We start from the raw sequence: 115,343 nt of genomic DNA on the forward strand, positions 1-115,343 counted from the left end.
TCCGACCCCGCTGACCGGCCTGTGCACGGTTTCGCGCCGTCCACAGGCGGGCTGATCCCAGGGGCGGCGGCGATCCGCGCGGCTAGCGTCGACAGCGACCTCGGCGCCGGCCTCCGACGGGAGACGGTGGTCCGGCCCGCGGTCCCCTCGGCGGCTTCGGCGAACGGTGGCGCGATGAGTTCCGAACGACCTGCTCCGGCGCGGCGACGGGTGGTTCCGGCCCGGCCGTCCGCACCCGCGCACAGGGCGGGCCGATGACCGGGCCGGGTGGGCCCACCGGCGAGGCCGCCCGCCCGAACCGCCAGCGCGAGGCGGTCGAGGCCGCGCTCGCGGCGGCGACCGACGGGCGGGTCAGGCTCGCCGACGCCTTCCACCGGCTGTTCGCCGCCGCGGACGAGGGCGGCTGGCAGGGCCGCGCGGCGAGCGACTGGCGGCGCCAGGCCGAGCGGGCGCGCACGGCGACCCTCGGCGCCGTCGACGCGTTCGCCGACGCCTGCCGCCGGTCACTGGCCGGGCAGCCCGAGTGGGTGCCCGCCGATGATCCCCGAGCCTGGCACCCCGGGCCGGCGCTGCCGGCCGGCGGCCGGTGACCGCGCCTGGTGTCGAGCGCCGAGCCATGCCCACCCCCGCCGGCCGCGTCGTCGTCGATCCCGACGCACTGCGCAGGCTGATCACCGCGATGGCCGACCTGCGGGAGACGGCGCGGGCCCAGGCCCGGCTGCTGTCGGCCCAGGCCGACGCCACCGGGACCGCCACCGGGACCGCCGGTGACGCGCCGGCCGGGCTGCGGGCGGCCAGCGCCTGGGCCGATCAGGGCATCACCGTGCTGCGCAGACGGCTGGCGCTCGCCGAGGCCGCCGATCCCGGGTCCGCGGGCCCGCTCCCCCCGGCCGCCCTGCGCGGTGTTCCCGACCTGTACGACACCGCCGAGCAGGCCCGGGCCGCGGGCCGCTCGCTCGCCGAGCGCCTGCTGCGCCCGGACCCCGACCGCCGGGACCGGAGCAGGCTGGCCGACCTGGCGGCGGCGCTGTCCGGGCGGACCGCGGACCCTGACTTCGTGATCGGCTTCTACGACCGGCTCGGCCCCTCCGGTCTGGCCGGTCTGCTGCACCAGGTCCTCGGGGCCGGCACGCCGGGCGACCCGCGGCCCGGCGTGGAGATCATCGGTCGCACCCTGGCGAGCTACAGCCGGCTACGCCGCCTCGACGACGCCTGGCTGGGCCGGTTCAACAGCCGGCGCCGGGACGACCAGGTCGAGACCGCGCTGCTCGGGCCGCTGCTGCGGCACGGCCGCTTCGCCTCCTCGCTGCTGGAGCGGCTCGGCGAGCTGCTCTTCGGGACGGACGACGGCTCGCTGCGGGACGTCGGCCTCCAGACCGGGCCCGGCGGCCGCGGCGCCGGGGGCTCGGGCGCCGCCCGGGAGGCGTTCGGCTCCGCGCTGCTGCGGGCGATAGCCACCGACCCCGACCTGGCGCCCGCCTTCGGCACGAGGCACCTCTCCCAGCTCCTGCACGCCTCCTGGGCGCGGAGCTCCGACGTGCCGGCCGGCCTGCGCCCGACCGGCGGCTGGCGCGCCCCGGAGCTCGAGGCGGCGCGCGCGGAGCTGGTCGCGGCGGCCGGCGGCGCGGCGGCCCGGCTGGCTCGTCCGGCCGCCGCCCGGCAGTTCGTGGCCCGGCTCGTGGACGTGGTGGCCGGCGCCGGCCCCAGCGAGGTCTCCCCGCGGATGCGAGCGGCCTACGGCGAGGTCCTGCACACCTGGCGCGAGGACCTGTACGCCGCGGTCGTCTCGCCGCTGCCACCCGATCCCACCGCGCTCGACACGCCCGGGCTCGGCCGGGAGCCCCGGCAGTGGGCCGCGCTGCTGCTGGAGAGCCTGCGCGGCGGCGCCAGCGCCCCGCTGCTCGCGGCCGACGCGGTGGCCGTCGGGGTGGACATCGACCAGCGGGCCTGGGAGCTGACCAGGGGCTACAACGGTCCCGGCGCGGCGCACTACCCGGCGAGCCCGCGGGCCCTGGCCTACCACCAGGCGAACGAGGTGACCACGTTCTTCGGGACGGCGTTGAGTGAGACAGCCGAGCGGGTGCTGCGCGAGCACGCCACGCGTGAGGAGGAGCACCGGCGGCGCGCCGCGGTCATGATCGACATTCTGGCCGAGGTGGCGAAGTCCATCGACTTCACCAGCCTCGTGCGGACCCTCACCAACGCCGCCCGCGGCCTGACGGTCGAGATCGTCGAGGACCGGATCCGGCGGGCCACCGCCGACCTGCCCACCGCGGGCTCCCGGGCCGTCCTGGCCGACCTGCGTACCGGGTTGCGGGCCGTTCCCGGGTGGCAGTCCCGCTACCGCGCCTCGGTGGCGGACCTGTGGCGGCACCGGGGCGGCGACCCGCTGCGGCCGGTCCTCGTCCAGCTCCCCGGCGGCGGCACCCGCCGCTACACCGGCGACCCGCGCGCCGACGGGTTCGTCACCGGGCCGGCGGACGACTTCACCGGCCTGGACGGCGAGCCGATGGACGTCGCCCGGATGAGCCGGGAGCAGCGGGCGGCGTACGCCGCCTGGCTGGCCAGCCCCGCGATCGTGGCGAACAACGACCGGCTGCCGGCGGTGCTGACGGCGCCACCCGCGGACGTGGTGCCCGGGTGGGCTCCCGACTGGGCCCGGTGATGGTTCCGTCAGTCCGGCGGGATGCGCAGGACGTCGGCGACGTCGAACCGCACCGGCTGTTCGAGCTGGGCGTGGGTGCAGCCGGCGGGGTCACGGTCGGGCCGGAAACGGACGAACTGCGTGGTGTGCCGGAAGCGCGGTCCCTCCAGGTGGTCGTAGCGCACCTCGACGACCAGCTCGGGCCGCAGCGGGACGAACGAGAGGTCCCGGCCCCGGGCCCACCGGCTCTCCCCGGCGTCCCAGGGCGTGCGCGCCGACTGTCCCGCCGCCGGCGGCTTCCCGGCCGCGGCGCCGTCCGGCGCGGCGTCCGGCGCGCTCTGCCGGGCCCAGGGGTGGGAGTCGATCGGCACCACGAGGTGGGCCAGCTCGCGGACGAGCTCCCGCCTGCGCGCCATCGGAAAGGCCGAGGTGACGCCGACGGCCAGCAGCGGGATCTCCCGGCCCGCCGGGTCCGGGGGTTCGGCGGCTGCCGTGGTGTCCGTGATGTCCGTGGGGGCGGCGTAGAGCCCGAGCAGCAGCGACCCGACCGCCTCCGGATCGTTCTTGTGCGGCCGGTAGCCGGCCACGACGCAGTCGGCGGTGCGATCATGCTTGATCTTCACCATGGCGCGCCTGTCCGGCTCGTACACGCCGTCCGGCGGCTTGGCCACCAGCCCGTCGAGCCCGGCGCCCTCGTAACGCTCGAACCACTGCCGGGCCACGTCGAGCTCACCGGTCGAGGGCGTGAGGTAGACCCCGCTCGGGACCCGCCGGGCCGGTGCCGGTCCGGGCGCCGCCGGCCGCGTGGGCGGGGCACCGGGCGGCACCGGTCCGGCTCGACCGGCGAGAGCGTCCTCGAGCGCCGCGCGCCGCCGGGCGAACGGCTGATCCGTGAACGCCTCGTCGCCGAGCGCCAGCAGGTCGAACGCGACGAACGAGACCGGGGTCTCCACCGCGAGCCGCGCCACCCGGCTGGCCGCCGGGTGCACCCGTTGCGACAGCTCCTCGAAGTCCAGCCCGTCCGGGCCGACGACGACGATCTCGCCGTCGAGCACGCAGCGCTCGGGCAGCGCCACGAGCAGCGCCTCGACCAGTTCGGGAAAGTAGCGGGTCATCGGCCGGGTGTTACGCGAGGTGATCTCCAGCTCGGCTCCGTCGCGGAACACCAGGGCGCGGAAGCCGTCCCACTTCGGCTCGTACAGCATGCCCGGGGGGATCCGCGGCGCCGCGCGGGCGAGCATCGGCTTCACCGGCGGTGTCACGGGCAGGTCCACCCGCCGATCCTCGCGCATCGGGCCGGCGTACCGCGAGCACGGCGGGCGGACGGGCCGGCCCGCGCCGCAGTCGTCCGCCCCGGTCGGCACAGGCGGGCCGGCGCGGGCGGTTCAGCGCGCCCGGGTGACGGCCAGCACCTGCTCGGCGTGGGCGGAATCGCACACGACCAGGTCGGGCAGCAGCGGGTCGGGCCGGTTGTAGCGCAGCTCCGAGCCGTCGAGCCGGCTGGTGTGCAGGCCGGCCGCCCGCGCGACGGCCACCGGCGCCGCGGAGTCCCACTCGTACTGCCCGCCGTCGTGGACGTAGATGTCGGCGTCGCCCCGGATGACCGCGGCCACCTTGGCTCCGGCGGACCCCATCGGCAGGACGGTCGCGCCCAGCTTCTCCGCGACGTCGGCGACGACCTGTGGCGCCCGGGTCCGGCTCGCCACGATGCGGGGCACCGTGATGTCGACGCCCGCCGGGTCCGCCCGGGCGGGCAGCGGGCCCTCGCTGGAGAGCGTCACGCCCAGCGCGGGCAGCGCCACGACCCCCACGGCCAGCCGGCCCCGTTCCCACAGCGCGACGTGCACGGCCCAGTCGGTCCGCCCCGGCTCGGCGAACTCGCGGGTGCCGTCGAGCGGGTCGACGATCCACACCCGGGCCGCGTCCAGGCGCACCGGATCGTCCGCCGCCTCCGCTGAGAGCACCGCGTCGCCCGGCCGGTGGCGGCCGAGCGCGCGGGCCAGCAGCCGGTGCGACCGGGCGTCACCGGTCTCGCGCAGGGTCGCCGGCTCGGCGAAACCAAGTTCGGCCCTGATCCGCAGGAGAAGCTTGCCCGCGTCAGTGGCCAGTCGGGCGGCCAGCGTGGCGTCGCTGAGCTCATCCGTGGCGATGTCGACCGGAACCGTGGCGAACCCGTCCGGCCGGCGGATGTCGTCGGTGCTCATCGGGTGGGAGTCTTCCACCCGCTACCGTCGCGGGTGTGAGCGCCACCTCCGACACCGCCGTCGGCCCGTTCGCCCCGGATCCACCCGCCTCGGCCGGTCCGCCCGACCTCCCGGACGGTGGTGAGCGGGGCGGCGCGAACGGCGTCCGACCGCCCGCCGTCGTCACCGCCGAGCGCGCCCGCGAGCTGCGGGCCGCCTCGGTGGCCTGGCCGTCGGTGGTGCTGGACCCGCGCCAGCTCACCGATCTCGAGCTGATGCTGCTCGGCGTGTTCGGCCCGGCGCCGAGCTACCCGGGCCGGGCCCGCCAGCCCGCCGGCCCGCCGGTGCCGGGCCTGATCGTCCCCGGCGCGACCACGGCCGCGCTGGCCCCGGGCATGGACGTCGCGCTGCGCGACCGCGAGGGCGTGATGCTCGCGGCCCTGCACCTGCTCGGCCTGGAGCCCACCGCGGACGACCCGCCGGCGCCCGCCATCACGACGGGACCGGAACCGCAGGCACGACCGGAACCGGAGCCGGAACCGGAGCCGGGAGCAGGCCCAGGCCCTGAACCGGGCCCGGTGCGGCTGGTCGGCACGGTGGAGGGCCTGGAGCTGCCCAGCCACCCGGACTACCCGCGGCTGCGGCTGACCCCGGACGAACTGCGCGCCGAGTTCGCCGCCCGGGGCTGGGCGACCGCGGGCGCGGGGGCGGCCCCGTGGGCGGTGTGGGCCGACGGCCTGCTGCACACCGCCGACGTCGGGCGGATCCGCGCGCTGACCCGGCAGGGCAAGCACTGCGTGATCCTGGCCCCGGTCGGCGGGGCGGATCCGGCCGACGCCGCGCACCACCTGCGGGTACGCTGCCTGCTCGCCGCGCTGGACGCGATCGACACCCCGCCCCGGCCGGCCGAGGCGACGCTGGCCCGCGAGCCCGTCGCCTCGGACGCCGTGTCACGGGAGGGCTCCCGGGCGCATCCGGTCGGCCAGCCGGAGTTCGCCCACCCCGCCGCGCTCGCGCCGGAGTCCCGACAGCACCGCAGCATGCTCGTGCTGGTCCCGGTCGTCCCGTCGGAGCGGCTCGCCGCGCCCCGCGAACCGGCGATGAGCGCGACCGCCCCGGGCGGCCTGGCCGACGAGGCGGCGAGCGAGCCCGCGCTGGACGAGATCGCCGAGCTCACCGCCCTGCGGGCCCATCTCGCCGAGGTCTACGGCTGCGCCGGCAGCCTGACCGGGCCGGCGATCGGCGCGCCCGGCGCGGACGATCTCGCGGCCCTGCTCGACGCGGGCGCGCCGCCGCCGGCCGAACTCACCCCGCCGGGGGTGGCGGCCGAGCTGACCCGCGCGGTTCCCCCGCGCCACCAACGCGGCCTGACGATCCTGTTCACCGGGCTGTCCGGCTCGGGCAAGTCGACCCTGGCGGGCCTGCTGGTGTGCCGGCTGCTCGAACGCGGCCGGCGGGTCACCCTGCTCGACGGAGACATCGTGCGGACACATCTCTCTCAGGGCCTGGGCTTCTCCCGCGCCGACCGGGACACGAACGTGCGCCGCATCGGCTTCGTCGCCGCGCAGGTCGCGGGCGCCGGCGGGATCGCCGTGTGCGCGCCGATCGCGCCCTACGACGACGTCCGCGCCCAGGTGCGGGCGATGACCGTCGCACGCGGTGGCGGTTTCGTGCTCGTGTACGTGTCGACCCCGCTGGAGGTGTGCGAGGCACGGGACCGCAAGGGCCTCTACGCCAAGGCCCGGGCGGGGGTGATCCCCGCCTTCACCGGCGTCTCCGACCCGTACGAGGAGCCGGCCGACGCCGACGTGGTGGTCGACACCGCGGGTCTGCCGACCGGGCAGGCCGTCGACCGGGTGCTCACGCACCTGGTCGAGGCCGGCTGGGTCGAGGGCCCCCACGGTCAGTAGGCGCCCTCGCGGCGCAGTACGGCGAACAGCGTGCGCCACAGGATGACGAAGTCCATGGCCAGCGACCAGTTCTCGACATAGCGCAGGTCGAGCCGGACGGACTCGTTCCACTCCAGGTCGCTGCGCCCGCTGATCTGCCACAGCCCGGTCAGGCCGGGCTTGACCATCAGCCGGCGGTAGACGTCGTCCTCGTAGCGGGCGACCTCCGAGGGCAGCGGCGGGCGCGGGCCGACCAGCGACATGCTGCCGTTGACCACGTTGAACAACTGGGGCAGCTCGTCGAGCGACCACTTCCGGAGGAACTTGCCCACCTTGGTGATCCGCGGGTCGTCCCGCATCTTGAACAGCAGGCCCTCGGCGCGCTCGTTGCTCGACTCGAGCTCGGCCTTGCGCTGCTCGGCGTCTACATACATCGAACGGAACTTGTACATCCGGAACTCGCTGCCACCGCGCCCGACCCGGGTCTGCTTGAAGATCGCCGGCCCGCGGCTGGTGAACCGCACGGCCAGGCCGAGACCGATCAGCAGCGGGGCGAACAGCAGGATCGCGGTGCCCGCGACGATCCGGTCGAAGGCCATCTTCATCAGCCGGCGGGTACCGGTGAGCTCGGGCTCCTCGATGTGCAGCAGTGGCAGGCCGGCCACCGGCCGGATCGAGATCCGCGGCCCGGTCACATCCGTCAGCGCCGAGCTGACCAGGACGTCCACGTCGCTGCCCTCAAGGGCCCACAGGACCCGGCGCAGCGTCTCGCCGTCCATCTGCGGGCCGATCGCGACGGTCGTCGCGTGGGTCGCCTGGATGGCGGTGTGCAGGTTCTCCGAGGTGCCGACGATCGGCACGCCGAGCAGGTCGAACCCGCTGCGCTCGGGGCGGTCGTGGCTGTGCCGGCCGGGCAGCCGGTCCAGGCAGACCCCGACGACGGACCAGCCGGTGGTCGGGTCCCGCTGGGCCAGCCGGACGAGGGTGGCCGCGGACTCGCCGGCCCCCACGACGAGGACGCGGTGCAGGCAACGCCCCTGCCGCCGCATGCGGTGCAGGATGCCGCGCCCGGCGGAGCGGCCGGCCACCGACAGCAGCGTGGCGGCCGGGAAGGCGATGAGCACGTAGCTACGGGCGATCTCGGCCTTCGTCGCGTAGGAGGCGACGGCGAGCAGCGCGGTGAGCCGGGCGGCGGCGTTGACGACCCGCCGGAACTCCTCCGACCCGCCGCCGAGGAAGCGGGTCTCGTAGGCGCGGTTCAGCGACATCGCCAGCACCCAGGCCAGCGGCAGCAGGACCGTCATGATGATGTACGGCTTCGAGGAGGGCGGCTCGGTGTCGAAGTCGACGACGTCCCCGAAGCGGACGAAGTAGGCCAGACCTGCGGAGACCACACAGGCGATCGCGTCGAAGAGCACCAGCAGCCGGACGTAGCGCCGTTCCCAGCCGATCTGGGCCCGGTAGCTGGTCGCGTCCGGCGAGGTCTCGATGTGGGCGAAGTCGAACTGCGTGCCGGCGGGCACCCGGTGGTGGCGGCCGGTGGCCGGCTGCACGGGTGGCCCCGGCCAGCCCGGCGCGGCCGGCGGCTCGGGCCAGCCGGTTTCCGCCGGCGGCTCCGGCCAGTCGGGCTCCGCCGGCTCCGACCAGTCGGATTCCGGCTCCGGTTCCAGCCAGTCGGGCTCCCTGGGCGGCCCCGGCCAGCCCGGCGGCGCCGGATGGCTCGGCCGGCCCGGTTCGAAGTAGCCACGGGACTGCGGTACGACACCCGGGCCGCCGCCGGGCGGCCCGGACCCGCCGCCCGGCCTGGCGCCGCCAGCCGACCTGGCGCCGCCGGCCGGCCTCGCCCCACCGGGTGGCATGGCTCCGCCGGACGATCTCGCCCCCCCGAACGGTCTCGTTCCTCCGGACACAGCCTCCGTCACAGCAGGACCCCCCCAGGACCTCGGTACATCAGTTCCGATCGGCGAACTGGACGGGTGGAGACCGCCCCCCGCGAATCTCCCCGCCGCAGCCATTGTCGATCAGAACTAATCAGCTCGTGGGGCAGATCGCCGACGCGGACACAAGGTCGGACCCGAGGCCCAGGCACGTGGACGCCTCGCACCGAGGCGTTCATCGCAGGTTCACTCCCCCGTGGCTTCATCGCTCGCGGCTTCACCGACTCCGACCTCCAGCGATCGTGTACGGACCCGGGCAGCCCCGAATCGGCCCGGGGAACACCTCCGCGCGGTGTGGGCAACCGACGCGGCCCGGGACGCCGACGCGGACCGGCGTGGTCCGCCCAGGCCCCGACATGCGGCGCTCGATGGTCAGGCGGCAACGTTACCGGCACGACCGCCGTCACCGACCAGCGCCCCGCCCGGCACCGAAGCCGTGTTTCCGACAGCTTCGCACCGGGAAGAACCCGGCCAGCAGTGACTGGGAGTAGTTAGAACAACCAGGGCTCCGCGATTGCTCACCGTTACCCGCACACCGAATCAACCGAATTGAGGGGATCTATAGCTACGCTCAGTGCCTTCTATTGACGAGTAGCAGACAGAATCGAGCCGCGATGCTACTGTCAGTCATGGCCGGTCCGGGGAGCGCCCGGCCGCCGACCACCGAGCGTCCGGGTCCCGCGGACCGTTGGACGCCGGTGGCCTCTGCCCGCCCGGGTCGACATTCGCCGCCCGGCCGTGGGGGCAGCAATGGGGCGGTCGGCGCCTGCCGGACGGGTGGGGGCGCCCGGGCAGGCGCCGACCTCCTCGCGCCAGGGGCGGGATTCGCCCCGTGGGCGGGGCCCCGCCTCCCGGCTTACGGAAGGGCGGCGACGACGTCCGCCAGCGGCCTGCGGGCGCCGCTGTAGAACGGCGTCTCCAGCCGGGTGTGGCGACGCGTGGCACTCGCCCGCAGGTGGCGGATGCAGTCGACGATCCGGTGGAGCTCGTCGGCCTCGAACGCCAGCAGCCACTCGTAGTCACCCAGACCGAACGCGGCCACGGTGTTGGCCCGCACGTCCTCGTACTCGCGGCCCATCATCCCGTGCTCGGCGAGCAGCCCGCGGCGCTCGTAGTCGGGCAGCAGATACCACTCGAACGACCGGTTGAACGGATACACGCAGATGTAGTCCCGCGGGTCCTCCCGGCGCACATAGGCCGGGATGTGGTTCCGGTTGAACTCCGCCGGGCGGTGCAGACCCACCGCGGACCACACCGGCTCCAGGCACCGCCCCAGCCCGGTCTGCCGGAAACGCTGGTAGGTCTGCTGCAACAAATCCGGATTCGGCGAGGTCCACCAGATCATCACGTCGGCGTCGGCCCGGTAGCCGGAGATCTCGTAGATCCCACGGGTGTACACGTCCTTGGCCAGCGCGCCGTCGAACAGCTCGCCGGCCTCCGCCGTGAGGCCCGCGCGGTCAGCGGGCAGCGGCTGCCGGGCGGCGAACACGAACCAGCCGGTGTAGAGCAGCTCGTCGTTCAGCTCGCGGGCCGACTTCGCGGACTCGCCGTCGGCGGGCCCGGCGGCGCCGGCAGGCCCGGCGGTGGGGCCGGAGCCGGTGGGGCCGGAGGTGGGGGCGGCGGCCACGGGCCGCCCGCCCGGAACGGAGGGCGCGGACGCCGAGGTGGTGCCGCCGCGCTGGACGTCGTCGCCAGTTGACATGCCACCATTGTCCACCCCGGCCGCCGTTCGGCGAGCGAGCCGGGCCCACCGCCGCGGGGTGCGGGCCGCCCCCGCCCCCGCCTCCGGTCACAGCGCCGGCTCCGTCTCCGGCGGCTCCAGCTCCGTCTCCGGCGGGTCAGGCTCCGGCGGGTCAGGCTCCGGCGGGTCAGGCTCCGGCGGGTCAGGCTCCCGCCGGCTCCGACTCCGCCGCCTGCGTCCCGTCCGGTCGCAGCTGGCCCACCACCGACGCCGCGGCCGCCTCACCGGAACGGATGCAGGCCGGGATGCCCACCCCGTCGTAGCCGGCGCCGGCGAGTGCGATCCCGGCCGGCAGCGCGCGCCGGACGGCCGCGATCCGGCCCAGATGCCCCGGCAGGTACTGCGGGAGCGCCCCGCCCCACCGGCTGACCCGGTCGGCGATCGGACGGGCGCTGATCCCGGTGACCTGGGCGACCTCGGCGGCGGCCACACCGGCGAGCTCGACGTCGCCACGCCGCAGGTCGTCGTCGGCGCCGGCGCGGCCCACGCTGGCCCGCACCACCGTCAGGTCGCCGCCGCGGGCGATGTGCGGCCACTTCACCGAGAGATACGTCACCGCCTTGATCGACAGGCCGGCCCGCGCGGGGATGAGCAGGCCGCTGCCGGGCGGCGGCACGGCTCCTCGGTAGAGCAGTGTGACCAGACCCACCGACGCGTAGGGCACCCCCGCGAGCGGGGCGGCCGCGTGCGGGGCGATCGGGGAGAGCAGATCACGCGCGGCACCGGCGGGCACCGCGAGGATCACCGCGTCGGCGACCAGCGGCGCGGGCGCCTCGCCACCGCCCACCGGGTCACAGCGCACCTGCCAGCCGCCCTCGACCCGGCGCAGCTCGCGGGCCATCAGACCGGTCCGCACCGTGGCACCGCTGGTGCTGGCCACCTTCTCCGCGAACGAGCCCAGGCCGCCGCGCAGCGAGGCGAACACGGGCGTCTGCGCCGGGGCCGGGCCGGTCCGGGCCCGGACGCGGTGCGCGCCGAGCAGCAGCGAACGGTCCTCGGTCGCGATCGGGGTGAGCTGCGGGACGGTCGCCTGCAGCGACAGCGCGTCCGCCCGCCCGGCGTAGACGCCGCCGAGCAGCGGGTCCACCAGCCGGTCCACGATCTCCCGGCCGACCCGGGCGCCGACATACCCGCCCACCGTCGGGTCCGTCGGGAGGGTCGTACGCGGAAGCACCAGGTCGGCCGCGGCGCGCAGCAGCCCGAACGGCGAGAGCACCCGGGAGCGCACCAGGCCGAGCACGTCGGTGGGAACCCCCAGCATCGTGTTGGGCGGGATGGGGCGGCGCCGCCCACCCACCCACAGCGAGGCCTTCGTCGTCGCCGGATGCACGATGTCGTGCCCGAGCCCGATGTGCCGGGCCAGCCGGAGCGCCTCCGGCACGCGGACGAGGAAGGCCTCCGCGCCCTCCTCCACCGCCAGCCCCTCGATCGGGGTGGTGCGCAGCTTGCCGCCGACGCGGTCACCGGCCTCGACCACGGTGACCTCGGCCCTGCCCGCCAGCGCGCTCGCGGCGGACAGCCCCGCGATACCCGCTCCAATGATCACAACCCGCACGTCTTCTCCCAGCCCCTTCACGCCGTCCCCGTGTGGCCGCCCCCGGATCGGGGCCCTGGGCCCGCGGCGCCATCCGACCTCACCCGACCGGATCGGCCGGGTACCGCGGCCGGCTCCAGTCCCGCGGCCGGCTCCAGTCTCGCCCGCGGCCCCGCCACGCCGGTGGCGGGCACCGCCGAGCGGCCCCGGACCGGCCGGCGGCCCCGTGCGTGGGCCGGGCGGGTCGGTGGCTGCCGCCCCGCTCTCAGAACTGGTGGACGAGATCCACGATGTGCGCCAGCACGCCCGGGTCACTCTCCGGGAGCACTCCGTGCCCGAAGTTGAAGATGTGCCCGGGAGCGGCCGCGCCCCGCCGGCAGACGTCGCGGACCTTCGCCGCGAGCACGTCGGACGGGGCGAAGACCGCGGCCGGGTCGAGGTTGCCCTGCACGGCACGGCCGGGGCCGATCCGGCGGACGGCCTCGTCCAGCGGGACGCGCCAGTCGACCCCGACGACGTCCGCGCCGGCCGCGCCCATCGCGCCGAGCAGTTCCCCGGTGTTCACCCCGAAGTGGATGCGCGGGATGCCGTCGTCGGCGAACGCCGCGAGGACCCGGGTGCTGTGCGGGGCCACGTAGCGCAGGTAGTCGTCCTCGCTGAGCGCACCGGCCCACGAGTCGAACAGCTGGATGGCGTCGGCACCGGCGTCGACCTGCACCCGCAGGAAGGCGGCCGTGATGTCGGCGAGCCGGCCGAGCAGGTCGCGCCAGAGTGCCGGCTCGCCGTACATGAGCGCCTTGGTACGGGTGTGGCTGCGGCTCGGCCCACCTTCGATCAGGTAGCTGGCCAGGGTGAACGGCGCACCGGCGAAGCCGATCAGGGGTGTCTGCCCGAGCTCGCGGACCAGCGAGGCCACCGCCTCGCTCACGTAGGGCACGTCACCGGGCTCGAGCGGGCGCAGCACGTTCAGGTCGGCCGGCACCCGGACGGGGTGGGCCACCACGGGGCCGACCCCGGCGACGATGTCGACGTCCACCCCGACGGCCGCGAGCGGCAGGACGATGTCCGAGAAGAAGATCGCGGCGTCGGGCCGGAAGCGGCGCACCGGCTGCAGGGTGATCTCGGTGACCATGTCGGCGTTGCGGCAGGAGTCGAGCATGGCGGTGGTGGCGCGCAGGGCGCGGTACTCGGGAAGCACCCGGCCGGCCTGCCGCATGAACCACACGGGCACGCTGTCGGGGCGATCCCCCGCGGCGGCACGCAGGAACGGCGAAGTCGCGGCGAGACCTGGACGTCGGGGCGAGACCCCGGGGCGAGGCGGCGCAACGGCGGTACTTCCGAGGGACATGGCCCGATCGTTGCACGCCCGGCGGACAGATGCCGCGCAGGGCACACGACTGTGTGCGATATCTTCTACTCACAGTAGAAGTCAGGCTGGAGAACGCGTCCGGCGATGTCAGAGCACGGCTAGGCCGCAAGCGACCGTCGAGGAGTGTCCGATGACCGACCCATCCACCCGGGACGGTTCCAGCTGGAACGGCACCACCCGGGACGGCGTCTGGCCGATGGGCGCCGCCCGCGCGGTGTCGCTGGCCGAGGCCACCTCCTTCCTGCTGCTCCTGATCGCGACCGCGGTCAAGTACGGAGCCGACCACGAGATCGGCGTGAAGATCCTCGGGCCGGTCCACGGCGGGCTGTTCATCGCGTACTGCCTGCTCGTCCTCTACGTGGGGTCGCTGCGGCGGTGGCCGGTCCGGCGGACGCTGCTGGCGCTCGGCGCGTCCGTCCTGCCGGTGGCGCCGTTCTTCGTGGAACGGCACTGGCTGCGGGAGCCGGCCCCGGCCGGGCAGGGCACGTCAGGGCACGGCGGCGCCCCCGGGCACGCCAGCTCCGCGCCCGCGAGCTGAGCCCCCGCGAGCCTGGGTCACCACGGCCCTGAGCCCCCGCGATCCCGAGCCACCGCGATCCCGAATCACCCCGGTCCGGGTCGCCCGCCCGCCGGGGTCACCCGTCCGGCGGCGACGAACCACCTCACTTCCACCCCCGAGGGGACGTCGGCCCCGCACCGCGCACAGCCGGCCGCACGCGACACGCCGGGGGGAATGCGCGGAGAACCGCCCTACCCGTGGCACCGTCAGACCGGTCGGAATAGGCGGCAACAATCCGCGATGTCCCGCGTTCAGCCACCTGACCGACCGGCCGACGGCGGCTGGACGGCGCGCTGACGCGGCCCGCGGGGGGCTGGGCCGTGGTCAGGTTCACGCCATACCCGCCCGCAGGCTGACACCACGCGAACGACGCTGACACCACGTGAACGACGCAGCTACCACGCGAACGACGCAGCCGTGCCCGGGGAGTGATACGCGAGTGGACCAGGTCCTGGTGAGCGCCGACGATCACATCCGCTACTGCGCGGGACGCGCGCGACAGCGACAGTTCGAGCAACCGCCGGGCGCGGACCGCCCCGGCACCGACCGGCCGCCGGCCGCGACCGTCACCGCGCGCCACGGCGTCGGCCGACCCGGTTCCAGGGCCGTGGCGTGAGCCTGCACAGTCCCGCACCGCGGCCGGGCCTGCCGACGGACCCGTTCGTCCCGGCCGGCCGGCCGGTGGCGGCGCTCGGCGGGACACGCCCGGCGCCGGCGCAGCCGCCCGAGCAGGCCGCGCCGGCGCGGCTGGCCCCGCTGACCCGAACCGCCCGTTCCCACCCGGAGGGCGCTAAGCGGCACGCTCCGACGTCCAGCCAGCGCGACCACGGTGCACGCCCTAACGTTGCCGCCATGGGGGGCACGCGGGCACCGAGCGACGCTCCGGCGCTCTTCGTGGCCGCCACCGAGGCGTTGCGGGCGGCGCTGGAGGAGCTGCGGCCGGACGTCGCCGTCCGCGAGATCCCCGCGCCCGCCCGGATCGCGCCCTACGCGTTCGCGCTCGCCGGGGGCCTCACCGGGGACGACGAGGCGGCGTCCGGCCGGTTCGTGCTGTTGTTCGACCCCGACGGGCAGGACGCCTGGGAGGGAACCACCCGGGTGGTCTGCTACGCCCGCGCCTCGGTGGACCCGGAGGTCGCCGACGACCCGCTGCTGCCCGGGGTCGCCTGGTCATGGCTGCGGGAGTCGTTGCAGTCGCACGGCGCCGAGGTCGGCGCCCTCGGCGGCACGGTCACCACCACCTCGTCCCGGCGCTTCGGGGTGCTCGCCACCGACGGCGACAACTTCGACGTCGAGCTGCGGTGCTCCTGGTCACCCCGCTGGGCCGGTTCGGCGGGGGAACCCGAGGGCACCGCGGTGCCGGAGACGTCGTCGCCCGGCGGGACCGACGGCGCGCCGCTCTGGGACCCGGCGGACGCCGCCGCGCACCTGCACTCCTTCGCCGACCTGCTGGCCGCGATGGCGGGGCTGCCGCCGCGCCTCTCCGGGGTCGTCCCGCTACCTGCCCGCCGCGCCTGAGCGGACGGGCACCTCCCGGTCCGAACACTGCGCGCCGGGAATGCCAACGGAACGCATCCACAACGACTACCTTGGAGCCACCCTCGAACACGAAGCGTATAAATAGTGCGATTGCTCGGTCGACTGGGCTGCCAGGCCGGTCATTCACACGTACCATCGCCGATCGTGACGTCGACGGTTCCTGACTCAACGCACCAGGTCAGTGGGGGTGCGGCGGTCGATGCTGCCGCCGCTGCCGAAGAGTCGGCAACCGTACCCATCCCGCTGCTGGAACCGGCCGGCGGCGTCCCGCCCGTCCTCGACGACCCGCAGGACCTCGCCCGCGCCGCCGAACGGCTCGCCGCCGGCACCGGCCCGGTCGCCTTCGACGCCGAGCGTGCCTCCGGTTACCGCTACAGCCAGCGCGCCTACCTCGTCCAGATCCGGCGCGCCGGCGCGGGCACCCTGCTCATCGACCCGATCGCCCTGCCCGACCTGAGCGCCGTGCAGGACGCCGTCGGCGAGGTCGAATGGGTGCTGCACGCCGCCAGCCAGGACCTGCCGTGCCTGGCCGAGCTGGGCCTGCGCCCGAAGACGCTGTTCGACACCGAGCTCGCCGGCCGGCTGCTGGGCTACGAGCGGGTCGGGCTGGGCGCCATGGTCGAGCGGGTGCTCGGCTTCGGCCTGGAGAAGGGGCACTCCGCCGCCGACTGGTCCACCCGCCCGCTGCCCGAGCCGTGGCTGCGCTACGCCGCCCTCGACGTGGAGCTGCTGGTGGAGCTGCGCGACCAGCTCGAGAGCGAGCTGGTCGCGCAGCACAAGATGGCGTTCGCCCGGCAGGAGTTCGGCGCGATCGCCGCCGCCCCGCCGCGGGAGCCGCGGGCCGAGCCGTGGCGGCGCACCAGCGGGATCCACCGCGCGCGCAGCCGCCGCCAGCTCGCCGCCGTCCGGTCGATGTGGCAGGCCCGTGACCGGGTGGCCCGGGCCCGCGACATCGCGCCGGGCCGGGTGCTGCCCGACAGCGCGATCATGGACGCGGTACTGAAGGCCCCCGAGGACGCCGCCGCGCTGACCCGGCTGCCGATCTTCTCCGGGCCGAAGCTGCGGCGCTCGGCGACCACCTGGATGGACGCCCTGCGCGCCGCCGCCGAGATGCCCGAGAGCCAGCTCCCGAGCACCGCGGGCCCCGGTGGGGACGGGCTCCCCCCGCAGAACCGCTGGGCGGAGCGTGACCCCGTGGCGGCGGCGCGGCTGGCCCGCGTGCGCGCGGCGCTGAACGCGATCGCCGAGGAGCAGGGCATGCCGGTGGAGAACCTGCTGGAGCCGGCGCTCGCCCGCCGGGTCACCTGGACTCCCCCGGCCACCCGGGACATCGCGACGGTGACCGCCGCGCTGACCACGGGCGGCGCCCGTTCCTGGCAGGTCGAACTGACGGCGGCCGCGGTGGCCACGGCGCTGGAGGACCCGCCCGCGGGCACCGCCGAAGCCTCCAGAGCCGGCGACGCGCCCAGAGCCGGCGACGCGCCCAAAGCCACCGGCGGCGGAGCCGCGCGGGCGAGAACGCGACGGTCCGGCGGCCGGCCGCCGGTCGGTGGGGAACCCGCCGCGTCCTGACGGGCAGGGGCTCCGGCCACACGCGCGGTACGTACCGACCCTTACCTACCCATGGGTAACTCCTGCCGTAGGCTGTTCCCGTCGCGGTCCGGCGCCACCGCGGGCAGCCGGCCCGACACCGTCTGCCGCGGGCCACGCACGTGCCGCCCACGGGTGAGGCGTCAAGGAGGCCGGTGGTGTTCGTCAGCGCGCAGGGTTCGATCCGTGACGTGGTGTTCGTCGACGGTGTACGCACTCCCTTCGGCAAGGCCAAGGGCGTCTACGCCGAGACCCGGGCCGACGACCTGGTGGTCCGGGTCATCCGTGAGTTGATGCGGCGCAATCCCGGGCTGCCGCCGGAGCGGGTCGACGAGGTCGCGATCGCGGCGACCACCCAGATCGGCGACCAGGGCCTGACCATCGGCCGGGTCGCCGGCATCCTGGCCGGGCTGCCCGAGTCGGTGCCCGGCTACGCCATCGACCGGATGTGCGCGGGCGCGGTGACGGCGGTGACCACCACCGCGTCCGCGATCGCCGTCGGGGCCTACGACGTGGCCATCGCCGGCGGCGTCGAGCACATGGGCCGCCATCCGATGGGCGAGGGCGTGGACCCGAACCCGAGGTTCGTCTCCGAGCGCCTCGTCGACCCCTCCGCGCTGGTCATGGGCATGACCGCGGAGAACGTGCACGACCGCTACCCGGGGATCACCCGCGCGCGGGCGGACGCCTACGCCGCCGCGTCGCAGGCCAAGGCCGCCAAGGCCTACGCGGACGGGAGGATCCAGCCCGACCTCGTCCCCGTCGCCGCCCGGCACGTCGAGAGCGGCTGGGAGCTGGTCACCGCGGACGAGCCGCCCCGACCCGGCACCACCGTCGAGAGCCTCGCCGGGCTGCGGACACCGTTCCGGCCGCACGGACGGGTCACCGCGGGCAACGCCGCCGGCATCAACGACGGCGCCACCGGCTGCGTGCTCGCCGCGGCGGACGTCGCCGCCGAGCTCGGCCTGACCCGGAAGATGTCGCTGGTCGGGTTCGGGTTCGCCGGGGTGGCCCCCGAGGTCATGGGGGTCGGCCCGATCCCGTCCACGGAGAAGGCGCTGGCCCGCACCGGCCTGGGCATCGACGACATCGGCCTGTTCGAGCTGAACGAGGCGTTCGCCGTGCAGGTGATCGCCTTCCTGGAGCACTTCGGCCTCGCCGACGACGACCCGCGGGTCAACGCCTACGGCGGCGCGATCGCGTACGGCCACCCGCTCGCCTCCAGCGGGGTGCGACTGATGACCCAGCTGGCCCGCCAGTTCGAGGAGCATCCCGAGGTCCGCTACGGGATGACCGCGATGTGCGTGGGCTTCGGCATGGGCGCGACGACGATCTGGGAGAACCCGCACTTCGGCCGGACGGGAGACGGAGCATGAGCAGCGCCGCGATGACCCTGGACCATCCCGACGAGGTCGTCACGCAGGCCCACGTCCGGTACGCGCGACTGCCCGGCGTGAGCGGCCCGGTCGCGCTCATCACCCTGGACAACGGCCACGACCACACCCGCCCGAGCACCTTCGGCCCGGGCGGGCTGCGCTCGCTGCTCGCCGCCGTCGAGGAGATCGAGGCCCACGACCCGCCGGTGGCGGCGGTGGCGGTGACCGGCAAGCCGTTCATCTTCTGCGCCGGCGCGGATCTCTCCTACCGGTCGTCGCTGACCGACCCGGCCGAGGTCCGGCCGAAGCTCACCGCCCTGGGCGAGCTCGGGCACGCCGCGCTGCGCCGGGTCGGCGAGGGCAGGCTGGGCGACCGGCGGGTCCCGACCTTCGCGCTGGTCAACGGTGCCGCGATGGGCGGCGGCCTGGAGCTGGCGCTGCACTGCGACTACCGGGCGATCTCCGCGGGGGCCGCGCCGATCGCGCTGCCAGAGGTGTTCCTCGGCCTGGTGCCGGCCTGGGGCGGCACCCAGCTGCTGCCGAACCTCGTCGGCGCCGAGAACGCGGTCACGATCATGATCGACAACGCGCTCAGCCAGAACCGGACGCTGCGCGGCCCCCAGGCGTTCAAGCTCGGCCTCGGTGACGTCCTGCTGGACTCCGCGGACTTCCTGGAGGAGGCGCTGCGCTGGGTCGGCCAGGTCCTGCGCGGCGAGGTCGACGACCCGGCCAAGGGCCGCCGCCCCGTCGAGCGGGGTGCCGCCTGGGCCGCGGCGCTGGAGCGCGGGCGCGTCCTGGCCGACGCCCGGCTGCACGGCGCCGCCCCGGCCGCCTACCGCGCGCTCGAACTGATGGCGCTGGCCGAGACGGCGGACGCCGACACCGGGTACGCCGCCGAGACCGCGGCGCTGGCCGATCTGGGGTCCGGCGAGGAGCTCGTCGCCGGGCTCTACGCCTTCGACCTGGTGAACCGGCGCGCCAAGCGACCGGTCGGCGGGCCGGACCGCTCGCTGGCCCGGGCGGTGACCAAGGTCGGCGTGGTCGGCGCGGGGCTGATGGCCAGCCAGCTCGGGCTGCTGTTCGCCCAGCGGCTGGAGGTGCCGGTCGTCCTCACCGACCTCGACCAGGCGCGCCTCGACGCGGGAGTCGCGCACGTCCACAGCGAGATCGACAACCTGCTGCTGCGCGGGCGGATCTCCCCTGACCGCGCGAACCGGCTCAAAGCCTCCGTGACCGGCTCACTGACCAAGGACGCGTTCGCCGACGCCGACCTGATCATCGAGGCCGTCTTCGAGGACATGGCGGTCAAGAAGGCGGTGCTCGCCGAGCTCGAGTCCGTGGTGAAGCCGGAGACGCTGCTGCTCACCAACACCTCGGCCCTCTCGGTCGCCGAGATGGCCGCCGACCTGACCCACCCGGAGCGGGTCGCCGGGCTGCACTTCTTCAACCCGGTGGCGGTGCTGCCGCTGGTCGAGGTCGTGCGCACCCCGCGGACCGACGACGCCACGATCGCGACCACGCTGCAGGTCGCCAGGCAGCTGAAGAAGAACGCGGTGCTGGTCGCGGACGCGCCGGCCTTCGTGGTGAACCGCCTGCTCACCCGGTTCATGGGCGAGGTGCTCGCGGCGACCGAGACCGGCACCCCGATCGAGCGGGCCGACGGCGCGCTCGACCCGCTCGGCCTGCCGATGTCGCCGCTGGTCCTGCTCTCGCTGGTCGGCCCGCCGGTCGCGCTGCACGTGGCCCGGACCCTGCACGAGGCCATGCCGGACCGGTTCCGCGCGCCGGACGGCCTGGCGCGGGTCGTGGCCGCCGGCAAGGGCAGCTTCTACACGGCCGGACCGGGCGGCGAGCAGATCGTCGACCCGGAGGTCGCCGAGCTCGTCCGGGGCGAGCACGTCCGGAGCGAGCACGGCGCGGCGGCCACCGGTGCCGGCACGCCGATGACGCCCGAGCAGGTCCGCGAGGCGGCGCTCTCGGCGCTGGCCCAGGAGATCAGGCTGCTGTTGGACGAGGGTGTCGTCGCCGAGGCGGCGGACGTCGACCTCTGCATGATCCTCGGCGCCGGCTGGCCGTTCCACCTCGGCGGCATCACGCCCTACCTGGACCGCACCGGCATCAGCGAACGCGTCACCGGTCGCCGCTTCGGGCCGCCGGGCGTCGCCACCGTCGCCTGAACGGCCGGGCGTTCCGGGCGGGCGACCCGTGACCGTCGCCCGCCCGGAACGCCCGGCCGGGCCGACATCCGGATCCGTCACGCCCCAGGTCGGCGCTCCCCTTGACTTGGTTATTGAGTGACCACTACCTTGACGTCATGGCCCCAAAGACGACCGGCGGCACCGGCACCCGGATGAGCGCGGAGCAACGACGCGCGGTGGTGCTCACGGCGGCCGTCGAGGAGTTCGCGCTGGGCGGCCTGACCGGCACGTCCACCGAGGCGATCGCCGCCCGCGCCGGCATCTCCCAGCCCTATCTGTTCCGGCTCTTCCCCACCAAGAAGGAGCTGTTCCTGGCGGCCGTCCGGGCCACCTTCACCCTGACCCGCGAACGCTTCGAGACCGCGGCGGGTGACCTGGTCGGCGCCGACGCGCTGACGGCGATCGGGTCCGCCTACGACGAGCTGCTCACCGACCGCACCTACCTGCTCATGCAGATGCAGAGCTACGCCTCCTGCGGCGACCCGGACATCCAGGAGGTCACCCGGCAGGGCTTCCGGGACCTGTGGCAGACCGTCGAACGCGTCAGCGGCTGCGACGACGAGGAACTGCGCGCGTTCTTCGGGCACGGCATGCTGCTCAACGTCGTGGCCGCGATGAGCCTGCAGGAGATCGGCGACCGCTGGGCCCGGGAGATCTGCAACTAGCCGGCCTGGGCGACCCGCCCCGGCCGGTCCGGATCCGCGCCCCACCTCTTCGCGCCCGTTCCGCCCCGCACCCGTTCCATCCGCTCGCGGCCTCGTCCGCGACCACAACCTAGTGATCAATCACTACCCAATGAAGGTAGTGAGCACTCAAGACCTTGGAGGAGCCCGTGACCGGCAAGCGATCCGCCACTGTCTGGACGTTCGTCGTGACGTCCATAACGGCGTTCATGGTGGCCCTGGACAACCTGGTGGTCACCACCGCACTCCCCCAGATCCGCAACGACCTCGGGGCGGGCCTGGAGGGCCTGGAATGGGTGGTGAACGCCTACACGCTGCCGTTCGCGGTGCTGCTGCTGACCGGCGCCGCGCTCGGCGACCGGCTCGGGCGGCGGGCCGTGTTCGCCACCGGGCTCGGGCTGTTCACCCTGGGCAGCCTCGGCGCGGCGCTCGCGCCGTCCATCGAGGCGCTCATCGCCGCCCGGGCCATGCAGGGCGTCGGCGCGGCGCTGGTCCTGCCGCTGAGCCTGACGTTGCTGTCAGCGGCGGTCCCACCCGAGCGCCGGGGCGCCGCGCTCGGCGTGTGGGGGGCGATGTCCGGGCTCGCCGTGGCCGTCGGGCCGCTGGTCGGCGGCGCGATCACCGAGGGGGCGAGCTGGCAGTGGATCTTCTGGCTGAACGTGCCGATCGGCCTGGTGACGCTCCCGCTCGCGCTGCGCAGGCTCACCGAGTCCCGCGGGCTGGCCGGCCGGCTGGACCTGCCGGGTGTCGCGATCATCTCCGCCGGCCTGCTCGGCGTCACGCTCGGGCTGGTCCGCGGTGAGAGCCACGGGTGGACCAGCCCGGCCGTCCTGACGTCGCTGCTGGCCGGCGCGGCCGGGGTCGGCGCCTTCATCGGCTGGGAGCGGCGGGTGGCCCGCCGCGGCGGGAGCCCCATGCTGCCGCTGGCCCTGTTCCGCCGCCGCGGGTTCGCCGCGGTGAACGCGGTGTCGCTGCTGTTCTCGGTCGGGATGTTCGGTTCCATCTTCCTGCTGGCGCAGGCCCTGCAGAACGTCTTCGACTACTCGCCCCTCGAGGCCGGCATCCGCACGCTGCCCTGGACGGCGATGCCGCTGCTGATCGCCCCGATCGCCGGACCGCTCTCGGACCGGATCGGCGGGCGCCCCCCCGCTCGCGGCGGGGGGGGGCGGGCCCCCGCTGATCGTGGCCGGGATGGCGATCGAGGCCCTGAGCCTGGCCTGGCTCGCGACGATCCTGGACACCGGAGCCGACTACGCCGGACTCATCGCGCCGTTCGTCCTGGCCGGGGTGGGCATGGCGCTGTTCTTCGTCCCGGTCGCGTCGGTGGCCCTCGGTTCGGTCCCGACGGAGCAGGAGGGCCTCGCCTCCGGTACGAACAACGCGATGCGCGAGCTCGGTGGCGTCCTGGGCGTCGCGGTGCTGGCGTCGGTGTTCGCCGCGAACGGCGGCTACGGGAGCCCGGCGGCGTTCGTGGACGGCACCCGGCCCGCGCTGTGGGTGGGGGCGGCCGTCCTGCTGACCGCCGCGGCGGTGGCCACGCTGCTGCCGTCACCCGCGAGGACGGCGGCGCCCGTCCAGGCCCGGCCCGCGGTCAGCCGGCCGTCGTCCGTCTGAGGCGGGGCCGGGTACGGATCACCGAACATGGTGATCCGTACCCGGACGTCGCGTTGCGCCCGCCACAGGAGAATTGTTACCCAGCGACACGGCCAGCGACTGGAACCGACCGATTCACCCGTTTCACGGCATCGACCGGAACAGGAAACCGACGAAAACTCACCCGACGCGTCGGGCCACCGAAGTCCCCCGGGACGAAAAGCAGCACCGCCGTTTCGCCACCGAGCGTCACCTCCGGCGGAAAGCCTGAGCCGTCGCGATTTCCAGAACTCCGTCCGAAAGGACACCCGACCGATGATCCAAATACGGAGGACATCGCTCTGGGCACCCCGCCGGTCACGCGCCCGATCATCGACGGTATGCGGAGCGGTGGTATTTCCACGCCGGTGCGCGGGTCAGCGGTTACTCGGCGCCGGCTGGGTGACGGCCGCGGCGCCGCCGGCCCGTGGCCCGGTCCGGCCCGACCCGGCGAGATCGTCCGGCCGGTCGGCGGCCACCTCGCCCCGCGGACGCAGCACCACCCCGACCAGCGCCCAGACGATGTCGGCGACCGTCGCGAGCAGGCGTGCGACCAGCGCGATCAGCGTCGACGGGCCGCTCGGCAGCGCCGGGGCCAGGGCGAGCACCAGGACGGCCTCGCGCACGCCCGCGCCCGCGGGCAGGACGAGCACCAGGAAGCCCGCCGTCCAGGCCAGGGCGTAGGCGCCGACGCACAGCGCCACCAGCCGGGCGCCGCCGACCTCGGGCTGCAGGTCACGGACCAGCAGCCAGGTCCCCACGCCGTAGCAGGCGAAGCTGGCCAGCAGCCAGCCGGCGCCGACGGCGATGGGGCGGGCGGTCAGCGGCTCGGTCAGCGGCGGGCGGCGCAGCAGCCGGAACGCGACCGCCAGCAGTCTGGCGAGCACCGGAGGGTAGAGCACCACCGCGAAGACGGGCACCACCGCCAGCGCCCACCAGTAGTCGGCGAGCGCGTCGCGGGAGGCGAAGGGCAGGGTGACGGCCGCGGCCAGACCACCGCAGGGCACCGCCAGCGCGAGGACCACGAGACTCGCCAGGGCCGACTTAGGCCGGGAGACCCCGTAGTCGCGGGAGAGCTCCATCTGCGCGAGGACGGGCCACACGCTGCCCGGGATGTACTTGCCGATCTGGCCGACGCAGAAGATCCGGACGGCGGCCCGCAGCGGCAGCCGCGCACCGAGCCCGGCGAGCACGGCGCGCCAGGACAGGACGGTGGCGCCGACCGCGAGCGTCGTCGCCACGCCGGAGCCGACGACGCCGAGGACGGTCAGCTCGCCCAGCGAGTCCCGCACGTCGTTCCACTGGCCGACCAGCGCCACGACGAGCAGCGCCGCGGCGAGCGCCAGGGCGGCGCGGACCCCCCACCACCGCACGCCCCGGCGGGCGGCGGGAGCCGCCGGCTCCCGCACCGGCTCCGGTTCCGGGCTGGCCTCGTCGGGGCCCGCCACCCGATCGGCGGCGGGCCCACGCACGACGCCCCCGTCAGCCGTGGCGGACGGGGGTTCGCTGTGCGCGGGACGCCGACTCACCGGGTCAGCCTAAGGCGTCCACCGGGCGGCACCCGCGCCGGGCCGCGCGCGAGGGCGCGACCCGGCCGCGCCGGTCAGGCCTGGCCGGTCAGGCCTGACCGCCGGCGGCGGGCGTCTGGTTGGACTCGTCCGCGCCGACCTCGTCGCCCATCAGGGCGTGCTGGCGCTTGGCGACCGCCTCGATCACCTTGCGGGCCAGGTCCTGCGGGGCCAGGCCGACCTCGGCCAGCACGTCGTCGCGCTTGCCGTGGTCGAGGAAGCGCTGGGCCACCCCGAACTCACGCACCGGGACGTCGACGTCGGCGTCGCGCAGCAGCTGCGCCACGCAGGCACCGACGCCGCCGACCCGCCCGTTGTCCTCGACGGTCACGACGAGGTCGTGGTCGCGGGCGAGGTCGACCAGGGCCGGGTCGAGCGGCTTGACCCAGCGCGGGTCGACGACGGTGATGCCGATGCCCTGGCTGGCGACGCGCTCGGCGACGTCCAGACAGGTCGGGGCCATCGCGCCGATCGAGACGAGCAGCACCTCGCGGTGCCGCGCGGTCGCCGGCGCCCGGTAGAGGACGTCGACCCCGCCGACCTGGTCGATCGCGGGCGAGTCCGCGGGGATCTTGCCCTTGGGGTAGCGCACGACCGTCGGGCCGTCGGTGTTGGAGACCGCCTCGTCGAGCTCGGCGCGCAGGGTCGGCGCGTCCCGCGGGGCGGCGATCGCCAGGCCCGGCACGACCTGCAGGAAGGACATGTCCCACATGCCGTTGTGGGACGCGCCGTCCTCGCCGGTGATCCCGGCGCGGTCGAGCACGAAGGTCACCGGCTGGCGGTGCATCGCGACGTCCATGAGGACCTGGTCGAAGGCGCGGTTCAGGAACGTCGCGTAGATGCACACGACGGGCTTGAGACCGCCCATGGCCAGGCCGGCGGCCGAGGTGACCGCGTGCTGCTCGGCGATGCCGACATCGAAGATCCGGTCCGGGAAGGCCTGGGCGAACGACTTCAGGCCCACCGGCTGGAGCATCGCCGCGGTCATCGTGACCACGTCGGGCCGCTCGGCGCCGATCCGGACGATCTCCTCGGAGAAGATCGAGGTCCAGGTGGTGCCCTTGGCCGCCGACTTCGGCTTGCCGGTCAGCGGGTCGATGACGCCGACGGCGTGGAAGTTGTCGGCGTCGTCCTGCTCGGCCGCCGGGTACCCGAAGCCCTTGCGGGTCATGGCGTGGACGATCACCGGGCCGCCGAAGTCCTTGGCCCGGCGCAGCGCCGACTCCATGGCGACCACGTCGTGGCCGTCCACCGGGCCGACGTACTTCAGCCCGAGGTCCTCGAACATGCCCTGCGGGGTGACGACGTCCTTGATGCCCTTCTTGATCCCGTGCAGGGCGTCGAACAGCGGGGCGCCGACCAGCGGGGTGCGGCCCAGCACCTGCTTGACGACGTCCAGGACCTGCTCGTACTCGGGCGCCAGGCGCAGCGACGCGAGGTGGTCGGCGAGGCCGCCGATGGTGGGTGAGTAGGACCGGCCGTTGTCGTTGACGACGATGACCACCTGCCGGTCGCTGGCGGCGATGTTGTTCAGCGCCTCCCAGCACATTCCACCGGTAAGCGCCCCGTCACCGACGACCGCGACGACGGCCCGGTTCTCCCCGCGCAGCTCGTAGGCGCGGGACAGCCCGTCGGCGTACGACAGCGCCGTGGAGGCGTGCGAGTTCTCGATGATGTCGTGCTCGGACTCGGCCCGGCTCGGGTAGCCGGAGAGCCCACCACGCTGACGGAGGCGGTCGAACTGCTCCCGGCGGCCGGTCAGAATCTTGTGAACATAGGACTGGTGGCCCGTGTCCCAGAGGACGCGGTCGAATGGTGAATCGAACACTCGGTGGATTGCGAGAGTGAGTTCTACAGCGCCCAGATTCGGCCCTAGGTGGCCGCCTGTGCGGGCAACCGCGTGGATGAGGAAATCACGGATCTCAGCCGCGAGCGTCACCAGCTCCTCATGGTCGAGGCGCTTGACGTCCTGCGGGCTGTCGATCGTCGACAGAAGCGACACGGCGTGCTCTCCCTCCCCCGAAAGGGGATCGGTCCGGGTCCGGCAAAGTCTACGCAGGGCACCCCGGGCTCCGCAGACAGGCTCCCGACATGTGAGCTGCCCGAAGAGCGTCAGATATTCCGCCGGGTCGCGGTAGAATCCACCTCCCCGTTGTCGGTAATGTGCGACGAGTAGCCGGTGAAGAGAGCCCCGGAACCAGGCGTGACGCGTCCGCCGACACCGGGCGCGGCCCCGCGCCGGGCCGCCGCGGACACCACGAGGGCCCGCCGGCGGGGCCTTTTTCCCGGGCCGGCGGGCCCTTCGTACGAACGCTGCTGGGACCGTCATCCCGTTGTCACATCGCCGTCACATGCGGCCGGCCGTTATGGGCACCCCCGATAAGGTCGAGTGCGATTACACACGGTCAGCGCCATCCGGGCCCGGCGGCTCACCCGCGGCCGCTCGCCTGCCTTCCCCGGCGCGCGACCGCGTCCAGCAGCACCGCGGCGAGCAGGACCGACCCGGTGATGATGAACTTGACCGACTGGTCGAGGCCGAGCAGGTCCATCCCGTTGGCGATCGAACCGATCACCAGGATGCCGAGCAGCGCCGACCAGGCCCGGCCGCGCCCACCGAACAGGCTCGTCCCGCCGATCACCGCCGCGGCGATCGCGTTGAGCAGCGTGTCGCTGCCGCCGGAGGCCTGCGTGACGCTGGTGAGCCGCGCGGCGGCGAGCACACCGCCGACACCGGCCAGGCAGGACGCGGCGGCGAACGCCGAGACGCGCAGCGCGCGCACGTTGATGCCGGCCCGGCGCGCCGCCTCGACGTTGCCGCCGACGGCGTAGAGGTGCCGGCCGTAGCTGGTCCGCCGGGATACCAGATCCACCAGCAGCACCAGGCAGCCGAAGATCAGCAGCGCCAGCGGCAGCCCGCGGTCGTCGTTGAGCACCGCCACGGCCGCGAGGAGCGCGCCGCCCACCACGACCACCCGCACCGCGACCTCCGTGATCGGGCGGGGCCGCAGCCCGGCCCGCCGCCGGCCGCGGACCTCGGCGAGCTGGGCACCGGCGTAACCGGCCACGGCGATCCCGGCGATCACCCAGCCGGTGGCGTCGGTGAAGAAGGTGGACGTCAGCTTCGTGATCTCGCTGTCCGGCAGGTTGAGTGATCCGTCCCGGCCGAGCACCTTGAGCTGCACGCCCTGCCAGGCGATAAACCCCGCCAGTGTCACGACGAAGGACGGGACGCCGAACACGGCGAACAGGCTGCCCTGCAGGGCGCCGACGGCGGCGCCGACGACCAGCGCGGCCACGATCGCCAGCACCGGCGCCCACCCGTGGCGCACCGAGAGCACCGCCATGACCGACGCGCACAGCCCGCTGACCCAGCCGACCGAGAGGTCGATCTCGCCGAGCAGCAGGACGAGGAAGACGCCGGTGGCGATCGTCCCGGTCGCCGCGACCTGCAGGGCGAGGTTCGTGAGGTTGTAGGAGGTGAGGAAGTTCGAGTTCTGGAACTGGAAGATCGTCCAGATCACGACGAGCCCGACGATGACCGGCAGCGATCCGAGCTCGCCCGCGCGCACGTGGCGCAGCGCCGAGTCCGCCAGGCCGCGCAGGCCCGGGCCGGCGAAGAGCAGGCGCGGGTCGACCGCCGCGTCGCCCCGCCCGGGCGCGACGGCACCGACCGCCCCCGTGGCGGGAACCGGCCGGGCGGGGGCCGGTTGGACGAGGTCCGGTTGGACGAGGTCCGGTTGGACGAGGTCCGGTTGGACGAGGTCCGGTTGGGCGGGGTTGGACTGGGCGGGGCCGGGCGCGGGCTCGGCGGGGCCGGACGCGAGCTCACTCATCGCGAACGCACCTCCGCCCGGCCCGTCCCGCGGGCCGTGTCGGCACCGGTGATCGCGGCCACGACGTCCTCCCGGGAGGCGGAGCCGACGTCGAACGTGCCGGCGTTGCGGCCGAGCCGGAGCACCGCGACGCGGTCGCACACGGCGAAGACGTCCGCGAGGTTGTGGCTGATCACGAGTACGGCCAGGCCGCGCTCGCGCAGCCGGACGATCAGGTCGAGCACCTGCTCGGTCTGCGCCACGCCCAGCGCGGCGGTCGGCTCGTCGAGCAGGACCACCGCCGGATCACCGAGCAGCGAGCGCGCGATCGCGACGGACTGCCGCTGGCCGCCGGACAGCGAGGCGACCGGGATGCGCACGCTCGGGATGCTCACCGCCAGCGTGCGCAGCAGGTCCAGTGCGCTGCGCTCCATGCCGATCTCGTCGAGCGCGCCGGCGAACCGGCCCACCCGCCGCCGGCGCTCCCGGCCGAGGAAGAGGTTGTTGACGACGTCGAGGTTGTCGCAGAGCGCGAGGTCCTGGTAGACGGTCGCGATCCCCAGGGCCACCGCGTCCTGCGGGCGTTCGAGGCGGACGGGGCGGCCGGCGAACCGGATCTCCCCGCCGCTCGGCGGCGCGACGCCGGAGATGCACTTGACCAGCGTGGACTTGCCGGCGCCGTTGTCACCGACGAGCGCGAGCGCCTCCCCCGCCCGCAGGTCCAGGTCGACGTCGGTGAGTGCCTGCACCGCGCCGAAACGCTTGGAGATCCCGCGTAGGGACAGCACCAGATCGGACTTGACCAGATCGGACATGACGGGCCCGTGCCTTCCAGGAACGGTCGCACGGGGATCCGTGGTGCGCGGCGCCGGCGCCGGCGCCGCGCACCACGGATCCCGGGGACGGGGGCGAGGTCAGGAGACGCCGGCGGACGCGCAGGCCGCCGCGAAGGTGCCGGCGCACAGGTCGGCCTTGGCGAGGAAGCCGTCCTTGACCACCGTCTCGGCGACGGTGTCCCGGGTGACCGCGACCGGTTCCAGCAGGACGGAGGGGACCTGGCCGTCGCCGTTGTCGACGCGATCGGTCGCGATCGTGTCGACGGGCTCGCCGCGCAGCAGCGCGAGCGCCAGGTCGGCCGCCTGCTCCGCCTCGGGGCGGATGGCCTTGTAGACGGTCATGTGCTGATCACCGGCGAGTACCCGCTGCACTCCGGCGAGCTCGGCGTCCTGTCCGGTGACGGGCGGCAGCGGGGTCACGTTCGCCCGGCGCAGCGCGGCGACGACGGCACCGGCGATGCCGTCGTTCGCGGCGTAGACCCCGACGATGTTCTCCCGGCCGACGGTGGTGATCGCCTGGTCCATCTCCCGCCCGGCGGTGTCGGGGGACCAGTCGGGCGTGAACGTGTCGAAGCCGATCGTCACCTTGCCCTCCAGGACCGACAGGGCGCCGTCCTTGAACTGCTGGGCGTTGGGGTCGTCCTGCGAACCGTTGATCATGATGACCTTGCCGGCGCCGGCCCGCTCGCCGATCGCGTCGAGGAGCGACTGGCCCTGGAGCTGGCCGACCTTCTCGTTGTCGAAGGAGATGTAGGCGTCGACGGGCGCCTTCTGGATGAGCCGGTCGTAGGAGACCACCCGCACGCCGCGGTCCCGCGCGTTGCGGGCGATCACCGCCGCGGCCTCACCGTCCACCGGGTCCAGCACGAGGACCTTGGCGCCGTTGGTCATGGCCTGCTCGGCCTGGTTCTGCTGGACGGCCGAGTCCTGGTCGGCGTTCGAGTACAGCACCTTGCAGTCGGGGCAGATCTTCGCGATCCGGGCCTGGAAGTAGGGGCGGTCGGCCGATTCGTACCGGGTCGTCTGGGTCTCGGGTAAGAGGAGGGCGATGCTCCCGCTCGCGGATCCTCCCTGGGGCGCCTCGTCGTCGGAGGAGTCCGACGTACATCCCACGGCGGCCAGAACGACCATGACCGCCACCGACGCGGCCGCGAGCAGGCGACCTCGCCGTCTCCCCGCCTGGCCGCGCGGCCGCCTGCGCCGCGGTACCCCGTCGTCGAGCGAGTTGTCTGTCACGCGCCCCTCCCGAGTTCGCCGCTGCGTGCCGGAGCGAACCGGTCACGCTCTGGTGGCAGTCTGCGGAGAAGAGGACTTTGCCGTCAAGACTTGAATACAAGGATTAAGTCCGCAAAGCTTCTCATTCATGTCCCGATGGCATCACGACTCGACGGCGCAGGACGGCGACCCAGGGTCGCGGCGGCGGGACCGCGTGAGGTCGAAGCCGGAGGATGTCGACGTGACGCCGGTCAGCGCCGTGCCGCCGGCGCGGCGCCCACCGGGATCGCGCCCACCGGGATCGCGCCGGTCAGGATCGCGCCGCTCGAGATGGTGGCGCTCGAGATGGCGGCGGACGAGAGGGCGGCGGGCGAGAGGGCGCCGGTCAGCGCGGGGTCGGCTCGCCCTCGCGCAGCACCAGCGCGAGGGCGCCGAGCACCTCCGCGCGCTCGCCGAGAACGCCGGCCACGATCGTCGGGACGGCCGCCGGGACGGCGAAGCGGTGCACCACCTGGCGCATCGGTTCCAACAGCGTCTCCCCCGCCGCCGCGAGGTCCCCACCCACGACGATCATCCCGGGGTTCAGCAGGTTGCACAGGTTCGCGGCCGCGTTCCCAATGGCCCGGCCGGCGTCCGAGACGACCCGGGCGCACCCGGCGTCGCCGGCTACCGCGCGGTCGATCATCCCGCGCACGGTGAGCTCCGGCCCGTGGCTCGTGCGCAGCGACTCCAGCAGCACCGACGTCCCGACGATCGTCTCCAGGCAGCCGCGGTTCCCGCAGCGGCAGACCGAGCCGTTCTCGTCCAGGGTCGTGTGCCCGATCTCGCCGGCGGTTCCCGACCCGCCGCGGTGCACCCGCCCGTCGATGACCAGGCCGGAGCCGACACCGGTGGATGCCTTGAGGTAGGCGAGGTCGCGCACCCCCTGGCCGGCGCCCCAGTGCAGCTCGGCGAGGGCACCGAGGTTGGCGTCGTTGTCGACCCGGACGGGCAGCCCGAGCCGCTCCGACATCTGCGCCGCGGCGGCCACGCCGACCCACCCGGGCAGGATCGCCGAGGACCCGACGGCGCCGGTGACCGCGTCGATCGGGCCGGGCAGGCCCATGCCCACGCCGACGACGTCCGCCCGGTCGACGGCGAGCCGCCCGAGCAGGTCGTCGACCAGCCGGCCGGCCGTCGCGATGCCCTCCTGGGCCTGGTGATCGACGTCGATGTCGACGGCGTCCTTCGGCCAGCACCTCGTGCGCGAGGTCGCCGACGGCGACCCGCAGGTGGCGATGGCCGAAGTCGAGCCCGACGACGACCCCGGACCGCCGCGACAGCGACACCCGGACCGCGCGCCGCCCGCCGCTCACCGCGGGCCGCACGTCGACGTCCCCGCTCTCGCGCAACTGGCCGACGATGTTCGAGACGGTCGCCGGGGACAGCCCGGTGAGCCGCGCGATCTCCGCCTGGGCGAGGCTGCCCTCCCGCCGCAGCACGCCCAGGACCCGCTCCCGGTTGGCGGCGCGCAGCGACGACTGGGAGCCGGGCGGCGTTCGGGGCATGAAGACAAAGCCTCGCGGCGTGGTCACGTGCCCGTCAACGGTCATCGCGTCGGCTCCGCGTCCCCGGAGCCGGCCCAGCCCGCCGGCGTGGGTTCCAGGGTGGCCACGCACTCCACGTGCGAGGTCATCGGGAACAGGTCGAACGCGCGGAGTTCGGTGAGTTGATACCCCTCGGTCGCCGCGACCGCGACGTCCCGCGCGAGCGCGGCGGGGTCGCACGCCACGTAGACGACCCGGCGCGGCCGGTGCGCGAGGAGCTCGGCCATGACCTCGCGGCCGGCGCCGGTCCGCGGCGGGTCGAGCACCGCCACGTCCACCGCCCGCCGGGGCGAACCGGGCTCGGCGCCGACGAGGCCGCGTACCGTCGCCGGGGTCACCCGCAGCGAACGCAGCGACACCCAGGGCAGGTCCGCCAGGCTCCGCGCGGCGGAGCGGACGGCGGCCTCGTCGGACTCCAGCGCGATGACCCGACCGGCCGGTCCGACCGCCTCGGCGAGGAACGCGGCGAACAGCCCGGCCCCGCAGTACAGGTCGAGGGCGGTGTCCCCCGGCGCGGCGGCGGCCGCCGCGCGCACCGCGGCCACCAGGGTCGCCGCGGCGGCCGGGTGGACCTGCCAGAAGACCCCCGGCTCCAGCCGGAACTCGCGGCCTTCGACCGTCTCGACCACCTCTACCGGCGCCGGCTCGACCAGCGCGGGCTCGGCACGGTCGGCGGCGGCCCGCTCGGCGCCCTCGGCCCCGGCGGAGTCGCCGGCGGCGGAGCCGGTCCCGGTGACGGAGCCGGTCCCGGTGACGGAGCCGGTCCCGGTGACGCGCCACCCTCCGGACCGCGTCGAGTACGCCACGGCCGCGCCCGGCATCGCCACGAGCTCCACCGCCTGGCCGGTGACCTCGGCCGAGCCGGGGCCGGTCAGAAAGGCGGGGTCGGCGATCACCTGGGCGAGCAGCGGATGGGCGATCCTGCAGTCGGGTGTGGGCACCACCTCGTGGGAGCGGTGCGCGCGCAGCCCGACGCCGCCGTCGGGCGTCCGCGAGAAGCGCATCCTGGTGCGCCAGCCCAGCCCGTCGGGTCCCTCCGACGGCAGCGCCTCCACCAGCACGGCGCGGTCGAGCCCGGCCAGCCGCCGCAGCGCGTCCTCGACCACCCGCGCCTTGAGTCGGCGCTGCGCGGCCGGGGTGGCGTGCTGCCAGTCGCACCCCCCGCAGCCGCCGGGGCGCGCGTGCGGGCAGGGCGCCGCCACCCGGTCGGGGGAGGCGACGAGGATCTCGACGGCGTCGGCCCGCCAGTACCGGTCGTGGGAGACGTCGGTGATCCGGGCCCGTACCCGCTCGCCGGGCAGGGCGTGCCGCACGAACACGACCCGGCCGCCGGCACGGGCCACGCAGAGCCCACGGTGCGCGACCTGGCCGACCTCGAGCTCCACCAGCTCACCGGGCGGGACGGGGACGGGGCGCGCCACCCGGTCGGTCCGGTCAGCGCGCTCGGGACGGTCAGCCCGCTCGGGACGGTCCCGGGCGGCGTCACCGGCGCGGTGTCGCGGCGGCCGCCCGGTGCGCTCCACGGTCCCGTCCGGTGCCGCGGTGTGTCGTCTGGTCCCGCTGGACGGCCGGGCCGGGCGCCCGCTCACGGGGCGTCCCCGGGCGGCGGCGCGCTCGAGCCGGCCGGCGGCTTCGCGGGCACGGCGGCGTCACCGTCGCCCGTGCCTCCCGGCTGGGGACCCCGGAGTCCGGGCCGGAAGTGCGCGGGCGGGGCCGCGCTACCCCGCCTGACCGCGCCCGCGCCGACCGACTCCTGCCTGGTCTGCGCGTGCGAGCTGGACGCGAGCTGCCACGGCACGCTGATCATCATGACCCCGGGCTGGAAGAGCAGCCGGGCCTTGAGCCGCAGCGCGCTCTGGTTGTGCAGCAGGTGCTCCCACCAGCGCCCGACGACGTACTCCGGGACGAACACCGCCGTCACGTCGCGCGGGCTCTCCCGCCGGATGCGGGCGACGTAGTCGAGCACCGGACGGGTCACCTCCCGGTACGGCGACGCCAGCACGACGAGGTCGATCTTGATACCGCGTTCCTCCCAGGCCTGGCGCAGCCGCTCCGTCTCCGCCGGGTCGACGGCCACGGTCACGGCGACCAGCGTGTGCGGCTTCGTGGCCTTCGCGTAGGCCAGCGCGCGCAGGGTCGGCGCGTGGATCTTGCTGACCAGGACGACCCCGTGCACCCGGGACGGCAACGTCGGCGGCCCGGGCTCGGGCGTCAGCTCGGTGGCGACCCGGTCGTAGTGCCGGCGGATGGCCTGCATGCCCAGGTAGATCACCGGGATCGCGATGCAGACGATCCAGGCCCCGCGGGTGAACTTGGTGAGCAGCACGAGGATGAGCACGGCCCCGGTCAGACCGGCCCCGAGGAAGCTGATGGCCTGGTAGCGGCGGATCCTGCGGCGCAGGCCCGCGTCCAGCGGCACACCGCCGGCCAGCGGGTCACCGCCGCGCTCGGCGGACCGCTCCGAAGTCCGTTCGCCGCCACGCTCCACACCCGCCGCCAGCGGGGCGGAGCCGTCGATGGCGGCCGGGTCGGATTCGCGCAACAACCGGGCCCAGTGCCGGACCATCCCGGTCTGGCTGAGGGTGAACGAGATGAAAACGCCCAGGATGTAGAGCTGGATCAGCGCCGTGACCTGCGCGTCGAACACGACGATGAGCAGGATCGCGAAGCCGGCCAGCAGCACGATCCCGTTGGAGTAGGCGAGCCGGTCGCCGCGGGTGTGCAGCTGGCGGGGCAGGTAGCCGTCGCGCGCGAGGATCGAGCCGAGCACCGGGAAACCGTTGAAGGCGGTGTTGGCCGCCAGGATCAGGATGAGCGTGGTCACCGCGGCCACGTAGACGAAGCCCACCGAGCCGTCCCCGAACACCGCGGCCGCGATCTGGGCGATGACGGTCCGCTGCTCGCCGTGCGCCCCGATGAGATCCGCCGGGTTCTCGGCGATGTGGACGTCCGAGATCAGGGCCAGCGCCGTCACGCCGACGAACATCGTGACGGCGATGACGCCCATCATCAGCAGCGTGGTGGCGGCGTTGCGGCTCTTCGGCCGGCGGAACGCGGGCACGCCGTTGCTGATCGCCTCGACGCCGGTCAGCGCCGTGCAGCCCGACGCGAACGCCCGCAGGACCAGGAAGAGCAGGGCCAGGCCGGCGAAGTTCTGTTCCGGGCGGACCTCGTACCCGGCGCTCTCGGCCCGCGGGGCGTGGCCGAGGGCGGTCTTCACCAGCCCAATCACGATCATCACGAGGATGCCGAGGATGAACGCGTACGACGGCACGGCGAACGCCGACCCGGACTCGCGCACACCGCGCAGGTTGACCAGCGTGAGCAGCACGACCAGCAGGCTGGCGATGAGCACCTTGTGCTCGGCGAGCCCCGTCGCCGCCGAGGTCAGGTTCGCGACACCCGCCGAGACCGACACGGCGACGGTGAGCACGTAGTCCACCAGCAGGGCGCTGCCGACCATCAGGCCCGCGCGCGGGCCGAGGTTGACCGAGGCCACCTCGTAGTCGCCGCCACCGCTGGGGTAGGCGTGCACGTTCTGCCGGTAGGACGCCACCACGGTCAGCATCAGGATGACGACCGCGGCCGCGATCCACGGCGTGTAGTGCAGCAGCGTGAGGCCGCCGAGCGCGAGGACGAGCAGGATCTCCTCGGACGCGTAGGAGACGGAGGAGAGCGCGTCGCTGGCGAACACGGGGAGCGCGACCCGCTTGGGCAGCAATGTCTCACCGAGTCGGTCCGAGCCGATGGGGCGACCGACGAATCCGCGCTTCAGTCGGTCTGTGAGCGCCACGCGGCGATGCTACCGACCACAGTCCCACCTCCCCAGCGTGTGTGACGTGGCGCACTCCAACCCGGGCATAGCCGCACACGTGCCCGATGAGCTGGCAGGACGGCTGGTTGGGACGGGTGGCCGACAGCCATCGACCGGGCAACCCCGGTCGGACTACGCTCACCTCCCGTGCACGTCGTGATCCTCGGCTGCGGCCGGGTCGGCTCATCCCTGGCTGGTGCCGTCCAACGGCTCGGCCACTCGGTGGCTGTCATCGATCAGAACCCGGCCGCGTTCAATCGCCTGTCGGCCGGCTTCGGCGGGCGGACGGTGACCGGCATGGGTTTCGACCGGGACACCCTCGTCGAGGCCGGTATCGCCGAGGCGGCCGCGTTCGCCGCGGTCTCCAGCGGGGACAACTCGAACATCATCTCCGCCCGGGTCGCCCGGGAGATGTTCGGCGTGGAGCGGGTGGTGGCCCGCATCTACGATCCCCGGCGGGCCGAGGTCTACGAACGCCTCGGCATCCCCACCGTCGCCACGGTCCGCTGGACCCGCGACCAGATCCTCGGTCGCCTCGTCCCGGACGCCGTCACTCCCGAGTGGACGGACACGTCCGGCTCGGTGCTGCTCACGGCGGTCACGCCGGCGCGCGGCTGGGTGGGACGGCGGCTCACCGAGCTGGAGTCACGGGCCGAGGTCCGGGTGGCCTGCGTGACCCGCTTCGGCGACGGCCTACTCCCCGACGGGCGGACCATGGTGCAGGACGGCGACGTCCTCCACATCGCGGTCACCAAGGCGCGGGCCACCGAGGCGGACGCGATCATCCGCACCGGCCCCGACCACGACTGACGACGAGAGACGGAGACCTGCGATGACGGCGGATCCGGACGGGCGGACCGGGGGCACCGGCCAGGGCGGCGCCGACGCCGGCCAGGGCGGCGGTTCCGAGCGGAGCGGGGGCTCCGACCGGATCGGCGCGGCGAACCGGCGGGTGGCGATCGCGGGCGCCGGCAAGGTCGGCCGCTCGATCGCCGCCGAGCTGCTGGAGAACGGCTCCGAGGTGCTCATCATCGAGCGCGACCCGAACAAGATCCGTCGGGACGCGCTGCCCGCGGCGGGCTGGCTGCTCGCCGACGCCTGCGAGCTGTCCTCTCTCGACGGCGCCGGCCTGGACTGCTGTGCGGTGATGGTCGCCGCCACCGGCGACGACAAGGTCAACCTCGTGGTCTCCCTGTTGGCGAAGACCGAGTTCGGCGTGCCCAGGGTGGTCGCGCGGGTCAACCATCCCAAGAACGAGTGGTTGTTCACCGAGTCCTGGGGCGTCGACGTGGCCGTCTCCGCGCCGCGCATGCTGACCGCGCTGGTCGAGGAGGCGGTGAGCGTCGGCGACCTGGTGCGCCTGATGAAGTTCCGCCAGGGCGACGCCTCCCTGGTCGAGCTCACCCTGACCGCGGACGCGCCGGTCGTGGGCCGGCGGCTGGGTGACGTCGACCTCCCGCCGGACTCCGCCGTCGTCGTGATCCTGCGGGACGGGAACGCGGTGGTCCCGTCGCCGGACAGCACGCTCGAGCCGGGCGACGAGGTGCTGGCGGTCGCGACCACGAGCGAGGCCGAGGAGAGTCTCGCGGCGCTGCTCGGCGCCGTTCCCGCCGCCGACGGCCGGAACGAGCGTGTCTCCGGGGTGCTCTGACCGGGCGCGCGCGTTTCGTGGCCGGAGCGCCGCGGTTCGTCAGTCGTTCGGGACGCCCGCGGCGAGTTGGCCCGGCTCGCCGGCCGGCCCGTCCTCCCCGGACGGCTCGTCATCGGCCGGCGGGGCGAGGCGCCGGACGATCGCGAAGGTGGCAAGCACGGCCGCGCCGAACAACGGCAGGCCCAGCACGATGTTCGCCGCCGCGAGCCAGCCGGACTCCCCCGCGAGGTAGAGCACGCCCTGGATCGCGAACCGCGCGGTGAACACCGCGATCCAGACGAAGGTGGCCCAGATCGCCGCCCGCCGGACGGACGGTGTCTCCCGCCAGTCGGAGTAGCGCTGGTCGAAGCCGGCCATCACGTAGCCGCCCACGGGACGCCCGACGAGCACCGAGCCGAGGCCGACGACGGCGCAGACTGCGTTCTTCGCTATCGAGGGCAGGAAGAAGCCCTCGGCGCTGCCTGTGCGGGAGGCGATGAAGGCGGCGAACCCGACCGCGAACAGCCCGGAGAACGCCTGCTGGACGGGTTCGTGCCGCACCATCCGCAGCACCACGAGCCCGACCGCCGCCGCGATCGCGACGATGATCCCGGCCGTGAGACCGGCCTCGGCGTTGACGGTGACGAACGCCACCGTCGGTATGGCACTGTCGATGATCCCCCGCGGGCCACCCACGGCCTCGGCCAGCGTGACCGGCTGTTCACCGCCGGTACCGCGGCCGCCGAACCCACCGGACCGGCCGCCGGCCTTGCCGGACCGGCCGCCGGCCTTGCCGGACCGGCCACCGGCCTTGCCGGACCGGCCGTCGCCGTCCTCGGGCCCGGCCGGATCGTCAGGGACACCGGTGGCACCGGGGACACCCGGGCCACCCGTCACCGGGTTCGGCACTGACGGATCCTGCGCAGACGCTGGTGGCATGGGCGGTGTAGTCCTGTCGCCGGGCGCCGCTCAGGCGCTGGTCGAGGAGGCTGGCAGCAGCTCGTAGCGGGGGTTGAACATCGTGGTTCGCTCGTCGCGCACGACGACACGGCCGGAGGCCTTGACCGATCGACCGGCCTCAATACCCGCGATGTGCTTGCGACCGAGGAACACGAGGGTCACGGTGCCGCTTCCATCATAGAGGTCGACCTCCAGGCTCGGCGCCCCCGAACGCGCCCGGACGGTTACCGAACGTATTGATCCGGCGACGCAGGCCTCCTCCCGGTCCCGACAGGCGTGCATCGGGTCCGCCCCGGCGGCGACCGACGCCTGCCGCAGCTCCTCATCCTCAAGTTCCTGGTTGTCCGCTGTCAGCCGGTGGAACCGTCGTCCCAACCAGCCGCGCCCCTCGCCCACGGCTCCTCCGATCATCGAACCGCTCCCGAACCCGGGCGACGGAATCCGAAACCTGGGACGTCACCGGACCAGCGGGTGGGAAACCCACCACAGCCCACGCATCGGCGCCCTGAACCGGGATTATGAGGTGGACGGACCACCCGCCACCACCGATCGCGCCCATGATGGGACGCCCGGCGAGGAGCCGCCGCGCACCGCGGACCCGTTCCCGCACTGTTACGGCGCCGTTCCGCCTCCGGTCACCGCCGCCGGCGTGGCCGCCGCACCGGCGGAGAGGGCGGGAAACGGGTCAGCGGGTCTCGCTGATCCGCACCCCGGGAACCGGGACCGCGGGGCTGGAGTCCGCGCGCTGGTCGGCCTCCGCGGCGGGCCCGTCCGGATGCTCGGAGACCTCCTTCGGCAGCCGCAGCGGCAGCGGATCCCGCACCGGCATCGCCGAGTCACCACGGACCACGATGATGCCGCTGAGCGTCTCGTCGAGCAGCGGGCCGGCCGACGGGTCCTGCCCGGCCGCGCCGGTCACGACGGCCCGCAGGAACCAGCGGGGCCCGTCGACGCCGATCATCCGCCCGGGCACGGTCTCCCCCGGCCGGCTCGTGGGCAGCCGCAGCCGCAGCTCCAGGCCGTACGGGCCCTCGACCTCGCTGCCGCCGGTGTCCCGCACCGTCTCCAGGATCTCCGTGCGGACGTCGTCCCACAACGGGCTGGTCTTCGGCGCCGCGAACACCGCGAGCTCCATGGCGCTGCGCCCGTCCGTCACGACGACGGTGAGCGGCTTGCCGGTCGACTCCTCCACCTGGAACTGCACCTGGACGCCGCGCAGCGCCGGTACCCGCAGCGCCCCGAGGTCGAGCCGGTGCACGTCGTCGGCGGGTGCCTCCTCGGAGTCGAACGGGCCGACCAGGTCGACGTCGTCCGGCTCCGCCACCCGCTCGTCGACCGCCGCGGCGGCCGACGACCTACGACCCCGACCGAACACCGTTGCCCTCCCTTCGCGGCCCACCGTCACGGGACTGCCCGAAGCCACCCGTGGATCCGAGACCGCCCGCGCCCCGGACCGACTCCGGGAGCAGGTCGACCTCGCGGAACACCGCGTGCTCCACCCGCTGAACCACGAGCTGGGCCACCCGGTCCCCACGGCGCAGCGCGATGGCCTCGCTTCGATCGGTGTTTATAAGTATCACCTTGACTTCTCCACGGTAACCGGCATCGACGGTTCCGGGGGCGTTGACCACGGACAGACCGTGCCGCGCGGCCAGTCCGCTACGGGGATGCACGAAGGCCGCGTAGCCCTCGGGCAGCGCGACGGACAGGCCGGTTCCGACGACGGCCCGCTCACCGGGCGCCAGCGTGACGTCCTGCGCGGTCACCAGGTCGGCACCGGCGTCCGAGGGCTGGGCGTAGGCGGGCGGCGGGAGGTCCGGATCCAGACGCTGGATCAGCACCTCCAGCGGGCCCGAGTCACCGACCGGCTGGCGGGTCGACGGCCCGGGACGCTGCGGGCCGGGGACGATGTCACCGGTCGGGCCATCGCCGGTCGGGCTGGCACCGGGCAGGCCGGCACCGGGTACGGCGGCGGCAGGCGGGGCGCCGGCGCACAGGGCATCGGTGCGCGGGGCATCGGTGCGCGGGGCATCGGCGGTAGGCGGGGCGCCGGGTGGCGTGGGGGTGGTCGCGGTCATGATTCTCCTGGGTCGTCCTCACCCGGGCGGGCTGTCCGCGACACTAACGACTCCCCGGCACCGGGCGGCCGGCACATGCCGGCGACACGAGGACGGCCCGGACCTCCGCCGGCGGCGAGGGGGAATCCGCGCGCCACGGGGTAAGGCAGAAGAGCGACATCAGCTGCGCCCCGGCAGGTCGGGGCGGACGGACGAGAGGTGTGGGGTGGCCGGACCGGCTTCGAAGATGGGATGGAAGGTCGTGGGCGGCGCGGCGACCGCGCTCGCCGGAACCGCGGCGAGCAGAGGCGTCACCGCGGCCTACCGCAAGGTGCGCAAGTCCGACCCGCCGGTGAACCCGGCGGACCCGGAGACCGACTGGGCGGAGGCGATCGCCTGGGCCGCGCTCTCCGGCCTGGTCATCGGCCTCGGCCGGCTGGCCGCCGAGCGGGTCGCCGCGCGCGGCTGGGTCCGGGCAACGGGCTCCCCGCCGCCCGGCATGCTACGCCCGGAGATCTCGACCTCGGACAACTAGCGGAGCGGGTTCTGGCGTGACCCAGCGGATCCTGGTGCCCGTCCCGCGGAGATTGATCTGTCGCCGGCGTGCCGTGTCCGGTTCGGGTGTTCCGCGGAACACCACGGTCGACTGTTCTGGCTGTGATGACCACGGCCTGCGGGGGTTCGGAGGGTTCCGGGGTTCCGGAGGGGCACCGTGCTCGACCGTGGCTCGCGGTGGCCTCCGCCGCCGGGGGCGGGGCGTCCACCCGAGATCCTCAAGGCCGAAGCCGCAACCGGAGAGCCGGAAGCGATAAGTATCCACGCCAACCCGGCCACTATGCGCGGCAGTCGAGGAACCGTGGCCGTTGAGTGACAGCCAGGACTCACTCAACGGCCACGCTTCGCCCGGCGGCGGAGCGTGGTTGCGCATAACAGCCGGTGGTGGGTTGCGCTTGAAGGTTCAGAGGGGCAGAGGGTGCTGGCAGCGCCTGGGTGGGCGGCCTGTGCGGGAGCGCTGCGGCGGCAACCGGTTGGGGCCCGACCGCAGTCGGAAGCGTCGTTCTCCAGACCGGCGAAGCCACAGCCCGCACCGCCAGAGCACGAACAAATCTCCGCCTATCGGTCAAAACTCCCGCGCACCGGGGTGCGCCTACTCACCGCTTGTCATCTTTCTGCCCTTTCAGGGCGAATCCCCTCGGGAACGCTGTCTGAAACGGCGAGAAAAAAATCAAACGGCGAGGAGCCGAGCAGCAAAGACAGACCGGAGCCTCCACCGTCGGACCCAGGCCCGCCGACCAGGCCCGCCAGCGGCCGGGGCACCGGCGATACCGCGCCCCACGGCGCGGGGTTAGTCCAGGCGGCGCAGGTCCTTGCGGAAGCGGCGCCCGTTCTCGACGTAGTGGGCGGCCGCCATGGTGATGAGCTCCTGCGAGGCGGCGCCCTCACGGATCTTCGCCGGGATGCCCAGCGCCATCGCCCGCTCGGGAACCACCATCCGGTTGCCGACCACGGCGCCCGCGGCGACCAGCGCGCCCCGGGACACCCGGGCCTGGTGCAGCACGACCGACCCGGAACCGACCAGGGAGCCGTCCTCGACCACACAGCCCTCGAGGTGCACGATGTGCCCGATCACGCAGTCGTCCCCGACGATCGTGGGGAACTGGGCGGTCGTGTGGATCACCGTGCCGTCCTGGATGGACGTCCGCGCGCCGATGACGATGCGCCCCTGGTCGCCGCGCAGGACGACGCCGGGCCAGACCGTCGACTCCGGGCCGATCGTGACGTTCCCGATCACCGTCGCGTCGGGATGGACGTACGCGGACGGATCGATCGAGGGTTCTAGCTCCCCCAGCGCGTAGATGGCCACGTTTCCATCCTGCCGCATCGGGCCGCCACCCGGGGCACTCCCGGTTGCCGCCGCCGCTGGTCGCGGTGCTCTCAGCCGCTGGGGGACGGGTCGGTGAGGTGACGCAGCTTCGCCGGGTTGACCACGATGTCGATCTCCGTGACCAGCCCGCCCCCGACGGTCAACGCGACGATGTTCACGAGCCGCGAACCCGCGTAGGTGGCCACCCCGGCTCCGCCGTTGACCTCGACCGGGACGAACCGCGTCCTGGGCCCGTGGTCCCGCAGCCCCTTCTCGACCAGCCCGCGCAGGAACCTCGCCACCTTCGCCGACCCCTCGATCGGACGAAGCGCGGCGCGCACGACGCCGCCGCCGTCCGAACGCAGCACGACGTCCGGGTCGAGGACGCGCAGCAGCGCGGCCAGGTCACCGCCGGCCGCGGCGGCCAGGAAGGCGTCGGCCACACCGCGCCGCTGCGCCGGGTCGGGATCGAAGCGGACGGCCCGCTCCCGCACGTGCCGCCGGGCCCGGCTCGCGAGCTGCCGGCTGGCGGCCGGGCTGCGCCCGGTCACCTCCGCGACCTCCTCGAAGCCGTAGCCGAACACGTCGTGCAGGATCAGCGCGGTCCGCTCGGCCGGGCTCAGCGACTCCAGGACGACCAGCATGGCCATGTTGACCGACTCGGCGAGGGTGACCCGGTCCGCCGGATCGGCCCGCTCGGCGGCGACGGCCGTGATCTCGCCGGCCGGGGCGGTCGCGCCACCCCCGCCGGACGGCCCCGGCCGGCCCCGGTGGGGGTGGGCCGCGACACCGACCACCGCCGAGCCACCCGCCCCGCCCGGACCGGCCGGGTCGACCAGCGGCTCGGGCAGCCACGGCCCGACGTAGGTCTCCCGCCGGACCCGGGCCGAGCGGAGCTGGTCGAGGCAGAGACGGCCGACGACCACGGTCAGCCAGCCGCGCAGGTCCTCGATGACGGCCGGGTCGGTCCGGGCGAGGCGCAGCCAGGCGTCCTGGACGATGTCCTCTGCGTCGGTGACCGAGCCGAGGATGCGGTAGGCCACGGCGCGCAGATACCCGCGCTCCGCCTCGAACGCCTCGGCCAGCTCCCCGATCAGCATCTTCGGCTCCCCTCCCCGGTCAGGTCCTCGAGAACCCGACGGGACAGCCCGCCGCCCTGTGACACCCGCAGGCGGGCGCGGTGGGGGGCGGCGCGCAGGGCGCCCCGGCAGAGTGCCGGACGATCAGCCGGCCGGCGGGACGAGCACCACGTCGACGGCCAGCTCACCGCCGGTGCCGACCAGGCTCAGCTCCCAGATGCCGCCGGCGCTGCGCAGGTCCGCGGCGGCCTGCCCGACCAGCTCGACGACGTCGGCGGCACCGCTGACCCGGGCGGTGGCGACCTCGGCCTTCATCGACACCTTCGCCTCGGACTTCGCCCGGCGCACCGCGGAGAGCGCGGCACCGACCGCGTCCAGCAGCTCGGGACGGCCGTCCCCGGCGGCCTCGCGGATCTCGGCGGCCTCCGGCCAGCGCGCCCGGTGCACCGAGCCCGCCCGCCACCAGGACCAGACCTCCTCGGTGACGAACGGCAGGCACGGCGCGAACAGGGTGAGCAGCGTGGAGAGCGCGATCGTCAGCGTCGCCCGGGCGGAGGCGGCGCCGGCCTCCCCGTGCCCGCCGTACGCCCGGCCCTTGACCAGCTCGACGTAGTCGTCGCAGAACCGCCAGAAGAAGGTCTCGGTGACCTCGAGCGCCCGGGTGTAGTCGTAGCCCTCGAACGCGCCGGTGGCCGTGTCGACGACCCGGGCGAGCTCGGCGAGCAGCGCCCGGTCCAGCGGTTCGGTGACCGCGGCCGGGCCGGGAACCGCGTCGGCCGCGGGGACCGAGCCGCCGTCGAAGGCCACGCCCTCGATCACCCCGCCCTCGCCCGCCTCGGCGAGGCCCAGCACGAACCGGCTCGCGTTGAGGATCTTGATGGCGAGCCGGCGGCCGGTCTTCATCTGGCCGACGTCGAAGGCGGTGTCGGTGCCCGGCCGGCCCGAGGCCGCCCAGTAGCGGACGGCGTCCGAGCCATGCTGCTCCAGCAGGCCCATCGGCGTGACGACGTTGCCCTTGGACTTCGACATCTTCTTGCGGTCCGGGTCGAGGATCCAGCCGGAGATCGCCGCGTCCGTCCAGGGCAGGGTGCCGAACTCGTCGTGGCTGCGCAGCACGGTGGAGAACAGCCAGGTCCGGATGATCTCGTGCGCCTGCGGGCGCAGGTTCATCGGGAACACCTGCGCGAACAGGGCCGGGTCGCTCTCCCAGCCGCTGGCGATCAGCGGCGTCAGGGAGGAGGTGGCCCAGGTGTCCATGACGTCCGGGTCGGCCATGAAGCCGCCGGGCACGCCCCGCTGCTCGGCGGTGTAGCCCGGGGGGACGTCGCTGGACGGGTCGACCGGCAGGGTGGCCTCGTCCGCGACGATCGGGGCGTCGTGGCGCGGCTGGCCGTCCGCGTCGAGCGGGTACCAGACCGGGAAGGGCACACCGAAGAAACGCTGCCGGCTGATCAGCCAGTCACCGTTGAGGCCGTCCACCCAGTTCTCGTACCGCACCCGCATGTACTCGGGGTGCCAGCGCAGCTCGGCGCCGCGCTGGCGGAGCTCCGCGCGCAACCGCTCGTCCCGGCCGCCGTTGCGGATGTACCACTGGCGGGTGGTGACGATCTCGAGCGGGCGGTCGCCCTTCTCGTAGAACTTCACCGGATGGCTGATCGCCCGCGGCTCGCCGAGCAGCGCGCCGGACTCCCGCAGGGCCGCCACGACCGCCGTCCGGGCGGCGGCGATGGTCTTCCCGCCGAGCTCGGCGTAGTGCTCCCGGCCGGCCGGCGAGGAGATCGCCTCGGGGGCCTCGGCGATCAGGCGGCCGTCCCGGCCGATCACCGCGCGGGCGGGCAGCCGCAGCTCACGCCACCAGATGACGTCGGTGAGGTCACCGAACGTACAGATCATGGCGATGCCGGAGCCCTTCTCCGGATCGGCCAGCCGGTGCGCCACCACCGGCACCTCGACGTCGAACAGCGGCGTGCGCACCGTCTGCCCGAACAGCGGCTGGTAGCGCGCGTCGTCGGGGTGCGCCACCAGCGCCACGCAGGCCGGCAGCAGCTCGGGACGGGTCGTCTCGATCACCACCGGGTCGCCGCCGGGCCGCCCGAACGCCAGCGTGTGGTAGGCCCCGGGGCGTTCCCGGTCCTCCAGCTCGGCCTGGGCGACGGCGGTGCGGAAGGTGACGTCCCACAGCGTCGGGGCCTCGGCCAGGTAGGCCTGGCCGCGGGCGAGGTTACGCAGGAAGGCCCGCTGGGCCACCGCGCGGGACCGGGTGTCGATGGTCGCGTAGGTGTGCGACCAGTCGACGGACAGGCCGAGGCGGCGCCAGAGCTCCTCGAAGCCCTTCTCGTCCTCGATCGTCAGCGTCTCGCACAGCTCGACGAAGTTGCGCCGGGAGATCGGGAGCTGGTCCTTGCCCGGCTTCGCCGGCGGAGTGAAGTCCGGGTCGTAGGGCAGCGACGGGTCGCAGCGCACGCCGTAGTAGTTCTGCACCCGGCGCTCGGTCGGCAGCCCGTTGTCGTCGAACCCCATCGGGTAGAAGACCTCGCGCCCGCGCATCCGCTGGAACCGGGCGATCAGGTCGGTGTGGGTGTACGAGAACACGTGGCCCACGTGCAGCGAGCCGCTCACGGTCGGTGGCGGAGTGTCCACCGAGTAGACCCGCTCCCGCGGCGCCGACCGGTCGAACTCATAGGTTCCGCGCTCGTGCCAGTGCTCGGACCAGCGGGTCTCGATCCCGTCCAAGCTCGGCTTGGCGGGCATCGCGCGGGTCGGCCGTTCCGTACTGTCCGTTGCCACCACGCGCACAATCCTACGGGGCACGCGATCGTCGCCGTCGCGGCGGGAGCCGGGCCGCGGGCCGCGGGCCATCCCGGTGGGAGCCCGGCCCCGCCCCCTCGGCGTTCCCGCCACCGGCGTGCCTTGGCAGGATGAGCAGCGTGGACTCGCCCCCCAGCACCCTGCGCCCGGCCCCGGCCGCCCTGCTCGACCTCGGCCTGGACGTCGCCCGCGAGGCCGGGGCCCTGCTCGTCACCGGCCGGGCCGGCACGGTGGCCGCCGAGGCGACGAAATCCTCGCCGACCGACGTCGTCACCGCGCTGGACCGGGCCTCGGAGGCCCTCGTCGCCCGCCGCCTGCGCGCGGCCCGCCCGGACGACGGCCTGCTCGGCGAGGAGGGCTCGGACACCGCGGGCACCAGCGGCGTGCGCTGGATCGTCGACCCCCTCGACGGGACGGTCAACTTCCTCTACCGCCTGCCCAACTGGGCGGTGTCGATCGCGGCCGAGCTGGACGGCGAGATCGTGGCCGGGGTGGTGCACGCCCCCGCGATGGGGGTCACCTACACCGCCGTCCGCGGCGGCGGCGCCTTCCACCGGGAGACACCGGTGGGGTCCGCGGCCGGGGAGCCGGCGAGGCTGACCGCTTCGACGGTGACCGAGCTGGGCGGCGCGCTCGTCGCCACCGGCTTCGGGTACACCGAGCGCCGCCGCGCGACCCAGGCCGCGGTGCTGACCCGGGTCGCGCCCAGGGTCCGCGACATCCGCCGGATGGGTGCCGCCTCCCTCGACCTCTGCGCCGCCGCGGCGGGCCTCGTCGACGCCTACTACGAACGTGGGCTGCACCCCTGGGACCACGCGGCGGGCGCGCTGATCGCCGCCGAGGCGGGCCTGCTGGTCGGCGGCCTGGACGGCCGGGGAGCCGGCGAGGACCTCGTCGTCGCGGCTCCCCCCGCCCTGTTCGCCCCGCTCACCGCCCTGCTCGCCCAGCACCCCCGCGCCGACACCGACCAGGGGACACCCGCGGTCACGGGAGAGTGAGCGTGCCTCCCGGCGTCGGCTCGCCGGTCCCGACCGGTGGGCGCTCGAACCAGACCGTCCGGCGGACGTAGTCGATGTGGCTGACGATGATCCGTACGACGCGGCGGGAGACGTCGTCCACGTCGTAGTCGGGGACGATCCGCGGCGTCCGGTCCCCCCGCGCGGCGTCGACGACCAGGTCGACGGCGGCGAGGACCCGGTCCGGCCGGGGCAGGCAGGAGACGGCCACGCCGTGTTCGACGCCCTCGGGGCGCTCGTGCGCCTCCCGGATCAGCACCGCGGGGAACCCGAGCAGTGCGGCCTCCTCGGTCAGCGAGCCGCTGTCCGAGATCACGCACAGCGCCGCCCGCTGCAACGCGCTGTAGTCCGCGAACCCGAAGGGCCGACAGAAGCGGACGAGGCCGTCGGTCGCCGGGGCCCGGCCGGACGCCTCGAGGGTGTCGAGGCGATCCCGGGTACGCGGGTGGGTGGAGACGATGATCGGCACCCGGTAGCGGGCGGCCAACGCGTTGAGGGTCTCGAGCAGGCCGATGAGCAGCTCCGGCGCGTCGACGTTCTCCTCCCGGTGCGCGCTGACCACCAGGAAGTGGCCCGCGGTGACGCCGAGGGTGGTGAGCACCGGCGAGGAGTCGACGAGCGGCGCGTAGTGGTCGAGGACCTCCTTCATCGGCGAGCCCGTGACGAAGATCCGCTGCGTCGGCAGGCCCTCCGCCAGCAGGTGGCGCCGCGCGTGCTCGGTGAGCGGGAGGTTGATGTCGCTGAGGTGGTCGACCAGCCGGCGGTTGGTCTCCTCCGGCACCCGGTCGTCGAAACACCGGTTGCCGGCCGCCAGGTGGAACACCGGGATGTGCCGCCGCCGGGCCGCGATGACCGCCAGCGTGGTGTTCGTGTCCCCGTAGAGCAGTAGCGCGTCCGGGGCCTCGTCGACGAACACCGCGTCGGCGCGGGCGATCACCCGGCCGATGGTCTCGGCGGCGCTCGCGCCGACCGCGTCGAGGAAGTGGTCCGGTTTGCGGATGCCGAGCTCGTCGAAGAACACCTGGTTCAGTTCATAGTCATAGTGCTGGCCCGAGTGGACCAGGCACACGTCCACGGCCCGCTCCAGCACCGCGATGATCCGGCTCAGCCTCACGATCTCCGGACGGGTGCCGACCAGGATCATGACCCGCGCCCGGTGCTCGGCCGGCCCGGGGCGGCCGCGCGGCACCGGCGCGGGAAGTCCCGTGATCTCCGTGCGCGGCAACCGCTCGGGCAGGGTCATCCGGCCGGCCGGGCCGGGGCGGTCCGGGGAGAGCCGCCGGCTCGGCACCGTGGGAACGGTCGGCCCGGTCGGCCCGGTCGGGGCGACCGGCGTGGACGGCGCGGTCGGCACTGAGGGGCCTGTTCGTGCGGTCGTTCCCGCCGTCCCCGTCATCGCGGTCACTCCTCCTCGTTCTCGGTCCGCCGTCCCCCGCCCGGCGGCGCTCCCGCCCGCCGGGCCCCGGTCCGCGGCGTTCTGGTCCGCGGTGCCCGGTCCGACGGCGGGGGGGCCGTCCGGTGGCCTGGGCCTGGCCACCGGTATCCGTGGGGACACCTCGACGCCAGGCTCTCCGGCGGCACCCGGATCACGCCGGGCCTCCGCGCCACGCCGGACGTCAGGCTCACGCCGGTCCTCCGGACCGCGCTGGGCTTCCGGACCGCGCCGGTCCTCCGCACCGCGCTGGGCTTCCGCACCGCGCTGGGCTTCCGCACCGCGCTGGGCTTCCAGACCACGCTGACGGTGGGCGCCCCCGCCGGAGAACCAGTTCCGGAAGAAGCCCGTCCGGGTGAGCTCGGCGTCGTCCCCGTGCTGCCGGGCGCCCGGATGGTCGTCTCTGTCGCCGCTCGTTCTCGACACGCCGCTGTCCCTTCTACCGGAGCGGATCGACCGGCCCGGCCGACCGGGGCTGATGCGGCGGCCGGTTACCGGAGCCGGGTTCGTCGAGGTTCCTGTCAGGCATCGGCGTGCACTCCGTTCGGGGAGGTGAGAGCGGCCCGGGGGGCCGCGGTCGCGCCGGGACGAGGCGCCGGGCGACGCCGGCGGAAGCCTTCGATGTCACGCCGTTCGATCGCGGTCGCCAGTTCGTCGACCAGCACCGGCCACCCGGGCGGCCGGTAGCCGGTCACCGACCGCAGCCGGCGCGCGGACAGCGCCCGGTTGCGCACCTCGCCGTCACTGGGCGTGATCCGCACGTCCCGGCGGCCGAGCCGCTCGGCGAGCATGGTGAGCAGGTCGAACTGGCTGATCGGCTCGGAGCCGAGATGCCAGATCCCGGTGAGGTCCGGGTGCCCGACGAGCACGAGATGGACGAAACGCGCGAACTCGGCGGTGGTCAGGGCGCTGTGGACGACCCGGCGCGGGCCCGGGACCTCGCCCTTCGCCGCCAGGAACCGCTCGACGAGCCCCGAGGCCACCGGAGCCGCCGCCAGGCCGACGACGGACGTCCGCAGCGTCAGCGTGCCCGGTTCGCGCACCTCGCCGAGCAGCCTGGTCATCCCGTGGACGTCCACGGGGTCGGGTACGTCCTCCTCGTGGTAGTCACCGAGTCGGCCGGAGAACACCCGGTCGGTCGAGACGTGCACCAGCCGGGCCCCGGCGGCCCGGCACAGGCGCGCGAGCCGATGCGGGAACAGCGCGTTGACCTCGATCGCCGGGAGCTCGCCACCCGCCTGCGCGTGCCGCCCGGCCAGGCTCACGGCGTTCACGACGGCGTCCGGCCGCGCCGCGACGAACACGTCGACCATGGTGTCGCGGCGGCGGACGTCCACTCCGGTGAACACCCGGTCGGCGGGTGGCGGGCAGGACGGCGCGGTGGCCCTGACGGTGGCGGTGACGTCATGGTCGCGGACGAGCCAGCGGACCAGCTCACCGCCGAGCATGCCGTCGCCGCCGAGGACCAGTACACGCATCTAGCGCTCCTTCGGGACCGAGGTCCGGTCGGGGTGGGCCGTCCGCTCGAACTGTCCGGACTCGGGGCGCCCGGACTCGGGGCGCTGACCCCGAAGCAAGTATTACTCTCTGTATTGAAACGATCGCCCCCTGCGACGATGACGCGCCGGACGGCGAGGGCACGAACGGAAACCGCGGCGCGACGGGAACCCCCAGGGGACGCGCCGAGCGGAGATGCCGGACATCAGCCCGGATCGATCTACCCTCTGTGTCTAAGTGACGACTAAGGGGCATGTTCAAGCCTCGCGAGGGCCCCGACGGCCGGTCGGGGGCCCGGCCACCGGGACGGATCGCCCAGGGAACGGACGGATGAGGCACGAGACGGGGATGACGGACCGGACGGCACGGCCCCCGGCACCACCGGGCCGGGCCCGGCGCCCGCGGCACCACCGCAACAGCCGGGGCGAGCTGTGGGTGAACGTCACCTCGTCGCATCTGGTCCTGCCGGACTACGTCAACCTCGACCCGGCGTTCTCCCCCGGGCTGGTCGCCGCCTATCCGACGCTGCGATGGACGTCCGCCCTCACCCGGCTGCTGCGGGCGTCCCGCCCGCTGCGCCTGCTGCGCCGGGGGTGCGCGGCCGGCTGGCGGTCGGCGCGACGGCCGCGGCTGGTCGCGGCCCTCACCCGACTCGCCCCGCGCCCGGGTCCGCGCCCGGGTTTGCGCCCACGCGGCCTGTCGACGGGGCCGCCGGGCGGCCGTGGCTGGACGATCCGCGAGCAGTGGGAGGCCCGGGAGACGGCCGTCCTCACCCGGCACGATCCGCGAGCCGCGCTGCCGCTGGACGACGGCACGGTCGATCACCTCCTCTGCGCGCACGTCCTGCAGGAGCTGTCCCCGCCGGCGATGCGCCGGGCGCTGGAGGAGTACGCCCGGGTCCTGCGCCCGGGCGGGACGCTGCACGTCGTGCTGCCCGACCTGCGGTACGCGGTCGACCGGTACGTACGCGGTGAGATCGACGCCGACGAGCTGGTGGCCTGGCAGCGCCTGCGGTCCCCCGGGAGTGAGCGGGGCGGGGGGCGCCGCGGCCGACCCTGGCGCGGTGACGCGCGGCACCCGGCCGACCCGGTGAACCGCTGGCACTACGACGCGCACACGGCCGAGCGTCGGCTCGTCGGCGCCGGCTTCAAGATCTCCTCCGGGACGTCCCCGAGCTCGCCGGTGTGTCCGGAGGATCCGGGCTCGCTGCACCTGGTGGCCGTCCGCGCCTGACCGGCCACCGACCAGCCACCGACCAGCCAGCTGACCGGTGCGGGCCCGTTCGGGCCGCCCGGCGGCGGCCGTCCGGCATGAACACCGCGTTCTGACAGATGATGCGGTGTGCCCCGATTCGTCCCGCGTCGACTGTCACATCCGACTTGCGGGCCCGCAACATCACTATTGGCTGACTTATCTTGCGTTGACTTACCTTTGTTTTCGCCGGCAGGCACGCGCCGGTACCAGGCGCGGCGAGGGGCGGCGGCATGCGGGACGCGCGCGCACGGCAGTCGTGCGACGCCCCCGACGTGAGCCCGGCGGAGACCACGGACAGTGATCACGACACCCGCGAACGCGACGGCGACAGCGGTGCCGACGGCGACGGCGACGGCGACGACATCGAGGGCGGCGACGGCGACGGCGATGACGACCGCGGCGGCGCGGGCTCGCCCGAGGCCGACGACTGCGAGGCCGGGCCGCCGCGGGACGGGAGCGAAGCGGCGGCCGACGCCGCGCGGCGCGGCCCGGTACGCCGGGTCCTGCTCGTCCTGACCGCCCTGCTGTCGGTCGCCGTGGTGGTGGTCACCACCACCGGCTGGTTCGTCGTCACCTTCTACGACCGCAGGATCGACCGCGAGACCATCGCACCGCCCGCCGACATCACGGTGACCCGCCCACCGCCCGCCCCGGTCGGCACCGAGACCTGGCTGCTCGTCGGCTCCGACGTGCGGACCGGCTCGGACGCCGCGGAGGTCGGTGGCGCGCGATCCGACACGATGATGATCGCCCACCTGGCCTCGGACGGGCGGACGAACATCGTGTCGATCCCCCGTGATCTGCGGGTGCCCATCCCGGCCTGGACCGACGACGACGGCAGCCACCACCGGGCCCGCCAGGACAAGATCAACGCCGCGTTCAGCAACGGTGGCCCCGCGCTCCTGGTCGCCACCCTCGAACAGGTGGCGGGACTACGGATCGACCACTACGCCGAGCTCGACTTCAGCGGCTTCCAGCAGATGACATCCGCGATCGGTGGCATTGACGTGTGCCTGCAGGCGTCTCCCTATGTCGAGCCGCACACTCTGGAGAACGGCCGCCGGGTGCGGTCGACGAACCTGAACGATCCCAGTTCCGGCTTTGTCGGGCAGCCCGGAAACAATCATCTGACCGGCGGCAACGCGCTCGCGTTCGTCCGGCAACGGCATGGTTTCGCCGACGGTGACCTCTCCCGGATCCGCCGCCAGCAGACATTCCTGGCGGCGATGTTCCGAAAGGTCAGCAGCGGCGACGTCCTGCTGCGCCCCACGAAGCTCGCCGCCTTCCTGAGCGCGGTGACCCGCTCGGTGGTGCTGGACGACGAGACCGGCTTCGCCGAACTGCGCGCGCTGGCCGAGCGGATGCGTGGGATGACGACCGGAGCCGTCACGTTCTCCACCGTCCCGATCACGGGCCAGGTCGCCGAACCGGCCTTCTACTTCTTTTACGACCCCGCCGAGATGCGGCAGTTCTTCCGGAACATCACCGGCGGCGAGTCCCTGCCCGAGCCCACCGGCTCGGCGGAACCCATCCCGCTCGGCGGCGCCTTCACCCCGCAGCCACCGAGCGGCACCCCGACCGCCCCCACCGCGGCGCCCGCCCTCCCGCCCACCGGGGGTGCCGCCCCCACGGCGACGCCTCAGGTACCGGAGGCGGCGCCGACGCCCGCCCTCCCGGCCGAGCAGCCCACGGTCACGTCCACAGCCGCGTCCAACCCCGCGGCCGGCACGGCCACGGTGATGCCCACGGCCACGGCGCCGACCGGCGTCAGGATCGGCGCCGACGCCGACGTCCTGACCCAGCCGATCGCCGGAGCCGGGCCGGACGCCGCGGTCGGCCCCACACCGGGCGCGCCGGGGCCGTCCGGCCCGCCGTCGGCGGGGTCGTCGGCGACGAGCGAGCCGCCGGTGACCGCCGCCGCCGCGTGCGTCTACTGACCCGTCCGCACATCTCCGGCACCGCTGGGGTTTTTAGCCCGCGCGATCCCTTTTGTTCGCGGGTTCCGCTCGGCTCCGGACCAGGAGAGCCACCGTCCGCAGCCCTTTTCCGCACGCGCGCTCTTGACATTTCTGGTCGCCTTTTATGCCCGCTTTGTGGCGACACTTACGACGTATGGTCTACCGGCCACCGGGTGCGGTCAGACCCGGCGTTCAGCATAGTGAGGGGACCACGGGATGAAGGTCAGCCGGGCGGCCGGCGGTGCGGGCGGCGGCGGCCGGGCGGGCGGGCCGTCCCGGCGGCACCTGCTGGGATGGTCGGTCGCGGGAGCGGCCGGTCTCACGGCATTCGGCACGATCGACCCGGCCCTGGCCGCCCCGGCGGCGGGCAGGCGATCGGGCGGCCCGGTGAGCCGGGTCCGCGGCGCGCTGCCGGCGGCACCGGCGAACGCGATCGCGCTGACCGTCGACGACGGACCGCACCCGGTCTGGACGCCGCGGGTCCTGGAGGTGCTGCGCGCGAACGGGGTCCGGGCGACCTTTTTCGTCATCGGGGTCCAGGCGAAGGCCCACCCGGAGCTGGTCCGGCGCGTCCTCGCCGCGGGGCACACCGTCGGCAACCACTCACTCGACCATCCGACGCCGTTCGGCGCCCGCCCCGCGGCGACAGTCGCCCGGGAGATCTCCGCGGCCCAGTCGATCATCACCGCGGCCGGTGGCGTCGCTCCCCGGTACTTCCGGTCCCCCGGTGGGGACTGGCCGCCGGCGGTCCTCGCCGCCGCGGCCGACCAGCACCTGACGCCGGTCGGCTGGAGCGTCGACCCGCGCGACTGGGCCCGGCCCGGGGTGGCCTCGATCGTCAGGACGCTCACCGGCGCCCGGGCGGGCGACATCCTGCTGTGCCACGACGGCGGTGGCGATCGGTCGCAGACCGTCGAGGCGCTCCGCCGGGTCCTGCCCGCGCTGCGGGCCAGGGGCCTCACCTTCACGTCTCTCTGAGAGCGCGCCACACCCAAGCCCTGGGATCGGTGCGCGACGTGGAAGCACCGGTCGGCGGCGGCATGGGTGAGCTTCGCGCCGGGCGGATGGGCCACTACGGTCGGGACATGCCCGACTCACCCGATCCCGGCCCGGCTCCCGCGACCAGCGACGACGCAGCGCCGGTCGGCCCCGGTGACGGTGACGGCACCGCGGCCGCGGCCGGCACGAGCCCAAGCCCAAGCACCGGCACCGGCACCGGCACCGGCACCGGCACCGCGTTCAGCCTCGGCAAGGCGAAGAGCGCCGGCCCGCGGCGCGGCCCGTCCGCTCCGATCACCGACGCGGACCGGCAGGCGACCGCCGACCAGCTGCGCGCGGCCTGCGGCGACGGGCGGCTGACCCTGGACGAGTTCAGCGAGCGGGTCGGGAAGGCCTGGGCAGCCCAGACAGCGCAGGAACTGGCCCGGGCCGGGGCCGGCATCGTCCCGCCGCGGGTCGGCGTCCAGCGATCGTCGTCGACGATCTTCAACATCCTCGGCGACGGGCGGCGGCTCGGCCGCTGGCGGATGCCCCGGCGGACGGTGATAGTCAACGTCCTCGGCGACTGGACGCTCGACCTGCGCGGCGCGCTGATGGACGAGCAGGCCGTGACCGACGGCGTGCTCGACATCCTCTACATCTCGCTGATCGGCGATCTCACCATCAGCGTCCCGGACGGGATGGAGGTCGGCATGAGTGGCCTGGTCGTGCTCGGCGACCAGCACCTCGAGCTGGCCGTGGTGTCGGAACGCCCGGGAACCCCCCGGCTGCGGCTGCGACTGGCCGGCCTGATCGGCGACGTCCGGGTGAGCAGCGGGTCGCTGGCCGGGCGGTGAGCTGATCCCGACAAAGCAGGCGCTGGGGCGCCACGCCGCCCGTACAGCACTATTTCCGTCGGGGGGAGGGCGGGCGTTGGTAGTCTCGATCATGCGCATCGGAGCTGCCCCGGCGGAGTCGGAATGCGGGACCGCCACGGCGACTTCCTAGTGCCAGGGTGTCACCGCGGACCACCGCGGACCAGATCGGTGAGGGAGGGCTTGACCGATGCTTGACCCCAGAGAGCTCTACGAGATCAGGAGCGACCTGGACGACCTCGGCCGCCCGGTACTGATCGAGGCGATGACCGGGGTCGTCGACGCGGGTGGCGCCGTCGGGCTCGCCAGCGAGCACCTGACGACGGCACTGCGGCACGAGCGGATCGTCACCTTCGACGTCGACCAGCTCATGGACTACCGCTCCCGGCGCCCACCGATGGTCTTCTACGAGGACCACTGGGAGAGCTACGACGATCCCGTCCTCGCCATCGAGCTGCTGCACGACGAGGCCGGCACGCCCTTCCTGCTGCTCTGCGGCCCCGAGCCCGACCTGCACTGGAAACGCTTCACCAAGGCCGTCCAGGCAGTCATGGCGGAACTCGGCGTCCGCATGTCGGTCGGGCTGAACGCGATCCCCATGGCCGTGCCGCACACCCGTCCGTGCGGGGTCACCGCGCACGCGACACGCAAGGAGCTGCTCGTCGGGTACGAGCCCTGGGTCCGGCGGCTGTCGGTGCCCGGCAGCGCCGGGCACCTGCTCGAGTACGAGCTCGGTCGGGCCGGGGCGGATGCGATGGGCTTCGCCGCGCACGTCCCGCACTACCTGGCGCAGGCCACCTACCCGGCCGCGACCGAGGCGCTGCTCAGTTCGGTCTCGAAGTCCACCGGGCTGCTCCTGCCGCTGGACGGGCTGCGTTCCGCCGCCCTGGAGGTGCGGGGCGAGGTCGACAGCCAGATCGCGCGCGGCGGCGAGGCCGCCGATGTGGTCAAGGCGATCGAGGAGCAGTACGACGCGTTCCACCGCGGCCGTGAGGGCGAGCACCTGCCGGTGGTCGACGACTCCGAACCGCTGCCGACCGGTGAGGAGCTCGGCGCGGCGCTGGAGCGTTTCCTCGCCGAGCAGAGCGAACCGGGCGGGCCGCAGCCGACCTGAGCCGGGCGGTCGGGCCGGGCGGTTCGCCCGGCCCGACCCGATGTCACCCGACCCGATGTCACCCGACCCGGCCGGGTGTCACCGGTGTTCGGCGGCCTGGCCGGGGCTGGCCACACCGCCGCGACGCCGGGCCAGCTCGTCCACGACCAGCAGGTCGTGGCGGAACCGGCCGGTGCGGTAGGCCGCCCGGCCGACCCGCTGGGCGATCACGGGTGCCGTGACGAGTTGCAGCAACGCCACGAGCAGCAGCCCGGCGGCGTGCCGGGGGGCGAGCTGGACGGCACTGCCGAGCAGGATCGACACCAGGCCGACCGTCTGGGGCTTGGTCGCCGCCTGCAGCCGGGAGGGGACGTCGGGGAACCGCAGCAGGCCCCAGGCGCCGAGCAGGCAGAACAGCGCGCCGGTCAGCAGCAGCACCGCGGAGATCACCTGGCGGGCCATCAGCGGGTCGTCCCGCGTCGCTCGACGAGACGGGCCGCGGTCAGCGACCCGAGGAAGCCCAGCAGCGCGACGACCGCGACGAGCGCGATGTTCCATCCCTCCCGGCGCATCCCGATCTCGACCGTGACGCCCGCGACGATGAGGATCACCAGGACGTCGAGGGCGACGATGCGGTCCAGGTTGGTCGGCCCGACCAGCGCCCGGGCCAGGGTGAGCAGCCCGGCCACGGCGAGCAGGACGAACGTGATCGTGTAGACGGTGGTCATCACCGCACCTCCTGGTCGGGGACCTCGGTGCCATCAGCGCTGTCGGTGCCATCGGTGCCGGCGCGCCGGCGGGGACGGCCGCGGCGGCGGCCGGGCGGCTGACCCCCCTCGGCGGCGCCGAAGGCGGCCAGCACCCGGCGCTGCAGGCCGAGCACGGCCGCCCGGGTGCGGTCGGCCGCCGGCTCGTCGCCGGCGGCCAGCACGTAGACGTACAGCTCACCGGCCTCGTGGTCGATCTCCAGCACGAAGGCGCCGGGCGCGAGCGAGACGGCGTTCGCGGTCAGCGTCGACACCACCTCCGACGTGGCGCCCAGCGGCACGGCGACGATCGCCGAGCGCGTCCGCGGGCCGTACCGGATCATCTGCCAGGCGACCACCACCGCCGACGGGACGAGGTCGGCGACGAGGTGGCCGAGCAGGGCGAGCGCCGGCAACGGCCGGAACCGGGCTCCCGGGTCGACCGGGCGCAGCGGGAAGGCGGCGAGTACCACGGCCGCCACGAGCAGCCCGCTGAGCGCTGCCAGCGGGGTGAGCCTGCCCCACAGCAGCATCCACACCGCCCACAGCCACAGCAGCCGGCCGGGCCGGTGGATCACGCGGGCGGCCGGCTCGGGCCCGCCGCTCCGGCGGCTCATCGGACGGCCCCCGCCGGGACGGCATTGTGGTGCCCAGCCGGGACGGCGTTCCGATGCCCCGGCGGGACGGCGTCCGGGAGCACGGACTCGACGTAGCCCGACGGCTCGAGCAGGTCGTCGGCGGCCCGCTCGCTCAGCGCGGCCAGCGGGCCGGCGAACACCGCGGCGGCCAGCCCGACGGCGACGATCCCCCCGGTCGCCAGGATCATCGGGCGGTTCACCCGCTCCGTCCCGACGACCAGGTCGTCCCCGGGCTCCGGGTCGGGCACGCTCGCCCGGCGCGATCCCCAGAAGGCCAGCGTCCACACCCGGACCATCGCGTAGAGCGTGAGCAGGCTGGTCACCAGGCCGGCGGCGACCGCGGCGTAGACAGGCCAGGTGCCGACCCCGGATCCGGCCTCGAGCAGGGTCAGCTTCGCGACGAAGCCGGAGAACGGGGGTATGCCCGCGAGGCTGAGCGCCGGCAGCGCGAAGAGCACCGCCGTCACCGGCACCGCGGCCGCCAGCCCGCCCATGCGCCGCGGTACCGACGTCCCGGCGTACCGGGTGATCAGGCCGCTGGCCAGGAACAGCGCGGCCTGCGCCACGATGTGGTGCACCATATAGATGATCACGCCGGTGAGGCCGATCACGGTGAACAGCGACAGGCCGAACAGCATGTAGCCGATGTGGCTCACCAGCAGGTAGGACAGCATCCGGTTCAGGTTGTCCTGGGCGAGCGCGCCGAGGGCGCCGACGAGCAGCGTGACCACGGCCGCGACCAGCAGCAGCTTCCACACCCCGTCATGCGCGAACACCAGGGTGTGCGTGCGCAGCAGCGCGTACACCCCGACCTTGGTCAGCAGCGCGGCGAGGACGGCCGTGACCGGCGCCGGCGCGGTCGGGTAGCTGTCCGGCAGCCAGAAGTGCAGTGGGACGGCCGCCGCCTTGATCCCGAAGACGACCAGGGCCAGCAGGCCGAGCGCCCCTGCCAGGCCCTCGGGCAGCTCGCCGACCCGCCCCGCCAGGTCGGCGAGGTTCATCGTCCCGGTCGCGGCGTAGACCAGCGCGAGCATCGTGAGGAACAGCAGCGACGACGTCATGCTGACGATCACGTAGGTCATGCCGGCGCGGATGCGTCGCGCGGTGGTGTCGAGCGTGATCAGCACGTAGGACGAGACCAGCATGACCTCGAACGCGACGAACAGGTTGAACAGATCGCCGGTGAGGTACGCGAGGGCCACACCGGCGACCAGGACCAGGTACACCGACTGGAAGATCGAGCTGTTGCCCCGCCGGGTGTCCTCGGTGACGCCCTGGCCGATCGCGTAGGCGAGCACCGCGAAGGTGACGATGGCCGAGGTGAGCAGCAGCAGGCCGGAGAGCCGGTCCGCGACCAGGGTGATGCCGATCGGCGCCGGCCAGCCGCCCGGGTTCGCGACCAGCGGGCCGTCGGTGTCGGCGATCACGACGAGCGCCACGGCGTCGGCGACGACGCCGGCGACCACCAGGAGCGCGAGAATCCGCTGCGCCCGCACCCGGCCACGCAGGACGAGCACGGCGCCGGCGGCGAGCAGGGGCACCACGACCGGGAGGACGACCAGGACGCTCACGGGCGCCGCCCGTAGGCGTCGCACCGCTCGAGCAGGCCGGGGACGGCGAGCTCACCCGGCTCCCGCGGCGGCTCCCGGTCAGCCCGGTCAGCGCGGTCGGGCTGTTCAGCCCGGTCCTCGCGGTCGGCCCGGTCCTGGCGGTTGAACTGTGCGGCCTCGTCGACCGGCTCCCCGCCGGACTCCAGGCGGCTGATCCGGGCGTCCTCGAGGTCGTCCCGGACCTCGTCGTCACCCAGCAGGGTCCACGCCCGGTAGGCGAGCGCGAGCAGGAAGGTCGTCAGCGCGAAGGTGATGACGATCGAGGTGAGCGCCATGCCCTGCGGAAGCGGGTCCGACATGTCCTCGGGCGGGGCCGAGCCGACCATGGGCGGCTGGCCGCTCTCCCCGCCGACGAGCAGCAGGAGCAGGTTCGTGCCGTGCCCGAGCAGGACGAGCCCGATCAGCACGCGCATGAGCGAGCGTTGCAGGAGGAGGTAGCTGCCGGCCGTGTAGAGGCCGCCGACCACCAGGGCCGAGGTCAGGTTCACCGGGTTCATGCGATCTCGTCCTGGTGCTCGCGGCCCGCCACTGCCTCGGCCTCGGCGTCGGCCTCCTTGTCGACCGCGGTGCCGAGCGTGCGCAGCAGCTCCAGCACCACCCCGATGATCAGCAGGTAGACCCCGACGTCGAAGAACAGGCTCGTCACCAGCTCGACGTGACCCAGGATCGGCAGATCACCCTTGAACACGTAGCTCTCCAGGACGGGATCGCCGAACAGCGCGGGCGCGAGCCCCGCGACCGCGGCGATCACCAGCCCGGCACCGATCACCGCGGTCGGCACCACCGGGACGGCCGCGCCCACCCGGCGGCGCCGTCCCGCGACATAGCGCAGGACGAAGGCCAGGCCGGCGACGAGCCCGCCGGAGAAGCCGCCTCCGGTCCTGGTGTGGCCGGCGAAGAGCAGGTACAGCGAGAACACGAGCACCACCGGGAACACCGCCCTGGTCGTGACCTCCAGCAGGACCGACCGCGCCCGTACCGGCTCCTCGGCCCGCCGGTCCGCCGGGCCGAGCAGCTGGTCGATCGTGCGCCCCTGCGGGGTGCGGACGAGCAGCAGCAGCGACGCGACCCCGAGCGCGGCCACCGCGAGCACCGCGATCTCGCCGAGGGTGTCGAACGCCCGGAAGTCGACCAGGATGGCGTTCACCACGTTCGTCGCCCCGGTCTCGGCGGGCGAGCGGGCGATGAACTCCCGGCTGGGCTGGGCCATCCCGGCACGCGAGCCGCCGGTCACGATCGCGAACCCGGCCACGAACATCCCGACCGCGACCGCGACGGCGATCCGCGGCAGCCGCATCGGCGACGAACGGTCGGCCGTCGAGAACCGGACCGGCATCCGCCGCAGCACGAAGACGAACACGATCAGCGACAGGGTCTCGACGAGGAACTGGGCCAGCGCGAGGTCGGGCGCGCCGTCGACGACGAACAGCGCGCCGATCCCGTAGCCGACCGCGCCGAGCAGCAGCGTCGCGGTGAGCCTGCTGCGGGCGCGGACGACCGCCAGCGAGGCGAGCAGGATGCCCACCGCGAGCGGGAGCTGGATGCGGTAGTCCCACCAGGGCAGGTCGTCGGGCCAGGAGGCCCCGGTGACCAGCGCGGTGCCCGGCACGGCCAGCACCGTGAGCAGGATGACACCGAGATAGGCCGGCAGCGAGCCGGTCTGCAACCGGCCGGTGACCGCGACCGCCGACCAGTCCAGGGCCCGCACGGCGCGCTCGTAACCGCGCTGCGCGTCCAGGAGGTCGGGCACCCGCGGCGGCACCCACCGCGGCCACCCCGGCCGCCCCGGCGTCGCCGTCGCCGGTGTCATCGGCGCCGTCGCCCGCACCGTCACGGCGAAAAGCAGCACGCCTCCGGCGACCGCGACGGCGGACAGCGCGATCGGCAGGCCCGGCCCGTGCCAGAGCGCGAGGTGGTAACGGGCGGCGCCGGCGGGGAAGCCGTCGGCGTAGGCGGCGACGAGCCGGTCGACGCCCCGGTGCGCGATCCCCAGGCCGAGTCCGGCGAGCGCCAGCACCACCACCGGCGCCACGAACACCGCCGCCGGACGGGCGGCCGCGCCCGGCCGTGAGCCGAACGCGCCCCAGAGGAACCGCAGCGCGTACCCGGTGGTCAGGCAGGAGCCCGCCACGAACACGGCGAGCAGCGCCAGTTCGCCGGTCCCGCCGTGGACGAACGCCTCGAAGGCGGCCTCCTTGCCCAGGTAGCCCAGGAAGGGCGGCAGCCCGACCATCGAGGCGGCGGCGAGGACGGCTCCCCCGCACACCACCGGCGTGCTCCGCCACAGGCCGGACAGGTTCCGCAGGTCACGGGTCCCGGTCTGGTGGTCGACGATGCCGACGACCATGAACAGCGCGGCCTTGAACAGCCCGTGCGCGAGGATCAGCGTGGCGCCGGCGAGCGCCGCGGTGCGCGAGCCGAACCCGACCAGCGCGGTGAGGAACCCGAGCTGGCTGACGGTGCCGAAGGCGAGCAGCCGTTTGAGATCGGTCTGCGCCAGCGCGCGCAGGCCGCCGAGCAGCATCGTCGCCGCGCCGATCGCCACCGCCGGTACCTGCCAGCCCGCCACGCCGGCGAAGGCCGGGGTCAGCGTCGCCACGAGGAACACCCCGGCCTTCACCATCGCGGCGGCGTGCAGGTAGGCGCTGACCGGGGTGGGCGCGACCATCGCGGCCGGCAGCCAGGAGTGGAACGGGATCTGGGCCGACTTCGTCAACGCGCCCAGCAGGACGAGCACCAGCGCCGCGGTGACCACCGCGCCGGACGGCGGCGCGGCCACGATCCGCGAGATCCGGTAGCTGCCCGCCGCCTGCCCCAGCAGCACGAAGCCGAACAGCATCGCCAGGCCCCCGACACTGGTGATCAGCAACGCCTGGACGGCGGACCGCCGGCCGGGGGCGCCCACGCCGTCCTGCCCGATCAGCAGGAAGGAGAAGACGGTGGTGAGCTCCCAGAACAGGTAGAGCGTGAACAGGTCGTCGGCCAGGACCAGCCCCAGCATGGCGCCCGCGAACGCGAGCAGCGCGGCACTCGCCCGGCCCGGCCCGGCCTCGCCGAGCCCGGCACCGGCGCCCCGCCGTCGGATGCGTGCGGCGCGTGATAGGCGAACGAGTAGACCAGCACGGCCGCGCCGACACCGGTGACGAGCAGCGCCATCAGCAGTGCCAGCGGGGCGAGTCGGAACACGATCTCCAGCCCGACGGTCGGTGCCCAGGTGAGGGTCTCGACCGGCGGGTCGCCGCCGGGGGCGCCGTGCCCGCCGGCGGCGTCGAGCAGGGCCGGCAGCCGGATCACCAGCCAACCGAACGTGGCCGCCGGCGCGACGGCCGCGAGCAGGAAGGCGGCCCGGCCCAGCCGGCCGGTCAGCGCGGGCAGGACCGCGGCGAGGACCAGGTGGGCGACTACGGCGGCGAACACGCGGCACTCCGCTCGCGCCCGCTCCCTGAGAGTCCCGTCGGTCTGGCCATCCGGTCCGTACCCCCTGCTCGTGTCGAGTTGTCACGTCGTGCCTGCTGTCCGCCGCCCGCCGCCGGTCGTCCGTCCGGCCGGCCGGCCAAGTGCCGAGCGCGAAGCCACGCCGACGGGCGGGACGAGACCCACCCCGACGGCCGTGCGGGCTGTGCGGGCCGCCGCGGGGCGACCGCACCCGCCGGAAGGGCGGGCCGCCGGACGGGCGGGCCGCCGGCGGTTCCAGGGCCGATCGCGGCGGTGGCGCCGCGACCGCCGACCCACTGCCGGCGCCCCCGCCACGGCGGGGGTACCCCTGACCGCCTGGGCGGCCGGGGCGAACGGGAGAGCCGCGCCACAATTCTCACGCAGCGTCACGAATGGCAAGTTCGGGCTGGTGTACCGAAAGCGCCCCGACCGCATTCACCCGCTCTGTCAGACCGTACATGGCCCAACGTGCCCAGGTCCCAAGTGACGGTGCGTAGCGGAGCCCGGGTCACCAGTCGGGACGTCCGCGGGTGGCCCGCCGCGCGCCGGTGGCCGCACTGATCCACGGACAGGTTCCCGACCTGCGGATTCGTGTCCGCGAGCCATTTCCAATTCGGAATGCCGATCCTGCTGGCACGATCCGGACCTGACCTCGAAAGGCCGGTATCTAGCCCTGTCGTGCCATGTATTGTTATTTCCGTTCGTTCGGGGTAGCGGGGTGACATACGACGGCTCCACCACTCCGCGATAGCACTTTCTGGCCTGATCCATCCGACATCCGGAGTCGCCGGCATGACTGCTACCGCGATCGCAACCGCCAAGCCCCCGGCGAGACCGCGCAGACAGCGGCGGGTCGCCCGTCAGCTTCTGTTAACCGCGCACGTCCTGGTGAGCGTCGGGTGGAACGGCGTCGCGCTGGGCCAGCTCGCGCTCGCCATCACGGCGTCCGTCGACGACGGCATCCGGCATCCGGCCTATGAGCTCATGCACGTGTTCGACCGGGCCCTCAACATTCCGCTGGCGCTGCTGACCCTGGCGACCGGGATCCTGATCTCCCTGCGCACCCGCTGGGGTCTGCTGCACCACTGGTGGGTCGTCACCAAGCTGGCGATCACGGTGGTCGCCGTCCTCTTCGCGGCCGCCTTCATGCGCACCATGATCGTGCGAGCGGGCCATGCCACGGCGGACGGAAACGTCCACTACAGCGCGCCCACGGCCGCGATCATCACCGGTGCCTGCCTGATGAACGCGATGTTCATCACCGCCACGTTCCTCTCCACGCTCAAGCCCTGGGGGCGCACCAGCCGTGGCCTGCGCGCCAGCCGGTCCGCGGGCGCACACACCCCGGCGAGCGCCGCGAACGGAACGTCCGCACCACCCACCACCAGGTCTTTCATCTCGACCGCCCCGGCCGGCGCGACAACGGCGGGAACATCGCCCCCCGCCGTTTCCACATCTCCGCCGGAAAACGCCGGCCCGGCCGAGACGGCCACACCCGACCACGCCGGTGATGACGGCGGCGCCGTCATCACCGGAAAGCGCCCGGGGCCGGTTTCCGGGTAGGTCACGAGACCGGAAGAGCCCGGCTTCGCCACCGGCCCGGAAAAGGCACGCTCGGCGCCGTCACCGAGGGCCGTCGCGGAAAAGCACGGCCGAGAGCAGCGCGAACAACAGGGCCAGCGCGCAGCCCGCCGCGGCGACGGCGTGCAGGCCGGCGGTGAACGCGTCGCGGGCCGGTGCCAGTACGGCGGTCCCGCCGTCCGGAAGTGTCCGCGCCACCCGCGCCGCGCCCACGAGGCCGTCCCGGGCGGCGTCGGCCACCGCGTCGGTCACCGCGTCCGACGGGGCGGGCCGGCCGGCGCCGCCCGGGCCGCCCGGGCCGCCCGCTCCCCCGGTCCGGCTCCCGCCGGCGATCGCCTCGGTAAGGCGGTGCCGGTAGACGGCCGCGCCCAGGCTGCCGAGCAGGGCGACCCCGAGAGCCACGCCGAGCTCGCTGCCCGTCTCCGACAGTGACGCCGCCGACCCGGCCCGCGCGGGCGGCGCGGACCCGACCACCAGATCGGTGCCGAGCACGCCCAGGGGCCCGACCCCCACGAAGACCAGGACGAACCCGAACCCCAGCAGGATCAGCCCACCGCCGCCGGCTTGGGTGAGGATCGCGAGACCCACCGCGCTCACCGCCAGCCCGACGGCCACCACCCGCCCCGCGCCGATCCGCCGCGCCGCCGCCGGGGCGGCCAGGCTCGTGCCGATGACGGCCACCGTCGCCGGCGCCAGCCACAGACCGGCCCGCAGCGGGGTGAGTCCCGCGACCAGCTGCAGGTACTGCGTCACGAACAGGTTGATCCCGCCCATGACGAACGCGCCGAACAGAATGAGCCCGAGCGCGGCGGTGAACGCCCGGTTCGCGAACAGGCCGACGTCCACGAACGGGTCGGCCCGGCCACGCTGGCGGCGGATGAACAGCCAGCCGGCCAGCAGCCCGACCGCGACCGACCCGCCGGCGCCCGGGCCCGGCCCGCCGGCCGCCGTCTCCTTGAGCCCGTTGACGACCGCGAGGACCGCGAGCAGCGACATCGCCGCGCTGACCAGGTCGAGCCGGCCCTCCCCCGGGTGCCGGTACTCGGGCAGCAGGACGGGCGCCGTCACGACCAGCAGCGCCATGACGGGCACCGCGAGCAGGAACACCGAACCCCACCAGAAGTACTCCAGCAGCAGGCCGCCGAGCACCGGGCCGGCCGCCATTCCGGCGAGGAAGCAGCTCATCCAGACGGCGACCGCGGCGGACCGCTGCCGTTCGTCGGTGAACATGTTGCTGATCAACGCCAGCGTGGACGGCATGAGCGTGGCGCCGGCGATTCCGAGCAGGGCCCGCGCGGCGATCAGCATCGCCGGGCTCGTCGCCCAGGCGGCCAGCACGGACGTCAGCGCGAACGCGACCGCTCCGGCGAGCAGGAGGCGGCGCCGCCCGACGCGGTCGCCGAGGGTGCCCATGGTCACCAGGAACCCGGCGATCAGGAAGCCGTAGCTGTCGGTGATCCACAGCAGCTGCGTGGCGCTGGGCCGCAGGTCCGCGGTGAGGCCGGGCAGCGCCAGGTAGAGAACGCTCAGGTCCAGTGCCAGCAGCAGCGTCGGCAGGGCGAGAACGGCCAGTCCGGTCCACTCCCGCCGGCCGGCCCGCTCCACCGGACCAGCCGGCCCGCCCGGACCGGCCCGTCCGGACCGCCCGGCCGGCACCGCGCGGGCGGCGGGGTCAGCGGGCACCCGGTCATCCTCCCCGGGAACGGGCCCCGCGCTGTCGGAAACTCGTCAGCTTCGCCACGTGTCCGGTTGGCGACGTGGAGTATGCGCGCTGGCAGGATCCCGTCGGCGACACCGGTCGTCCGGTCACCCGCGCCCGCGCTCCCGGAGGAGGACCGACGCACCGTGCGAGGACGGAAAAGTACGCCGACCACCCCGCCCACCGGCCCGGTCGCCGCGTTCGGGCGCGATCTCCGTGCGATGCGGCACCAGGCGGGAAACCCCTCATACCGGGCCCTGGCGCGACGCGTCGGCCTGCCGGCGGAGGTCTTGGCCGACGCGGTCGGCGGCGGGTCGCTGCCACCGCTGGACGTCCTGCGCGCCTACGTGTCCGCCTGCGGTGGGGACGTCGACTCCTGGCAGGCGCGGTGGCACGAGCTCGCCGCCATCCTGGCGGCGGAGCGGGAGACCCGGATCGCCCCGCCCGGGGCGGACGTCCCGGCGCAGCCGCCGCCGGCCGGGCCGTGGCCGCCGCGGGGCGGGCCATGGTCGCCGCGGGGCGGGCCGTGGGACGGGACACCCGGCGCGGTCCCGTCCCAGCGCCGCGGCGGCGGGCCGGCCGATGACTTCCTCTCCCCGCTCGACGCGGACGACCCACGGGAGGTCGGGCCGTTCCGGCTGCGCGGCCGGCTGGGCTCCGGCGGCATGGGCGCGGTGTACCTGGGCCACTCCCCGGGGCAGCGGCCGGTCGCGGTGAAGGTCATCCGCGCCGACATGGCGTCCGACGGCGAGTTCCGGCGTCGTTTCGAGCGGGAGGTCGCCGCGATGGGCCGGGTGAACAGCCTGTTCACCGCGCCGCTGATCGCCGCGGACGTCATCGCGGCCCGCCCGTGGCTCGCCACCGCCTACATCCACGGCCCGACGCTGCGCGACAGCGTGCTGCGCAACGGCCCGCTGCCGCCGTCCAGCCTGCTCCGGCTGGCCGCGGGGGTGACGGAGGCGCTCGTCGCCATCCACGGGGCGGGGATCGTGCACCGTGACCTGAAGCCGGCGAACGTACTGCTGGCGATCGACGGGCCCCGGGTGATCGACTTCGGGATCGCGCGGGCGGCCGAGCACGCCGGCAGCACCACCACCGGGAAGATCATCGGATCGCCGCCGTACATGTCGCCCGAGCAGGCCCGCGGTGAACGGGTGGACGCGGCCTCGGACGTGTTCGCCCTCGGCTCGGTGCTCGCCTTCGCCGCGACCGGGCGCAACGCCTTCGGCGAGGGCAACACCGCCGATGTGATCTACCGCGTGGTCCGGGAGGAGCCGGAGCTGACCGGCGTGGACCGCGACCTGCGCGCACTGATCGAGTCGTGCCTGGCCAAGGCGCCGCAGCGGCGGCCGACGCCGGCCGAGATCCTGGGCCGCTGCCACGCCCAGCTCGGGGCCAGCCCTCGCCCGCCCAGCTGGCTGCCCGTGCCGGTGATCGCCGAGATCAGCCAGCGGCTGCGGCATCCGGCCGTGGTGGACCGCCCGGCGGAACCGGCCCACCGCCCGGCGCGGGGGCTGGTGGTCGCGGCGTCCGTGTTGGCCACCGCCGCGATCGTCACGATGACGCCGGCGCGCGGCGTCCTCACCCCGTGGGAGCTGCTCCCGAGCTGGGGCGACGGCGCGCAGGCCCCGCGGCCGCCGTCGAGCCCGCCGACCACGCCGACCGTCGGGGGCGTGGCGGAACGGCGGTCGGCCGAGCGGCGGTCGGCGGGCAGCCGGCGCACCACCGACGGCCGCGGCGCCGGGACATCCGCCGGCACGCCGGGCGTCCCCGCGGACGGTGCGGCGGGTGGCACGTCCGCGGGGATGCCCGGTGAAGCGACCGGAGGCACCGTCGGCGGCGTCGCGGGCGGCCTGGAGCAGGGCCTGCCGGGCACGGGCCAGGATCCGGGAACGGGCCGGGGACCGGCCGGCGGCCCGGTTCAGGCACCGGCCGCCCCGCAGTCCGGCGGGAGCGGCGGCCAACCGGCCGCACCCGGGCCACGGCGCCCACCGGCCGTGCCGCAGGCGCCGGGTCCGGGTCCGTCCTGGCCGTTCCCGTCGCAGGGCTCGGGCGTGACGAACCTCCCACCAGCGCAGCCGCACCCGACGCCGGGATCGCCCACGGCCGCCGACCCACCCCCGCCGGCGACACCGGAGGACCTGCCCAGAACCACCGCCCCCCCGCCGCTGGAAACGCCCCAGCGGACCACTCCGCCACCGGAATCGGCACCGTCCGAGAGCCCGGCGGCGCACCCCGGCTCACCGCCGGTGGAGACCGCCCGCGCGGAGGCTCAGGACCTCTGACACCGACGCCGTACGACCGCCCGCGGCGACGGCTGCCGTCAGCCGGCAGGCTCGACCCGCGCCAGCTTGCGGCCGACCTTGAGGTACACGGCACCGGGCCGGCCGTCGAGCCTGCCCTTGAGGACGGCGGACAGCGGCTCCCGGACGTCGTCCGGTGTGAGCGGCACCTGGGTCTGGCCCTCCTCGGACTCGACCACCAGCCGCAGCCCGTTCTGCTCCGCGACCCGGCGGACGTCGCCGTTGCTCTTCGCGAACCCGAGCCCCCGCACCGTCCCGGCGACCGTCGCGCCGAGATCGGAGATCACCGGCAGGTCGTCGACCTCGGCGAAGGCGCGGCGGGAGAACCGCGCGACGAACTCGGTCCGGGCCGTCATCGCGGCGTCCACCCCGTGGATCGCCGCCGTCACCTCGCCGGCGAGGATCTTCTTGAGGTCCATCGGGTGCGCCGTGCCGGTCTCGCGCCGGGCGGTCAGGATGGCGAGCTCGGAGTCGCGCCACTCGCTGAGCGCGCGGAAGTACGGTTCGACGAGCCGGTCCGGCACGGACATGATCTTCCCGAAGATCTCACCGGGCGCGGCCGTCAGCGGGACGTAGTTGCCGCGGCTCTTGCTCATCTTGGCGCCGGTGCCGTCGGTGCCCTCGATCAGCGAGGTGGCCACGACGATCTCCGGGGTCTGGCCGCAGATCTCCATGACCTTGCGGCACATCTGCATGTTCAGGAACTGGTCGATGCCACCGATCTCCAGATCGCTGTCGACCTCGACCGAGTCGAGCGCCATCACCACCGAGTACAGCAGCTCGGCCAGGGAGAGCCCGTGGCCGGCGTCGAGGCGACGCCGGAAGTCCTCCCGCTGCAGCGACATCGACACCGGGATCCGTGAGACGATCTCCAGCAGCCGCGGCAGCCTCACCTCGCGCAACCAGTCGCCGTTGCGGCGGAACTCGGCCCGCTCGAAGTCGAAGAACGGGGCGACCTGGGCCCGGTAGGTGGTCAGGTTGCGGGCGATATCCTCGTCGGTGAGCGCCGGGCGCTCGTCCGACCGGCCGGACGGGTCGCCGATCTTGGCGGTGATGTCACCGACGATGAACACGACGCGGTGCCCCATCCGCGCGAACCGGCTCAGGAGCAGCATCGGCACCGCGTGGCCGAGGTGGACCTCGGCGCCGGTCGGGTCGATGCCGAACTTCGCCACGAAGGGACGTGAGCGGGCGGCCGCGTCGCCGATGCGGGCCGCCAGCGCCTCGGGTGAGGGCTGCAGGTCCTGCGAGCGCTCGGCGATCAGGGCCGCCTGCTCGGCGGGGGCGAGGTCGGAGAGGTCGAGGCCGCGGCGCTCGGTGGTCCGCTCCAGCAGCTCACGCACGGAGGCGTCGGATGCCAGGTCGGCCCCACCGAGCAGCGCGGTGACATGGTCGACGGAGGCTCCGAGTCGGGTCATGGCTGACAATGGTAGTCAGCGTCGAGCGCCCTGATCTCCGCCCGACTCTCCCCTCCCCGTCAGGCGGCGGGCCGGGCGGCGGGGGCAGCATCGCCGCGCCGAACTGGCGGATGACCAGCGGCCACACCACCCGGTCGCGCAGTCGGCCCAACGGCCCCCGCGCCGGCGCCAGGCCCAGGCCGTACGGGGGGATCCCCCGGCCCGGCAGGGCGACGAGCGACGGCAGCACGATCCCCCACGGCCGCCCGGACGCCCGCGCGGCGATCGCGGCGCCGTAGGCGTTGGTGTCGACGAGGATCACGTCCGGGTCCACCTGGGCGACGGCTCGGTCGAGGTCGGCCCGCTCCAGGGGGCCGCGTGACATCAGCCCGGCGAGCGCCCGCCGGAGCTGGGCCGGGCCCGTGCCGCCCGCGTCCGCCTTGACCTCGATCTCATCGATGCGCGGGTCGGTCGGCGCGATGTTCAGGCCGTCGGCCCACGGGCCGTCCACCAGCCGCGCGCCGATGCGCAGGTGGATCTCGTGCCCCCGGTCGCGCAGAGCACGCAGACCAGGGACCAGCGGGAACAAACGAGCGCGGCCCGGCGCCCGGCGTCTTCGACGCCATCCCGATCGACTTCTCCTACCTCTGGTTCGCGCTCGCGCTGTTCCTCATGGGCCTGGCGACGGGCCTGTTCGTCGCGCCGAACACCAGCAGCGTGAGAGGAGAAACTCGCCGGAGCGGGTGAGGTCTCGGCGATGGAGGATGGAACGGGTATCGACCTGCCGGGCCGATCGGACGCCCGCTGAGTGCGGGACAGGCACTGGGAAAATCGCTTTCATGAACAGCACCATCGACGACGAGGACCTGGCCGCGGCCGAGACCCGGTCCGACGCCGAGACCCGGTCCGCGCCGGAACCGGGCGGGCCCGTCCGGGGCGGGCCCGCGCTGACGGGACCCGCCCCGCAGGCACCCGCTCCGGGGGCGACCGCCCCGGACGGGTCCGACCCGGAGGCGCCCGGCCCGACCACGCCCGCCGCCGAGTCCGGCCTCTACGCGATCGGCCAGGCCGCTCGGGAGCTCGGCGTCTCGGTCCGCTCGCTGCGGTACTACCAGGAGGTCGGGCTGCTCACCCCGTCCGGCCGCACGACCGGCGGGAACCGGCTGTACGCCGACGCCGACCTGGCCCGGGTGCGCCGGATCCGTGAGCTGCAGGAACTGCTCGGCTTCAACCTCGACGAGATCCGGATCATGCTCGGGCACGAGGACCGGCTGGCCCGGGTCCGGGTGGACTACCGCGCCTCGTCCGACGCTGTCGAGCGGGCCCAGCTCCTCGACGACGCCGAGGAGGCGTACACCCAGCTCAGGGACGAGATCGACGAGAAGATCGGCCGGCTCGCGGCCTTTCGCGCCGAGATGAACGGCCACCTCGAGCGGGTGGCGCTCGCCCGGGCGGAACTCACCGAGTGACCGGGCGCCGCCCGGCGCCGGCGGCCCGCCCGGCGCCGCTCAGCCCATGGTGCGGCTGCCGTCGAGGCTCTCCCGGATGATGTCCGCGTGGCCGGCGTGCTGCGACGTCTCGGCGATGATGTGCAGCAGGACGCGCCGCATCGACCAACTCGCCCCCGGCTCGAACCACGGGGCCTCGGGCAGCGGCCGGGTCAGGCCGAGGTCGGGCAGCGACTCGACGACCTCCCTGGTCCGCTCGGCCGTCGCCTCGTAGTCGGCGAGCAGCCCGGTCAAGGTGTCTCCCATCAGCATCTGGTGCTGCTTCATCCAGTTCTCGGGGTCCCCGCTCTGAACGCCGCTGACGATGAAGTCGGTCCAGGAGCGCTCGGCCGCCGTCACGTGCTTGATCAGCCCGCCGAGGCACAGCGCGCTGACGGTGGTGCGCCGGGCCGCCTGCTCGTCGGTCAGGTCACGGACGGTGTAGCGCAGGAAGTCCCGGTGCTTCGCCAGCGTCGTGAGCAGATCCTCCTTCTCGCCGACGGTCCCGCCCTCGGCGGCACCGCCGCCGGCCTCGTCGACCGTGTCGGGGTCGGTGCCCAGGTCGACCTCGGTCTCGGTCACGGTGCCGGTCGCGGTGCCGGTCTCGGGCCCGCTCTCGACGTCCACGGTGCTGCTCATGGTTCCCACCTCTGCTCGCCGGTGACTGCTCGCCGGATGACTGTGGAGCCGACGATAGGAACCCTTGCGGACAGCTTCTGTCCTGGAGCGGAACCCGAGCCGGCAAGTCGGGGCCGGGGCCGGGCGAGCCGGCGGGCGGGGTGGGGCCGACCGGCGACGCGGTCAGCCGCGAGTGGCGTCGGCCAGCCGCTGTCCGCTCTCCAGCGCCGGGACGACACTGCCGGTCGGGATCTCGAACCGGTCGGTCGACTCGTCCAGGACGATCGCGCGCGCCGTGGCGATGTCGAACCACATGCCGACCAGGTGCAGCCGGCCCTCCGCCTCGGCGCGGCGCACCACGGACAGCCCGCGCAGCGCGACGAGCTGCTGCGCGACGCTGACCCGGCTCAGCTCGTCGGGCTCCGGCGGGAGTCCACCGGCGTCGCGGACCGCGCGGGCCAGCGCCGGTTCGCCGTGGCGCAGCCAGGCCTCCAGGTTGCGCAGCGGGCCGACGCTGGTGCTGTGCCCCGGGGTGCCCCGGTCGAGCAGGGCGGCGACCGCGCCGCAGCCGGAGTGTCCGCAGACGGCGATGGTCCGAACGCGGAGCACCTCGACGGCGTACTCGATCGCGGCCAGGGTCGAGTCACCGACCGCCTGCGGGCCGGGGACGAACGCGCCCGGCGTGCGCACGGTGAACAGGTCCCCCGGGCCACTGCTGGTGATCACGTTCGGCACGAGCCGCGAGTCGCTGCAGGTGATGAACAGGGTGGACGGCCGCTGCCCCGCAGTCAGCTCGGTGAGGAACGGCTCGATCATCGGGGCTGTCCGGCGGTGGAACTCGTCCACGCCGTTGAGCAGGTGCTGGCGGTCGTGGAGCTGACCGTGCTGCCAGTCCGACCAGGGCGCGAGCCAGCGCGGCGGCCGCGCCGACCGGGCGTGCCGGCCGGTGGAGCGTCCCCCGAACAGGCTCCTGGACAGCCGCCCCCCACGGGGCCGGGCCGCGACGGTGGGGATGGCCAGCGGCGCGGCCCCCACCTCGTCGACGGTCACCGTGGCACCGGCGCGGTGCCGCTCGGCGATCCAGTCGTCCAGCATCTTGTGCGCGCCGTGGTCGAGGTAGTCGACGGCCAGGTCGAGCCGGACGGACGCCCCGGCGGGCACCTCGGCGAGCCGGCGGGACAGCCGGGGCAGGGACAGGAAGGTCAGCGCGCCCTCGACGACGACCCGCCACGGCGCGCCGGGGTCGGTGGGCGGGTGCACGTGGACCGGTGCCACCAGCGTCCGGCGCAGCGCGAGCAGCAGGGCGGTGGCGATCCCGATCAGGACGCCCTCGAGCAGGTTGAGCAGCACCACGCCGACGACCGTCGTCAGGTAGATCGCGAGCTCGCCGTGGCGGGCGATCGCGCGGATGTGCGCGAGGTCGACGAGGCGCAGGCCGATGACGACCAGCAGCCCGGCGAGCACGGCGAGCGGGATGCGCCCCACCAGCGGTGCCAGCAGCAGCGCGAAGCCGGCCATCCACAGGCCGTGCAGGATCGCCGAGGCGCGGGTGCGGGCGCCGGCGCGGACGTTCGTCGAACTGCGGACGATGACGCCGGTGACCGGCAGCCCGCCGAGCAGGCCGGAGACCGTGTTCGCGGCACCCTGGCCGAGCAGCTCGCGGTCGAGGTCGCCGCGCGGGCCGGAGTGCATCGCCTCCACGGCGACCGCCGACAGCAGCGACTCGATGCTCGCGACCAGGGCGACCGTCAGCACGGCCAGCGTGATCGCGCCCCACTCACCGCCGGCGGGCAGCTCGGGCAGGGCGATCGCGCCCAGCAGGTCGTCGGGCAGGGCGACCCGCGGGACGTCGAACGGCAGCGACGCCGCGGTCACCAGCGACACCGCGGCCAGCGGTGCCGGGATGGCGGACACCGGCCGGGGCAGCCGCGTCCACACGACGGTCAGCGCGATGGTCGCGATGCCGAGCAGCGCCGCCGCCGGGACAGCCGGCGACGCGATCTCGCCGGGCAGGACGATGAGGTTGTGCCAGGCGGTCGAGCCGGCGGTGCCGCCGAGCACGACGTGGATCTGCCCGATCACGATGGTCAGGCCGATGCCGGCGAGCATGCCGTGCACGACCGCGGGTGAGATCGCCAGGGCCGCGCGGGCGACCCGGCTCAGGCCGAACAGGATCTGCACCAGGCCCGCGGCGGCGGTGACGAAACAGGCGGTCCGCCAGCCGTGCGTGGCCACGATCTCGGCCACTACGGCGGTGAGGCCGGCCGCCGGGCCGGAGACCTGCAGCGGGACTCCGCCGACGGCGCCGGCGACGACGCCGCCGACGACCGCCGCGATGATGCCGGCGACCACCGGGGCGCCCGAGGCGACCGCGATGCCCAGCGAGAGCGGAAGCGCCACCAGGAAGACGACGACGGACGCCTCAAGATCGTGGCGCCAGGTCCGCCGGAGGATGCGACCGGCTGGACCACCGGGCGCGGGAGGCCCGGTGCCGCCGGGGGCGGTGCCGCCGGAGCGGACCGGGGTGGGGTGATCCGAGTCGATCTCGGACGGATAGGGCAGCGCGGTCGGGGCAGGCGCCACCGACGACGGCTGTTTTCTTGGCTCGTGGTGCTCGGCGTGCACGATCGTCTCCTCGGCGAGGGCGCAACGTCAGCGTCAGGCCATCTATTCTCGATGTTGAGTGGTACAGGTTCGAACACGTTACGTGACCAGAACCCGGAACCCCCAGCCCACTCCGCCACTCCGTGGTGGGCGCGCAGTAGTCACTGAGCAATATTCCCAGGGTGGAGCCGCGATCCTGGACGCGCGGCGCGTCACAACGGCATCGTAGAGTAGCCATCCCGGCCGATCGGGGTGTAAAGGCCCCGAGCCGCTCGCGACCTGCGGCCCATCCCGTCGGGTCACTCGCTTCCCGCGGGCGCCGCGAACCACGTCACAACGGTGACGAACCGCCCGCGGCGGCCGGGAACCCGCCCGGTACGGCCGGCCGGTGCCGTTCACCCCGACCGTCGCGACCGGATGAACCCGGGCACCGTCGGGACGGCGATCGGCCTGTTCGCCGTCACCAACATCGACGGCATCCTGGTGCTGGCGCTGTTCTTCGCCCGCGCGCTGAGCCGCTGGGGGCACGTGCCGCTGCCGCCGGCCCTGGTGACCATCGGCCTGACCAGCCTCGTCGAGGGCGGGGCCTTCGGTCTCTGACGGGACGCCGGCCGGCCTCAGGCGCCGGCGCCGTCCAGGGGGCGTCTGCTCGGTGGACGGCCGGTCGAGCCCTCGGTGAACCCGGTGAACCGGCGGGTCACCCCCCGGGGGTCGGAGGTGTCGGTCATCCGCGGGCCCCAGGCGACCATCCCGCCGTCGACCCGGATCGCCTCCCCGGTCAGGAAGGCGCTGTCCGGACCGGCGAGGAAGAGCACGACGCCGGCGATGTCCTCGGGCCGGCCCAGGTCGGGCCAGGGCTGGAAGGTCGCCATCCGGGCCCGGATGGCCGCCTCGTCGCGCCCCATGACCAGCGGCGTGTCGACGAGGCCGGGGCAGATCGCGTTGACCCGGATCCGGTGCGCCGCCAGCTCCACGGCCGCGTTGCAGGTGAAGTTGATGACCGCGGCCTTGGCCGCCGAGTACGCGGTCGGGCCGCCGCCACCGCCGACTCCGGCGACCGAGGAGTTGTTGATGATCGACCCGCCGCCGCCCTGGGCGATCATCGCGCGGGCGGCGTGCTTCGTCCCGAGGAACATCCCGCGGCTGATCACGCCGAAGGTGCGGTCCCAGTCGGCGACGTCGAGCTCGGTGAGCGGGCCGAACGCCCCGCCGACCCCGGCGTTGTTGAACATGACGTCGAGGCGCCCGAACCGCTCGACGGCCGCGGCGACGAGCGCGGCGACCTCCGCCTCGTCGGCGACGTCCGCCCGCTCGAAACGGAGCCGGGCCGGGTCGGCGACCTCGTCGAGCAGCAGCCGGGCGTTCGCCTCGTTCACGTCGCCGAAGACCACCCGCGCCCCGGCGGCGAGGAAGCGCCGCACGCTCGCGCGGCCGATCCCGCTGGCTCCCCCCGTGACCACGACGACGCGGTCCACCAGGCCGTCCCGTGCGTCTTCGGGCAGGTCAGCGGCCACGATGGTCCACCTTTCCGGGCTGGGTCGGGTGCGGCATGCTGTGCACCGGCGGCGCGGCGTACTGGTCGACGGCCGAGCGCACCCGGTCGACGGCGGAGCGGTACTCGGCGATCAGGGCGTCCTCGGTCGGGTAGTCGAACCGGTCGGTGAACGACGGGCTGGTGCTGACGTCGAAGTCGGGTCGCTCGGCGTACCACGCCAGGAGCTCCTCGACCGCCTGGACCGGGTCGACCACCGCTTCGCAGCCGAGCTCGCGGCGCGCCTTCTCGGTACTCAGGACGCAGTGCTCGGTCGTCGTGCCCCCCAGCGGCAGCAGCGTGGTCGTGGCCTCGACGGCGATCTCCCGCGGCAGCGCCACCACTTCCAGATCCGCGCCCATCAGGCGGACGATCAGCTCGACCCACTGCCGCAGCGACCAGTCGGTGGGATCACCGGCGTTGTAGATCTGGCCGGCGGCGGCCCGCGGGCGGTCGACCGCGGCGAGCACGAACGCCGCCGCGTTGCGCGCCGCGCAGCGGGTGTGGATCTGGGATCCGCCGTCCGGCAGGATCAGGTGCGGACGCCCGTCGCGCACGCGCCGCACGATCGACCACTCGGCCGGCCGGGCGTTGTTCGGCCCGTAGAGCATCGGGAAACGGAACAGCGTGGCGCCCGGGTGGTGCGCGAACGCCGCCGCCTCGGCGTCGACCAACCGCCGGGAGAACCGGACGGCCGGGTCGTCGGAGCGCTCCTGGACGACCGGGTGGTCCTCGGTGACCGGGATCGGCAGCCGGCGCGTCCCGTCACCGGGAAAGAACCCCTGGTAGACCGGCACACCGCCGATGCCGACGAACTGGCCGCACCGCCCGGCGAGCGCCGGCGCGAGATGTCGCATCCGCCCGTACATGGCCAGGACGACGTCGAACTCGCGTAAACCGAGCGCCTCGTCGATCGACTCCCGGAAGTGCGGATCGCCGTGGAGGTGCTCGACGTCAGCGAGCTCCGGCGGTTCGTGGGCTCCCCGATGGAAGATCGTGACGTCGTGCCCCCGCCCGAGCAGACCTCGCACGATGTGCGGTCCGGTCGGCCCGGTTCCACCCACCACCAGCACCTTCACGGCCACGCCCCTCCCGCTCGGCCGGGACTCTCCCGCTGGCCGAGCTCATGAAGCGGGCGGACGCCTGACCGGCCGCGCCGGCCGCGCCGGCCGACCGCCGCCGTCTGGATGGCCGCCCAGGTCACCCCCCAGGTCACCGCCGAGCCCCGTCAGGCAGAACGCCCAGAGATGATCGGCGATCACCTCCGCGGGCTCGGGAGCGGCCGCGAAAGCGTAGTGATGGTAGACGGACATGACGAGTCGGGCGACCAGCGCGGCGTCGCGCTCGACGTCCTGCGGGGCCAGCAGGCCGGCGTCACGCGCCGCCCGGATCTCGCGTGCCACGAGGTCGGCGAAGGGCTGCGTGGCCTGCGCCATCTCCTGCGGGTACAGCTGGTGCAGGCGCCAGTGCTCCGCGGTGATGAAACGGGGCCCGGAGCTCTCGTCCCCGCTGGCGTCGAGCGAGCCGAGCACCGCCCTGATGTGACGGCGCAGGCGGGCGACCGGGTCCGGCAGGTCGCGGGCGTCCTGCTCGTAGCGCAGCGCCTGATCGGTGACCAGTTCCTCGATGACCGCCATGAGGAGCTGGTCCTTCCCCTCGAAGTGGCGGTAGAAGGTCTGCATCGCGACGCCGGCCTCCTTCACGAGCTCCTGCGTCGTGAAGGAGGCCCCTTTCTGCCCGATCAGCCTTTTGGCCGCGGCGACGATGACCTTCATCTGTCGCATGCTGCGTGATCTCGACCGCTGCACGGACGGCGACCGGTCGGCGGCGCGCTCAGCCCAGGACACGGCCGAGACGTTACCCGGATTCACCTGGACGGCCGGACCAGCGTCCGCGCCGGCCGGCACCGGCCTGGCGGCGGCGGTTCCGCTCCGCGGGGCGGCGGCACCCGAGTCGTCGTCTTTCATGGAAAGGGCTTCTCGTTCTCTCGTGTCTCGTTCCGACCACCGGGGCAGGGCCGGCGGCTGCGCCCGGACGCCCTGGTACGCGGGCGTCCGGGCGTCCTCGGGGGCGGCCGGGTCAGCCGTCGTCCTTGGTGAACCCACCGCTGGCCGCCATCGCCTCGAAATGGTCGATCAGCTTCTGGAGCGCGGCGGCGGGATTGAGTTCGAGCACCTCGCTCGGCTCCTCATAGATGAGCACATGGCCGGCCGGGAAGAAATACGCCTCGCCGGCCACCGCGACCTCGTCCGGCCAGTCGGTACCCGGGTACACACAGCGCAGCCTGCCACTGAACATGTAACCGTAGTGCGGGCACTGGCAGACGCCGCCGGGCAGGCCGATGTAGCCCTTGGTGCAGTCGAGTGGCCCGGTGGCCGTGTAGCCGACCTCCATGTCCCCCCACTGGGCGGAGCGGAATCCCGTCAACGGCCAGCGCCCGCCGCCGCCCACGGGTAATTCACTCGGCTTGCTCACCGGCATGGTTCCTCCTCGGCCTGTGGCCACTGCCGTGGCACCCGCCAACTGTAGAACCACACTCTCGCTCTTGGGAACAGCATCGTTCGCCGATCAGCAGAATACCGACGCCTACGACGGCGGCCCGACCCATGCGGACGTCACCGGTTGCGCCGGCGCCAAAGGCCGGCGTGGACGACACCGGCTCGCGCCGACGGCGAAGCCACGCTTTGACGTCGGTTTCGTGACGTAGCGGAACGTACGTCGCGGAGACGACACATCCGACCACACCTGGATGTCACAGTCGGCCAGTCCGCCGTCGTCGCGGATGTGGAAGCGCGGCGCACTGTGGCGCCCGCCAACCGGCCGCACCGGCCGCTCACCGAGGAGGAGACATGTCCGGGTTCCTGTACCGGGTGGGATGGCTGGCCGCCGGCCGGCCCTGGCGGGTGATCGGCGCGTGGGTCGCCGCGCTCGTCGTGGCATCCGTGCTGGCCGTGGCCTGGGGCGGCGAGCCCCACGACGACTACGACGCCCCGGGCACCGCGTCGCAACGGGGAACCGACCTGCTCCGCGCCGAGTTCCCGGTGCTGGCCGAGGCGCAGGCCCGGGTCGTGCTGCACACCGCCGACGGCCGCCGGCTCGACCCGGCGCTCACCGCGGCCGTCTCCGCCCGGCTCGCCAAGGTGCCCGACGTCATCCTGGTCAGCCCGCCGCGGCCCTCCACCGACGGTGACACCGCGCTCATCAACGTCCAGTACGACCGGCCCGTCACCGACCTGGGCGGCAGCGACGCGGTCGACGACCTCGTCGAGGCCGCCCGGCCGGCCACCGACGCGGGTGTCACCGCCGAGTTCGGCGGTCAGGTCGCCGAGAACATCCAGGAGGTCAACGGTCGGGCCGAGGCGGTCGGTGTCGGCTTCGCCCTGGTCATCCTGCTGGTCGCGTTCGGTTCGATCGTCGCGGCCGGGGTGCCGCTGGCGGTGGCGCTCATCGGCCTGGGCATCGGCAGCGCCGGCATCACCCTCATCGCGGCCGGCACCGACGTCAGCACCATCGCCCCGACGCTCGCCTCGATGATCGGCATCGGGGTCGGCATCGACTACGCCCTCCTGCTGATCACCCGGCATGTCGAGGGCCTGCGGGCCGGCCTGCCCGTGCGGGAGTCCGCCGCCCGCGCCAACGGCACCGCCGGGGTGTCCGTGCTGTTCGCCGGGGTGACCGTCGTGCTCTCCCTGACGGGGCTGCGGCTGGTCGGGCTGAACACCTACGTGACCACCGGTTTCACCACCGCGGCCGTGGTCGTGACCGTGGTCGTCACCGCGCTCACCCTCGTCCCCGCGCTGTGCGGCCTCGCCGGAACACGGCTGCTGGGCCGCCGGGGCCGCACAGCGCTCACCGCCGGCGCCGCGACGCCGGGCGCCGCGACGCCCGACTCCCCGACACCCAGCGCCCCGGCGCGGCGGACTCTCACCGCCGCGTGGGCCGGCCGGATCGGACGCCGGCCCCTTCCCTGGGCGCTCGGCGCCCTGCTGCTCCTGCTGCTGCTCGCCGCACCCGTCCTCGGGATGCGCACCTGGCCGCAGGACGCCGGCAGCCAGCCGGAGTCCACCTACCAGCGACGCGCCTACGACCTGGTCGCCGCCGAGTACGGCCCCGGCGCGAACGGCCCGCTGATGCTCGCGGTGGACCTGCGCGAGGTTCCCGCCGCCGGCCTCCCCGGGCTGGTGAACCGCATCAGGGCGACGCCCGACGTCGCGGCCGTCGCCCCGCCGGTGACCTCACCGAGCGGGAACGCCGCGGTGGTCTTCGTGACGCCCGCCGTCGCACCGAGCGACAAGCGGGCCGCCGACCTGGTCCGCCATCTGCGCGCCGACGTCCTGCCGCCGGGCATCGAGATCACCGGGATGACGGCGGTCTTCACCGACCTGTCCGGCCTGCTCTCCGACCGGCTGTGGTGGGTGGTCGGCTTCGTCGTCGCCGTGTCGCTGCTGCTGCTGACGGTCGTGTTCCGCTCACCGGTGGTCGCGCTGAAGGCCGCGGTCATGAACATGCTCTCGATCGCCGCCGCCTACGGCGTGGTGACCGCGGTGTTCCAGTGGGGCTGGGGCGCCGAGCTGCTCGGCCTCCCGCACAGCGTGCCGATGTCGAGCTGGCTGCCCGTGCTGATGTTCACCGTGCTGTTCGGGCTGAGCATGGACTACGAGGTGTTCCTGCTCTCCCGCATCCGGGAGGACTACCTCGCCACCGGTGACCCGCACGGCAGCGTCGTACGCGGCCTCGCCGCCACCGGCCGGGTCATCAGCTCCGCCGCCCTGATCATGATCGCGGTCTTCGCCGGCTTCGCCCTCGACCCGGACGTCACGGTGAAGATGGTCGGTGTCGGGATGGCCGTCGCGGTGCTGGTCGACGCGACCATCATCCGGCTGGTCCTGGTGCCCGCCACCATGGCCCTGCTCGGCCGCGCGAACTGGTGGCTGCCCGGCTGGCTCGACCGGATCATGCCGCACGTGGACGTCCACGGCGCCGCACCGGCCACCGCCACGCCCGCCACGGCCGCCGGGCCGGCCGCCGACACGGAACCGACGGAACCGACCGACAGCACGGCACCGGCCGCCGTCAGCTGACCTCGCGCACCCGTGAGCGGGTGCCGCCGGGCCCAGGACCGGGTTCGGCGGCACCCCGGGCCGGTCAGCTCCGCGGGCGGAAGTAGTTCCTGGTCGCGTACGCGGTCACCTTGGCACCGATCTTCGCGCCCTCCACGTCGGCCGACCGGGTGTGGATACCACCCCAGACCCGGGCTTCGATCACCTCGGCGATGGCCTGGGAGAACCCGCGGAAGTGACGGGTGGTGCCCGAATCGGCGCTGTAGGCGCTGAACGGGATGTCGTCCCGTCCGAAGAAGAAGGCCAGCGTCGACATGCTCGCCGTCGTGAAGCAGGTGTGCCCGGAGGTGAAGTCGGGGTGCGGCGGGGTGACGAGCAGCGGCAGCCAGTTCGGGTCGGCCGTGGTGGCCGGGTTGCCGTCGGTGTCGGCCAGCTGGATCGCGGTGACCGGCCGCCAGGACGTCCAGGCCGCCTTCTCGTTGAAGCAGGCTGTGGTCGCGTCCGCCTCGGTGAGGTCGACCATCGCGAACATGCGGGCTGTCTGCAGGGTGTTCAGGTGGCGGCTCGTGGCGAGCTGGCGCTTGATCTCCCATTCCCCCAGGTGCCGGTCGTGCCACCAGATCGCCGCCTGGGTCTGGTCGAGCGTCCTGGTCGTGCTGTTGACCGCGCCGATCGCCTTGACCTCGTTGATGTCCCGGGCGTACTGCGCGGAGGTCAGCGCCGGCGGGCCGGCCGAACGGAACATCGACGCGCTCGGAATCAGGAACGGCTTGAGGTTCGCCACCCAGGCCGTGTCGGAGGCGAAGGTGGGCGGGGTCGGCCGCCATTGACCGGGTTGGGTGCCCACCGGCCAGGTCTGATTCCCGAAGGCCCCGTCGTTCCGCCGCGCACTGATCATCGCCGCGGCGGTCTGGTCGCCCACCGCGGTCCCGCTCCGTTTCGCCGCGTTGTCGGGCAGGTTCGCCATCCACTCGTCGTACTGCGCCCGCAGCCGCGGCTGCTGAGCCGGGAACAGGGAGCTGAGCACCTGGAAGGCGGCGGTCCCGACGGCGGCGTCCGTCGACTCGCGCCCACTGGTCCGCGGGGCGAGGAGATAGGGCTGGTAAGGCCGCCCGGCGATCGCGTTCACCGCGTCGTAAACGGCTCCGTGCACCATCGCGAAGCTGCGCGCCTGGACCTGCGGCTGTTGGCCGGCCACATCCCAGATCGCGGTCTGCGCATTGCGGTCCCAGACGATGACGGCATTGGTGGAGGTGTTGTTGACACCGACCGCCGATGCGGCCGACAGCCCGGCCGCCACCGGTAATGCGGCGGCGAGGACACCGACGACGGCCGTACCCAGGATTCCGCGGCGGGCGCGCGCCCAACGTGCCATGACCGACCCCCTTGCTGACAGTCAGGAAAACCGACTGCCGCATTGACGTGAGTCCGCCGTGATGAGGGACGCCTCGTCGCGCGCGCACCCCGCACCGACCGAACGACGAGAAGGCCGACGGTCGTCCGGCAGATATTCGGGTCATCATGGCACCGCACCGTCAGGTACGTACCGAATTGCCACACAAGACGATGTTTCACCTGGTCACCGGCCACGCCCGCCCGCCGCGGGGCACCCGAACGACGGACGGGCGCGCCGGCCTTAGAGGACCCCGGACCCGCGCAGGATGCCCAGGGCCACGATGAGGGCCGCCACTACGTAGACCACGGTGCCGAACAGGCCCAGGCGGCCGGGCTCGGCCAGATTGGTGTCCCGGGGCCAGGTGCACTCGCACGCGACCTTCACGGCGCTCCCCCCGACGGCCCAGCCCGCGGCGATCAGCGCGACGTCGGCCGCGGTGACGAGCGCGTCGAGACTGTCGCTCGTCGGGGCGGTGAGGGTGACCGAAAGGGTGTGCTCGGGCATCAGGCCGGCCCCGTTCCGAGGATTCCGGGGGTAATACCGCCGATACCGGCACCCGCGGCACCGGAAAGGGCGGCGACGGACGGCGTCTCAGGCACGGGTTGTCCTTCTGGGGTGTACCCGATCGGCGATGGCGCGCAGCGCCAGCCGCAGGACGCCCTGGCCATCGAGGTCGCGTACGGCGAGCGCTATGCGCGCCGAATGCTCCGACTCGTCGACACAGGTACATTTCGGCGAGTCGAAGCCGAGAACACCGCGTGCCTCGTCCAGGGCCGCCCGGCAACCAGATCTCCTGCTGCCGCGGGCCGAAACGGTGTGGGCCGAAGCGATGTTGAGTGATGCGGCGTCGAGTGAAGCGGCGCCGACAGAATAGCTGTTCATCCTGTCGTCACTATATGGGACCGACCTTCACCCGCCCCACCATTGAGCAGGTGTCCGTAACGTGTCCACCGTTCGCGGGTTGCATTCTTCCGGGAGGGCGTTCATCACCGTACCGGGAGCCCGCGCCGGGGAGGGCCCGCGTCACGGTGAGCGAGACAGAGGCCGTCCTCACCGACGACGCCGGGCACCACATGATCTGCGCGCAGCGTCACGGCAACGCGGGTTGGGCAGGCCAGTGGTGCGGAGTGGTCCTGTCCGATGGGAGCGTGAACACGTCCGGCTGGCGGAGGCCGAGGGGCGGGCGTCGCCCGAGGATCGGGTTGTCCCGTCCACTGCGGTCACCGACCGCTCCAGGAGGTCTCGTGCTCATCGCCATCCTCGATTTCAGTACAGCCGCCATCGACCGTCCGGCCGCCCTCGCCCACCTCGACAACGAGCGTGACCGGATCCGTTCCATGCCGGGCAATGTCGCGTTCAGGGTCTACGCCTCGCGCGAGGACGACACCCGGATCACCGTGGTCCACGAGTGGGAAGACCAGGCGTCGTTCGTCGGATATCTCGGGTCGGGCTCCTTCGCCCGCTCCGGCACGGCCCTTCGCCCGATCATGACCGGCGCGCCGGTGAGCCGACGATTCCACGCCGAGTTGCTGGAGGCGGTCGCCTGAGCGGCCTCGCGGGCGGCTCCTGTGATCGGCCCGTGCGAGGCTGTCGATGACCCGCAAGGCGTACAGCTTCGTGCGGACGTTCGCACCGGAGCCCGACAGCGATCTTTGCGCGGACCGCCACTACCTGCTCTGCGCCTCCGCCGGGGCCCTCCGGCTGGAGGCACAGGGGCAGGCGTGGTTGTTGCCGCCGGCCCGCGCCGCGCTGATCGAGGCAGGGCAGCCGATAAGGGTGAGCATCCCGCAGCCGGTCACGACCGCGTCGGTCCTGTTCGACACCGCGTTCGTCCCGGCGCCTCCAGCACCGCTGGCGGTCTTCGACCTCACCCCCCTGGCCCGCGCCCTGGTGACCGCGTGCGGCGGGTGGAACGAGAGCGCCGAACCCCTCACGGCATATGCCGAGACCCTGTTCAACGCGCTCGCCGCGGTCGCCTGGCGGCTCGCCGAGCAGCCGGGCCCGGTCGTCGTACCCGCGGGACGATCGCCGGAACTGCGCCGCGCCCTGCGTCTGACCAGGGAACGGCTCGGCGAGGAGGTCCGCTTCGAGGACATCGCCCACCAGGTGGGCCTCACACCGCGATCGCTGGCACGGCGCTTCGAGGCGGAGACCGGCATGACCTGGCGGATCGTCCTGCGCCGCATGCGGGTGTTGCGCGCGATCGAGGAACTCGCCGCCGGCGACGCCCCGGTGACCACCATCGCGTTCGCCACGGGCTACACCTCCCTGTCCGCGTTCAACGCCGCGTTCCGGGACCTGACGGGCCGGACGCCGACGCAGTACAGAGCCAGCTTCCGGCCCTGACCCGACGACCTTGGATCCCGATCTCCCTCGCTGCCCGCGCGACCGCGGAGAGGCCGGCCGACCTGGCGCCAGAGTGGTGACGCAGCAGTTCCGGAAGGCGCGGGGCCCGCCGGGGAACTTCCTTGGCGGGCCCTCCGCGTCCCACGGCTCGCCCGCGGGCTCCGTGGCGGCCCTGAGATCCTCCGACCATGGTTCCGCGTGCGCTGCGGCAGGAGCTGACCGATCCGGGATGGTGAGACACCCGCCGCCTACGCCGAGGCCTCATGTAGGAGTGGCGCGGCCGGAAGCATCGACCCGTTGCGACGTCGACACGCTGGTACAGCTGGAAGTCCGCACACCAGCTCGCCCATGGCTACAGACCCGGTTCGATCGGATTGACGCTCACACTCGCACGCGGTGCCGATCATGCCCCGAAACAGAAACGCTGCCCGAGATCTACCCGAGCAGCGTTAGGTTTTTCAATTTTTTACGAAACTATTTTTGTGGAGCTGAGGGGATTCGAACCCCTGACCCTCACACTGCCAGTGTGATGCGCTACCAGACTGCGCCACAGCCCCATATTGATACGTACTAGATTGCTACGTACTAATTATATCCTACTCGACTGCAACCGGTACTCGCCGCCTCAACCGTTTGCCGGCTGCGTCTGCGAGTGTACAGGTTCCGTGTCGCTTGCCGTCGGGGCCTCCTGCATCGGCAGAATCGCCTCGGCTGGCGGGTGGGAAGCGGTGCTCCCCGGTCCGACGCTGACGACTTTATCAGGCCCCGCGGCACCTGTGGCCAGGGGCCCGGTGTTGTGCTCCACCAGCCGGAACCCGCCCGGCTCGCGCCGCAGCAGCGACCAGCGGCAGTTGGCCAGCGGGCCGAAGACCCACCAGTTCTGGGCGGGCACGCCGAGGGCCTGCCCGATGAGCGAGCGGGCCGTCCCCCCGTGCAGCACGAACACGACGAGGCCGCCGGCGGTGGCCGGCACGCCCTCGGCGACGAGGTCGTCGAGGACGGCGCCGGCGCGCGCGCCGACCTCCGCGTACGTCTCGCCGCCGCCGCGGCGGACGTCCTCGCCGCGACGCCAGGCGGCGTCCTCGGCGGGGAAGCGGGCGGCGGCCTCGGCGCCGGTAAGCCCGGACCACGCCCCCAGGTCGATCTCGCGCAGCCGCGCGTCGGCGCGGACCGGCAGGCCGATCCGCGCCGCGGTCTCCTGGCAGCGCCGCAGGTCCGAGGAGACCACGAGCTCAGGGTTGAGGGCCCTGATCACCGGGCCCACCAGCTCGGCCTGCCGCTGGCCGGTCGCGTCCAGGGGCGGATCGGCGTGCCCCTGGAAACGCCCCGCGTCGTTCCAGGACGTCCGCCCGTGCCGCCAGAGCAGCAGCCTCACCGCGGCTCTGCCGTACCGGCTCCCGCCGCACCACCCGTACCCGCCGTGCCACCGGCGGCCGCGACGCCGCCGGCCGCCACCGCGGCCACCCCGGCACCGACCGAGGCGTCCTCGAACGGGATGACCGGGCAGTCCTTCCACAGCCGCTCGAGGCTGTAGTAGACCCGCTCCTCGGCGCGCAGCACGTGCACGACGATGTCGGCGAAGTCGAGCAGGACCCACCGGCCCTCACGCTCGCCCTCGCGGCGCAACGGCTTCGCCCCCATCGCCCGCAGTTTCTCCTCGATCTCGTCGACGGCGGCCTTGACCTGCCGCTCGTTCTCGGCCGACGCGATGACGAAACAGTCGGTGATCGTCAGCCGCTCGCTCACGTCCAGGATGAGGATGTCCTGGGCGATCTTGTCGGCGGCGGCCTGGGCGGCGGCGAGGGCGAGCTCGGTGGCTCGCGGCGAAGCGGTCACGCTGGTCGGTCTCCAAAGCAGGTAGGTTCGCGCCCTGGCGGGACGCCCGGCCAGGCGCTGGTACCGCCCGATCGGAGCACCCCGGCGGGGGCGCGCCGGCCGCCCGCTGTCGGACGGCCGCATCAAGCGTGACACACCCACGGGAGTGTCGGCGAACATCCATCCCGCGATCGGGTCAAATGTTCCCCGGGCGCGGGTCGGCGGGCTCGGTCACCCGGGGTCGACGGGGGGCGGGCCGACGGCCGACCGGGGGTCGTACAGCCCGCGTTTGGCGATGTAGCGGACGACGCCGTCCGGGGTCAGGTACCAGATGGGGGCGGCCCGGGCGACCCGCTGGCGGATGTCCGAGGAGGAGATCGCGAGCGCCGGCACCTCGAGCAGGCTGACCGCCTCGTCGGGCAGGCTGGAGTGGCGGCGCAGGTGGTAGCCCGGCCGGGTCACGCCGATGAAGTGCGCCAGCCCGAAGAGCTCGGTGTGGTCCCGCCAGGTGAAGATCTGGGCGAGGGCGTCCGCGCCGGTGATGAAGAACAGCTCGTCGCCCGACCGCTGCCCGCGCAGGTGCCGCAGCGTGTCGATGGTGTACGTCGGGCCGCTGCGCTCGATGTCGATGCGGCTGACGGTGAACCGCGGGTTCTCCGCCGTCGCCAGGAAGGTCATCAGGTAGCGGTCCTCGGCGGCGGAGACCTCCCGGTCGACCTTCTGCCACGGTCGCCCGCTCGGCACGAAGACGACCTCGTCCAGGTCGAAGAGCGCCGCGACCTCGCTGGCCGCGACCAGGTGCCCGTTGTGGACGGGATCGAACGTCCCGCCCATCACGCCCAGTCGCACGTGGGGACACTAACTCCGCGCAAAGTCGTCGCGCCTCGTCCACAGCGCCCGCGGCGGGATGTCCTGCGTCACTACCCAGCTGAGTTGCAGTTTCCAACCCAGAGCCCTACGGTGATCCAACAGGGACGGCCGGACATCGGCGACGTCCCGGCCCAGGCGGGGCATGCGCCCGGCCGGGGCCTGGTGGGCTACGAGGGACGGAGCGCGGCGATGGCGAGGATCAGGGGATCAGTCGTTCTGGTGACCGGGGCGAACCGGGGGCTGGGGCGGGCCTTCGTCGAGGAGCTGCTGGCCCGGGGTGCCGCGAAGGTCTACGCGGCCGCGCGCGACCCGCGGTCGGTCCGGACCCCGGGCGTGGTGCCGATCCGGCTGGACGTCACCGACCCGGCCCAGGTCGCCGCGGCCGCCGAGGCGACCGGCGACGTCGACATCCTGATCAACAACGCCGGCAGCTCGACCGGCGCCTCGGTGCTCACCGGGGACGTCGACGACATCCGCCTGGAGCTGGAGACCCACGTCTTCGGACCGGTGCACACCGTCCGCGCCTTCGCCCCCCAGCTCGCCCGGCACCGCGCCGACGACGCCGGCGCCGCGGCGCCGACCGGTGGGACGGGGCTGAGCGGTGGGGCGGGGCTGACCGGTGGGGCGGTGCTCAACGTCCTGTCGGCCCTGTCGTGGGTGGCGTCGCCGACGAACGGGGGCTACTGCGCGGCGAAGAGCGCCGCCTGGTCGCTGACGAACTCCCAACGGCTGGAACTGGCCGAACGGGGTGTCGCCGTGACGGCGCTGCACGTCGGCTACATGGACACCGACATGACCAGCGCCATCCAGGCGCCGAAGTCGGACCCGGCGGCCATCGCGGCGCTCGCGCTGGACGGCGTCGAGGCCGGAGCCGCCGAGGTCCTCGCGGACGAGACGAGCACCCAGATCCGGGCGGGGCTGTCGGGCCCGCTCACCGGCCTCTATCCGGCGCTCGCCGAGCTCTACCCCTCGCGCGAGCCCGTGGCCACGCTGACGGGCTGACCATCCCGGTCCACCGGGGGACGGCCCTCCGGCACGCTCACGACCACCTGGGCCGCCTCCGGGCCACCGCCCAGGCCAGGGACGACGACGGTGTCGGCGCCGGCATCCGGGTCGGCGCCGGTGCCGGGCCAGCCCGGCCCGGGGGCGGAGACGACGTCACGGACGTCGATCTCCGCCCCGACGCTGTCGACGAAGGCCACCCGCACCGCGCCGCCGTCCGCCGCGGAGCGGTACACCACCGCCGGACCGTGGCCGGAGGGCCGGTGGGCGTCGCCCCACTGCTGCAACGCCCCCAGCACGAGGCGCAGGTCGTGACCGGCCGGGGTGAGGTGGTAGCTGTACCGCTCGCGTGACCCGGGCTCGCGGTACGCCCGACGCTCCAGCACGCCGCAGTCGACCAGCGTGCGCAGCCGGACGGTCAGGACGTCCGTCGCGATGCCGAGGGCGTCGCGGAACTCGGCGAAGCGGGTGCGCCCGCGGAACGCCTCCCGGACGACCAGCAGCGTCCACCGCTCGCCCAGCACCTCGAGGCTGCGCGCGATGGAGCATCTCGCCCCGTCCGGCGGGGTCGCCGACCTCGGCATGCCGATCACGATACGTCGCCCCGTCGCCCGCTGGCCAGGCCACGGCAACCGGGCGACGGGGGGCGCGGCACTAGGCTGGCCGGGAGCCGAACGATCCAGGGAGCCCGCCCATGCCGAACAGTCCGCGTGCGGGTCAGCCCGCCGCTCCCGACGAGCTCATCGACCCGCAGGCGCTACTCGCCGCCTACCACGACGTGCGTCCCGACCCCGCCGACCCGGCCCAGCGGGTGGCGTTCGGGACGTCCGGCCACCGCGGCAGCGCGCTGCGGGCCTCGTTCAACGCCGACCACATCCTGGCCACCACGCAGGCGATCTGCGAGCACCGGGCGGCCGCCGGGGTCGACGGCCCGCTGTTCATCGGCGTCGACACGCACGCGTTGTCCGCGCCCGCGCTGGCCAGCGCCCTGGAGGTCCTGGTCGCGAACGGGGTGGACGTCCGCGTCGCGCCGGCGGGTGAGGCCACCCCGACCCCGGTGATCTCGCACGCGATCCTCGCCCACAACGGGCACGGTGCCGTCCGGGGCGGTGGCCGGGCCGGCGGGCTCGCCGACGGCATCGTCGTGACGCCGTCACACAACCCGCCGGCCGACGGCGGGTTCAAGTACAACCCGTCGCACGGCGGCCCCGCCGACACCGCGGCCACGAGCGCGATCCAGAACCGGGCGAACGCGCTGCTCGAGGCCGGTCTCGCCGGCGTCGCCCGGGTTGGGCACGCCCAGGCGCTGGCGGCGGCGACCGTGCACGACTTCGTCGGCGCCTACGTGGCGGACCTGCCGAACGTCGTCGACCTCGACGCCATCCGCTCGGCCGGGGTCCGCATCGGCGTCGACCCGCTCGGCGGGGCGAGCGTCCGGTACTGGCAGGAGATCGCCGAGCGGCACAAGCTCGACCTCGAGGTGGTGAACACCGCCGTCGACCCGACCTTCGGCTTCATGACGCTGGACTGGGACGGCCGGATCCGGATGGACCCGTCGTCCCCGTTCGCGATGGCCTCGCTGCTGCGCCTCGCCGGGTCGTTCGACGTCGCGCTGGCGAACGACGCGGACGCCGACCGGCACGGGATCGTCACCCCCGGCGCCGGCCTGCTCAACCCGAATCACTACCTCGCGACGGCGATCGCCTACCTGTTCGCGCACCGGCCCGGCTGGCCGGCGGGCGCCGCGGTCGGCAAGACGCTGGTCAGCTCCGGCATGATCGACCGGGTCGCCGCCCATCTCGGGCGCGGGCTGGTCGAGGTGCCGGTCGGCTTCAAGTGGTTCGTCGACGGCCTGCTCGACGGCTCGCTCGGCTTCGGCGGCGAGGAGAGCGCCGGCGCGTCGTTCCTGCGCCGCGACGGCCGGGTGTGGACGACGGACAAGGACGGCGTCATCGCCTGCCTGCTGGCCGCCGAGATGACCGCGACGACCGGCCGCGACCCCGGCGTGCTCTACACCGAGCTGACCGGGCGGTTCGGCTCCCCCGCCTACCGGCGGGTGGACGCCCCCGCCACCCCGGCGCAGAAGAAGATCCTCTCCGCGCTGACACCCGAGGCCCTGGGCGCGACGACGCTGGCCGGCGGCAAGGTGACCGCGGCGCTGTCAGCGGCCCCGGGCAACGGCGCCCCGATCGGCGGGGTGAAGGTGGCGACGGCCGACGCGTGGTTCGCCGCGCGGCCGTCCGGCACCGAGGACGTCTACAAGATCTACGCCGAGAGCTTCGCCGGCCCCGATCACCTGGCCTCGGTGCTCGCCGAGGCGCAGGCCCTCGTGGACGCCGCGCTGGCCCGCGGGTAGCCGGTCAGGCCGGCCGGGCCGCCGGGTGGGAAGGCATCGCCGGGCACGAGGACGTCGCCGGCGATGCCTTCTCCCCCGGTGAGGAAGACGTCGCCGGCGGGAAAGGCGTCGCCGGCCGCGAGCGCCGCCACCAGCTCGCGGGCGACGAGGGCGGCGTGCAGCCGCCACATCCGCTCCGGCGGGTTCCCGTGCAGCCCCAGGAGTTCGCGGACCCGGTCCATCCGGTAGCCGACCGAGTTGCGGTGCATGTGGATGCGGGCGGCGACCGCGGCCCGGCTGCCGTTCGTCTCCAGCCAGGCGGCGAGCGTGGCCAGCAGCTCGGGCCGGTCCAGCAGTGGCTCGAGCTCGGCGCGGGCGAACGACTCCAGCCGCGCCCGCGGGACGGCCAGCAGCAGCCCGGCCAGCCCGGTCTCGGCGTGCAGCAGCTGCACGCCGTCCCCGCGGTGGCGCAGCAGCGCGAGCACGGCCCGCGCCTCGGCGAACGACGCCGCCGTCTCGGCGGTGTCCTGACCGTCGCCGACGACCACCCGCCCGGCGGCGGCCAGCACCGGCCGGTCCGATCCGACGGCGGCCGCGAGGCGGGCCCGCACCCCGGCCAGCTCCCGGCCGATCTCGGCGGCGTCGCCCGCGAGAACCGCCCACCCGAGCTCGCCGAACGCTCCGTCCCGACGCACCGGCACGTCGAGGGCGGCCAGGGCCGCGCCCCACGCCTCAGTCCGGGCCCCGTCGTAACGCAGCACCACGGCGGCGTGGGGCCGACTGAGATCCACGCCGGGGCGCACCGGCTGCCGGGCGACGTCGGTCAGCCCGAGGGCACCGATCGCCGGCACGTCCTGGACGGCCGGACTCGCAGGTGTCACCTGACGTCACTTCCTTTCGGGGGTCCACAGGATCCCCGCGCTGGCGGCCCTCGACGCGCGGTGACGAGTCCCCCACGGCCGGGCGATCACCGGAGGCCCGCGCCGAGCGCCCCGAATAGACCCTTATGGGTCTCATGTGCAGGTTATCGAGCGGGCAGCCCGGATGATTCCGCTCCCCCACCCCACGGGACCGCCCCGGGATCGCCCCGCACCCCGTCACGCACCGCGATCGCCGACCGGGGCCCGTGCCGGGGCACGGCGCCGGCCGGTCAGCCCCGCGGCCCCCACAGGTCACGCACCGTCGAGAAGACCCGCTGGCCATGGCTGATCTCGATCACGTTGCCGTCGGGGTCCGTCAGCGCGCAGACGTAGCCGACCGGGTCCGGCAGGTCCTGCGGCTCCCAGTGCAGACAGCCGGCGGCCCGGGCCCGCGCCGCCACGTCGTCCACGTCGGCCCGGCGCGGCACCTCGATCCCGAGGTGGGCGAACGGCGTCATGATCGGATGCCGGGCGCCGTGCTCCCGGGCGAAGTCCACCAGCACCAGGACGAAGGGCGTCCGCCACTGGCCCTCGTTGGACAGCCAGGCGCTGCGGCCGTCGGCGTCCTCGCGGACCGCCACGACGACCAGCGGGGTCATCGACGTGTAGAAGGCGATCGAGGCGTCGAGGTCGCTGGAGGGCAGGGCGACGTGCGTCCAGCGGGCGCTGGTCAGCCCCGGTCCGGACTCCTCGGCTGCCTCGGGCATCCCGGCGCTCCCGTCCACGGCCGGCGGCGGCCCCGACGTCCGTGTCGGGGCCCGTCGCCGGCGGCCTGCGTGTGCCCGTCCATCGTGCCGCCCCGGACCCCGCCCGCGCCAGAGCGCAACGGCCCGTTCACGACCCGGTGGAGTTCCCCGGCGCCATGGGGTCCCCCGGCGACGCGGGCGCCGGCGTGGGTGCGGGTGCGGGCGCGGGCCGTGGGGTCCGGCCCCGGCGGCGGGCGATCCGGACGGCACCGTAGGCGACCGCGGCGATCAGGCCCACCAGTGCCAGCGGACCTAGCAGGGCGATGATCTCCTCGACTCCGCGGACGAACCGGTTCCAGGACGTGCGCGCGGCCGCGGCCAGCCCCGAGTCGTCGTCGTCCGGCGTGGGTACGGTGTCCGCTCCGTCCTCGACGATCCGCACCGTCAGCGTCGCGAGGTCGCTGGCGTCGGCGAGGACCATCCGCTGGCCCTCGATCTGCTCGATCTGGATCTGCACACCGTCGATGGCCTGCTGCACCGACAGCGTCTCCCCCACCGTCGTGGCCTTGGCCAGCAACGTCGTGTAGGCGGTCCGGGAGGCCTCCAGGGCACGCTTGCGCGCCTCGAGATCGACGTACTCACCGGTCACGTCGCGCGAGGACATCGTCGACGCCGACACCGTGCCGATCCCGCTCAGACCGGACCGCAGCTCGTCGAACGACTCGCTGGGCACCCGCAGGGTCACGGTGGCGTACTGGCCCTCGTCGTCGGTGGTGGACGAGGTCCCGCCGACCTCGCTGGACTCGGTGTAGCCCGCCAGCCCACGCGCGGCCGCGGAGAGGTCCTGGACGGCCTTGTCCACGGCGCCGGCCGGCACGGACAGCGAGGCCGAGCCGTCGCGGACGATCCGTGGCTGGGCGCCGGCGGGCCGGGCGGGCTCGCCGCCGGTGCCGCGGGTAACGCCGGTACCCGCGGGCCCGCCCGGGACGGTCGACGGTGCCTCCGCGGCGATGCCGTCAGCCCGGGCCGCACCGGGCACCGGCGACGGCGCCGACACCGACGAGCTGGAGTCCGTCGGCCCACTCATCTCACCGGGAGTACCGGGCTCCGACGCCGGCAACGGGATGGCCGCCGTGTCCGTCGAGCTCCGACCGGAACCGTCCGTTCCGGCGGCGACGAAGCCCACCGCGAGGATCACGACGAGCAGCGCGCCCGCGCCGAGGATCAGCCGCCGGCGGCGGCGTGGGTCCGGCAGGGCGGGTAGCGCGGGCAGGAGGGCGGACCTGCGCCGCCGGATCGGCCCCGTCGTCGATGTCGTCCCGGCCGGTGTCGTCTTGGCCGGTGTCGTCTCGGTCGGTGTCGTCTCGGTCGGTATCGCTTCGGTCTGTTTCGTTCCGGTCGTCATGGCGGCACCCCTCCGTCCGGCCCGCGCGGTCACCCGCGCGGGCGGCGGCGGTCACACCACGCGCCCGCCGTCGAGGGATTGGACGCAGCGCCCCAACGATCGGTTCACCCCGGAAGTACCGAACATCCCACAAGCGAGTTGTGTCAGCCGATCTATGCGCTCGGGGGACGACTCGTATCCGCCCACCGCCGAACAACGCGACCCGCCAGCCCGCCCGTCGGCGACTCGCCGGCCTGCGCTACTCAGGTGGGCAGCAGCCGCTCGATGAAGTGCTGGAGCTGCTCGACGTTGCGGCACTCGACCATCTCGTCGACGAGGTCGGCGTAGGCGGTGGTGGCCGAGTCGCCGGACCCCCAGTAGCTGCGCGGCTCCGGGTTCAGCCAGTAGGAGTGCCTGGCCTGCCCGCACAGCCGGCGGAACACCGCGGCCGAGGTGGCCCGGTAGTTGTTGCGGGCGTCCCCCAGTACGAGCAGGGAGGTCCGCGGGCCGACGGCGTCCGGGTACTTCTCGGCGAAGACCTCGATCGCGTGGCCGTAGTCGCTGTGGCCGTCGAACCAGACCAGGTCGGCCTCGGAGGCGATCCGGGCCATCATGTCGCCCAGCTCCAGCCCGCGCAGGAAGCGGGTGACCTCGTCGGTGGTGTCGATGAACGCGAACGCGCGGACCTTGGAGAACTGCTCGCGCAGCGCGTGGGTGAGCATGAGGGTGAAGTGCGCGAAGGAGGACACCGATCCGGACACGTCGCACAGCACGACCAGCTCGGGCTTGTGCGGCTTGTGCGGCCGGTGCTTGGTCTCCAGCGGCACGCCACCGGTCGCCAGCGACGCCCGGACGGTACGCCGGAAGTCGAGCCGCCCGGACCGGCCGAGCCGGCGACGGGCCGTCAGCCTGGTCGCCAGCCGGCGGGCGAGCGGATACACCTGGCGGCGCAGCTCGACCAGATCACGCTGGGAGGCGCGCAGGAAGTCGACCTGGTCGGCGAGCGGCTTCACCGCGGTCCGCTCGACGGCCTCGAGGCCGCGCTCCTCGGCCATCCGCCGGCGGACCTCGGAGGAGATCATCTCCTCGAACGCCCGGATCCGGTCGGCGATCGTCTGCCGCGCGATCCGCTCCTCGAGACCGCCGCGGTCGTCGTCGCCGAGCATCGCGGCGAGCAGGTCCGCGATCAGCGTCTCCGGGGACATCGCCCGCAGCACCCGGTAGATGAAGTAGCTGCGCTGCCCCGGACCGTTCTGCGCCGCGCCGAAGGCGCTGACCGAACGGCGGGCCAGGTCACGCAGCTTCTCGTCGTCGCCGTCGAGCAGCGCGTCGCGGAGCTGGTCACGCATGGCCCGGCGCAGCGCCTCGACCTCCTGCGGGGTCAGCTCGGACGGGTCGCCGTCCCGCTGCTCCCCCGGCCGCCGCTGCTCCCCGGCGGGGCCGCCCTCCTCGGGCAGCACGACACCGTCGCCGATCCGCGGCGGGAAGTACAGGTCGAACAGCGAGTCGAAGGCGCCGCGGTACAGCGGGCGCTTGCACATCGTCGCGGCGAACGCGGCCCGCAGGGCATCCCGGTCGGCCCAGCCGAGGGCACCGACCGCCCGCGCGGCGTCCACCGTCTCGGCGCTGCTCACCGGGACGCTGGCGCGGCGCAGCGCGGCGGTGAACTCGACGGTGCGGTCGAGCAGGTTCATCTGGACCTCCCGGTCCTGGGTCAGTCCGGTCCTGGGTCAGTCCGGTCCCGCGTCAGTTGGCGCCGAGCTTGAGCTGGCTGATGGCGCGGGCCTGGTCGCTGGCGTGCTTGAGGACCACGCCGAGGGTGGAGGTGACGGCGGCGTCGTCCATGGTGTCGAAACCCAGGGCGAGGACGGTCTGGCCCCAGTCGATCGTCTCCGCGATCGACGGCGCCTTCTTGAGCTCCATCGCCCGCAGCGCGCGCACGATCCGCACCAGCGACTCGGCCATCTTCTCCGGCAGCTCGGGCACCCGGGCGAGGACGATCTCCTTCTCCCGGGCGGCCGAGGGGTAGTCCAGGTTCAGGTACAGGCAGCGGCGCTTGAGCGCCTCCGACAGCTCCCGGGTGGCGTTCGAGGTGAGGATGACGAACGGCCGGCGGGTCGCCTTCAGCGTGCCCAGCTCGGGGATGGTGACCTGGAAGTCGGAGAGCACCTCCAGCAGCAGGCCCTCCACCTCGACGTCGGCCTTGTCCGTCTCGTCGATGAGCAGGACGGTCGGGTCGTCCCGCCGGATCGCGGTGAGCAGCGGCCGGGAGAGGAGGAACTCCTCGCTGAAGATGTCGTCGTGGGTCTGCTGCCAGCTGGCGGTGCCGGCGTCCCCCGCGGCCTCGCCCGAGACGTTGGAGGCCGCCTGGATGCGCAGCAACTGCTTCTTGTAGTTCCACTCGTAGAGCGCGCGGGCCTCGTCCAGGCCCTCGTAGCACTGGAGCCTGATCAGCTCGGCGCTGACCGCGCTGGCCAGCGACTTGGCGAGCTCGGTCTTGCCGACACCGGCCGGCCCCTCGACGAGCAGCGGCTTGCCCAGCCGGTCGGCGAGGAAGACCGTGGTGGCGATCGCCTCATCGGCGAGGTAGCCCGTCTCCCGGAGCCGTTCCCGGACATCAGCGACGTCTGCGAACGCGTATCCCTGCAACGACATGGCCACCTTCCGGTCCAGCACCTAGCACTACCACGGTCCATAGTGCCAGTGGTTGGCAGCACATGACGGATTGACGAGGGATGACGGGCTTCCGGAGTGCTCCGGAGTGCTCCCGGGAGGGCCGTTGCCGCCTCCGGAGAAGCCGTTCGCCACACCCGCGCGCCGCCCGGTCACACCAGGTGGCCGTCCCCGATGCCCACCCAGGTCGTCGAGGTCAGCTCGGGCAGCCCCATCGGCCCGCGGGCGTGCAGCTTCTGGGTGGAGATGCCGATCTCGGCGCCCATCCCGAACCGCTCGCCGTCGGTGAAACGGGTCGAGGCGTTCACCATCACCGCGGCGCTGTCGCAGGAGGCGACGAAGCGACGGCTCGCCGCCAGCGACCGGGTCACGATCGCCTCGGTGTGGCCGCTGCTCCAACGCCGGATGTGGTCGATCGCCTGGTCCAGCGAGTCGACGACCCCCACCGCCATGTCGAGCGAGAGGTACTCGGTCGCCCAGTCCTCGTCGGTGACCGGCACCGCGGACGGGTCGACCGCGCGCACCGTCTCGTCGCCGTGCACGGTCACGCCCGCCTCGCGCAGCGCCGTCAGCACCCGGGGCAGGAACTCCGCGGCGATCCCGGCGTGCACGAGCAGGGTCTCGGCCGAGTTGCACACCGACACCTTCTGCGTCTTCGCGTTCACCGTGACGGCCAGCGCCGTGTCGAGGTCGGCGTCGGCGTCCACGTACACGTGGCAGTTGCCGACGCCGGTCTCGATGACCGGAATCGTCGACTCCTCGACGACCGCGCGGATCAGGCCGGCCCCGCCGCGCGGGATGAGGACGTCCACCAGGCCGCGCAGCCGCATGAGGTGCTTCACCGAGTCGTGGTCCGCCCCCGGGACGAGCTGCACGCCGTCGGCGGGCAGCCCCGCGGCCACCGCCGCCTCCCGCAGGACGTCCACCAGCACCCGGTTGGAGTTCAGCGCCGAGGCGCTGCCGCGCAGCAGCACCGCGTTGCCGCTCTTGAGGCACAGGCCGGCCGCGTCCACCGTGACGTTGGGCCGGGCCTCGTAGATGATCCCGATGACGCCGAGCGGCACCCGGACCTGGCGCAGCTCCAGCCCGTTGGGCAGCACCCGCCCGCGGACGACCTCACCGACCGGGTCCTCGAGCGCCGCGACCTGGCGCAGGCCGTCGGCCATCGCCTCGATCCGCTCCGGGGTCAGCGTCAGCCGGTCGACCAGCGCGGCGGAGGTGCCGGCGGCCCGCGCGGCGGCGGTGTCCAGGGCGTTCGCGGCGAGGATCTCGGCGGACCGGTCGAGCAGCGCCGCGGCCATGCCCAGCAGCGCGGCGTCCTTCGCCGCCCGCGGCAGCGGGGCGAGCAGCCCGGCGGCCTGCCGGGCTCGGACCGCGCTGGCGCGGACGTCCTCCGCAGAGGTGTTCATGACCGGCTTCCTCCCGACTGTCCGCGACGGCCGGCGCGGACACGGGCCCGGCGTCGACGGCGCGCCGCTGTGCGCCGTTCCCTGAGGCTACCGGCGTCGGGTCAGCGACGGGTGAGGAGCGGCACAGCGGGTCCGGCAGGCGGGTCCGGCCCCGGGCGGGCACGGCCGGTCAGCGGCGGGTGAGCAGCAGGACCAGGTCGTCGCGGTGGACGACCTCGCGCTCGTAGGACGGGCCCCGCTCGGCCGCCAGCTCCATCGTCGAGCGGCCGAGCATGCCCGGCAGCTCGCCGGAGTCGAACTCGACCAGGCCGCGCGCCACCGGACGGCCCCGCGGGTCGACCAGGTCGACCGGATCGCCGGCGGAGAAGTCCCCCTCGACCTTGGTGACGCCGGCCGGCAGCAGCGAGGCCCGCCGGTCCACCACCGCGGCGACCGCGCCCTCGTCGAGGTGCAGCCGGCCCTCGGGGGCGGTGGCGTGGGCGAGCCAGAGCAGCCGGGACGCCCGGCGTGGGCCCGTCGGGTGGAACACCGTCCCGACCTCGTCGCCCGCCAGCGCGGCGGCCGCGTGGGCGGCCGAGGTCACGATCGTGCTCACTCCGCCGGACGCCGCCATCCGCGCGGCGTCGATCTTCGTCGCCATGCCGCCGACACCGACACCGGCGGTGCCGGTGCCACGGGCGGTCAGGCCGTCGAGGTCGGCGTCCGAGTGGACCTCACGCACCATGCTCGCCGGGCCCAGCCGCGGGTTCGACTCGTACACGCCGTCGACGTCGGAGAGCAGGACCAGCAGATCCGCGGAGACCAGGTGGGAGACGATCGCGGCGAGCCGGTCGTTGTCACCGAACCGGATCTCCTGGGTGGCGACCGCGTCGTTCTCGTTCACGATCGGCACGACGCCGAGGGCCAGCAGCCGCTCCAGGGTCGTGCGCGCGTTGCGGTAGTGCGTCCGCCGGATCACGTCGGTGGCGGTGAGCAGGACCTGGCCGACCCGGTGCCCGGCGCGGCCGAACGCGTCGGCGTAGCAGTGCACGAGTGAGCTCTGGCCGACGCTCGCCGCCGCCTGCAGGGTCGCCAGGTCACGCGGCCGCCTGGTCAGCCCGAGCGGGGCGAGACCGGCCGCGATCGCGCCCGACGACACCAGCACCAGGCCGCCGGCCCGGCCGGCGACGGCCGCCACCAGCGCCTCGACCCGGTCGGTGTCGAGCCCACCGGCCGCCGTGGTCAGCGACGACGAGCCGACCTTGACGACGACCCGGCTCGCCTCGGTGACGAAGGAACGGACCACGGCCTAGCCACGCCCGCTGTCGGCGTCACCACCGAAGCCGCTGCTGTCGTCGAAACCGCCGTCGGCGTCGAAACCGGCGCCCGCGCCGAAGCCGGCGCTGTCACCGTCACCGAAATCGTCGGCGGGGTCGTTCAGGGCCGTCCGCTGCGCCCGGGTCAGCCGCTTGGACGTCCGCAGTCGCAGGTCGGTGCCCCGCGGGCCGAGCGGGAGGTCGGAGACCACCGCGCCACCGCGCGCGCCGGCCCGGGTGCCCCCGGAGCCGCCGACCGTGGCGATCGTGACGGCGGTGCCGGCGGTGCCGAAACCGGCGTCACCGTAGCCGTCGCCGTCCCCGCCACCGGCTGCGAGCAGCGCCTCCCGGCCGGACAGCGTCGGCTCCCAGTCGAAGGTGACGGCACCGATCGTGACCGCGACCCCGGGGAAGGCACCCCGCTTCGCGAGCTCCTTCTCGACACCCAGCCGGGCCAGCCGGTCGGCCAGGTAGCCGATGGCCTCCTCGTTGCTGAAGTCGGTCTGGCGCACCCAGCGCAGCGGCTTGGTCCCGCCGACGACGAAGCCGTCGCCCTCGGCCCGCACCGTGAAGTCCGGCTCGTCCACCGCCCGCGGGCGCAGCACGATCCGGGTCGCGGCCGGGCTGGGCGCGGCGGCGCGCAGGCTGGCGACGAGCTCGGCGAGCTCGAGCGCGAGCCCGCGCACCCCGTGCCGGCTCGCCGTGCTGATCTGGTGCACGGTGAGACCGCGGGCCCGCAGATCAGGGGTGACCAGCTCGGCGAGCTCGGCCGCGTCCGGGACGTCGACCTTGTTCAGCACCACGAGTCGCGGCCGGTCCGACAGGTCGGTCGTGTAGGCGGCGAGCTCCGCCTCGATCACGTCGAGGTCGGTGAGCGGATCGCGACCGGGCTCGAGAGTGGCGCAGTCGAGCACGTGGACGATCAGCGAGCACCGCTCGATGTGCCGCAGGAACTCCAGGCCCAGACCCCGGCCCTGGCTGGCCCCCGGGATCAGCCCGGGGACGTCCGCCACCGTGAACGGGCGATGGTCACCGGCCTGGACGACACCCAGGTTCGGGACCAGGGTGGTGAACGGATAGTCGGCGATCTTGGGGCGGGCGGCGCTGAGCACCGAGACCAGCGAGGACTTGCCCGCGCTCGGGAAACCCACGAGCGCGACGTCGGCCACGCTCTTGAGCTCGAGGACGGCGTCGAGCCCCTCACCGGGCTCCCCCAGCTCGGCGAAGCCGGGCGCCTTACGGCGGGACGAGGCCAGCGTGGCGTTACCCCGCCCGCCGCGACCGCCGTGGGCCAGGACGTAGGTGCTCCCCGCCCCGACCAGGTCGACGATCTGCTCGCCGTCGGGCGAGAGCACGACGGTACCGTCCGGCACCGACAGGACCAGGTCGTCACCGTCCGCGCCGTGCCGGTTGGAGCCCTGGCCCGGACGACCGCCGCCGGCCCGCTGATGCGGGTGGAAGTGGAAGTCGAGCAGGGTCGTCACGCCACTGTCGACGCGCAGCACCACGTTGCCGCCGCGGCCGCCGTTACCGCCGTCCGGCCCGCCCAGCGGTTTGAACTTCTCGCGGTGGATCGAGCAGCAGCCGTGCCCGCCGTCGCCGGCGGCGGCGTGCAGAACCACCCGGTCGACGAACGTCGGCATGATCTGCCACCTCTCCTAACTCCGCGGTTGACCGCGGTCTGACGTCTGACACACAAGAGCGCCGCGCTGGCCACACCGGAGGGGCTGTGGCTCGCGCGGCGCCCTGTGAACGACTACGACCCGGGCGACGACCGCCCACCGGCCCCCGGCGTCAGCGCGCCGCAGTTCTGGCGGGTCTGGCGGACGCCGGACCACTCTGGGCCGGTCAGGCCGGTACGGCGGCCTTCTCGGCGCGCTCGGTATCGGCCGAGACGATGTTCACGACCCGGCGGCCCCGCTTGCGGCCGAACTCGACGTGACCCGGGGCCAGCGCGAACAAGGTGTCGTCCTTGCCGCGGCCGACCAGGTCACCCGGGTGGAAGTGGGTGCCCCGCTGCCGGACGATGATCTCGCCGGCCTTGACCAGCTGGCCACCGAAACGCTTCACGCCGAGCCGCTGGGCGTTGGAGTCACGGCCGTTGCGCGAGGAGCTCGCGCCCTTCTTGTGCGCCATCTCGTCAGGCCTTCCCCGTCTCGATCCCGGTCACCTTCAGGCGCGTGTACTTCTGGCGATGGCCCTGACGCTTGTGGTAGCCGGTCTTGTTCTTGAACTTGTGGATCCGGATCTTCGGACCCTTGACGACACCGACGACCTCGGCGGTGACCGCGACGGACGCGAGAGCGTCAGCGTCGTGCGTGACCGACTCACCGTCGACAAGCAGCACCGCCGGAAGGTTCACGGCCGCGCCCGGCTCCCCGGGGACGAGTTCGACGTCGACGACATCGCCGACGGCGACCCTGTGCTGCTTGCCGCCGCTGGCAACGACCGCGTACACCAGATCTCCCTGCTGTTGGATCTCGCTTGGACCGCCTGGAGCGGCCCGTCAAGCCTGCCTCACGAGCGGGCGCCCTCGGCACGCGGCCTCGCCGCTGCGCCATCCGCGCCCGCGCCGGTAAGCCCGCACCCACGGCTCGCACCCAGCGGCCCGCATCCGCGCCCGCAGGTACGAACCCTGCCAGCACGGACGCACGCTCAGGACGCGCCTGTCTCGTGTCCGTCCACCTTACAGGTCATCCGGGCAAGGGTGAGACACGCCCACCCGGCACGACCGCCGACCGGCCACAGCGAAGATCGAAAAGAAGACGCAGCCCACGGGAAATCAATGAAAGAACGACAGAAGAACATGGAAAAGCACACTGCGATGGAGACACGGGCGATAGGCGGGTTCCGAGAGGGTCATGTTGCCTATGACCCGGACGGGCCATGGTGACGAACGAGTCTCGGGGAAAGCATGTGGGGTCCTCCAGCGCGGCGACGAGGGCCGTCCCCACCCGGACGGGTCGCCGACGGAGCACACCGACGGCGCCTGCCCTGGGGGGCACGCGAGGAGGCACGTGACCCCGCGTCACACGACGCCGCGCGACGTCCGCACCGCGGAACGAGCCGGGTCGGGGCGGCCCGAGTCGGGGCGGATCAGCGGATTCAGAGGGGGCGATCGGGGTGCACTGGCATTACGTGACATGGGCGGCGGGCGCCGCCACGATCTCCGCCCTGGCCGTCGCCTGCCTTCCCCTGATCGCGGCGGCACTCACCCCGCCCGCGACCGGGCACGCCACGCCCACCACGCCCACCCAGGCCGCATCGGGTCGGGCGGCCCCCGCGGCGGCGGGCGTGCTCGTCATCCTGGTCGTGCTGATGGCGACCGAGCTCGCCTTCGACGGGCTGGTCGAGCCGCCGTCCTGGGTCCGGGCCGGCTGGGCGGTCGCCATCGCGGTCGCGGCGGCGTGGCTCGCCGCCCACGGCCGCGAGCTGACCGCACCGACCCAGTACGGCTTCACCCGCCCCGGCGGCGCGTCGCCCATGACCGGCGGCACGGGAGCGGCGACCGGCACCGGGCCGACCGGCCCGGCTGGGTCGACCGGCCCGGCCCGCGTGACGGACCCGCTGTCCGAGCAGGACGATCTGGTCCAGACGCTGGTCCTGGCCTCGTACGCCCTGCAGATGGGGGACGAGCCCCGCGCGCGCCAGGCCGTCGACGGAGCACTGCGGCGCTCCCGGGCGACCCTCGACGAGCTGATGCGCCAGCGCGGCTGCCACAACCTCATCCGAACCGCCCCGGCGACCGCCGGCCCCCCGCCCCCCACCACCTCTACTAGTCACCAGCCCCGCCAAAAGAAGCGTGGCGGGTGGGTGAGCCCATGGGCTCACCCACCCGCCACGCTTCTGCCGTACGTGGGGCCGCACCCGCGGGCGGGTGCGGCGGGGCGGTCAGGGGGTGGTGGCTTCGGAGGGGACGGCGATCGGCTGGGCGGTGTCCGTGGGCTTGGAGACCGGGCGGGAGGCGCGGCGGCGGCGAGCGCGGGCCGGCTTCTCGGCGCCAGCCGGGGTGTCCGTCCCGTTCGTCCCGGACTGCAGGACACTGTCCGGATCATCGGTGTTCGCGAACACCGGGATACCTCCGGAACCCGGCCGCGGCTCACCGTCGACCGTGGTGCCCTCGCTCTCGCTGTTCCCGGCCCCGTTCGCTCCGGCCCCGCCGCTGAAGCCGGTGCCACCACCGTTGCTCTCAGTGTCCTGGTCGCGTCCGGCTCCGACCGTCACGGCGATCCGGGCGGCGCGCGGTGCGACGGCGTCCAGCGAGGCCGTACCGGCCGCACGCTCACCGAGAGCGGCCGGCCCCGACGCCCCCGCCGACCCGACCGATCCAGCTGAATCAGTCGCAGCCGCCGGTACGGAGCCGTTCACGGACCCGACAGCCCCGTCCGAGGAGAGGTCCGCCCCGTCCCCGGCCGGCGAGACCGCGGCGGCCACGAGGGCCGGACCGGCGGGCTTCGTCGCGTGCCGCCCCCGGCGGCCCGTGGAGGAACCGGCCGCCTGGGCCGGAGCCTCCGCCGCCGGCTGGCTCGCCGGCGCCGCCTCCCTCGGATGCGGATCCCTGGCGTGCGCGGAGTCCAGGTGGACGAGCACACCACGCCCGTTGCAGTGGGCACACGGTTCGCTGTAGGCCTCCAGCAGGCCCTGGCCGACCCGCTTGCGGGTCATCTGGACCAGACCCAGGCTGGTCACCTCGGCGACCTGGTGGCGGGTCCGGTCCCGACCGAGGCACTCGGTGAGCCGGCGCAGCACCAGCTCCCGGTTGCTCTCGAGCACCATGTCGATGAAGTCGATGACGATGATGCCACCGATGTCACGCAGCCGGAGCTGGCGGACGATCTCCTCCGCGGCCTCGAGGTTGTTCTTGGTGACCGTCTCCTCGAGGTTGCCACCCTTGCCGGTGAACTTGCCGGTGTTGACGTCGATGACGGTCATCGCCTCGGTGCGGTCGATGACCAGCGAACCGCCGGAGGGCAGCCAGACCTTGCGGTCCAGCGCCTTCGCGAGCTGTTCGTCCACCCGGTACTCGGCGAAGACGTCCCCGGTCCCGACGTAGCGGCGGACGCGGTCACGCAGGTCCGGGGCGACCGTGTCGACGTAGCCCTCGACGGTCGCGGCCTCGTGCGAGCCCTGGACGACCAGCTCGGTGAAGTCCTCGTTGAAGATGTCGCGGATGACCCGCACCACCAGGTCGGGCTCGCCGTAGAGCAGCGACGGCGCGCTGGCCTTCTGCGCCTTGCGCTGGATGTCCTCCCACTGCGCGACGAGGCGCTCGATGTCGCGCTCGAGCTCGGCCTCGCTGGCGCCCTCCGCGGCGGTACGGACGATCACCCCGCCGTTCTCCGGGGTGATCTTCTTCAGGATGCTCTTCAGCCTGGCGCGCTCGGTGTCCGGCAGCTTGCGGCTGATGCCCGCGTTCTGGCCGTCCGGCACGTACACGAGATAGCGGCCGGGCAGGCTCACCTGGCTGGTCAGCCGCGCGCCCTTGTGCCCGAGCGGGTCCTTCGAGACCTGGACGAGCACCGACTGCCCGGACTTCAGCACCTGCTCGATCTTGCGCGGCCGACCGTCGAGGCCCGAGGCGTCGTAGTTGACCTCACCGGCGTACAGGACGGCGTTGCGGCCCTTGCCGATGTCGACGAACGCCGCCTCCATGCTGGCCAGGACGTTCTGCACCCGCCCGAGATACACGTTGCCCGCGTAGGACGCCGAGCTGGCCCGGGTCACGAAGTGCTCGACCAGGACGCCGTCCTCGAGCACGGCGATCTGGGTGCGGTCCCCGTTGTGGCGGACGATCATCCGGCGCTCGACCGACTCCCGCCGGGCGAGGAACTCGGCCTCGGTGACGATGGGAGCGCGGCGGCGACCGCTGTCACGGCCCTCACGCCGGCGCTGGCGCTTCGCCTCCAGCCGGGTGGAACCGCTGACCCCGCGGACGAGGTCGTCGTCCCGGCGCGTCTCGCGCACGTGCACGACGGTGTTCGGGGGGTCGTCGGGGGTCGGCGTGGTCTCCGCGCCGGTCCCGGAGCGGCGACGGCGCCGGCGACGCCGCCGGGATCCGCCGGCGCGGTCGTCGTCCGAACCGTCCTCGGCCAAGTCGTCGGCGCCGTCCTCGAGGTCCGCGCCCTCCTCGGCGTCGGACTCCTCGTCGGCGTCGGGATCGGTTCCGGCCACCAGCTCGGCGTCGGAGTCCGTCTCCTCCGCCTCGTCGAACGTCTCCCGCGCCGGCGCGCGCCGCGACCGGCGGCGGGCGGGCCTGGGCTCGCGCTCCCCCGGCTCGGCTTCGAGCTCGCGGTCGTCACGCTCCTCCGCCTCGTCGCCCGACTCGTCGGCGAGGTCGCTGGTCTCGGAGATCTCGTCCTCGCCACGGGCCCGGCCACGGCCGCGGCGGCCGCGGCGCCGACGGCGGGTGCCGCCCGGCCCGGCGTCGTCGGCGTCCCCGTCCCCGTCGACGGACAAGTACTCGCCGCCGTCGAACGCCTGCTCGCCGCTGTCCGTCTCCAGTGCCTCACCGAACTCCGCGGTGTCGTAAGCGACCGCGTCGTCGGCCGCGTCAACGATCTCGTCGGCCGGGACGGCCTCGTCGAGGTCCGCGCCCGGGAGACCGCCGCGACCGGTCACGGCGGGCTCGACCGGCGCCTCGTCGTCGGCGGCGCGCCGGCGACGGGGCCACGGATCCACGACCGCCGGCTCCGGCTGCTGGAACATGATCATCGCGACGGGGCGCCGGGCCGGCTGCCGGGTCACCGGCGCGGGGGCCGGCGCCTCGGCACCGCTGGTCCACGTCGGGGCGACCGCCCGGGTGCGTCGCCGCGGGGTGCGCTCGGCCCGCGGGGGCTCGGACGCGCCGGGCGCCTCGGCGGCGGCAGCGGTCCGCGCGGCGGCGACCGCCCCGGTTCCGGCCACGGGAGTGGTTCCGGTGGTTTCGGCGGCCACGGTCGCGGTGGTGGTGTCAGTGGTGCCGGCGGTGCCCGCCTCGGCGGTGGTATCCGCCGCCGCTTCGGCGATCGGCTCCACCAGCGGGTCGCCGGCCTCGTCGACGCCCGGCCCGGAAGCCGGCGGGGTGGCCGCCACGACCGGCGACGTGGCCCCGACGGCCGACGAGTCCGGGGCCGACACGGCGGTCGGGGCGGGCACAGAAGCCGGAGTGGACACGGAAGCCGGAGTGGACACGGAAGCCGGGGCCGGCACGGCGACCGGAGCAGCGGCGGCGGGAGTCCGCCCGACCGCCGCGTCCGCGCCGGATGACGCGGGCGCGGTGGATTCGACGCCCGGCGCACCCGAGGACGTGCCGGCCTCGGCGGCCGGCTCGACCTTCGTGGCCGTCCGACGAGCACGGGTCCGACGCGGCTTGGTCGCGGCGGGGGCCGCCTCGCCTGGCGCCGTAGTGTCAGCGGGCGCGGCGGGCGCGGCGACGTCGATCTTCGCGGCCGACCCGGAGGAGTCGGCGGTGACGTCCGCACCGGCCGCGGTCGCCGCGGCGGCGGGCGACCCGGTCTCGGGGGACGCCGTCACGGGCGCCTTCGAGTCGAGCGCCTTCAGGTCGGGCGCCTCGGCGGCGGGCGACACGACGTCAGGCGACGCGGCGTCGGCGGAGGCAGAGGTGGCTGGAGTGTCGGACGCGGCCGCGCCGGCCTCCCGGGACACTCGGCGCGGCCGGGTGGTCCTGGCCCGCCGGGCCGGCTTGGTTGGCGCGGCTTCGGGCGCCGGCTCGGCGGCGGCCTCGACCAGCGGGACCGCGGTGTCCGGCGCGCCGCCGGCCTCGGCACCGGTGGCGGCGCCGGCACCGGTGGTTCCAGCCGCGGCGGAATCAGCCGGGGCGACGGGCGGGCCCGCCTCCTCGGGGGGCGACCCGGCTGGTCGGCCGGCCGCGCGGCGGCGCCGGGCGGGACGTTGCGGCGCGGTCTCGGCGACCGCGCTCTCAGGGGCCGCGGCAGCCGCAGGGGTGTTGTCGGAGGGCACAGTCTCGGAGGGCACCGTCCCGGGGGACGGTGCCTTGGCAGGCACCGCCTCGGAGCGCGTGGCCTTGTCCTCGATGATCTGATCTTCGGGCACGGGTTATGAAGCCTCTCGGGCTCCCGGGCGCGCTGTGTCAGCAGTCGCGGCCGCGCAGAAGCCACTGTCTCGGTCCGACGGTGGTGCCGCCGGCAATCCTGCGACGCCCTGCATCACGCTCCGAGTTGACCCACCAGCCGGGCAGCCTCGTCGCGGTCCGGTACCAGCGGGTCCGCCAGCGTTCCGTCCTCGCGCAACCGGCCCTGTTCGAGTCGTGTTGGCTCGGGCGGCACCGGGACGCTGAGGACGGCGACCGCGGAAAGGGCGGTCAGCACGTCGTCGGGTCGAACGGCGGGCGTCGTGTGCCGTACGACCACGTCCAGTATCGCACAGGTGTCGTTCTCTGCACGGCAAACGGCCCAGACCACGGCCTCGCGCACGTCCACGCGACGCCGTCCGTCCTTGGTGGCCCGCTCGACCGTCAGCGATTCCCGGCCCAGCAGCTCGGTCACCGCGACGTCCAGATCGGCGGCCGCGACGCCCGGCATCCTCAGCCGCCACCGGGACGCGTCGATGCGGTCGGGCAGTGGCGGGCTGTCCGCCGCGACGCAGTGCAGGACGTCCAGCCCAGGTGGGAGCGCCGCGTCCAGTGCCGCGCGGACCTGCTCGGGCTCCATCGGCGCGGACAGCGCGACCTCGAAGTACTCGGCCTCGCTCGCGGCGCCGGTGGGCGCCGCGCCGACCCACGACACCCGGGGATGGGGACTGAACCCGGCCGAGAACGCGACCGGTATCCGGGCCCGGCGCAGGCCGCGTTCGAAGGTCCGGGCGATGTCGCGGTGCGAGAGGAAACGCAGCCGCCCCCGCTTGGCGAACCGGACCCGCACCCGGGCCACCACCGGCGGGGGCGGCGGGCCCTCAGGTCGACGAGGCACTTGCCCGCGCCAGGTCGGACGGAACAGCGGATGACCCGCCGGCGCCGGTGCCGGTGCCGGCACCGGCCGCGGCGGCCGGGTCCGGCGCTCCGGCAGGAGGCCCCACCGGGATCACCGGGATCAGGGTGCGCCCGGTGGGCCCGATCTGGTTCTCGGTTCCCATCGTCGGGCACACCCCGCAGTCGTAGCAGGGCGTCCAGCGACAGTCGTCCAGCTCGGTCGCGCGCAGGGCCTCCTGCCAGTCGGCCCACAGCCAGTCACGGTCGAGGCCGGCGTCGAGGTGGTCCCACGGCAGGACCTCGCGCTCGTCGCGCTCGCGGGTCGTGAACCAGTCCAGCGAGACACCGAGCCCGGTGAGCTCCGCCTCGCACGCCGCCTCCCAGCGGGCGAACGAGAAGTACTCGCTCCAGCCGTCGAAGCGGCCGCCGTCGCGCCAGACCCGCTCGATCACCCGGCCGACCCGGCGGTCACCGCGGGCCAGCAGGCCCTCGATGATGCCCGGGCGCCCGTCGTGGTAGCGGAAGCCGACCGCCCGGCCCACCTCCCGGTCGGCGCGCACGGTGTCCCGCAGCAGCTTGAGGCGCCGGTCGGTCACCTCGTGGGACGCCTGCGCCGCCCACTGGAACGGCGTGTGCGACTTGGGGACGAACCCGCCGATGGACACGGTGCACCGGATGTCGCGGTGACCGCTGGCCCGCCGGCCGGCCCGGATGACCTCGCGGGCGAGATCCGCGATCTCCAGGACGTCCTCGTCGGTCTCGGTGGGCAGGCCGCACATGAAGTAGAGCTTCACCTGCCGCCAGCCGTTCGCGTAGGCCGTGCTGACCGTGCGGACCAGGTCCTCCGCGCTGACCGTCTTGTTGATGACCTTACGGAGCCGTTCCGAGCCGCCTTCGGGGGCGAAGGTGAGCCCGCTGCGGCGGCCGTTGCGGGAGAACTCGTTCGCGAGGGTCACATTGAAGGCGTCCACCCGGGTGGAGGGCAGGCTCAGCGCCGTGTTGGTGCCCTCGTAGCGGTCGGCCAGGCCCTTGGCGATCTCGCCTATCTCGCTGTGGTCCGCGCTCGACAGCGACAGCAGGCCGACCTCGGAGAAACCCGAGGCCGCGAGCCCGGCGTCGACCATCTCGGCGACGGTGGTGATGCTGCGTTCCCGCACCGGACGGGTGATCATGCCGGCCTGGCAGAACCGGCAGCCGCGGGTGCAGCCGCGGAAGATCTCCACGCTCAGCCGCTCGTGCACCGTCTCGGCCAGTGGCACGAGCGGCGCCTTCGGGTACGGCCACGAGTCGAGGTCGGTCAGGGTGTGCTTGGCGGGCCGTTCCGGGACCTCGTCCCGGTTGCGGGTGACCGCCGCGATCCGCCCGTCCGGCCGGTAGGTGACGTCGTAGAACCCAGGGACGTAGACCAGCTTGCGGCGGGCGAGGCGGTGCAGCAGCTCGGTCCGCCCGCCGGGCGAGCCGGCGGCCTTCCAGGCGCGGGTGAGGTCGGTGATCAGCAGGACGGCCTGCTCGCCGTCACCGATGACGACGGCGTCGACGAAGTCCGCGATCGGCTCGGGGTTGAAGGACGCGTGCCCGCCGGCGATGACGATCGGCCAGGCCAGGCCGTCGCCCGGGGCCGCGCGGTCCGCGGTGTGCAGCGGGATGCCGGCGAGATCCAGGGCCGAGAGCAGGTTCGTGTAGCCGAGCTCGGTGGAGAAGCTGACCCCGAAGAGGTCGAAGTCCGCGACCGGGCGATGGCCGTCCACCGTGAACTGCGGTATCCCGTGCTCACGCATCAGGGCCTCGAGATCCGGCCAGACCGAGTAGGTGCGTTCGGCGAGGACGTCCGGCTGCTCGTTGAGGATCTCGTAGAGGATCTGGACGCCCTGGTTCGGCAGCCCGACCTCGTAGGCGTCGGGGTACATCAGACACCAGCGGACCGCGGCGTCGCCCCAGGGTTTGACGACCGCGTTCCCCTCGCCGCCGACGTACTGGACGGGCTTCCGGACCCGTGGGAGCAGCGGCTCCAGGAGGGGAAACAGCGACTGTCCGGACATGCCCGCGAGCCTACGGCACCGCAGCGTGGCCGACCGCCTCAGGCCTCAGAGCGCGTAGGGGTCGGAGCGCGAGCGCAGGCGGACATTCTGCAGCAGCCCGACCGCGATCATGTTCGCGAACATCGAGGAACCGCCGTAGGACAGGAATGTCAGCGGAAGGCCGGTCACCGGCATCACGCCGAGACACATGCCGATGTTGACGAAGATCTGGAAGGTGAACCAACAGACCACGCCGGTGGCGATGAGCGCGCCGAACGAGTCCTGCGAGTGGAAACCGATCGTCAGCGCCCGCCAGAGCACCACGCCGAGCAGGACGATCACACCCCCGGCCCCCAGATAGCCGAGCTCCTCGCCGGCGACGCTGAACACGAAGTCGGTCTGCTGCTCGGGCACGAACTGGCCCTGGGTCTGCTGGCCCTCGAACAGACCACGGCCGGTGATGCCGCCGTTGGCGATCGCGGTCATCGCCTGGTCGACGTTGTAACCGGTCGACGACGCCGCCTTGTTCTCGGAGACGAACGAGGTGAGGCGCGCCTCCTGATAGGGCTTGAGCAGGTGGAACTGGAGGATCGCCCCGCCGAAGAGAACCCCGCACAGGATCAGGCCCAGCACCCAGCGCCGCGGCGCGCCGCTGACCGCCAGCATCCCGAGGGTGACGAACACCAGCACCATGACCGTGCCGAAGTCGGGTTGCAGCATGATCAGGGCCATCGGCACGACGGCGAGGCCGAGCACCAGCAGCACGTCGCCGTGGCCCGGCGCGCCGCGGCGGATGCCGGTGTGCCGGTCCTCGTGTTTCTCCCCGAGGATCATCGCGGCGCCGACGACGAGCGCGACCTTGGCGAACTCCGACGGCTGGAGCTGGAAGCCGGCCGGGAGCACGATCCACGAGTGGGCCCCGTTGACGGTGGTGCCGACCACGAGAACGGCGACGAGACCGACCAGCGAGCCGAGATAGACGAAGGGCGCGTAGGCCCGCAGGATCCGGTAGTCCACCAGGGTCGCGGCGGCCCCGAGCAGCAGGCCGATCATCAGATTCAGCAGGTGGCGTTTCAGGAAGGTCTGCGGGTCTCCCCCGGCCTCCTCCAGCCGCTGGCGGGTGGCCGACCAGACCAGCAGGGCACCCAGCAGGGCCAGCGCGATCACGCTGATCTGCAGAACCCAGTCGAGCCGCCGCAGCGGCGAGTGCCGCCCCGAGGCGCGGTCGCGCAGCTGCCCGATCCGCCCCCGGACCAGCACCGGGGAGGAACGCAGCGCGGTGGGCCCCTGCTCCTGCGTCATCATTCGCCTCCCCTGCCACCGGTGGACGGCCGTTCGCCGCCCGCTGTTCCCGTTGCCGTGGTTCCCGTGCCGTGGTCGCTGTTCTCGCTGCCGGGTCTCGTTGTCAGCCGCGGCCGGTTGGGCCGCGCGCCCGCGCCTCCCGCTCACCTGCCGCCGCACCCGCCGCCACCGGGCCGCCGGCCGGCTCACCGCTCTGGTCACCCGTGAGCACCGCCGGCGCCGTTCCCGTGAGCGCCGCCGGCGCTGTCTCCGTGAGCACCGCCGGCGCCGTGCCGGTGAGCACCGCCGGCGCCGTGCCCGTCGGCACCGATCCCGGCAGCGCCGCACCCGGGGCCGTCGTGCCGGCCGTGCCGGGAGCGGCCGCGGGGGCGCCGGAGGCCGCGGCGAACGTGCCGTCACGGCTGAGCTTGGGCAGCTCGGCCGGTGGCTTGCCGCCGGGTACCGCTCCGGGACGCCCGACGCCGTAGAGCGCCTGGTAGATCTCCTTGGCCACGGGCGCGGCGTACTCGGCGCCGGTTCCCGACTCCGGGATGCTCACGACGACCGCGAACTGGGGGTCGTTCGCCGGGGCGAACGAGGCGAACCACGAGGTGTCGCCCTTGCCCTCGACCTCGGCGGTCCCGGTCTTGCCGGCCACCGGGACCATGTCGCTGGGCCAGTCGGCGAACACCCCGGTCGCCGTGCCGCCGCCCTCGGTCGTCACCCCGGTCAGGCCGCCCCGGATGTAGGCGAGGATCTCCGGCGAGACGGGCAGCCTGCCGACGACCTTCGGCTCGATCGGCTTCACCTCCCTGCCGTCCGGCGAGACCGTGGCCTTGGCCAGGGTGGGCTGGTAGATCGTCCCGCCGTTCGCGATGGCCGCGTAGGCGGTGGCGAGCTGCAACGGACTGACGGAGAGGTACTGCCCCTGCCCGATGGCGAACTGGACGGCCGCACCGGCGTTGTAGAGGTATCCGTCGACGCAGGCCTCGGCCGCGTACTTGCGGAAGCGCTCGGCCTTCGTCGGGTCGGACTCCTCCGGGTAGCCGTTCTGCGCGCGCCGGCAGTAGGAGTCCTTGAGCTCCTCCCAGATCTTCTTCGCGTCCGCCCGGTCGACGACGGAGCCGGCGGTCTCGCCCGGCAGGTCGATGCCGGTGCGCCGGCCGAAACCCATGGCCTCGGCCATGTGGATGAAGTACTCCTTGGGCTCCGGGTAGGGGCCACGGCCGTTGCGCAGCCCGCCGTCGGCGACCCAGGCGTCGTAGGCGAACTTGTCGAAGATGACGTCGCAGGAGATGACCAGCGCCTGGTGCAGCGTGATCGGGCCCGCGGACGAGCCGTCGAAGTTGTGGAAGATCTGGTCGCCGACCTGCAGAGTCGGGGCGCAGTCGTAGGTCTGGTCACCGGTCGCGCCCAGGTTCTGCATGGCGACGGCGGTCGAGACCACCTTGAACGTCGACCCGGCCGCCGCCGAGCCCTGGAAGGCGCGGGACAGCAGCGGGGTGCCGTTGGCCGGGTCTGACAGCGCGGCGTAGTCGTTCTGGGAGACACCGCCGACGAACACCGACGGGTCGTAGGACGGCAGGCTGGCCAGCGCGACGACGCCGCCGGTGCGCACGTCCAGCACCACCGCGGAGGCGGAGCGGGCTCCCCCGCCGAGCGAGTCGAGCGTCTTCGCCAGCGCCTCCTCGGCCGCGCGCTGGACGTCGAGATCGAGGTTGAGCACGAGGTGGTCGCCGCTGACCGGCGGGGTCGTCGACGCGGTGCCCGCGACCCGGCCGAACCGGTCGACCTCGAGGCGTTCCACGCCGTCCGCGCCGCGCAGCGCGTCGTCGTAGGTGTACTCCAGGCCGGAGACGCCGATCAGGCTGTTGAGGTGGTAGCCCTTCTCGTCGCCCTGCTTGTCGAGCTGCTCCTGCGAGACGGGGGCGAGGTAGCCCAGCTCGTGCGCGGCGAGCCCGCCGTTCGGGTACTCGCGGACGGCCTGCAGGTCCGCGGACACGCCGGGGAAGCGGTCCGGGTGCTCGATCACCGCGAGCGCCTGCGCCGGGGTGACGTCCTTCGCCACCGGGACCGGCTGGTAGGGCGAGCCGTTCCAGCAGGGCGCCCGCACCGTGGCCGAACAGAAGCGGACCCGCTGCTCGAGCTCGGCCAGCGGCGCCCCGATGACGGTGGCCAGCCGGTCGAGCACGGCCTTGCCCTTGTCCGCCTGGCGGTCGATGGCCGACCGGTTGACCGAGATGACCAGCGAGGTGCGGTTGCGCACCAGGGGCTGGCCCTCGTCGTCGACGATCATGCCCCGGGTGGCGGGGGTGACCACCTCACGGACCCGGTTGGTCTCCGCGACCTGGCGGTAGCGCTCGCCGTCGAGGATCTGCAGCACCCACAGCCGGGCGCCGAGCGTCACCAGCAGGGAGAGCACGAGGACCCGAAGGATCAGCAGCCGGATCCGCATCCGGTCGGTCACACCCGCCTCCGATCCCCGCGCAGGCGGCGGGAGGCCCCCGCCGCGAGCGGGAACAGGAACGGCGTGACGAGCAGGGCGTAGAGCCCGGCGGCGAGCGCGCGCACGATGGCCTGGCCACCGGTGAGGGCCGCGTCGCCCAGGATCGACGTGGTCGCCGCGTGGCCCAGGGTGCCCAGCGCCGCCGCGGCACCGACGGCGGCGAGCGGCACGACGATCGAGCGCTCCGCCGCGTTCATCACCAGGCCGGTGAGATACCCGACCAGGCACAGGACGAGTGCGGTCTGCCCGATCACATGGGTGGACAGCAGGTCGGCAACGAGCCCGACGGTGAAGCCCAGGACCGCGCCGAGCATCGGCCCCTCGATCAACGCGATGATCGCGAGCAGGACGAGGACCAGGTCGGGCCGGCCGAGCGGTGCACCGAGCCGGGCCACGACCGAGACCTGCAGGACGACGGCGACCAGCAGCACCACCACCGCGGCCGCGAACGTGCGCGGATGCAGGTTCTCCTCGGGGCTTCCGGTATCCCACACGGCCGGCTCAGCCCGCGCCCTCGGCCGCCGGGACGCCCGCACCGCCCTGCGCCTGGCCAGTCTGCGGCTGGCCGTTCTGCGCCTGGCCGTTCTCGGGCTGGCCGTTCTCGGGCTGGCCAGCCGGCGGCTGCGCGGCGGCGGGCGCGGGTGCCGGCCGGGGCGGGAGGACCCGGTCGCCCGGGTCCGCCGGCGGGCCGCCGATCACGACGCCGACCAGGTCGAGCGTGCCGACGGAGACGAAGGGACGCACCTCGGCGGTGCGCGAGAGCCCGCCGACATCCACCACCCTGGTCACCTCGCCGATCGGTACACCCGCCACATAGTCAAGACTACCGAACGTCACCAAACGGTCACCCTTTTTTACCTGGTACGAGGCGTCATAAAGGGTGAAGGTCAGCGAGCTCGGCCCCTGGCCGCCGGCCACCGCGCCGAGCAGCTGGGTGGTCTCCAGCCGGGCGCCGATCCGGCTGGTCGGATCGCAGAGCAGTTTGATCACGGCGGTGCTGTCGGTCACCGAGGCGACCGTCCCGACCAGGCCCGACGCGTTCACGACGACCTTGTCGACGGCGAGGCCATCCCGGCGGCCGGCGTTGATCGTCACCGTCCAGTCCATGCCGGTGACGTCGCCGACCGCGATGACCCGGGCCGGGACGATCGTGTACTGGCCCTTGTCCGCGAGCAGGCGCAGGTCGGACAGTTGCCCCGCCAGCCGGTCGATCTCGGCCCCGTCGGCGATCTGGCGCCGCAGCGCGGCGTTCTCCTCGTCAAGCCGGTCGGCGCGGTCGTGGTAGCGGTTCGGGTGGGTCAGCGAGGAGGCGGTGCGCCCCACCGGGCGGGTCACCGTGGTGACCGCGTTCTCCACGCCACCGACCGCCGAGTGCAGCGCCCCGCGCACCCCGGTCGCGGAGTCACCCGTCCGGTAGTCGAGCGTGATCAGCGTGAAGGCGAGGACGAGCAGCGCGGCGATGACGAGGCGGGAGCGCCTGGTGTCACGTCCCACGTCGGTCCTCCGTCACCGGTGCCGTCCTCCTGCCGTGTGGTCCGGATGGCTGCCGGCCCACGGTCAGCCGCG

Annotated in this window: 92 protein-coding genes, 1 tRNA gene and 2 pseudogenes; 30 read left to right on the top strand and 65 right to left on the bottom strand. The window is 74.0% G+C overall.

Translation table 11 applies throughout. The features are described from left to right. Positions 1-254 precede the first annotated feature (254 nt). Both B056_RS0101500 and B056_RS0101505 read left to right on the top strand, forming a co-directional pair. Positions 255-590 carry a hypothetical protein gene (locus B056_RS0101500; protein WP_018500132.1) on the top strand — a complete coding sequence of 112 codons (336 nt, stop codon included), beginning with the start codon at positions 255-257 and terminating at the stop codon, positions 588-590. A gap of 26 nt (positions 591-616) precedes the next feature. Further along, positions 617-2,665 (top strand): hypothetical protein, encoded by a 2,049-nt coding sequence (locus B056_RS0101505; protein ID WP_018500133.1) that lies wholly within the window; start codon positions 617-619, stop codon positions 2,663-2,665. An 8-nt stretch (positions 2,666-2,673) separates the two neighbouring features. On the opposite strand, the gene B056_RS0101510 is transcribed toward B056_RS0101505, so the two are convergent. After that, a complete protein-coding gene (locus B056_RS0101510; protein WP_026239210.1) occupies positions 2,674-3,918 on the bottom strand; it encodes an ATP-dependent DNA ligase in 1,245 nt (414 codons plus the stop codon). Positions 3,919-4,029: 111 nt separating this feature from the next. Next, positions 4,030-4,848, bottom strand: a complete 819-nt coding sequence (locus tag B056_RS0101515) for a 3'(2'),5'-bisphosphate nucleotidase CysQ (RefSeq protein WP_018500135.1) — start codon at positions 4,846-4,848, stop codon at positions 4,030-4,032. A 35-nt stretch (positions 4,849-4,883) separates the two neighbouring features. On the opposite strand from B056_RS0101515, the gene cysC reads away from it, so the two are divergent. Continuing rightward, a complete protein-coding gene (cysC, locus tag B056_RS0101520; protein WP_018500136.1) occupies positions 4,884-6,737 on the top strand; it encodes an adenylyl-sulfate kinase in 1,854 nt (617 codons plus the stop codon). Here the strand turns inward: cysC and B056_RS0101525 are convergent. The 4 genes from B056_RS0101525 to hemE form a co-directional block, all read right to left on the bottom strand. Next, on the bottom strand, positions 6,731-8,239 hold the full coding sequence (locus B056_RS0101525; protein WP_018500137.1) for a sugar transferase: 1,509 nt from the start codon (positions 8,237-8,239) through the stop codon (positions 6,731-6,733). The two genes, cysC and B056_RS0101525, sit on opposite strands and share 7 nt — an antisense overlap. A gap of 1,270 nt (positions 8,240-9,509) precedes the next feature. Further along, complete coding sequence (hemQ, locus tag B056_RS0101535; protein ID WP_018500139.1) at positions 9,510-10,355, bottom strand: hydrogen peroxide-dependent heme synthase; 846 nt, start codon at positions 10,353-10,355, stop codon at positions 9,510-9,512. A gap of 181 nt (positions 10,356-10,536) precedes the next feature. Further along, the gene (gene hemG / locus B056_RS0101540) at positions 10,537-11,949 is read right to left on the bottom strand and encodes a protoporphyrinogen oxidase (RefSeq protein ID WP_026239212.1); all 1,413 of its coding nucleotides are present in this window, start codon (positions 11,947-11,949) and stop codon (positions 10,537-10,539) included. A 244-nt stretch (positions 11,950-12,193) separates the two neighbouring features. Further along, the gene (gene hemE, locus B056_RS0101545) at positions 12,194-13,276 is read right to left on the bottom strand and encodes a uroporphyrinogen decarboxylase (RefSeq protein ID WP_026239213.1); all 1,083 of its coding nucleotides are present in this window, start codon (positions 13,274-13,276) and stop codon (positions 12,194-12,196) included. Positions 13,277-13,427: 151 nt separating this feature from the next. On the opposite strand from hemE, the gene B056_RS0101550 reads away from it, so the two are divergent. The 8 genes and pseudogenes from B056_RS0101550 (at position 13,428) to B056_RS45890 (ending at position 22,856) form a co-directional block, all read left to right on the top strand. After that, positions 13,428-13,835 (top strand): DUF3817 domain-containing protein, encoded by a 408-nt coding sequence (locus tag B056_RS0101550; RefSeq protein ID WP_018500142.1) that lies wholly within the window; start codon positions 13,428-13,430, stop codon positions 13,833-13,835. A 460-nt stretch (positions 13,836-14,295) separates the two neighbouring features. Further along, on the top strand, positions 14,296-14,472 hold the full coding sequence (locus B056_RS42295) for a hypothetical protein (RefSeq protein WP_018500143.1): 177 nt from the start codon (positions 14,296-14,298) through the stop codon (positions 14,470-14,472). Then, entirely contained in the window at positions 14,469-15,374 is a 906-nt protein-coding gene (locus tag B056_RS0101560) for a DUF3000 domain-containing protein (protein ID WP_018500144.1), read from the top strand. The genes B056_RS42295 and B056_RS0101560 overlap by 4 nt, the downstream gene beginning before the upstream one ends. A gap of 165 nt (positions 15,375-15,539) precedes the next feature. Then, on the top strand, positions 15,540-16,967 hold the full coding sequence (locus B056_RS0101565; protein WP_018500145.1) for an HRDC domain-containing protein: 1,428 nt from the start codon (positions 15,540-15,542) through the stop codon (positions 16,965-16,967). 176 nt (positions 16,968-17,143) lie between these two features. Beyond that, on the top strand, positions 17,144-18,361 hold the full coding sequence (locus tag B056_RS0101570) for a thiolase family protein (protein WP_035749845.1): 1,218 nt from the start codon (positions 17,144-17,146) through the stop codon (positions 18,359-18,361). Further along, on the top strand, positions 18,358-20,538 hold the full coding sequence (locus B056_RS0101575; RefSeq protein WP_018500147.1) for a 3-hydroxyacyl-CoA dehydrogenase NAD-binding domain-containing protein: 2,181 nt from the start codon (positions 18,358-18,360) through the stop codon (positions 20,536-20,538). The genes B056_RS0101570 and B056_RS0101575 overlap by 4 nt, the downstream gene beginning before the upstream one ends. A gap of 137 nt (positions 20,539-20,675) precedes the next feature. Continuing rightward, a complete protein-coding gene (locus B056_RS0101580) occupies positions 20,676-21,224 on the top strand; it encodes a TetR/AcrR family transcriptional regulator (protein ID WP_018500148.1) in 549 nt (182 codons plus the stop codon). 167 nt (positions 21,225-21,391) lie between these two features. Then, a pseudogene (locus B056_RS45890) lies at positions 21,392-22,856 on the top strand (DHA2 family efflux MFS transporter permease subunit). A gap of 395 nt (positions 22,857-23,251) precedes the next feature. Here the strand turns inward: B056_RS45890 and B056_RS0101600 are convergent. From B056_RS0101600 to B056_RS0101635, 8 genes and pseudogenes are all read right to left on the bottom strand, one after another. Then, complete coding sequence (locus B056_RS0101600; protein ID WP_020572259.1) at positions 23,252-24,346, bottom strand: lysylphosphatidylglycerol synthase transmembrane domain-containing protein; 1,095 nt, start codon at positions 24,344-24,346, stop codon at positions 23,252-23,254. A gap of 145 nt (positions 24,347-24,491) precedes the next feature. Further along, a complete protein-coding gene (dxs, locus tag B056_RS0101605; protein WP_018500153.1) occupies positions 24,492-26,444 on the bottom strand; it encodes a 1-deoxy-D-xylulose-5-phosphate synthase in 1,953 nt (650 codons plus the stop codon). 427 nt (positions 26,445-26,871) lie between these two features. Next, positions 26,872-28,275, bottom strand: coding sequence for a sugar ABC transporter permease (locus B056_RS0101610; protein WP_018500154.1), 1,404 nt, complete (start codon positions 28,273-28,275; stop codon positions 26,872-26,874). After that, positions 28,272-29,069 (bottom strand): ATP-binding cassette domain-containing protein, encoded by a 798-nt coding sequence (locus B056_RS0101615; RefSeq protein WP_018500155.1) that lies wholly within the window; start codon positions 29,067-29,069, stop codon positions 28,272-28,274. The genes B056_RS0101610 and B056_RS0101615 overlap by 4 nt, the downstream gene beginning before the upstream one ends. A gap of 99 nt (positions 29,070-29,168) precedes the next feature. After that, complete coding sequence (locus B056_RS0101620) at positions 29,169-30,326, bottom strand: sugar ABC transporter substrate-binding protein (protein ID WP_084647055.1); 1,158 nt, start codon at positions 30,324-30,326, stop codon at positions 29,169-29,171. A gap of 364 nt (positions 30,327-30,690) precedes the next feature. After that, positions 30,691-31,897: pseudogene (locus tag B056_RS45895) on the bottom strand (ROK family transcriptional regulator). Continuing rightward, the gene (locus tag B056_RS0101630) at positions 31,894-33,414 is read right to left on the bottom strand and encodes a class I SAM-dependent RNA methyltransferase (RefSeq protein ID WP_018500158.1); all 1,521 of its coding nucleotides are present in this window, start codon (positions 33,412-33,414) and stop codon (positions 31,894-31,896) included. The pseudogene B056_RS45895 and the gene B056_RS0101630 overlap by 4 nt, the downstream one beginning before the upstream one ends. Positions 33,415-33,476: 62 nt before the next feature. Next, on the bottom strand, positions 33,477-35,684 hold the full coding sequence (locus B056_RS0101635) for an APC family permease (RefSeq protein ID WP_018500159.1): 2,208 nt from the start codon (positions 35,682-35,684) through the stop codon (positions 33,477-33,479). A gap of 168 nt (positions 35,685-35,852) precedes the next feature. Here B056_RS0101635 and B056_RS0101640 point away from each other — a divergent pair, with 168 nt between their 5' ends. Further along, positions 35,853-36,515: a potassium channel family protein gene (locus tag B056_RS0101640; protein ID WP_018500160.1), complete on the top strand. Its 663-nt coding sequence runs from the start codon at positions 35,853-35,855 to the stop codon at positions 36,513-36,515. A gap of 22 nt (positions 36,516-36,537) precedes the next feature. Next, a complete protein-coding gene (locus B056_RS0101645; protein ID WP_018500161.1) occupies positions 36,538-37,356 on the top strand; it encodes a potassium channel family protein in 819 nt (272 codons plus the stop codon). A gap of 39 nt (positions 37,357-37,395) precedes the next feature. Here B056_RS0101645 and B056_RS0101650 read toward each other — a convergent pair whose 3' ends face one another. The 4 genes from B056_RS0101650 to dut form a co-directional block, all read right to left on the bottom strand. Continuing rightward, the gene (locus B056_RS0101650; protein ID WP_018500162.1) at positions 37,396-38,244 is read right to left on the bottom strand and encodes a DUF3159 domain-containing protein; all 849 of its coding nucleotides are present in this window, start codon (positions 38,242-38,244) and stop codon (positions 37,396-37,398) included. Positions 38,245-38,304: 60 nt separating this feature from the next. Beyond that, positions 38,305-38,691, bottom strand: a complete 387-nt coding sequence (locus tag B056_RS0101655) for an OB-fold nucleic acid binding domain-containing protein (RefSeq protein ID WP_018500163.1) — start codon at positions 38,689-38,691, stop codon at positions 38,305-38,307. A 289-nt stretch (positions 38,692-38,980) separates the two neighbouring features. Beyond that, on the bottom strand, positions 38,981-39,670 hold the full coding sequence (locus B056_RS0101660; protein ID WP_018500164.1) for a DUF3710 domain-containing protein: 690 nt from the start codon (positions 39,668-39,670) through the stop codon (positions 38,981-38,983). Further along, the gene (gene dut, locus B056_RS0101665) at positions 39,651-40,373 is read right to left on the bottom strand and encodes a dUTP diphosphatase (RefSeq protein ID WP_018500165.1); all 723 of its coding nucleotides are present in this window, start codon (positions 40,371-40,373) and stop codon (positions 39,651-39,653) included. The genes B056_RS0101660 and dut overlap by 20 nt, the downstream gene beginning before the upstream one ends. Positions 40,374-40,578: 205 nt before the next feature. On the opposite strand from dut, the gene B056_RS0101670 reads away from it, so the two are divergent. Then, on the top strand, positions 40,579-40,887 hold the full coding sequence (locus B056_RS0101670; RefSeq protein WP_020572260.1) for a DUF4235 domain-containing protein: 309 nt from the start codon (positions 40,579-40,581) through the stop codon (positions 40,885-40,887). Positions 40,888-41,697: 810 nt separating this feature from the next. On the opposite strand, the gene B056_RS0101675 is transcribed toward B056_RS0101670, so the two are convergent. The 3 genes from B056_RS0101675 to valS form a co-directional block, all read right to left on the bottom strand. Next, positions 41,698-42,216, bottom strand: a complete 519-nt coding sequence (locus B056_RS0101675) for a gamma carbonic anhydrase family protein (protein WP_018500167.1) — start codon at positions 42,214-42,216, stop codon at positions 41,698-41,700. 71 nt (positions 42,217-42,287) lie between these two features. Next, on the bottom strand, positions 42,288-43,316 hold the full coding sequence (locus tag B056_RS0101680) for a sigma-70 family RNA polymerase sigma factor (protein WP_018500168.1): 1,029 nt from the start codon (positions 43,314-43,316) through the stop codon (positions 42,288-42,290). Positions 43,317-43,439: 123 nt separating this feature from the next. Beyond that, positions 43,440-46,085, bottom strand: a complete 2,646-nt coding sequence (valS, locus tag B056_RS0101685; protein ID WP_026239216.1) for a valine--tRNA ligase — start codon at positions 46,083-46,085, stop codon at positions 43,440-43,442. A 128-nt stretch (positions 46,086-46,213) separates the two neighbouring features. Between valS and B056_RS0101690 the strand changes: the two genes are divergently transcribed. Continuing rightward, positions 46,214-47,101 (top strand): inositol monophosphatase family protein, encoded by an 888-nt coding sequence (locus B056_RS0101690; RefSeq protein ID WP_051105493.1) that lies wholly within the window; start codon positions 46,214-46,216, stop codon positions 47,099-47,101. Here B056_RS0101690 and B056_RS43855 read toward each other — a convergent pair. Then, a complete protein-coding gene (locus B056_RS43855; RefSeq protein ID WP_230202759.1) occupies positions 47,088-48,977 on the bottom strand; it encodes a UDP-N-acetyl glucosamine 2-epimerase in 1,890 nt (629 codons plus the stop codon). The genes B056_RS0101690 and B056_RS43855 overlap by 14 nt on opposite strands. A 95-nt stretch (positions 48,978-49,072) precedes the next feature. Beyond that, positions 49,073-50,029 carry a dTDP-4-dehydrorhamnose reductase family protein gene (locus B056_RS0101700; protein ID WP_018500172.1) on the bottom strand — a complete coding sequence of 319 codons (957 nt, stop codon included), beginning with the start codon at positions 50,027-50,029 and terminating at the stop codon, positions 49,073-49,075. A gap of 349 nt (positions 50,030-50,378) precedes the next feature. Between B056_RS0101700 and B056_RS0101705 the strand changes: the two genes are divergently transcribed. The 5 genes from B056_RS0101705 (at position 50,379) to B056_RS0101725 (ending at position 56,227) form a co-directional block, all read left to right on the top strand. Then, positions 50,379-51,281, top strand: a complete 903-nt coding sequence (locus B056_RS0101705) for a class I SAM-dependent methyltransferase (RefSeq protein ID WP_230202760.1) — start codon at positions 50,379-50,381, stop codon at positions 51,279-51,281. A 251-nt stretch (positions 51,282-51,532) separates the two neighbouring features. Continuing rightward, positions 51,533-53,239: an LCP family protein gene (locus B056_RS0101710; protein ID WP_018500174.1), complete on the top strand. Its 1,707-nt coding sequence runs from the start codon at positions 51,533-51,535 to the stop codon at positions 53,237-53,239. Positions 53,240-53,476: 237 nt separating this feature from the next. Then, on the top strand, positions 53,477-54,238 hold the full coding sequence (locus tag B056_RS34695) for a polysaccharide deacetylase family protein (protein WP_018500175.1): 762 nt from the start codon (positions 53,477-53,479) through the stop codon (positions 54,236-54,238). A 107-nt stretch (positions 54,239-54,345) separates the two neighbouring features. Then, the gene (locus B056_RS0101720) at positions 54,346-55,095 is read left to right on the top strand and encodes a DUF1707 SHOCT-like domain-containing protein (RefSeq protein ID WP_154676786.1); all 750 of its coding nucleotides are present in this window, start codon (positions 54,346-54,348) and stop codon (positions 55,093-55,095) included. 208 nt (positions 55,096-55,303) lie between these two features. After that, complete coding sequence (locus tag B056_RS0101725; RefSeq protein WP_018500177.1) at positions 55,304-56,227, top strand: proteasome assembly chaperone family protein; 924 nt, start codon at positions 55,304-55,306, stop codon at positions 56,225-56,227. 78 nt (positions 56,228-56,305) lie between these two features. On the opposite strand, the gene mnhG is transcribed toward B056_RS0101725, so the two are convergent. Genes mnhG through B056_RS43860 form a run of 7 tightly spaced genes read right to left on the bottom strand, consistent with a single transcriptional unit; the run spans position 56,306 to position 62,617 of the window. Then, on the bottom strand, positions 56,306-56,668 hold the full coding sequence (gene mnhG / locus B056_RS0101730) for a monovalent cation/H(+) antiporter subunit G (protein WP_018500178.1): 363 nt from the start codon (positions 56,666-56,668) through the stop codon (positions 56,306-56,308). Continuing rightward, positions 56,668-56,934 carry a monovalent cation/H+ antiporter complex subunit F gene (locus B056_RS0101735; RefSeq protein ID WP_018500179.1) on the bottom strand — a complete coding sequence of 89 codons (267 nt, stop codon included), beginning with the start codon at positions 56,932-56,934 and terminating at the stop codon, positions 56,668-56,670. Before B056_RS0101735 ends, mnhG begins: the two co-directional genes overlap by 1 nt. Continuing rightward, positions 56,934-57,569 (bottom strand): Na+/H+ antiporter subunit E, encoded by a 636-nt coding sequence (locus B056_RS0101740; RefSeq protein WP_018500180.1) that lies wholly within the window; start codon positions 57,567-57,569, stop codon positions 56,934-56,936. Before B056_RS0101740 ends, B056_RS0101735 begins: the two co-directional genes overlap by 1 nt. Then, complete coding sequence (locus B056_RS0101745) at positions 57,566-59,161, bottom strand: Na+/H+ antiporter subunit D (RefSeq protein ID WP_018500181.1); 1,596 nt, start codon at positions 59,159-59,161, stop codon at positions 57,566-57,568. The genes B056_RS0101740 and B056_RS0101745 overlap by 4 nt, the downstream gene beginning before the upstream one ends. Next, on the bottom strand, positions 59,158-59,697 hold the full coding sequence (locus tag B056_RS0101750) for a Na(+)/H(+) antiporter subunit C (RefSeq protein WP_018500182.1): 540 nt from the start codon (positions 59,695-59,697) through the stop codon (positions 59,158-59,160). Before B056_RS0101750 ends, B056_RS0101745 begins: the two co-directional genes overlap by 4 nt. Then, a complete protein-coding gene (gene mbhE / locus B056_RS34700; protein ID WP_230202761.1) occupies positions 59,694-62,201 on the bottom strand; it encodes a hydrogen gas-evolving membrane-bound hydrogenase subunit E in 2,508 nt (835 codons plus the stop codon). The genes B056_RS0101750 and mbhE overlap by 4 nt, the downstream gene beginning before the upstream one ends. Continuing rightward, entirely contained in the window at positions 62,120-62,617 is a 498-nt protein-coding gene (locus B056_RS43860) for a hypothetical protein (protein WP_230202762.1), read from the bottom strand. Before B056_RS43860 ends, mbhE begins: the two co-directional genes overlap by 82 nt. 810 nt (positions 62,618-63,427) lie before the next feature. On the opposite strand from B056_RS43860, the gene B056_RS41565 reads away from it, so the two are divergent. Then, entirely contained in the window at positions 63,428-64,198 is a 771-nt protein-coding gene (locus B056_RS41565) for an RAD23 family protein (protein ID WP_230202763.1), read from the top strand. Between the two features lie 60 nt (positions 64,199-64,258). Here the strand turns inward: B056_RS41565 and B056_RS0101765 are convergent, their stop codons facing one another. Then, positions 64,259-65,821, bottom strand: a complete 1,563-nt coding sequence (locus tag B056_RS0101765; RefSeq protein WP_026239217.1) for an MFS transporter — start codon at positions 65,819-65,821, stop codon at positions 64,259-64,261. A gap of 240 nt (positions 65,822-66,061) precedes the next feature. Between B056_RS0101765 and B056_RS39185 the strand changes: the two genes are divergently transcribed. Continuing rightward, positions 66,062-68,200 carry a protein kinase domain-containing protein gene (locus B056_RS39185; RefSeq protein ID WP_230202764.1) on the top strand — a complete coding sequence of 713 codons (2,139 nt, stop codon included), beginning with the start codon at positions 66,062-66,064 and terminating at the stop codon, positions 68,198-68,200. A 38-nt stretch (positions 68,201-68,238) separates the two neighbouring features. Here the strand turns inward: B056_RS39185 and tyrS are convergent, their stop codons facing one another. Together tyrS and B056_RS34715 are read right to left on the bottom strand one after the other, a co-directional pair. After that, positions 68,239-69,636, bottom strand: a complete 1,398-nt coding sequence (gene tyrS / locus B056_RS0101775) for a tyrosine--tRNA ligase (RefSeq protein WP_018500185.1) — start codon at positions 69,634-69,636, stop codon at positions 68,239-68,241. Further along, positions 69,554-70,204: a hypothetical protein gene (locus tag B056_RS34715; protein ID WP_018500186.1), complete on the bottom strand. Its 651-nt coding sequence runs from the start codon at positions 70,202-70,204 to the stop codon at positions 69,554-69,556. Before B056_RS34715 ends, tyrS begins: the two co-directional genes overlap by 83 nt. 250 nt (positions 70,205-70,454) lie before the next feature. Between B056_RS34715 and B056_RS0101785 the strand changes: the two genes are divergently transcribed. Then, the gene (locus B056_RS0101785; protein ID WP_018500187.1) at positions 70,455-71,084 is read left to right on the top strand and encodes a helix-turn-helix domain-containing protein; all 630 of its coding nucleotides are present in this window, start codon (positions 70,455-70,457) and stop codon (positions 71,082-71,084) included. A gap of 39 nt (positions 71,085-71,123) precedes the next feature. On the opposite strand, the gene B056_RS0101790 is transcribed toward B056_RS0101785, so the two are convergent. Both B056_RS0101790 and B056_RS0101795 read right to left on the bottom strand, forming a co-directional pair. Further along, positions 71,124-71,741 (bottom strand): DinB family protein, encoded by a 618-nt coding sequence (locus B056_RS0101790; protein WP_018500188.1) that lies wholly within the window; start codon positions 71,739-71,741, stop codon positions 71,124-71,126. A 162-nt stretch (positions 71,742-71,903) separates the two neighbouring features. Continuing rightward, positions 71,904-74,345 carry a SulP family inorganic anion transporter gene (locus B056_RS0101795; protein WP_020572263.1) on the bottom strand — a complete coding sequence of 814 codons (2,442 nt, stop codon included), beginning with the start codon at positions 74,343-74,345 and terminating at the stop codon, positions 71,904-71,906. Positions 74,346-74,741: 396 nt separating this feature from the next. Here B056_RS0101795 and B056_RS43865 point away from each other — a divergent pair, with 396 nt between their 5' ends. Further along, the gene (locus tag B056_RS43865; RefSeq protein ID WP_018500190.1) at positions 74,742-74,924 is read left to right on the top strand and encodes a hypothetical protein; all 183 of its coding nucleotides are present in this window, start codon (positions 74,742-74,744) and stop codon (positions 74,922-74,924) included. A gap of 17 nt (positions 74,925-74,941) precedes the next feature. Here the strand turns inward: B056_RS43865 and B056_RS0101805 are convergent, their stop codons facing one another. From B056_RS0101805 to B056_RS0101820, 4 genes are all read right to left on the bottom strand, one after another. Continuing rightward, entirely contained in the window at positions 74,942-75,838 is an 897-nt protein-coding gene (locus tag B056_RS0101805) for an SDR family NAD(P)-dependent oxidoreductase (RefSeq protein WP_018500191.1), read from the bottom strand. Further along, positions 75,828-76,934, bottom strand: a complete 1,107-nt coding sequence (locus tag B056_RS0101810) for an NAD-dependent epimerase/dehydratase family protein (RefSeq protein WP_026239220.1) — start codon at positions 76,932-76,934, stop codon at positions 75,828-75,830. The genes B056_RS0101805 and B056_RS0101810 overlap by 11 nt, the downstream gene beginning before the upstream one ends. A 45-nt stretch (positions 76,935-76,979) precedes the next feature. Continuing rightward, positions 76,980-77,822, bottom strand: coding sequence for a TetR/AcrR family transcriptional regulator (locus B056_RS0101815; RefSeq protein WP_018500193.1), 843 nt, complete (start codon positions 77,820-77,822; stop codon positions 76,980-76,982). A 112-nt stretch (positions 77,823-77,934) separates the two neighbouring features. Beyond that, on the bottom strand, positions 77,935-78,336 hold the full coding sequence (locus tag B056_RS0101820) for a cupin domain-containing protein (protein WP_076784624.1): 402 nt from the start codon (positions 78,334-78,336) through the stop codon (positions 77,935-77,937). Positions 78,337-78,400: 64 nt separating this feature from the next. Between B056_RS0101820 and B056_RS43870 the strand changes: the two genes are divergently transcribed. Continuing rightward, positions 78,401-78,562 carry a hypothetical protein gene (locus B056_RS43870; protein WP_230202765.1) on the top strand — a complete coding sequence of 54 codons (162 nt, stop codon included), beginning with the start codon at positions 78,401-78,403 and terminating at the stop codon, positions 78,560-78,562. 142 nt (positions 78,563-78,704) lie between these two features. Then, positions 78,705-80,936 carry an MMPL family transporter gene (locus B056_RS0101825; protein ID WP_018500195.1) on the top strand — a complete coding sequence of 744 codons (2,232 nt, stop codon included), beginning with the start codon at positions 78,705-78,707 and terminating at the stop codon, positions 80,934-80,936. 64 nt (positions 80,937-81,000) lie between these two features. On the opposite strand, the gene B056_RS0101830 is transcribed toward B056_RS0101825, so the two are convergent. The 3 genes from B056_RS0101830 to B056_RS42300 form a co-directional block, all read right to left on the bottom strand. After that, on the bottom strand, positions 81,001-82,290 hold the full coding sequence (locus tag B056_RS0101830) for a vanadium-dependent haloperoxidase (RefSeq protein WP_035749751.1): 1,290 nt from the start codon (positions 82,288-82,290) through the stop codon (positions 81,001-81,003). A gap of 261 nt (positions 82,291-82,551) precedes the next feature. Next, on the bottom strand, positions 82,552-82,815 hold the full coding sequence (locus B056_RS0101835; protein ID WP_018500197.1) for a hypothetical protein: 264 nt from the start codon (positions 82,813-82,815) through the stop codon (positions 82,552-82,554). Positions 82,816-82,902: 87 nt separating this feature from the next. Beyond that, positions 82,903-83,193 carry a hypothetical protein gene (locus tag B056_RS42300; RefSeq protein ID WP_154676771.1) on the bottom strand — a complete coding sequence of 97 codons (291 nt, stop codon included), beginning with the start codon at positions 83,191-83,193 and terminating at the stop codon, positions 82,903-82,905. Positions 83,194-83,555: 362 nt separating this feature from the next. Here B056_RS42300 and B056_RS0101840 point away from each other — a divergent pair, with 362 nt between their 5' ends. Beyond that, positions 83,556-83,858, top strand: coding sequence for a putative quinol monooxygenase (locus tag B056_RS0101840; RefSeq protein ID WP_018500198.1), 303 nt, complete (start codon positions 83,556-83,558; stop codon positions 83,856-83,858). A 46-nt stretch (positions 83,859-83,904) separates the two neighbouring features. Further along, positions 83,905-84,657 (top strand): AraC family transcriptional regulator, encoded by a 753-nt coding sequence (locus B056_RS0101845; protein WP_018500199.1) that lies wholly within the window; start codon positions 83,905-83,907, stop codon positions 84,655-84,657. Between the two features lie 483 nt (positions 84,658-85,140). On the opposite strand, the gene B056_RS0101850 is transcribed toward B056_RS0101845, so the two are convergent. The 4 genes from B056_RS0101850 to nadD all read right to left on the bottom strand — a co-directional run bounded on the left by B056_RS0101850 (position 85,141) and on the right by nadD (position 87,321). Beyond that, positions 85,141-85,214, bottom strand: a tRNA-Ala gene (locus B056_RS0101850). Between the two features lie 68 nt (positions 85,215-85,282). Further along, a complete protein-coding gene (locus B056_RS0101855; protein WP_018500200.1) occupies positions 85,283-86,032 on the bottom strand; it encodes a histidine phosphatase family protein in 750 nt (249 codons plus the stop codon). Then, complete coding sequence (rsfS, locus tag B056_RS0101860) at positions 86,029-86,493, bottom strand: ribosome silencing factor (protein ID WP_018500201.1); 465 nt, start codon at positions 86,491-86,493, stop codon at positions 86,029-86,031. The genes B056_RS0101855 and rsfS overlap by 4 nt, the downstream gene beginning before the upstream one ends. Positions 86,494-86,703: 210 nt before the next feature. Beyond that, on the bottom strand, positions 86,704-87,321 hold the full coding sequence (gene nadD, locus B056_RS0101865) for a nicotinate-nucleotide adenylyltransferase (protein WP_018500202.1): 618 nt from the start codon (positions 87,319-87,321) through the stop codon (positions 86,704-86,706). A gap of 210 nt (positions 87,322-87,531) precedes the next feature. Between nadD and B056_RS0101870 the strand changes: the two genes are divergently transcribed. After that, positions 87,532-88,344 carry an SDR family oxidoreductase gene (locus tag B056_RS0101870; RefSeq protein WP_026239222.1) on the top strand — a complete coding sequence of 271 codons (813 nt, stop codon included), beginning with the start codon at positions 87,532-87,534 and terminating at the stop codon, positions 88,342-88,344. Here the strand turns inward: B056_RS0101870 and B056_RS0101875 are convergent. After that, positions 88,305-88,928: a winged helix-turn-helix transcriptional regulator gene (locus tag B056_RS0101875; protein WP_035749865.1), complete on the bottom strand. Its 624-nt coding sequence runs from the start codon at positions 88,926-88,928 to the stop codon at positions 88,305-88,307. The genes B056_RS0101870 and B056_RS0101875 overlap by 40 nt on opposite strands. Positions 88,929-89,038: 110 nt before the next feature. On the opposite strand from B056_RS0101875, the gene pgm reads away from it, so the two are divergent. After that, positions 89,039-90,700 carry a phosphoglucomutase (alpha-D-glucose-1,6-bisphosphate-dependent) gene (gene pgm / locus B056_RS0101880; RefSeq protein ID WP_018500205.1) on the top strand — a complete coding sequence of 554 codons (1,662 nt, stop codon included), beginning with the start codon at positions 89,039-89,041 and terminating at the stop codon, positions 90,698-90,700. Here pgm and B056_RS0101885 read toward each other — a convergent pair. From B056_RS0101885 to mreC, 18 genes are all read right to left on the bottom strand, one after another. Next, positions 90,637-91,560 (bottom strand): PucR family transcriptional regulator, encoded by a 924-nt coding sequence (locus tag B056_RS0101885; protein ID WP_026239223.1) that lies wholly within the window; start codon positions 91,558-91,560, stop codon positions 90,637-90,639. The genes pgm and B056_RS0101885 overlap by 64 nt on opposite strands. A gap of 269 nt (positions 91,561-91,829) precedes the next feature. Continuing rightward, positions 91,830-92,306 (bottom strand): VOC family protein, encoded by a 477-nt coding sequence (locus B056_RS0101890; RefSeq protein WP_026239224.1) that lies wholly within the window; start codon positions 92,304-92,306, stop codon positions 91,830-91,832. A 127-nt stretch (positions 92,307-92,433) separates the two neighbouring features. Beyond that, on the bottom strand, positions 92,434-93,690 hold the full coding sequence (locus B056_RS0101895; RefSeq protein ID WP_018500208.1) for a DUF4349 domain-containing protein: 1,257 nt from the start codon (positions 93,688-93,690) through the stop codon (positions 92,434-92,436). Positions 93,691-93,932: 242 nt separating this feature from the next. Next, positions 93,933-95,363, bottom strand: a complete 1,431-nt coding sequence (locus B056_RS0101900; protein WP_018500209.1) for a vWA domain-containing protein — start codon at positions 95,361-95,363, stop codon at positions 93,933-93,935. 52 nt (positions 95,364-95,415) lie between these two features. After that, positions 95,416-96,324 carry an AAA family ATPase gene (locus tag B056_RS0101905; protein WP_026239225.1) on the bottom strand — a complete coding sequence of 303 codons (909 nt, stop codon included), beginning with the start codon at positions 96,322-96,324 and terminating at the stop codon, positions 95,416-95,418. Between the two features lie 170 nt (positions 96,325-96,494). Beyond that, entirely contained in the window at positions 96,495-97,751 is a 1,257-nt protein-coding gene (locus B056_RS0101910; RefSeq protein WP_018500211.1) for a glutamate-5-semialdehyde dehydrogenase, read from the bottom strand. Positions 97,752-97,920: 169 nt separating this feature from the next. Continuing rightward, on the bottom strand, positions 97,921-99,036 hold the full coding sequence (gene proB / locus B056_RS0101915) for a glutamate 5-kinase (protein ID WP_018500212.1): 1,116 nt from the start codon (positions 99,034-99,036) through the stop codon (positions 97,921-97,923). Positions 99,037-99,039: 3 nt separating this feature from the next. Beyond that, positions 99,040-100,689, bottom strand: coding sequence for a GTPase ObgE (gene obgE, locus B056_RS0101920; RefSeq protein ID WP_018500213.1), 1,650 nt, complete (start codon positions 100,687-100,689; stop codon positions 99,040-99,042). Between the two features lie 205 nt (positions 100,690-100,894). Then, complete coding sequence (gene rpmA, locus B056_RS0101925; RefSeq protein WP_018500214.1) at positions 100,895-101,182, bottom strand: 50S ribosomal protein L27; 288 nt, start codon at positions 101,180-101,182, stop codon at positions 100,895-100,897. 4 nt (positions 101,183-101,186) lie between these two features. Continuing rightward, positions 101,187-101,504, bottom strand: coding sequence for a 50S ribosomal protein L21 (gene rplU, locus B056_RS0101930; RefSeq protein ID WP_018500215.1), 318 nt, complete (start codon positions 101,502-101,504; stop codon positions 101,187-101,189). Positions 101,505-102,180: 676 nt separating this feature from the next. Further along, positions 102,181-102,774 carry a hypothetical protein gene (locus B056_RS42305; protein WP_154676773.1) on the bottom strand — a complete coding sequence of 198 codons (594 nt, stop codon included), beginning with the start codon at positions 102,772-102,774 and terminating at the stop codon, positions 102,181-102,183. Positions 102,775-102,937: 163 nt separating this feature from the next. Further along, positions 102,938-107,098: an Rne/Rng family ribonuclease gene (locus B056_RS0101940; RefSeq protein WP_018500217.1), complete on the bottom strand. Its 4,161-nt coding sequence runs from the start codon at positions 107,096-107,098 to the stop codon at positions 102,938-102,940. Positions 107,099-107,211: 113 nt separating this feature from the next. Next, entirely contained in the window at positions 107,212-107,973 is a 762-nt protein-coding gene (locus tag B056_RS0101945; protein ID WP_026239226.1) for a TIGR03936 family radical SAM-associated protein, read from the bottom strand. Continuing rightward, entirely contained in the window at positions 107,957-110,011 is a 2,055-nt protein-coding gene (locus tag B056_RS0101950) for a TIGR03960 family B12-binding radical SAM protein (RefSeq protein WP_018500219.1), read from the bottom strand. Before B056_RS0101950 ends, B056_RS0101945 begins: the two co-directional genes overlap by 17 nt. Before the next feature lie 45 nt (positions 110,012-110,056). Further along, positions 110,057-111,292: a rod shape-determining protein RodA gene (gene rodA, locus B056_RS0101955; protein ID WP_026239227.1), complete on the bottom strand. Its 1,236-nt coding sequence runs from the start codon at positions 111,290-111,292 to the stop codon at positions 110,057-110,059. A gap of 103 nt (positions 111,293-111,395) precedes the next feature. Next, entirely contained in the window at positions 111,396-113,738 is a 2,343-nt protein-coding gene (gene mrdA / locus B056_RS0101960) for a penicillin-binding protein 2 (RefSeq protein WP_018500221.1), read from the bottom strand. After that, a complete protein-coding gene (gene mreD / locus B056_RS0101965; RefSeq protein ID WP_026239228.1) occupies positions 113,735-114,271 on the bottom strand; it encodes a rod shape-determining protein MreD in 537 nt (178 codons plus the stop codon). The genes mrdA and mreD overlap by 4 nt, the downstream gene beginning before the upstream one ends. A gap of 7 nt (positions 114,272-114,278) precedes the next feature. Next, positions 114,279-115,271 carry a rod shape-determining protein MreC gene (gene mreC / locus B056_RS0101970; protein ID WP_018500223.1) on the bottom strand — a complete coding sequence of 331 codons (993 nt, stop codon included), beginning with the start codon at positions 115,269-115,271 and terminating at the stop codon, positions 114,279-114,281. Positions 115,272-115,343: the final 72 nt, after the last annotated feature.

The organism is Parafrankia discariae, from assembly GCF_000373365.1.
Taxonomy (GTDB): Bacteria; Actinomycetota; Actinomycetes; order Frankiales; family Frankiaceae; genus Parafrankia; species Parafrankia discariae.

Coding starts and splice junctions, on each gene's coding strand:
- B056_RS0101820 (WP_076784624.1), bottom strand. CDS start 78,336: ATGCCGGTGAGCAAGCCGAGTGAATTACCCGTGGGCGGCGGCGGGCGC.
- pgm (WP_018500205.1), top strand. CDS start 89,039: ATGCCGAACAGTCCGCGTGCGGGTCAGCCCGCCGCTCCCGACGAGCTC.
- B056_RS0101700 (WP_018500172.1), bottom strand. CDS start 50,029: ATGCGTGTACTGGTCCTCGGCGGCGACGGCATGCTCGGCGGTGAGCTG.
- B056_RS0101950 (WP_018500219.1), bottom strand. CDS start 110,011: ATGTCCGGACAGTCGCTGTTTCCCCTCCTGGAGCCGCTGCTCCCACGG.
- B056_RS0101505 (WP_018500133.1), top strand. CDS start 617: ATGCCCACCCCCGCCGGCCGCGTCGTCGTCGATCCCGACGCACTGCGC.
- B056_RS43865 (WP_018500190.1), top strand. CDS start 74,742: ATGAACCCGGGCACCGTCGGGACGGCGATCGGCCTGTTCGCCGTCACC.
- hemQ (WP_018500139.1), bottom strand. CDS start 10,355: ATGTCAACTGGCGACGACGTCCAGCGCGGCGGCACCACCTCGGCGTCC.
- B056_RS0101725 (WP_018500177.1), top strand. CDS start 55,304: ATGCTTGACCCCAGAGAGCTCTACGAGATCAGGAGCGACCTGGACGAC.
- rodA (WP_026239227.1), bottom strand. CDS start 111,292: ATGACGCAGGAGCAGGGGCCCACCGCGCTGCGTTCCTCCCCGGTGCTG.
- B056_RS0101905 (WP_026239225.1), bottom strand. CDS start 96,324: ATGTCGTTGCAGGGATACGCGTTCGCAGACGTCGCTGATGTCCGGGAA.
- B056_RS0101615 (WP_018500155.1), bottom strand. CDS start 29,069: ATGTCCGATCTGGTCAAGTCCGATCTGGTGCTGTCCCTACGCGGGATC.
- mbhE (WP_230202761.1), bottom strand. CDS start 62,201: ATGCTGGGGCTGGTCCTGGCCGACGACCTGTTCACGCTCTACCTGTTC.
- B056_RS0101910 (WP_018500211.1), bottom strand. CDS start 97,751: ATGAACACCTCTGCGGAGGACGTCCGCGCCAGCGCGGTCCGAGCCCGG.
- B056_RS0101785 (WP_018500187.1), top strand. CDS start 70,455: ATGAACAGCACCATCGACGACGAGGACCTGGCCGCGGCCGAGACCCGG.
- B056_RS0101515 (WP_018500135.1), bottom strand. CDS start 4,848: ATGAGCACCGACGACATCCGCCGGCCGGACGGGTTCGCCACGGTTCCG.
- hemE (WP_026239213.1), bottom strand. CDS start 13,276: ATGTCCCTCGGAAGTACCGCCGTTGCGCCGCCTCGCCCCGGGGTCTCG.
- B056_RS0101575 (WP_018500147.1), top strand. CDS start 18,358: ATGAGCAGCGCCGCGATGACCCTGGACCATCCCGACGAGGTCGTCACG.
- B056_RS0101815 (WP_018500193.1), bottom strand. CDS start 77,822: ATGAAAGACGACGACTCGGGTGCCGCCGCCCCGCGGAGCGGAACCGCC.
- B056_RS0101890 (WP_026239224.1), bottom strand. CDS start 92,306: ATGCCCGAGGCAGCCGAGGAGTCCGGACCGGGGCTGACCAGCGCCCGC.
- B056_RS0101895 (WP_018500208.1), bottom strand. CDS start 93,690: ATGACGACCGGAACGAAACAGACCGAAGCGATACCGACCGAGACGACA.
- B056_RS0101835 (WP_018500197.1), bottom strand. CDS start 82,815: ATGCCCGAGCACACCCTTTCGGTCACCCTCACCGCCCCGACGAGCGAC.
- B056_RS0101830 (WP_035749751.1), bottom strand. CDS start 82,290: ATGGCACGTTGGGCGCGCGCCCGCCGCGGAATCCTGGGTACGGCCGTC.
- dut (WP_018500165.1), bottom strand. CDS start 40,373: ATGACCGCGACCACCCCCACGCCACCCGGCGCCCCGCCTACCGCCGAT.
- B056_RS0101705 (WP_230202760.1), top strand. CDS start 50,379: ATGAGGCACGAGACGGGGATGACGGACCGGACGGCACGGCCCCCGGCA.
- B056_RS42300 (WP_154676771.1), bottom strand. CDS start 83,193: ATGAACAGCTATTCTGTCGGCGCCGCTTCACTCGACGCCGCATCACTC.
- B056_RS0101825 (WP_018500195.1), top strand. CDS start 78,705: ATGTCCGGGTTCCTGTACCGGGTGGGATGGCTGGCCGCCGGCCGGCCC.
- B056_RS0101550 (WP_018500142.1), top strand. CDS start 13,428: ATGACCGACCCATCCACCCGGGACGGTTCCAGCTGGAACGGCACCACC.
- B056_RS0101845 (WP_018500199.1), top strand. CDS start 83,905: ATGACCCGCAAGGCGTACAGCTTCGTGCGGACGTTCGCACCGGAGCCC.
- B056_RS0101870 (WP_026239222.1), top strand. CDS start 87,532: ATGGCGAGGATCAGGGGATCAGTCGTTCTGGTGACCGGGGCGAACCGG.
- B056_RS0101720 (WP_154676786.1), top strand. CDS start 54,346: ATGCCCGACTCACCCGATCCCGGCCCGGCTCCCGCGACCAGCGACGAC.
- B056_RS0101500 (WP_018500132.1), top strand. CDS start 255: ATGACCGGGCCGGGTGGGCCCACCGGCGAGGCCGCCCGCCCGAACCGC.
- obgE (WP_018500213.1), bottom strand. CDS start 100,689: ATGCCGACGTTCGTCGACCGGGTGGTTCTGCACGCCGCCGCCGGCGAC.
- B056_RS0101580 (WP_018500148.1), top strand. CDS start 20,676: ATGGCCCCAAAGACGACCGGCGGCACCGGCACCCGGATGAGCGCGGAG.
- tyrS (WP_018500185.1), bottom strand. CDS start 69,636: ATGACCCGACTCGGAGCCTCCGTCGACCATGTCACCGCGCTGCTCGGT.
- B056_RS0101875 (WP_035749865.1), bottom strand. CDS start 88,928: ATGCCGAGGTCGGCGACCCCGCCGGACGGGGCGAGATGCTCCATCGCG.
- rpmA (WP_018500214.1), bottom strand. CDS start 101,182: ATGGCGCACAAGAAGGGCGCGAGCTCCTCGCGCAACGGCCGTGACTCC.
- B056_RS34695 (WP_018500175.1), top strand. CDS start 53,477: ATGAAGGTCAGCCGGGCGGCCGGCGGTGCGGGCGGCGGCGGCCGGGCG.
- B056_RS0101735 (WP_018500179.1), bottom strand. CDS start 56,934: ATGACCACCGTCTACACGATCACGTTCGTCCTGCTCGCCGTGGCCGGG.
- B056_RS0101900 (WP_018500209.1), bottom strand. CDS start 95,363: ATGAACCTGCTCGACCGCACCGTCGAGTTCACCGCCGCGCTGCGCCGC.
- B056_RS0101610 (WP_018500154.1), bottom strand. CDS start 28,275: ATGAGTGAGCTCGCGTCCGGCCCCGCCGAGCCCGCGCCCGGCCCCGCC.
- B056_RS0101740 (WP_018500180.1), bottom strand. CDS start 57,569: ATGAGCCGCCGGAGCGGCGGGCCCGAGCCGGCCGCCCGCGTGATCCAC.
- B056_RS41565 (WP_230202763.1), top strand. CDS start 63,428: ATGACTGCTACCGCGATCGCAACCGCCAAGCCCCCGGCGAGACCGCGC.
- mnhG (WP_018500178.1), bottom strand. CDS start 56,668: ATGGCCCGCCAGGTGATCTCCGCGGTGCTGCTGCTGACCGGCGCGCTG.
- B056_RS0101790 (WP_018500188.1), bottom strand. CDS start 71,741: ATGAGCAGCACCGTGGACGTCGAGAGCGGGCCCGAGACCGGCACCGCG.
- B056_RS0101680 (WP_018500168.1), bottom strand. CDS start 43,316: ATGCTGATCGGGGAGCTGGCCGAGGCGTTCGAGGCGGAGCGCGGGTAT.
- B056_RS0101750 (WP_018500182.1), bottom strand. CDS start 59,697: ATGAACCCGGTGAACCTGACCTCGGCCCTGGTGGTCGGCGGCCTCTAC.
- B056_RS0101710 (WP_018500174.1), top strand. CDS start 51,533: ATGCGGGACGCGCGCGCACGGCAGTCGTGCGACGCCCCCGACGTGAGC.
- B056_RS42305 (WP_154676773.1), bottom strand. CDS start 102,774: ATGAGGTTGTGGCAGCCGCGCTGGCGCATCAGCTCGTCGAGGGTCGCC.
- B056_RS0101645 (WP_018500161.1), top strand. CDS start 36,538: ATGACGGCGGATCCGGACGGGCGGACCGGGGGCACCGGCCAGGGCGGC.
- B056_RS0101690 (WP_051105493.1), top strand. CDS start 46,214: ATGAGCAGCGTGGACTCGCCCCCCAGCACCCTGCGCCCGGCCCCGGCC.